Source organism: Pseudomonas sp. MPC6 (genome assembly GCF_006094435.1).
Classification (GTDB): Bacteria; Pseudomonadota; Gammaproteobacteria; order Pseudomonadales; family Pseudomonadaceae; genus Aquipseudomonas.
Window position 1 is genome coordinate 3,533,858 of record NZ_CP034783.1, and the last position, 115,343, is coordinate 3,649,200.

General features: G+C 60.8%; 98 protein-coding genes (1 of these 98 cut by a window edge). 53 read left to right on the top strand and 45 right to left on the bottom strand.

What is annotated here, in order from left to right; translation table 11 throughout:
- Positions 1–38 precede the first annotated feature (38 nt).
- Together ELQ88_RS18345 and ELQ88_RS18350 are read left to right on the top strand one after the other, a co-directional pair.
- Positions 39–458 (top strand): cupin domain-containing protein, encoded by a 420-nt coding sequence (locus ELQ88_RS18345; RefSeq protein ID WP_128869856.1) that lies wholly within the window; start codon positions 39–41, stop codon positions 456–458.
- Between the two features lie 230 nt (positions 459–688).
- Positions 689–1,399, top strand: coding sequence for an ATPase (locus ELQ88_RS18350; RefSeq protein WP_138966826.1), 711 nt, complete (start codon positions 689–691; stop codon positions 1,397–1,399).
- A 182-nt stretch (positions 1,400–1,581) separates the two neighbouring features.
- Here the strand turns inward: ELQ88_RS18350 and ELQ88_RS18355 are convergent, their stop codons facing one another.
- On the bottom strand, positions 1,582–6,483 hold the full coding sequence (locus tag ELQ88_RS18355; protein WP_138966828.1) for an NAD-glutamate dehydrogenase: 4,902 nt from the start codon (positions 6,481–6,483) through the stop codon (positions 1,582–1,584).
- 864 nt (positions 6,484–7,347) lie between these two features.
- On the opposite strand from ELQ88_RS18355, the gene ELQ88_RS18360 reads away from it, so the two are divergent.
- From ELQ88_RS18360 to ELQ88_RS18410, 11 genes are all read left to right on the top strand, one after another.
- The gene (locus ELQ88_RS18360) at positions 7,348–8,817 is read left to right on the top strand and encodes a S8 family serine peptidase (RefSeq protein WP_138966830.1); all 1,470 of its coding nucleotides are present in this window, start codon (positions 7,348–7,350) and stop codon (positions 8,815–8,817) included.
- 81 nt (positions 8,818–8,898) lie between these two features.
- The gene (locus ELQ88_RS18365) at positions 8,899–9,252 is read left to right on the top strand and encodes a hypothetical protein (protein WP_138966832.1); all 354 of its coding nucleotides are present in this window, start codon (positions 8,899–8,901) and stop codon (positions 9,250–9,252) included.
- Between the two features lie 299 nt (positions 9,253–9,551).
- Positions 9,552–10,511 (top strand): MoxR family ATPase, encoded by a 960-nt coding sequence (locus ELQ88_RS18370; protein WP_008150800.1) that lies wholly within the window; start codon positions 9,552–9,554, stop codon positions 10,509–10,511.
- A 5-nt stretch (positions 10,512–10,516) separates the two neighbouring features.
- Positions 10,517–11,461 carry a DUF58 domain-containing protein gene (locus tag ELQ88_RS18375; protein WP_138966834.1) on the top strand — a complete coding sequence of 315 codons (945 nt, stop codon included), beginning with the start codon at positions 10,517–10,519 and terminating at the stop codon, positions 11,459–11,461.
- On the top strand, positions 11,458–11,952 hold the full coding sequence (locus ELQ88_RS18380) for a DUF4381 domain-containing protein (protein ID WP_138966836.1): 495 nt from the start codon (positions 11,458–11,460) through the stop codon (positions 11,950–11,952). Before ELQ88_RS18375 ends, ELQ88_RS18380 begins: the two co-directional genes overlap by 4 nt.
- Positions 11,945–13,024: a VWA domain-containing protein gene (locus tag ELQ88_RS18385; protein ID WP_138966838.1), complete on the top strand. Its 1,080-nt coding sequence runs from the start codon at positions 11,945–11,947 to the stop codon at positions 13,022–13,024. Before ELQ88_RS18380 ends, ELQ88_RS18385 begins: the two co-directional genes overlap by 8 nt.
- Entirely contained in the window at positions 13,021–14,760 is a 1,740-nt protein-coding gene (locus tag ELQ88_RS18390) for a VWA domain-containing protein (protein ID WP_138966840.1), read from the top strand. The genes ELQ88_RS18385 and ELQ88_RS18390 overlap by 4 nt, the downstream gene beginning before the upstream one ends.
- Positions 14,757–16,388, top strand: a complete 1,632-nt coding sequence (locus tag ELQ88_RS18395; RefSeq protein ID WP_138966842.1) for a BatD family protein — start codon at positions 14,757–14,759, stop codon at positions 16,386–16,388. The genes ELQ88_RS18390 and ELQ88_RS18395 overlap by 4 nt, the downstream gene beginning before the upstream one ends.
- A gap of 290 nt (positions 16,389–16,678) precedes the next feature.
- Positions 16,679–17,923, top strand: a complete 1,245-nt coding sequence (locus tag ELQ88_RS18400; RefSeq protein WP_128869382.1) for an exonuclease SbcCD subunit D C-terminal domain-containing protein — start codon at positions 16,679–16,681, stop codon at positions 17,921–17,923.
- Positions 17,920–21,561 (top strand): AAA family ATPase, encoded by a 3,642-nt coding sequence (locus ELQ88_RS18405; RefSeq protein WP_138966844.1) that lies wholly within the window; start codon positions 17,920–17,922, stop codon positions 21,559–21,561. Before ELQ88_RS18400 ends, ELQ88_RS18405 begins: the two co-directional genes overlap by 4 nt.
- Complete coding sequence (locus ELQ88_RS18410) at positions 21,558–22,154, top strand: glutathione S-transferase (RefSeq protein WP_138966846.1); 597 nt, start codon at positions 21,558–21,560, stop codon at positions 22,152–22,154. Before ELQ88_RS18405 ends, ELQ88_RS18410 begins: the two co-directional genes overlap by 4 nt.
- A gap of 117 nt (positions 22,155–22,271) precedes the next feature.
- On the opposite strand, the gene ELQ88_RS18415 is transcribed toward ELQ88_RS18410, so the two are convergent.
- From ELQ88_RS18415 to ELQ88_RS18455, 8 genes are all read right to left on the bottom strand, one after another.
- A complete protein-coding gene (locus ELQ88_RS18415) occupies positions 22,272–22,529 on the bottom strand; it encodes a hypothetical protein (protein WP_138966848.1) in 258 nt (85 codons plus the stop codon).
- Positions 22,526–22,738, bottom strand: coding sequence for a hypothetical protein (locus ELQ88_RS18420; protein WP_128869337.1), 213 nt, complete (start codon positions 22,736–22,738; stop codon positions 22,526–22,528). The genes ELQ88_RS18415 and ELQ88_RS18420 overlap by 4 nt, the downstream gene beginning before the upstream one ends.
- A 325-nt stretch (positions 22,739–23,063) precedes the next feature.
- Complete coding sequence (locus tag ELQ88_RS18425; RefSeq protein ID WP_128869336.1) at positions 23,064–23,243, bottom strand: hypothetical protein; 180 nt, start codon at positions 23,241–23,243, stop codon at positions 23,064–23,066.
- 155 nt (positions 23,244–23,398) lie between these two features.
- Positions 23,399–24,568, bottom strand: coding sequence for a lactonase family protein (locus ELQ88_RS18430; protein WP_138969543.1), 1,170 nt, complete (start codon positions 24,566–24,568; stop codon positions 23,399–23,401).
- Complete coding sequence (locus ELQ88_RS18435) at positions 24,561–24,857, bottom strand: DUF5629 family protein (protein ID WP_128869335.1); 297 nt, start codon at positions 24,855–24,857, stop codon at positions 24,561–24,563. Before ELQ88_RS18435 ends, ELQ88_RS18430 begins: the two co-directional genes overlap by 8 nt.
- A 197-nt stretch (positions 24,858–25,054) precedes the next feature.
- Positions 25,055–26,635 carry an aldehyde dehydrogenase (NADP(+)) gene (locus ELQ88_RS18440; protein ID WP_138966850.1) on the bottom strand — a complete coding sequence of 527 codons (1,581 nt, stop codon included), beginning with the start codon at positions 26,633–26,635 and terminating at the stop codon, positions 25,055–25,057.
- A 10-nt stretch (positions 26,636–26,645) separates the two neighbouring features.
- On the bottom strand, positions 26,646–27,638 hold the full coding sequence (gene araD1, locus ELQ88_RS18445) for an AraD1 family protein (protein ID WP_128869453.1): 993 nt from the start codon (positions 27,636–27,638) through the stop codon (positions 26,646–26,648).
- A gap of 166 nt (positions 27,639–27,804) precedes the next feature.
- The gene (locus tag ELQ88_RS18455; protein WP_138966852.1) at positions 27,805–29,127 is read right to left on the bottom strand and encodes an MFS transporter; all 1,323 of its coding nucleotides are present in this window, start codon (positions 29,125–29,127) and stop codon (positions 27,805–27,807) included.
- A 190-nt stretch (positions 29,128–29,317) separates the two neighbouring features.
- On the opposite strand from ELQ88_RS18455, the gene ELQ88_RS18460 reads away from it, so the two are divergent.
- Both ELQ88_RS18460 and ELQ88_RS18465 read left to right on the top strand, forming a co-directional pair.
- Positions 29,318–31,054, top strand: coding sequence for an IlvD/Edd family dehydratase (locus ELQ88_RS18460; protein WP_138966853.1), 1,737 nt, complete (start codon positions 29,318–29,320; stop codon positions 31,052–31,054).
- Positions 31,055–31,181: 127 nt separating this feature from the next.
- Complete coding sequence (locus ELQ88_RS18465) at positions 31,182–31,901, top strand: FadR/GntR family transcriptional regulator (RefSeq protein ID WP_128869455.1); 720 nt, start codon at positions 31,182–31,184, stop codon at positions 31,899–31,901.
- A 181-nt stretch (positions 31,902–32,082) separates the two neighbouring features.
- Here ELQ88_RS18465 and ELQ88_RS18470 read toward each other — a convergent pair whose 3' ends face one another.
- From ELQ88_RS18470 to ELQ88_RS18505, 8 genes are all read right to left on the bottom strand, one after another.
- Entirely contained in the window at positions 32,083–34,467 is a 2,385-nt protein-coding gene (locus ELQ88_RS18470) for an RND family transporter (protein ID WP_138966855.1), read from the bottom strand.
- Between the two features lie 28 nt (positions 34,468–34,495).
- The gene (locus ELQ88_RS18475) at positions 34,496–35,569 is read right to left on the bottom strand and encodes a YCF48-related protein (protein WP_138966857.1); all 1,074 of its coding nucleotides are present in this window, start codon (positions 35,567–35,569) and stop codon (positions 34,496–34,498) included.
- A 399-nt stretch (positions 35,570–35,968) separates the two neighbouring features.
- Positions 35,969–38,641: an aminopeptidase N gene (pepN, locus tag ELQ88_RS18480; protein ID WP_138966859.1), complete on the bottom strand. Its 2,673-nt coding sequence runs from the start codon at positions 38,639–38,641 to the stop codon at positions 35,969–35,971.
- A 10-nt stretch (positions 38,642–38,651) separates the two neighbouring features.
- Positions 38,652–39,482, bottom strand: coding sequence for a DUF2797 domain-containing protein (locus ELQ88_RS18485; RefSeq protein WP_138966861.1), 831 nt, complete (start codon positions 39,480–39,482; stop codon positions 38,652–38,654).
- The gene (locus ELQ88_RS18490) at positions 39,479–39,739 is read right to left on the bottom strand and encodes a DUF1315 family protein (RefSeq protein ID WP_128871096.1); all 261 of its coding nucleotides are present in this window, start codon (positions 39,737–39,739) and stop codon (positions 39,479–39,481) included. The genes ELQ88_RS18485 and ELQ88_RS18490 overlap by 4 nt, the downstream gene beginning before the upstream one ends.
- A gap of 33 nt (positions 39,740–39,772) precedes the next feature.
- Positions 39,773–40,642, bottom strand: coding sequence for a rhomboid family intramembrane serine protease (locus tag ELQ88_RS18495; protein ID WP_138966863.1), 870 nt, complete (start codon positions 40,640–40,642; stop codon positions 39,773–39,775).
- Complete coding sequence (locus ELQ88_RS18500) at positions 40,639–41,610, bottom strand: metallophosphoesterase (RefSeq protein ID WP_138966864.1); 972 nt, start codon at positions 41,608–41,610, stop codon at positions 40,639–40,641. Before ELQ88_RS18500 ends, ELQ88_RS18495 begins: the two co-directional genes overlap by 4 nt.
- Positions 41,610–42,500: an NAD(+) kinase gene (locus tag ELQ88_RS18505; RefSeq protein ID WP_010459816.1), complete on the bottom strand. Its 891-nt coding sequence runs from the start codon at positions 42,498–42,500 to the stop codon at positions 41,610–41,612. Before ELQ88_RS18505 ends, ELQ88_RS18500 begins: the two co-directional genes overlap by 1 nt.
- A gap of 108 nt (positions 42,501–42,608) precedes the next feature.
- Here ELQ88_RS18505 and ELQ88_RS18510 point away from each other — a divergent pair, with 108 nt between their 5' ends.
- Complete coding sequence (locus tag ELQ88_RS18510; RefSeq protein ID WP_138966866.1) at positions 42,609–43,559, top strand: DUF1853 family protein; 951 nt, start codon at positions 42,609–42,611, stop codon at positions 43,557–43,559.
- A gap of 129 nt (positions 43,560–43,688) precedes the next feature.
- Here ELQ88_RS18510 and ELQ88_RS18515 read toward each other — a convergent pair whose 3' ends face one another.
- A complete protein-coding gene (locus ELQ88_RS18515) occupies positions 43,689–44,972 on the bottom strand; it encodes an arsenic transporter (protein WP_138966868.1) in 1,284 nt (427 codons plus the stop codon).
- 386 nt (positions 44,973–45,358) lie between these two features.
- Positions 45,359–45,919 carry an NADPH-dependent FMN reductase gene (locus ELQ88_RS18520; RefSeq protein ID WP_138966870.1) on the bottom strand — a complete coding sequence of 187 codons (561 nt, stop codon included), beginning with the start codon at positions 45,917–45,919 and terminating at the stop codon, positions 45,359–45,361.
- Positions 45,920–46,093: 174 nt separating this feature from the next.
- Between ELQ88_RS18520 and ELQ88_RS18525 the strand changes: the two genes are divergently transcribed.
- On the top strand, positions 46,094–46,354 hold the full coding sequence (locus ELQ88_RS18525) for a hypothetical protein (protein WP_128871091.1): 261 nt from the start codon (positions 46,094–46,096) through the stop codon (positions 46,352–46,354).
- 88 nt (positions 46,355–46,442) lie between these two features.
- The gene (locus ELQ88_RS18530) at positions 46,443–47,336 is read left to right on the top strand and encodes a LysR family transcriptional regulator (protein ID WP_128871090.1); all 894 of its coding nucleotides are present in this window, start codon (positions 46,443–46,445) and stop codon (positions 47,334–47,336) included.
- Here ELQ88_RS18530 and ELQ88_RS18535 read toward each other — a convergent pair.
- From ELQ88_RS18535 to ELQ88_RS18555, 5 genes are all read right to left on the bottom strand, one after another.
- Positions 47,302–47,916, bottom strand: coding sequence for a GNAT family N-acetyltransferase (locus ELQ88_RS18535; RefSeq protein WP_128871089.1), 615 nt, complete (start codon positions 47,914–47,916; stop codon positions 47,302–47,304). The genes ELQ88_RS18530 and ELQ88_RS18535 overlap by 35 nt on opposite strands.
- A gap of 14 nt (positions 47,917–47,930) precedes the next feature.
- Positions 47,931–50,186 carry an Orn/Lys/Arg decarboxylase N-terminal domain-containing protein gene (locus ELQ88_RS18540; protein ID WP_128871088.1) on the bottom strand — a complete coding sequence of 752 codons (2,256 nt, stop codon included), beginning with the start codon at positions 50,184–50,186 and terminating at the stop codon, positions 47,931–47,933.
- A 155-nt stretch (positions 50,187–50,341) separates the two neighbouring features.
- Entirely contained in the window at positions 50,342–51,100 is a 759-nt protein-coding gene (gene dnaQ / locus ELQ88_RS18545; protein WP_128871087.1) for a DNA polymerase III subunit epsilon, read from the bottom strand.
- Between the two features lie 213 nt (positions 51,101–51,313).
- On the bottom strand, positions 51,314–51,766 hold the full coding sequence (gene rnhA / locus ELQ88_RS18550) for a ribonuclease HI (protein ID WP_138966872.1): 453 nt from the start codon (positions 51,764–51,766) through the stop codon (positions 51,314–51,316).
- A 92-nt stretch (positions 51,767–51,858) separates the two neighbouring features.
- Positions 51,859–52,617, bottom strand: coding sequence for a methyltransferase domain-containing protein (locus ELQ88_RS18555; RefSeq protein ID WP_128871086.1), 759 nt, complete (start codon positions 52,615–52,617; stop codon positions 51,859–51,861).
- A gap of 66 nt (positions 52,618–52,683) precedes the next feature.
- Here ELQ88_RS18555 and gloB point away from each other — a divergent pair, with 66 nt between their 5' ends.
- The 8 genes from gloB (at position 52,684) to fabI (ending at position 63,442) form a co-directional block, all read left to right on the top strand.
- The gene (gloB, locus tag ELQ88_RS18560; RefSeq protein ID WP_138966874.1) at positions 52,684–53,451 is read left to right on the top strand and encodes a hydroxyacylglutathione hydrolase; all 768 of its coding nucleotides are present in this window, start codon (positions 52,684–52,686) and stop codon (positions 53,449–53,451) included.
- 99 nt (positions 53,452–53,550) lie between these two features.
- Positions 53,551–54,981 carry a transglycosylase SLT domain-containing protein gene (locus tag ELQ88_RS18565; RefSeq protein WP_138966876.1) on the top strand — a complete coding sequence of 477 codons (1,431 nt, stop codon included), beginning with the start codon at positions 53,551–53,553 and terminating at the stop codon, positions 54,979–54,981.
- Positions 54,982–55,243: 262 nt separating this feature from the next.
- Positions 55,244–57,076, top strand: coding sequence for an extracellular solute-binding protein (locus ELQ88_RS18570; RefSeq protein WP_138966878.1), 1,833 nt, complete (start codon positions 55,244–55,246; stop codon positions 57,074–57,076).
- Positions 57,073–58,914: an extracellular solute-binding protein gene (locus ELQ88_RS18575; protein ID WP_138966880.1), complete on the top strand. Its 1,842-nt coding sequence runs from the start codon at positions 57,073–57,075 to the stop codon at positions 58,912–58,914. Before ELQ88_RS18570 ends, ELQ88_RS18575 begins: the two co-directional genes overlap by 4 nt.
- Before the next feature lie 4 nt (positions 58,915–58,918).
- Positions 58,919–59,992, top strand: coding sequence for a microcin C ABC transporter permease YejB (locus tag ELQ88_RS18580; protein WP_128871083.1), 1,074 nt, complete (start codon positions 58,919–58,921; stop codon positions 59,990–59,992).
- A gap of 1 nt (position 59,993) precedes the next feature.
- On the top strand, positions 59,994–61,013 hold the full coding sequence (locus ELQ88_RS18585; RefSeq protein ID WP_128871082.1) for an ABC transporter permease: 1,020 nt from the start codon (positions 59,994–59,996) through the stop codon (positions 61,011–61,013).
- Between the two features lies 1 nt (position 61,014).
- Positions 61,015–62,625 carry an ABC transporter ATP-binding protein gene (locus ELQ88_RS18590; protein ID WP_138966882.1) on the top strand — a complete coding sequence of 537 codons (1,611 nt, stop codon included), beginning with the start codon at positions 61,015–61,017 and terminating at the stop codon, positions 62,623–62,625.
- 22 nt (positions 62,626–62,647) lie between these two features.
- The gene (fabI, locus tag ELQ88_RS18595) at positions 62,648–63,442 is read left to right on the top strand and encodes an enoyl-ACP reductase FabI (RefSeq protein ID WP_008152082.1); all 795 of its coding nucleotides are present in this window, start codon (positions 62,648–62,650) and stop codon (positions 63,440–63,442) included.
- A gap of 223 nt (positions 63,443–63,665) precedes the next feature.
- On the opposite strand, the gene ELQ88_RS18600 is transcribed toward fabI, so the two are convergent.
- The 4 genes from ELQ88_RS18600 to ELQ88_RS18615 form a co-directional block, all read right to left on the bottom strand.
- Positions 63,666–64,247, bottom strand: coding sequence for a GGDEF domain-containing protein (locus ELQ88_RS18600; RefSeq protein WP_138966884.1), 582 nt, complete (start codon positions 64,245–64,247; stop codon positions 63,666–63,668).
- 74 nt (positions 64,248–64,321) lie between these two features.
- Positions 64,322–64,900, bottom strand: coding sequence for a hypothetical protein (locus ELQ88_RS18605; RefSeq protein ID WP_138966886.1), 579 nt, complete (start codon positions 64,898–64,900; stop codon positions 64,322–64,324).
- A 1-nt stretch (position 64,901) separates the two neighbouring features.
- Positions 64,902–67,070 (bottom strand): xanthine dehydrogenase family protein molybdopterin-binding subunit, encoded by a 2,169-nt coding sequence (locus tag ELQ88_RS18610; RefSeq protein ID WP_138966888.1) that lies wholly within the window; start codon positions 67,068–67,070, stop codon positions 64,902–64,904.
- A 25-nt stretch (positions 67,071–67,095) separates the two neighbouring features.
- The gene (locus ELQ88_RS18615; protein WP_128871080.1) at positions 67,096–67,551 is read right to left on the bottom strand and encodes a (2Fe-2S)-binding protein; all 456 of its coding nucleotides are present in this window, start codon (positions 67,549–67,551) and stop codon (positions 67,096–67,098) included.
- Between the two features lie 241 nt (positions 67,552–67,792).
- On the opposite strand from ELQ88_RS18615, the gene ELQ88_RS18620 reads away from it, so the two are divergent.
- Positions 67,793–68,626 (top strand): AraC family transcriptional regulator, encoded by an 834-nt coding sequence (locus tag ELQ88_RS18620; RefSeq protein ID WP_138966890.1) that lies wholly within the window; start codon positions 67,793–67,795, stop codon positions 68,624–68,626.
- A gap of 56 nt (positions 68,627–68,682) precedes the next feature.
- On the opposite strand, the gene ELQ88_RS18625 is transcribed toward ELQ88_RS18620, so the two are convergent.
- A complete protein-coding gene (locus tag ELQ88_RS18625) occupies positions 68,683–69,279 on the bottom strand; it encodes a LysE family translocator (RefSeq protein ID WP_138966892.1) in 597 nt (198 codons plus the stop codon).
- Positions 69,280–69,448: 169 nt separating this feature from the next.
- On the opposite strand from ELQ88_RS18625, the gene ELQ88_RS18630 reads away from it, so the two are divergent.
- The 4 genes from ELQ88_RS18630 to ELQ88_RS18645 all read left to right on the top strand — a co-directional run bounded on the left by ELQ88_RS18630 (position 69,449) and on the right by ELQ88_RS18645 (position 72,641).
- Entirely contained in the window at positions 69,449–70,069 is a 621-nt protein-coding gene (locus tag ELQ88_RS18630; protein WP_138966894.1) for a LysE family translocator, read from the top strand.
- 179 nt (positions 70,070–70,248) lie between these two features.
- Positions 70,249–71,331, top strand: coding sequence for a methylated-DNA--[protein]-cysteine S-methyltransferase (locus ELQ88_RS18635; protein ID WP_138966896.1), 1,083 nt, complete (start codon positions 70,249–70,251; stop codon positions 71,329–71,331).
- Positions 71,332–71,376: 45 nt separating this feature from the next.
- On the top strand, positions 71,377–71,994 hold the full coding sequence (locus tag ELQ88_RS18640) for a DNA-3-methyladenine glycosylase (protein WP_128871100.1): 618 nt from the start codon (positions 71,377–71,379) through the stop codon (positions 71,992–71,994).
- Between the two features lie 158 nt (positions 71,995–72,152).
- Complete coding sequence (locus tag ELQ88_RS18645; RefSeq protein ID WP_128871076.1) at positions 72,153–72,641, top strand: GFA family protein; 489 nt, start codon at positions 72,153–72,155, stop codon at positions 72,639–72,641.
- Between the two features lie 15 nt (positions 72,642–72,656).
- On the opposite strand, the gene miaE is transcribed toward ELQ88_RS18645, so the two are convergent.
- The gene (gene miaE, locus ELQ88_RS18650) at positions 72,657–73,265 is read right to left on the bottom strand and encodes a tRNA isopentenyl-2-thiomethyl-A-37 hydroxylase MiaE (RefSeq protein ID WP_138966898.1); all 609 of its coding nucleotides are present in this window, start codon (positions 73,263–73,265) and stop codon (positions 72,657–72,659) included.
- A 159-nt stretch (positions 73,266–73,424) separates the two neighbouring features.
- Here miaE and ELQ88_RS18655 point away from each other — a divergent pair, with 159 nt between their 5' ends.
- On the top strand, positions 73,425–74,288 hold the full coding sequence (locus tag ELQ88_RS18655; RefSeq protein ID WP_138966900.1) for a universal stress protein: 864 nt from the start codon (positions 73,425–73,427) through the stop codon (positions 74,286–74,288).
- Positions 74,289–74,387: 99 nt separating this feature from the next.
- Here the strand turns inward: ELQ88_RS18655 and ELQ88_RS18660 are convergent, their stop codons facing one another.
- A complete protein-coding gene (locus tag ELQ88_RS18660; protein WP_128871074.1) occupies positions 74,388–74,858 on the bottom strand; it encodes a DUF1289 domain-containing protein in 471 nt (156 codons plus the stop codon).
- A gap of 406 nt (positions 74,859–75,264) precedes the next feature.
- On the opposite strand from ELQ88_RS18660, the gene acnB reads away from it, so the two are divergent.
- Entirely contained in the window at positions 75,265–77,865 is a 2,601-nt protein-coding gene (gene acnB, locus ELQ88_RS18665) for a bifunctional aconitate hydratase 2/2-methylisocitrate dehydratase (protein ID WP_128871099.1), read from the top strand.
- A 167-nt stretch (positions 77,866–78,032) separates the two neighbouring features.
- Here the strand turns inward: acnB and ELQ88_RS18670 are convergent, their stop codons facing one another.
- Complete coding sequence (locus tag ELQ88_RS18670) at positions 78,033–79,313, bottom strand: serine/threonine transporter (protein WP_128871073.1); 1,281 nt, start codon at positions 79,311–79,313, stop codon at positions 78,033–78,035.
- 302 nt (positions 79,314–79,615) lie between these two features.
- Here ELQ88_RS18670 and ELQ88_RS18675 point away from each other — a divergent pair, with 302 nt between their 5' ends.
- The 7 genes from ELQ88_RS18675 to ELQ88_RS18705 all read left to right on the top strand — a co-directional run bounded on the left by ELQ88_RS18675 (position 79,616) and on the right by ELQ88_RS18705 (position 85,835).
- Positions 79,616–79,999 (top strand): tautomerase family protein, encoded by a 384-nt coding sequence (locus tag ELQ88_RS18675; protein WP_128871072.1) that lies wholly within the window; start codon positions 79,616–79,618, stop codon positions 79,997–79,999.
- A gap of 236 nt (positions 80,000–80,235) precedes the next feature.
- Positions 80,236–80,757 (top strand): DUF4822 domain-containing protein, encoded by a 522-nt coding sequence (locus ELQ88_RS18680; protein ID WP_138966902.1) that lies wholly within the window; start codon positions 80,236–80,238, stop codon positions 80,755–80,757.
- Positions 80,758–80,857: 100 nt separating this feature from the next.
- Positions 80,858–81,295, top strand: coding sequence for a hypothetical protein (locus ELQ88_RS18685; RefSeq protein WP_128871070.1), 438 nt, complete (start codon positions 80,858–80,860; stop codon positions 81,293–81,295).
- Positions 81,296–81,509: 214 nt separating this feature from the next.
- The gene (locus ELQ88_RS18690) at positions 81,510–82,475 is read left to right on the top strand and encodes a 2-hydroxyacid dehydrogenase (protein WP_138966904.1); all 966 of its coding nucleotides are present in this window, start codon (positions 81,510–81,512) and stop codon (positions 82,473–82,475) included.
- A 145-nt stretch (positions 82,476–82,620) separates the two neighbouring features.
- On the top strand, positions 82,621–83,688 hold the full coding sequence (locus ELQ88_RS18695) for a phosphotransferase family protein (protein ID WP_128871069.1): 1,068 nt from the start codon (positions 82,621–82,623) through the stop codon (positions 83,686–83,688).
- Between the two features lie 43 nt (positions 83,689–83,731).
- Positions 83,732–84,499 (top strand): SDR family oxidoreductase, encoded by a 768-nt coding sequence (locus ELQ88_RS18700; RefSeq protein ID WP_128871068.1) that lies wholly within the window; start codon positions 83,732–83,734, stop codon positions 84,497–84,499.
- A gap of 220 nt (positions 84,500–84,719) precedes the next feature.
- A complete protein-coding gene (locus ELQ88_RS18705; protein WP_138966906.1) occupies positions 84,720–85,835 on the top strand; it encodes a Gfo/Idh/MocA family oxidoreductase in 1,116 nt (371 codons plus the stop codon).
- Between the two features lie 377 nt (positions 85,836–86,212).
- Here the strand turns inward: ELQ88_RS18705 and ELQ88_RS18710 are convergent, their stop codons facing one another.
- The 4 genes from ELQ88_RS18710 to ELQ88_RS18725 all read right to left on the bottom strand — a co-directional run bounded on the left by ELQ88_RS18710 (position 86,213) and on the right by ELQ88_RS18725 (position 91,224).
- Complete coding sequence (locus ELQ88_RS18710) at positions 86,213–86,461, bottom strand: DUF1652 domain-containing protein (protein ID WP_128871066.1); 249 nt, start codon at positions 86,459–86,461, stop codon at positions 86,213–86,215.
- Between the two features lie 203 nt (positions 86,462–86,664).
- Positions 86,665–88,155, bottom strand: coding sequence for a helix-turn-helix transcriptional regulator (locus ELQ88_RS18715; protein WP_138966908.1), 1,491 nt, complete (start codon positions 88,153–88,155; stop codon positions 86,665–86,667).
- A 132-nt stretch (positions 88,156–88,287) separates the two neighbouring features.
- The gene (locus ELQ88_RS18720; RefSeq protein ID WP_138966910.1) at positions 88,288–89,571 is read right to left on the bottom strand and encodes a Zn-dependent hydrolase; all 1,284 of its coding nucleotides are present in this window, start codon (positions 89,569–89,571) and stop codon (positions 88,288–88,290) included.
- Between the two features lie 168 nt (positions 89,572–89,739).
- Complete coding sequence (locus ELQ88_RS18725; RefSeq protein WP_138966912.1) at positions 89,740–91,224, bottom strand: NCS1 family nucleobase:cation symporter-1; 1,485 nt, start codon at positions 91,222–91,224, stop codon at positions 89,740–89,742.
- A 548-nt stretch (positions 91,225–91,772) separates the two neighbouring features.
- On the opposite strand from ELQ88_RS18725, the gene hydA reads away from it, so the two are divergent.
- The 4 genes from hydA to ELQ88_RS18745 all read left to right on the top strand — a co-directional run bounded on the left by hydA (position 91,773) and on the right by ELQ88_RS18745 (position 97,308).
- Positions 91,773–93,212 (top strand): dihydropyrimidinase, encoded by a 1,440-nt coding sequence (gene hydA / locus ELQ88_RS18730; protein ID WP_138966914.1) that lies wholly within the window; start codon positions 91,773–91,775, stop codon positions 93,210–93,212.
- 152 nt (positions 93,213–93,364) lie between these two features.
- The gene (locus ELQ88_RS18735; protein WP_138966916.1) at positions 93,365–94,732 is read left to right on the top strand and encodes an NAD(P)-dependent oxidoreductase; all 1,368 of its coding nucleotides are present in this window, start codon (positions 93,365–93,367) and stop codon (positions 94,730–94,732) included.
- Positions 94,733–96,007, top strand: a complete 1,275-nt coding sequence (gene preA, locus ELQ88_RS18740) for an NAD-dependent dihydropyrimidine dehydrogenase subunit PreA (RefSeq protein ID WP_138966918.1) — start codon at positions 94,733–94,735, stop codon at positions 96,005–96,007.
- A gap of 263 nt (positions 96,008–96,270) precedes the next feature.
- Positions 96,271–97,308 (top strand): RHS repeat-associated core domain-containing protein, encoded by a 1,038-nt coding sequence (locus ELQ88_RS18745; protein ID WP_138966920.1) that lies wholly within the window; start codon positions 96,271–96,273, stop codon positions 97,306–97,308.
- A gap of 57 nt (positions 97,309–97,365) precedes the next feature.
- On the opposite strand, the gene ELQ88_RS18750 is transcribed toward ELQ88_RS18745, so the two are convergent.
- Complete coding sequence (locus ELQ88_RS18750; RefSeq protein WP_064678001.1) at positions 97,366–97,986, bottom strand: TetR/AcrR family transcriptional regulator; 621 nt, start codon at positions 97,984–97,986, stop codon at positions 97,366–97,368.
- 145 nt (positions 97,987–98,131) lie between these two features.
- On the opposite strand from ELQ88_RS18750, the gene copC reads away from it, so the two are divergent.
- The gene (gene copC, locus ELQ88_RS18755) at positions 98,132–98,497 is read left to right on the top strand and encodes a copper homeostasis periplasmic binding protein CopC (RefSeq protein ID WP_138966922.1); all 366 of its coding nucleotides are present in this window, start codon (positions 98,132–98,134) and stop codon (positions 98,495–98,497) included.
- A 3-nt stretch (positions 98,498–98,500) separates the two neighbouring features.
- A complete protein-coding gene (copD, locus tag ELQ88_RS18760; protein WP_138966924.1) occupies positions 98,501–99,358 on the top strand; it encodes a copper homeostasis membrane protein CopD in 858 nt (285 codons plus the stop codon).
- A 23-nt stretch (positions 99,359–99,381) separates the two neighbouring features.
- Here copD and ELQ88_RS18765 read toward each other — a convergent pair whose 3' ends face one another.
- Positions 99,382–100,344, bottom strand: a complete 963-nt coding sequence (locus tag ELQ88_RS18765; protein ID WP_138963519.1) for an IS110 family transposase — start codon at positions 100,342–100,344, stop codon at positions 99,382–99,384.
- Between the two features lie 425 nt (positions 100,345–100,769).
- On the opposite strand from ELQ88_RS18765, the gene ELQ88_RS18770 reads away from it, so the two are divergent.
- The 7 genes from ELQ88_RS18770 to ELQ88_RS18805 all read left to right on the top strand — a co-directional run bounded on the left by ELQ88_RS18770 (position 100,770) and on the right by ELQ88_RS18805 (position 108,103).
- A complete protein-coding gene (locus ELQ88_RS18770) occupies positions 100,770–102,065 on the top strand; it encodes an OprD family porin (RefSeq protein WP_138966926.1) in 1,296 nt (431 codons plus the stop codon).
- A 244-nt stretch (positions 102,066–102,309) separates the two neighbouring features.
- Positions 102,310–103,128 carry an NAD(P)-dependent oxidoreductase gene (locus tag ELQ88_RS18780; RefSeq protein WP_128869629.1) on the top strand — a complete coding sequence of 273 codons (819 nt, stop codon included), beginning with the start codon at positions 102,310–102,312 and terminating at the stop codon, positions 103,126–103,128.
- Between the two features lie 45 nt (positions 103,129–103,173).
- Positions 103,174–104,067, top strand: coding sequence for an SMP-30/gluconolactonase/LRE family protein (locus ELQ88_RS18785; protein WP_138966930.1), 894 nt, complete (start codon positions 103,174–103,176; stop codon positions 104,065–104,067).
- 60 nt (positions 104,068–104,127) lie between these two features.
- The gene (locus ELQ88_RS18790) at positions 104,128–105,099 is read left to right on the top strand and encodes a TRAP transporter substrate-binding protein (protein WP_128869628.1); all 972 of its coding nucleotides are present in this window, start codon (positions 104,128–104,130) and stop codon (positions 105,097–105,099) included.
- Positions 105,100–105,177: 78 nt separating this feature from the next.
- Positions 105,178–105,705: a TRAP transporter small permease gene (locus ELQ88_RS18795; RefSeq protein ID WP_128869627.1), complete on the top strand. Its 528-nt coding sequence runs from the start codon at positions 105,178–105,180 to the stop codon at positions 105,703–105,705.
- Entirely contained in the window at positions 105,706–106,986 is a 1,281-nt protein-coding gene (locus tag ELQ88_RS18800) for a TRAP transporter large permease (RefSeq protein ID WP_138966932.1), read from the top strand. It begins immediately after the preceding gene.
- 244 nt (positions 106,987–107,230) lie between these two features.
- Positions 107,231–108,103: an aldose 1-epimerase gene (locus ELQ88_RS18805; RefSeq protein WP_128869897.1), complete on the top strand. Its 873-nt coding sequence runs from the start codon at positions 107,231–107,233 to the stop codon at positions 108,101–108,103.
- Here ELQ88_RS18805 and ELQ88_RS18810 read toward each other — a convergent pair.
- The 7 genes from ELQ88_RS18810 to ELQ88_RS18840 all read right to left on the bottom strand — a co-directional run.
- Positions 108,100–109,827 (bottom strand): NahK/ErcS family hybrid sensor histidine kinase/response regulator, encoded by a 1,728-nt coding sequence (locus tag ELQ88_RS18810; protein WP_128869896.1) that lies wholly within the window; start codon positions 109,825–109,827, stop codon positions 108,100–108,102. The genes ELQ88_RS18805 and ELQ88_RS18810 overlap by 4 nt on opposite strands.
- Positions 109,811–110,974: an alcohol dehydrogenase-like regulatory protein ErcA gene (gene ercA / locus ELQ88_RS18815; RefSeq protein ID WP_138966933.1), complete on the bottom strand. Its 1,164-nt coding sequence runs from the start codon at positions 110,972–110,974 to the stop codon at positions 109,811–109,813. The genes ELQ88_RS18810 and ercA overlap by 17 nt, the downstream gene beginning before the upstream one ends.
- Before the next feature lie 256 nt (positions 110,975–111,230).
- Positions 111,231–112,373, bottom strand: coding sequence for a pyrroloquinoline quinone biosynthesis protein PqqE (pqqE, locus tag ELQ88_RS18820; protein ID WP_128869895.1), 1,143 nt, complete (start codon positions 112,371–112,373; stop codon positions 111,231–111,233).
- Positions 112,351–112,623, bottom strand: coding sequence for a pyrroloquinoline quinone biosynthesis peptide chaperone PqqD (gene pqqD, locus ELQ88_RS18825; RefSeq protein WP_128869894.1), 273 nt, complete (start codon positions 112,621–112,623; stop codon positions 112,351–112,353). Before pqqD ends, pqqE begins: the two co-directional genes overlap by 23 nt.
- Complete coding sequence (gene pqqC, locus ELQ88_RS18830) at positions 112,620–113,372, bottom strand: pyrroloquinoline-quinone synthase PqqC (protein WP_138966935.1); 753 nt, start codon at positions 113,370–113,372, stop codon at positions 112,620–112,622. The genes pqqD and pqqC overlap by 4 nt, the downstream gene beginning before the upstream one ends.
- Before the next feature lie 114 nt (positions 113,373–113,486).
- Complete coding sequence (pqqA, locus tag ELQ88_RS18835) at positions 113,487–113,558, bottom strand: pyrroloquinoline quinone precursor peptide PqqA (RefSeq protein ID WP_003253598.1); 72 nt, start codon at positions 113,556–113,558, stop codon at positions 113,487–113,489.
- Positions 113,559–113,825: 267 nt separating this feature from the next.
- Positions 113,826–115,343: the 3' portion of an aldehyde dehydrogenase family protein gene (locus ELQ88_RS18840; protein WP_138966937.1), read on the bottom strand. Its footprint extends 3 nt past the window's final position; the window shows 1,518 of its 1,521 coding nt (coding positions 4–1,521); its start codon lies beyond the right edge, outside the window; it ends in the stop codon at positions 113,826–113,828.

Genomic DNA, 115,343 nt, shown 5'->3' on the forward strand with positions numbered 1-115,343 from the left:
TGTGGTCCCTGACAACTCACCACCGCAGGTAATGAACCATGAAAGCGTTGCGTTTCTGTGCTGCCTCCCTCGCCACCCTGGCCCTGACCGTTTCAGCCGCTGCATTCGCCCATGAAACCGGCGCCCCTTCGGAAAAAGTTACGGTGTTGCAGGACCAGATGCTGAAAAACGTACCGGGCAAAAAAGCCTTGATGATCGAAGTCGACTACCAACCCGGTCAATCGTCGATCGCTCACAAGCACGAGGGTACGGCGATGGCCTACGTGCTTTCCGGCACCATCACTTCTCAGGTGAAGGGGGAAAAGGCGATCACTTACAAGGCAGGCGAGTACTGGTACGAGGCAGCCGGGTCGGAACATCTGGTGTCGAAAAATGCCAGCGCCACCCAGCCTGCCAAACTGCTGGTATTCATGGTGTTGTCCCCGGAGGAAAAGGTGTTGATCCCTTTGGAAAACTGATGACTGCGACATCAGGCATAAATAAACAGGTGCGAACTCAAGGATTCTGGCCTGTTTATGTCCTGGGGTAATTAATTGATTTCTTTTAAACCAAACAAAACTATTGTCCACCTGACAAGCGCACCTATTGGCTATTTCATTCGGCAACGACAGGTTTAGTCTGGGATGACTGCCGCCCCCACACGGCCACTCATACCTTACTACTCAAGTTGTTTCACTGGAGAAACACCATGAAACTTGCGCTGGCCAGTACCTTGACGATGACGGTTGTTTTAACTGGCTGTTCGGTTGCCACTGCGCCGAAGGCCGTTTCTTCCCTCGACGGTCTGTTCACTGAACCGGTCGGTCGCAGCAGTGCCACCAGTGTTGCCAGTGGCCGCAACGTGTCCTTAGGGCTTGTCTACAGTTCAAACACCCAGGCCAACCGCGCCTACCTTCAGCATTACCAGGCCAACGCCGGCACCGGTTTCGGTCAGGGCCTGCTGGTGCAGTCGATTCACGATGCCTATGTGGCCACCTCAAAACCGGACCTGGCCGTGGACTGGGTCAAGGCCTCCTTGCAACGTCAGTTCGGTACGGTGACGGTGTATCCGGACCTGCAAAGCCTCAGGGCGGCGAAACCGGATGTGGTCGCGATTGTCGATACCCGCAGTCAATTGATGACGTCGCGCAGTTCGGACATCGAGGCGGATGTCCGGGCGATGTTCTATGATTCCAACTTCAACTACATCGGCACTGCCCAAGGGTATGATGCTAAAGCGCTGAGTCCGATATGGGCGGATTATAAACGCAGCGAAGAGATTGTTGCGGACATTAATGAACAGCAGAATGTACAAGTTCGGGCGTTGCAGAAGTTTGACCGGTCGCTCAGTAATTTATTGACCGGGCCGACAGATAAAGTGTCGATGGTTGATAATAAAACAGGCTGGAAGTTGTATTGAGGCAAATGGCCCCTTCGCTGGCAAGCCAGCTCCTACAGGGTTTGTGTCGGTCGCAGATGATGTGATCGACGCAAATCCCTGTAGGAGCTGGCTTGCCAGCGAAGAGGCCCGCCCAGACACCCAAAATTTCAGAAAAAAAACCCCGCATCTCTCAACGCGGGGCTTTTTCATTCAACGCCTGATCAGGCAGCCGGTTCCAGCACCTTGCTGGCCGGAGCAGCGGCAGGTACCACCGCTTGCCCGCTCAACGCCAGATCCAGCAGTTCGCGGTTGGCCACCGCGTACATGGCGTAGTCCGTGCCGCTGGCGGCACGCAGTTCCACCAGCATGGCGCGCCAGCGTTCGATCATGCCCTCGTGCTGCTCCATCCACAGTTCCAGGCGTGTTTCCACGTCCTGGGAGCCGTCGCCCTGTTGCAGGACCGAGATGGTGATCGCACGTTGCTGCCAGTCGACGTCATCACGGAACGCTTCACGGGCCAGGGCCTGCCAGTTGTTTTCAACCGGCAGGGCGCTGATCTGCTGCAGGTACCATGTGATGTCCAGCGCGCTGCCCACGGCGAAGTACGCCTTGGCGACGTCGGCGGGATTCTGGCCCGTCACGTCGGACGCCTCGATGATCGGCAGCAGGGTGTACAGGTGAGTGGTGCCTGCAACCATGCGCGCCAGCAACTCAGGCACGCCAGCAGCGACGTAAGCCTGGTAGCGGGTCTGCCAGCCTTCACGGGTCGGACCTTCCAGCAGTTCGTCGAGCTTGAGGCCCAGCGCCGCCAGGTGCGGACCGAAGTGCGCGACGTCACGGGCAGCGTTCTGCTCGTTGCGACGGCTGCGCAGGAACCAGCGTGTAGCGCGACGGCCCAGGCGCATCAGCTCATCCATCAGCTCCAGTTGCACGTCGGCTGACACCTGATAATCCAGGGCCTCTATCTGCCGGAACCAGTGCGGGAGGTGGAAGATATCCCGAACTATTACGTAGGCACCCGCCACATTCGCCGGGCTCATGCCGGTCGACTCCTTGAGGCGCTGCACGAAGGTGATGCCCATGTGGTTCACCAGATCGTTGGCGATCTGGGTGCTGACGATTTCGCGTTTCAGGCGGTGACGGCGCATGGCGGCGGAGAACTTGCTCACCAGGCTTGGCGGGAAAGCGGTTTCCATGTCGCGCGTCAGGTAGTCGTCGTCCGGCACCAGGGAATTGAGCAGCGCTTCCTTGAGGTCGATCTTGCTGTAGGAGATCAGCACCGACAGCTCGGCACGGGTCAGGCCGTGGCCTTCCGCGACGCGCTCGTTGATGGCCTCTTCCGACGGCAGGAACTCGATGGCGCGATCCAGCTTGCCGCGGCTTTCCAGATCGTTCATCAGGCGCTTGTATTCGGCAATCCGCACGTAGGCACGACGGGCCGCCAGGGACAATGCCTGGGTCTGCTTGTAGTTGTTGCCGAGCACCAGGTTGCCGACTTCGTCGGTCATGCTGCCAAGCAACTGGTTACGTTGCTTCTCGGTCATGTCACCGGCGTGCACGACTTCGTTGAGCAGGATCTTGATGTTCACTTCGTGGTCGGAGCAGTCCACGCCACCGGCGTTGTCGATGAAGTCGGTGTTGGAACCGCCGCCATTGAGGCCGAATTCGACACGACCCAGTTGAGTCATACCGAGGTTACCGCCCTCGCCCACCACTTTGCAGCGCAGTTCGTTGCCGTTCACGCGCAGCGCATCGTTGGCCTTGTCGCCGACATCGGCGTGGCTTTCGCTGCTGGCCTTGACATAGGTACCGATGCCGCCGTTCCACAACAGGTCTACCGGAGCCTTGAGCAAGGCATTGAGCAGCTCGGTCGGGGTCAGCTTGTCGGCCTGGATGTCGAAGCGCTCTTTCATCTGCGGGGAAATCGCGATGCTTTTCGCGCTACGGGAGAAGATCCCGCCGCCTTCGGACATGATGCTGGTGTCGTAGTCCGACCAGGCCGAGCGCGGCAGGTCGAACAAGCGCTGACGCTCGGCGAAGCTGTTGGCCGGCTCCGGGTTCGGGTCGATGAAGATGTGCAGGTGGTTGAACGCGGCGACCAGTTGCAGCTTGTCGGACATCAACAAGCCATTGCCGAACACGTCACCGGCCATGTCGCCGACGCCCACTACGGTGATGCTGTCTTCCTGGACATTGATGCCGCGCTCACGGAAGTGGCGTTGTACGCCGACCCACGCGCCCTTGGCGGTGATCCCCATTTTCTTGTGGTCGTACCCGGCCGAACCACCAGAGGCAAAGGCATCGCCCAGCCAGAAGCCGTAGTCGATCGCAATGCCGTTGGCGATGTCGGAGAAGGTCGCGGTGCCTTTGTCCGCGGCGACGACCAGGTACGGGTCATCGTCGTCATGCCGCACGACGTTGACCGGTGGCACCAGGGCGCCGTCCTTGAGGTTGTCGGTGATGTCCAACAGGCCCGAAATGAAGATGCGGTAGCAGGCGATGCCCTCGGCCGCGATCTCGTCACGGCTGCCGCCCAATGGCAAGCGACGTGGCAGGAAGCCGCCCTTGGCGCCGACCGGGACGATGACCGAGTTCTTCACTTGCTGGGCTTTTACCAGGCCCAGGACTTCGGTGCGGTAGTCTTCTTCACGGTCGGACCAGCGCAGGCCGCCGCGTGCGACGTTGCCGAAGCGCAGGTGCACGCCTTCGACGCGTGGCGAGTAAACGAAGATTTCGAACTTCGGTACGGGCTTGGGCAGCTCCGGAATCTGGTGCGGGTTGAACTTGAAGCTGAAGTACGACTTGTTCTGGCCCCGGGCATCGGTCTGGTAGAAGTTGGTCCGCAGGGTGGCCTTGATCAGGTCGAGGTAGCGCCGCAGGATGCGGTCTTCGTTGAGCACCTGGACGTCGTCCAGCGCGGTCAGAATCGCGTGTTCCAGACGTTGCTGCTTGTCTTCCAGGTCATCGGTACCGAGCTTGCGCGCCAGGTAGAAACGGGTCTTGAACAACCGGGTCAACTCGCGAGCGATGTCGGTGTGGTTGGTCAGGGTGGTGGCGATGTAGCCCAGGTCGAAGCCCAGGCGGATCTGCTTCATGTAACGGGCGTAGGCCCGCAGCAGTGCCACATCGCGCCACGGTAGACCCGCGGTCAGTACCAGGCGGTTGAACGCATCGTTCTCGGCATCGCCACGCACGATGTGGACGAACGCATCCTGCAGGGTGTCGTTGAGTTGCTGGATGTCGAGTTCCAGGCCTTCGGCGGCGGTGAACGCGAAATCGTGAATCCAGAACTCGCGACCGTTGTTGTGACGCAGGCGATACGGGAACTCACCCAGCACGCGCAGGCCGAGGTTTTCCAGGATCGGCAACACGTCGGACAGCGCCAGCGGCGTATCGGCGTGGTACAGCTTGCAATGCAGCTCGCGCTGACCGGACACCTGGCCCAGCGGCTGATAGAAGCTCATCACCAGCGGATTTTTTTCGCTCAGGCTCAGCAGGTGCTGCATGTCGACCACCGCCGAATGCGCCGCGAAACGCTCGCGGTAACCGGCCGGGAAGCCTTTCGGAAAGTCGGCCAGCACGTTGGTGCCGTGGGCTTCGCCGAAGCTTTCGACGACCAGCGTGGCGTAGTCGTCCTGCCAGCTGCGGCAGGCTTGCACCACTTCTTTTTCCAGCTGGAGCGGGTCGATGTCCAGGCGGTTCTTCGGATCGACGCGCAGGATCAACTGCACACGCGCCAGCACCGATTCGGAGAAGAAGGTCCAGAACTCGCAATCCGAGGCTTTCAGGCGATCCATCAGCACTTGCTGGATTTTCTGGCGCACTTCGGTGGAGTAGATGTCGCGCGGCACGTAGGCCAGGCAGTAGCAGAAACGGCCGTACGGGTCTTTGCGCAGGAATACGCGGATCTTGTTGCGTTCCTGGATCTGCACGATCGACATCACGGTATTGAACAGCTCGTCCACCGGAGTCTGGAACAGATCGTCGCGCGGCAGCACTTCGACCACCTGCGCCAGTTCCTTACCCAGGTGAGCCTTGGCCTGGAAGCCGGAGCGGCGTTCGATTTCCTCGACCTTGCGGCGGATGTACGGGATGACCCGCACGCTCTCGCCATACACCGCCGAGGTGTACAGGCCCATGAAACGGCATTCCTTGATGACCTTGCCGTCGGCGTCGATTTCCCGGATCGACACATAGTCCGGGTAAGCCGGGCGGTGCACACGGCTTGGGTGCGCGGCCTTGGCGAACGACAGCAGCGTCGGCTCGCGCAGGTAGTTCACGGCGTAGTCTTCGATGCGCAGGTCATCGTAGGTCAGGCCGGTACGCAGCAGCTTGGTCAGACCGAGGAACGAATCCTGGTCATAGACGATGTGGCCGCCGTCGGCTTCATTGCGGACCACGAATTCTTCATAGCCGAGGAAGGTGAAGTGGTTGCCCACCAGCCATTCCAGGAAACTTTTGATTTCGGCTTTTTCTTCAGGGTCGACAGCGTACCGGCTGCTGTCCAGACCGCTCAGGATTTCCTGGACCTTGGCTTTCATCGGCTCGAAATCGGTGACCGCGACGCGGACTTCACCGAGCACCTGCTCCAGCTCTTTGCTCAGGACATTCAATTCGGCCGTGTTGGCACAGCGGTCGATTTCCAGGTACATCAGGGATTCTTGCAGGATCCCTTCGCCCTGGGTGCCCTTGGGCAGGACTTCCAGCAATTCGCCCTTGTCGCCGCGACGCACGCTCAGCACAGTGGTTTGCAAGGTATGGATGCTGTAGCCGCGGCGATTCAGCTCGGTACGCACCGAGTCGACCAGGAACGGCAGGTCGTGGTGCAGCACTTCGACCGCGGTGTGGGTCGACTGCCAGCCGTGGCGTTCGTAGTCGGGGTTGTAGACGCGCACTTGCGGTTGCGCGTGATCGAAGCGCTCAAGCAGGCGCCACGCAGAAAGGGTGCAGCCGGCGAGGTCGGACAACCGACGCTGGGTCAGCTCGTCCAGGGAAATGATGCCAAAGAATTGTTCAGCGAACAGCGCCACTTGTGGCAGTGCCTGTTCACTGATGTGCTGCGCCAGTGCCGCTTGCAGTTGGTGCTGGAAGTCGGCTTTGCTGGCTGCGGTGAAGAACGCCATCTGTGGTACTCCGCTTGGGCTTGTTATTGATGGAAGCGTCGCGTGCAAAACCCCTTTCGGGGCGATCCGTCACCCTGCTCCTGATTCTCGGGCAGAGGAAACAGGGGACAGGTGGGTGAAGCTGGACGAGACACTCGGGTCACATTCACCTTCCATGAATGGGCATCTGTAAAAACGACTCTGCGATCAATTGCACAATGTCTTTACAGGTATCCATTCGATGCGCAGCTTAACCACTGCGGCAAGGCCCGTGCTTGCGGCGCTGCGACATATTCGGTCATCGGTACGTAGCTTGAAGGCGGCGCATCGAACAACCTTAGCAGCCGCTCGGAAAAAATGGGCATTTCGCGAGACGGTCTACCACTCGTCGCAACTGTTATTTATGACAGTATTCAGTCCCGACTTCTGTAGCTTTAACTGTCATTTCAACAACAGCAGTCATGACAGATGTCGACACGGACTAGCGAGGCAGCATATGAAGTCAATAAACAAATGGCTCGGTCTTTTATTATTTTTTTGGGCGACTTCGTTTCCTTTGTTGGTCCAAGCCAGCACGCTTGACTATTCGAAACTGATAATTTTAATCAAAGAAGACGTGCCTGGTTTCGAGACATGGATCGACGCCCCCGGCCGAGATGACCCAATCAGCGAACTCAAACAACTTGTGCCCTCTATAAAGCCAGTGTTGCCGGCCTCCAAGGCACGCACCGGGGAGGCGGTACGAGCGCTAAAAAGGCATCGACTGGATCGCTACTTTATTGTGGACACCAGCCGGCTGACTGAAAAACAGGCTGAAGCACTGGCTGTGCAGCTGAAAAAAACCCTTTGGTGGAAAAAGCTGACTTCGAGCCCAGGGTTGACGGGATGCATGACGATAACGGCTCGCTCGTTGCACCAGCGTCAGACAACGCGATTCCGGACTACACGGGACGGCAAAACTATCTGCAAGGCAAAAACGCAGTCGCTCCGTACAAGATCGGTGGCGTGAATGCCGTGCAAGCCTGGAAGGTTCCAGGTGGCAAAGGCCAAAACATGCATGTCATTTCATCAGAAATTGATCACTGGTCCTACAACCACCTGGATTTACCAAAGCCCTACCTGGAAGTTTATGACCCGCAAGACCCGGCAACAGTAGGCTCCCATGACACTGCCAGCGCAGGCATTATCGTGGCCAGGGAAAATGACTTTGGCACGACCGGGATTGCACCCGATGCACAACTCGGTTACCTGCAATGGGGGTCAGACAGATTCATGCAGTTGGCAGAGCGATTGAATGAAGGTGACGTCGTGCAATTAGGTGTGCAGTACGGTTACGGGTCTTTCCCCGAAGTAGGATGCTGGCAAGACTGCTACATGCCGCTGGAAGACTACGAACCGGTCCGCGACACTATTTCTTATCTTACTGAAGAAAAGGGTGTTCACGTTATCCTGGCTGCGGCCAATGGCAACATCAACCTGGATCATCCGTATTTCGAAGGTTATTTTGATCGCAACCTGTTCGATTCCGGTGCTATTTATGCGGGTGCTGTTGATCCCAAAACCGGCCTCAGAGCGGGTTTTTCCGAGTATGGCAGTCGCGTCGACTTATTCAGCTGGGGAGATTTTGTTACCACCACCACCTGGAGCCGGCAAAACCCGACTACAGGTTACACCCATGATTACAGCGGCACTTCCTCCTCTAATCCGATCCTTGCAGGAGTCGTTGCTTCCTTGCAGGGTGTAGCACGCGCCAATGGATTGGGTAATATCCCACCTAAAGCATTACGTGCACTGCTCGTCACGACCGGATATCCACAAATCAACGGTAATTCCAGCGAAATTGGCGTGCAACCTGACTTGGAAGCCGCCATTGAAAAGATGCTCGCGGCGCGACCTAACCGTCCACCGGTCGGTACTTTAGAGGGCGATAGCACCGTTGCTTCCGGCAAGACTATTACCTTCACCGCCAATGCCAGTGATCCCGATGGCGACCCACTCGCTTATAGCTGGAAGCCACCAATCGGATTTACCGGGGCGACTGGTAATACTCGCAGCGTCAATCTCACCGCGCCAACGGTGAGCAACGATGTCAGCGCCATGGTCAATGCCGAGGTATCCGATGGTCGTGGCGGCGTTTTGCCATTGCACAAGCAGATCACCGTAAAAGCGCCCACCGAGGATAGTTGTGGCGACATACCGAAGTGGGACCCCGCCAGGATTTATGAAACCTACGCAGAGGCGGTCGCGTACAAAGGCAAAGTGTACAAGCAGAATTTCTACAACATTAACAAACCGCCGGATGTCAACTCGGCAGAATTTGGCAAGGAATGGCTCCAGGGGATAGCGTGCCGGTAATACTTATGCACCCGAATGCTCCCGATGCTGGCAAAATCGCGTTTTGCCTGCCAACACCGCGCTTAGCGCCAGGACTCTCACATGCAAATGACCACCCCCCTCTTGATCGTCAACCCCTGCGATGACGAAGAAGACAACATGGCGATGCTGTGCTGCCACAGTGAACAGGGCGACATGTTCCTGATGACCCGCTACCCGGACGAAGACGAACTGGAAATCACCCTCGACGGCGAACCTTCGACCTTGGACGGGGTGAAAGTCACCCTCAGCCCTACCCGCCTGCTGATCGAAATCGCGGCGGCGGATGCCGACGCGTTGAATGGGGACGACTCGCTGGAGATCATTCACAGCACTGAGGAGGAGGATCTGGCGGAAGTGGAGGAAACCTTGCAGAACATTCTCAAGGGGACCGGGACCTATATCAGCGATCTCTGAATATCAGCGCCTGAGCGGGCGCCTTCGCGAGCAAGTCGGATCGCCGCACCGCCGCTCCCACATTCGATCGCATTTTCCTGAAAAAGCGCGGTTGAATGTGGGAGCGGGCTTGCTCGCGAAGAGGCCCGAAAGATCGCCACCCCCCTCCTCGCCCTGCATAACCTGACAGTTCTGTTAATCAATTCCCGCACTTTGCGCAAATGCCGTTAGTCGCCACCCCCCGCGATGCTTTAAAGTAACGGCCCCAGCCCTGGCGTTACCGGAACGTCTGCGGTCACCCTTTCCAGGAACAGTCATCGATGGAACATCGTGAAGCGCTGCTAGCGCTGCGAACCTTTCTTTCAACGCAGATTCTCGGCCAGGAAAAACTCATCGAGCGCTTGCTCATCGCCCTGCTCGCCGACGGTCACATGCTGGTCGAGGGCGCGCCAGGCCTGGCCAAGACCAAGGCCATCAAAGAACTCGCCGAAGGCATCGAAGCCCAGTTCCACCGCATCCAGTTCACCCCTGATCTGTTGCCGGCCGACATCACCGGCACGGAAATCTATCGCCCGGAAACTGGCAGTTTCGTGTTTCAGCAAGGCCCGATCTTCCACAACCTGGTGCTGGCGGACGAAATCAACCGTGCGCCGGCCAAGGTCCAGTCGGCGCTGCTCGAAGCCATGGGCGAGCGCCAGGTCAGTGTCGGGCGCAGCACGTATGAGTTGTCGCCGTTGTTCCTGGTGATGGCCACGCAAAACCCGATCGAGCAGGAAGGCACCTACCCGCTGCCCGAAGCGCAGCTGGACCGTTTCCTGATGCACGTGAAAATCGGCTTTCCGGACGCTGCCGTCGAACGCCGCATCCTGCAGCAAGCCCGTGGCGAAGCCTTGAACGGCGAAACCAAGCCCGAGCGACGGGTCAGCCAGCAGGCGATCTTCGCCGCACGCAAGGAGATTCTCGGCCTGTACATGGCCGACGCCGTGGAGGAATACCTGGTGCAACTGGTCATGGCCACGCGCACCCCGGCCAAGTTCGACCCGGAGATGGCCGAATGGATCGCCTATGGCGCCAGTCCCCGCGGCTCGATTGCCCTGGACCGTTGCGCCCGGGCCCACGCCTGGCTGGCGGGGCGTGACTTCGTCAGCCCCGAAGACATTCAAGCCGTGCTGTTCGACGTACTGCGCCACCGCATCATTCTTTCCTTTGAAGCCGAAGCCGCCGGTATCGACCAGGACCGGGTGGTCCAGCGGATCCTCGACGTCGTAGCCGTCGCTTGACCCCGATGACCGCCCTCCTGCCGTCCGAACCGGGCATCCGTGTCAGCCTCGCCGAACTGATCGAAATGCGCCATCGAGTGCGTGAAGTGCAACTGTTCTCGACGCCGAGCCAGCGCAGCCCGCTGATCGGCCTGCATCATTCGAAACTGCGTGGCCGTGGCGTGGATTTCGACCAGGTGCGGGTCTATCAGGCCGGCGACGACGTGCGCAGCATCGATTGGCGCGTCACCGCCCGCACTCAGGAACCGCACACCAAGCTGTTCCACGAAGAGCGCGAGCGGCCGATTTTCATCATGGTCGAGCAAAGCTGCCGGCTGTTTTTCGGTTCGGGGCTGATGTTCAAATCGGTACTCGCCGCCCAGGCCGCGAGCCTGATCGGCTGGGCGGCGCTGGGTCATAACGACCGGGTCGGCGGCCTGGTGTTCGGTGACAAAGAGCATTACGAGATCAAGCCACGGCGCAGCAAGCAGAGCCTGTTGCAGTTGCTCAATCGCCTGGTGCGGGTCAATCAGTCGTTGCACACCGAAACCGAGCCGGACCGCGACGCGTTCAATATTGCCCTGCGCCGTGCCCGGGAAGTCCTGCGTCCCGGCAGCCTGGTGATCGTGATCTGCGACGAACGCGCCCTGACCGAGGGCGCCGAACAGCAGCTCAGCCTGTTGTCGCGCCATTGCGACCTGTTGTTGCTGCCGGTGTCCGATCCGCTTGATCATGCCCTGCCTGCCGCCGGGCTGCTGCGCTTCGCGGAACGGGGGGCGCAACTGGAACTCGACACCCTCAATTTCGACCTGCGCCAGACTTACCGCGCCCAGGCCGAGGCGCGCGTCGCTCGCTGGGAACTGCTGGCGCAGAAACTGCGGGTGCTGTTGATGCCGTTGAGCACGCAGAGCGAGATGGTCGAACAACTGCGCGAGTACCTCAACCCAGAACGTCCGGGGAAAAGCCGATGAGCAGCCTCGAGCAACTGCAACCGCTGATTTCGCCGCCACCGATCGAATTCTGGCCACCGGCGCCGGGCTGGTGGTTACTGCTGCTGTTATTGCCTGTGTTAGGTTTCGGCATGTGGCAATTACGACGCTTGCTTCCCGACAACCGCCCAGTCGTGCGCGCCGAACAACCGCTGGACCCGGTGCGCATCGCGGCCCTGGCCGAGCTCGCACTGATGCCCAAGCCTTACGACGGCGCACCGGCCGGTGCCTGGCTGCAGCAACTCAACGGTTTGCTCAAGCGCCTGTGCCGCAACCACTACCCGTACAGCCAGAGCCACACCCTGAACGGGCGCAAATGGCTGGCCTTTCTCGACAACCGCTGCCCGGCTGCCGGCCTGACCCGCTGGATGGTGCTGGTCGAAGGCGCCTACAAGCCTGAATGCAAGCTCGACGACAAGGCCATCGCCGGCCTGACTCAAGCGGTCGATACCTGGATTCGCAAGCATGTTTGAATTCGCCTGGCCGTGGATGTTCGCCCTGCTGCCACTGCCCTGGCTGTTGCGCATGGTGCTGCCGGTGGCGGACAGCGGCGAGCCGGCGCTCAAGGTCAGCTTCCTCAGTGACCTCGAAGGCCTGGCCCGGCGCCGCGCCCGAGCCAACCTGCCGGCCTGGCGCCAACAAGCGCCGTTCATTCTGTTGTGGTTGTTGTTGCTGATCGCCGCGGCCCGCCCGCAATGGCTCGGCGAGCCGCTGCCGATTGCCGCCAGCGGCCGCGACCTGCTGGTCGCGGTGGACGTGTCCGGTTCCATGGACTTTCCCGACATGCGCTGGCAGGACGACGAGGTCAGCCGTCTGACATTGGTCCAGCATTTACTCGGCGACTTCCTCGAAGGTCGCGAAGGCGACCGGGTCGGCCTGATCCTGTTTGGCAGCCAGGCGTACCTGCAAGCACCGCTGACCTTCGACCGGCGCACCGTGCGGGTCTGGCTCGACGAAGCGCGCATCGGCATCGCCGGCAAAAACACCGCGATCGGCGATGCCATTGGCCTGGCCCTGAAGCGGTTGCGCATGCACCCGGCGCAAAGTCGCGTGCTGATTCTGGTCACCGACGGCGCCAATAACGGCGGCGAAATCGCCCCGCTGACGGCGGCGCGACTGGCGGCACTCGAAGGGGTGAAAATCTACACCATCGGCATCGGTGCCAATCCGGAGGACAGTGGCACACTCGGCTTTCTCGGGATCAACCCGAGCCTGGACCTCGACGAGCCGTCCTTGAAAGCCATCGCCAAAGCCACCGGCGGCCAGTACTTCCGCGCGCGCGATGGCCAGGAGCTGCAGGTGATCAAGGACCTGCTCGACACGCTCGAACCGGTGACGCAACAACCCACCCAGGCGCGTCCGGCCCAGGCCTTGTATCACTGGCCGCTGGCAATGGCATTGCTGCTGAGCATGTTGCTGGTGGTCCGCGAGCTCTGGCCGGACAACCCCTTGCAGCGCTTGTTTAACAAGGATCTGTTCTTGCAATCGCAACTGCCCGACTGGCGCAGGCGCCTCAACCGCCTGCGCCTGCGGAGGCGCCGATGAGTGCGCTCTGGCCCTTCTGGTTCCGCCCCTGGTGGCTGCTGTTATTGCCGCTGCTCGGCTGGCTGCTGTGGCAACTCTGGCACCGACAGAAACGTGCGGGACGCTGGCAGATGATTCTGCCGCCAGCCTTCCATGCGACATTGCTCAGTGGCGGCAGCGGTCGCAACAGCAAACTGCCATGGGTCGCCCTGGGCGCGGCGTGGGTGCTGACCATCCTGGCATTGCTGGGACCGGGTTGGGAACGTGTCGAGCAACCCAGTCAGAAGCCGGCCGATCCGCTGGTGGTGATCCTGGAACTGACCCCGGAAATGCTCGCCACCGACGTCACGCCGAACCGCCTGGAACAGGCGCGGCGCAAGTTGTTCGACCTGCTGCAAAACCGCAGCGATGCCCAGACCGCCATCGTCGTCTACGCCGGCAGCGCCCACACCCTGGTGCCCCTGTCGGATGACCTGTCCACCAGCCGCAATCTGCTGGATGCGCTCAAGCCGTCGCTGATGCCCCAGGCCGGCCATCGCGCCGACCTGGCGGTGGCCAAGGCCCTTGCCCTGCTGAATCAGGCTGCTCTCGGCGAGGGGCGGATCCTGCTCATCGGTTCGACCCTGACCGAACAGGAACGTCAAGGAATCCGTCAGGCGCTGGAGGGCAAATCGACGCAGTTGCTGATGCTCGGCATCGGCACCGCCGAAGGTGCGCCGATCACGCAAGAGGACGGCAGTTTCCTCAAGGATGCTCAGGGCGCGATTCTGGTGCCGCATCTGGACGAACCCGGCCTCAAGGCCTTCGCCAGTGCACTGGACGGGCGCTACCGCCATGCGCGTCTGGACGATGCCGACCTGCGTGCGCTGGGCCTGCTCGACGGCCCGCGCACACTGATCAATGACGGCCAGACCGTGCGCCTCGACGCCTGGGCCGATCAGGGTTACTGGCTATTATTGCCGCTGTTGCTGCTGGCCGCCTGCGCCGGTCGCCGCGGCTGGCTGTTCTGCCTGCCGCTCCTGTTGCTGCTGCCGCAACCCAGCTACGCCTTCGACTTCGAGGACCTGTGGCGGCGGCCGGATCAGCAGGGCATGCACTTGCTCAACCAGAAACGTCCGGCCGAGGCCGCAGAGCATTTCGCCGACGTGCAATGGCAGGGCGTGGCGCTGTATGAGGCCGGCGACTACAGTGGCGCCGCTCAGCGGTTCGCCGCAGGCAACGACGCCCACGCCCACTACAATCGTGGCAACGCCCTGGCCAGGAGCGGTGAACTGGAAGCAGCGCTGGACGCTTACGAACAGGCGCTCGAACGTCAGCCGGATTTACGCCCGGCATTGACCAACAAGGCGCTGGTGGAAAATCTGATCAAGCAGAAAACCACCCCGCCGCCGGTCAAGCCGGAGCAAAAACCGGACAACGAAAACCAGGCCAGCCAGCAAGAACCACCGCCCGGCGCGGCCACTCGACCGTCGGGCAACGGCGAACCGCAAACCGATGCCCAACAGGCCGTGGAAAATGCCGGGCAGCCGTCGACGACGCCGCCCAAACCAGGTACCAACGAGGTCCCCGGCAGTGAGCTGGGAGATGAACAACACACCAGGCCGCCCCTGCGCCCGGCCACTGACAGCATCGATGGCGAACAGCGCCAGGCGTTGGAGCAATGGCTGCGCAAGATCCCGGATAACCCGGGTGAATTGCTCAGGCGCAAATTCTGGTACGAACAGCAACAACATCAGGATCAGGGAAAAACTCGATGACCCGCTTCACCCTCTCCATGCTGGCGCTGCCGCCTGCCCTGTTGTTCTGCACCGTTCAGGCCCAGGCCGCGGAGCTGGTCGCCAGTGTGGATCGCAGTCGCTTGAACTCCGGCGAGACGGTCGAACTGACCCTGGAAACCTCTGACATGACACAGTTCGGCAAGCCTGACCTGACGCCACTGGAACCCCTGTTCGAAGTCCGCGGCACCCGCCAGGTCAACCAGTTGACCACCCTTGACGGCGACAACCGTGCGACCACCCGGTGGATCATCACCCTGCTGCCTCGGCAGACCGGCAGCGTGGAGATTGCGGCGCTGCAACTGGGCGAGGCGCAGAGCCAGCCGATCACCCTGCAAGTGGTCCAGAGCGAAACCCAGGACAGCCGCCAAAAACTGGCCCCGGTGTTCATCGACGCCAGCCTCGATCAAAACAGCGTGTACGTTCAGGCCCAGGCGATCCTGACCCTGCGGATCTACCATTCGGTGTCGCTGTACGACGACAGCAGCCTGCCGCCCTTGCAGATCGCCGATGTGCGCATCGAGCAACTGGGCGAGTCGCGCACCTATGAGAAAGATATCAATGGCCTGCGTCACGGCGTGATCGAAATGCGCTACGCGATCTACCCGCAACACAGTGGTGCATTGATCATTCCGGCGCAAATCTTCAATGCCGCCCTGGTGGACGCCACCTCCCAGGTACCCAAATCCGGCAAGCTGATGCGCGTCAGCTCCTCCGAAATCATGCTGGCGGTCAAGGCCAAACCGGACGCTTACCCGGCCGATGTGCCCTGGCTGCCGGCCCGAAGCCTGAGCCTGAGCGAAAGCTGGAACCCGCCACCGGATCACGCGCAGGTGGGCGATTCGCTGACCCGCCGCCTGACCGTGAAGGCCGAGGGCCTGGCCAGTTCACAATTGCCGCCATTGCCCGCCACCGATGTCAACGGCTTGCGGCGCTACCCGGATCAACCGGTGCTGGGCAACCAGAACAGCGAGCGCGGCCTGATCGGCAGTCGTGAAGACCGCGAAGCCCTGGTGCCGACCCGCAGCGGCGCCATCGAGTTGCCTGCGGTGGAAGTGACCTGGTGGAACACCTTGGAGGATCACCTGGAACACAGCAGCCTGCCGGCCCAGACCCTGCAAGTGGCGAACAATCCGAGCCTGGTCGACACCCCGGCCGGCACAGCGCCCCTCGTTTCCGCCGTCGACAGCCAGACACTCTGGCGCTGGAAACTCAGTACCCTGATCCTCGCCTGCAGCACCGCGCTGGGTTTCGGCCTGTGGTGGCGCGCCCGCTGGCAGCCGGCGATCCTGCGTGTCGCGCAGACCGGCCCGAGCCCGCGCACCGTGCTCGACGACCTCAAGCGCGCCTGTCAGGCCAATGACACCCACGCCACACGCCAGGCCCTCGACGCCTGGGCGCGGCAGCAACCGGAAACCCTGGCCGACATGGCTGCTCGCTTCGTACCACTGTCCGACGCCCTCGACGGCCTGAACGGCGCGCTCTACAGCGAAACCGGCCAGCATTGGCAGGGTGAGGATCTGTGGCGGGCAATCAAGGCGATCCCGATTGCCGATCGGGTGCATGACCCGGTGGGTGATAGCGGGTTGCCGCCGCTCTACCCCAAATAACCTCAAAAGATCAGCCTGCGGTTATCTCCTACAGGTAATCGGGGGGTACCCAAATCCAGGGGCTGGCAAAAATCCTTGTAGGAGCTGGCTTGCCAGCGAAAGCGGCCTCAAGGCTTGCCGCGCCCATGAAGTCGCCTTCGCTGGCAAGCCAGCTCCTACAGGGGGTACGCCATTCCAATGTAGGCGCTGCCGAAGGCTGCGATCTTTTTGCTGTTTGCCAGTAAACTCTCTCCCTTTTAGCCGCCATCATTTTCCCTGCGGCCATCACCTTATTTCCTACGGAGCACGCCTTGCGTCTGTTTCACACCTCCGACTGGCACCTCGGGCAGAATCTGCACGGCCAGGACCGCGATTTCGAACACGGTTGTTTCCTCGACTGGCTGCTGCGCCAGCTCAAGCAGGACCTGCCCGATGTGCTGTTGATCGCCGGCGATATCTTTGACACGGTCAACCCGCCGGTCAAAGCCCAGGAACGCCTTTACGATTTCATCGTCAGCGCCCACGAACAGCAGCCGAAGCTGACCATCGTGATGATCGCCGGCAACCACGATTCCGGCTCACGCATTGAGCTGCCCGCGCCGTTGATGCGCCGTTTGCGCACCCATGCCCTGGGGCGGGTGCTGTGGCTGGACGACGGTCAACTCGACGCCGAGCGGCTGCTGTTGCCATTACCGGATGCCAAGGGCAAGACCGTCGCCTGGTGCCTGGCGCTGCCGTTCCTGCGTCCGGCCGAAGTCACCGGCGCGCATCTGGGCGACAACTACCTGCGCGGTATCGGCCAGGTTCACGAATGGCTGATCGCAGCCGCCAACGCCAAGCGCAAACGGGGCCAGGCGCTGATCGCCATCAGTCACGCGCACATGGCCGGCGGTTCGGTGTCGGAAGACTCCGAGCGCAGCCTGATCATCGGCAATGCCGAAGCGCTGCCCGCCAGCCTGTTCGGGCCGAGCATCAGCTACGTCGCCCTCGGGCATCTGCACAAGCCGCAGAAGGTCAACGCTGAAGAACGCATCCGCTACAGCGGTTCGCCGATCCCGCTGTCGTTTTCCGAGATCGGTTATCAGCATCAGATTCTCGACGTCATCCTCGACGGCGAAACCCTGGTCAGCGTCGAACCCAAGCTGATTCCCCGCGCAGTGAATCTGCAGCGCATCGGGCCGGCGCCGTTGGCCGACATTCTGCTGCAACTGGCCGACCTGCCAAACATCGACCTGCTGGCCGACATTCAGCGCCAGCCCTGGCTGGAAGTCCGGGTGCGCCTGGATGAGCCGCAACCCGATCTGCGCCATCAAGTCGAAAGCGCCCTGCAAGGCAAAGCCGTGCGCCTGGTGCGCATCGCCGCGGAATACGCCGGCAACGGCAACCGCGATGGCGTCGATGACGGCGCGACGCTGGTCGAACTGGACCAGCTCACGCCCCGGGAATTGTTCAGCCGCGCGTGGCAGGACAGCTACGGCAGCGAGGTAGATGAGCAAACGCTGAAGGACTTCGCAGAGCTATTGCAGGACGTGCAGATGGAGAGCGAACAACCATGAAGATCCTCGCGATCCGCCTGAAGAACCTCGCCTCGCTGGCTGGGCCGTTCGAGATCGACTTCACCGCCGAGCCGCTGGCCAGCGCCGGGCTGTTCGCGATTACCGGCCCCACCGGCGCGGGTAAAAGCACCCTGCTCGATGCCTTGTGCCTGGCGTTGTTCGGCGCTGTGCCGCGCTTGAGCAATGCACAGACGTCGGCCAAGGCGCCGGACGCCGATGGCGAAATCGGCACAGGCGACCCGCGCACCCTGCTGCGTCGCGGCACCGGTGAGGGTTATGCCGAAGTGGATTTCGTCGGCATTGACGGCCGCCGTTACCGGGCGCGCTGGGAAGCCAATCGCGCCCGGGAAAAGGCCGGCGGCAAACTGCAGGCCAGTCGCCAAAGCTTGCGCGATATCGATCAGGATCAACTGCTGGCCAGCCAGAAAGTCGACTTCAAAATCCAGCTTGAAGCGGTGCTGGGCCTGAATTTCGAGCAGTTCACCCGGGCGGTGCTGCTCGCCCAAAGCGAGTTCAGCGCCTTCCTCAAGGCGAACGACAACGAACGCAGCGAGCTCCTGGAAAAACTCACCGACACCGCGCTCTACACCCGTCTGGGTCGGCGCGCCTTCGACAAAACCAAGGAAGCCCGGGAAACCCACAAGCTGCTGCAGGACCAGGCCACCGGGGTTACGCCGCTGGCGCCGCAAGCCCGGGCGGAGCTGGATGAGCGATTCAACCAGGCGCAACAGCTACTCAAGACGCAACAGGCGCAACTCAAACAGCTGGAGTTGCAACACACCTGGCTCAAGGACCTGCGCCTGTTGCAGGACGCGCAACTCAGCGCCACCGAGCAACTGACCGGCGCCCAGCAGCATTGGCACAGCCTGGCTGGCGAACGTCTGACATTGTCCCGGCTGGAGCAACTGGCGCCGCAACGGCATCAGTTCGCGCGCAAGGCCGAGCTTACCGCCCAGCTCACGCCGCTGGCCGTGCAGATCGAGCAGTCCACCCGTCAACAAGCCGAGCTGAGCGAGTGTCAGGCGCAACTCGAACTCAGCGTTGCGGCTGCCCAGACCGTGCTGATCGAAGCCCAACGCCAGCACAGCGCCTGCGCGCCGCTGCTGCGCCAGGCGTTTGAAGAACAAAGTACCCTCGCCCGCCTGAACCGGGAAGCTGGCCAGAGTGCAGCGCTCAAGCAACAGGCAGAACTGGCCTGCACTCAAGGCCAGCAACAGATCCAGGGCTTGCTCGAGCAGCAACAGCAAGTGGCCGCACGTCTGCAGCGAATCGCCGGTGAGCTTGAACAAAGCAGCCCTCTGGCACCGCTGAGCGAGGCCTGGAATGCCTGGCGCGATCGTCTGCAGCAGCTGATGCTGGTGGGCAATCGCGTGAACCAGGGCCAGGCCGAACTGGCCGCCCTGGAACAGAGCGCCACCGACGCCGCCGCGCAATTGGCGGCGCAAAAACAGCATCTGGAAGTGCTGTACAAAGAAGCCGGCGCCGAGCCCGAAGCCGTGGCGGAACAGATCCAGCTGCTGGGCAACCTGCTCCAGGACAACCGCAAGCAATTGCGCGCATTTGAAGAGCTGACACGCCTGTGGGCCAGCCAGCAGGAACTCGACAAACGTACCGCCGAGCTGCAACAACGCCAGTCAACCGCGCAGCAAGAACGCGAGCGCCTGACCCAGGACGGCGTGAACACCAAGAACCAACTGACGGTCGCCGAACAGACCCTGACCGTCACCCGCGAACTGCTGGAGCGCCAGCGTCTGGCCCGCAGTGCCAGCGTCGAAGAATTGCGCGAGCAGCTGCAGGATGATCAGCCTTGCCCGGTGTGCGGCAGCCCTGATCATCCTTACCATCAGCCTGAAGCCTTGCTGCAAAGTCTCGGCCGGCACGATGAAAGCGAACAGGCCAACGCCCAGAAGACGGTCGACCTGCTCAAGGAAAAACTCACCGACCTGCGCGCTGAAGTCGGCGGCCTGATTGCCCAGCAACGGGAACTCCTGCAACAACAGGAGCACCTCACCGCACAGCAACAGAGCCTGGCGCCCAGCCTCGCAGCGCATCCGCTCTCAACGCAGTTGCTGGCCCAGGACGCGCTCAAGCGCGACGCCTGGCTGGCCCAGCAAAATAGTCAGCTGAACCAGAGCATCAGCCAGGACGAACAGCGCCAATCCGCCCTGCTCACCCTGCAACAGGATGCCGCGCGCCTGCAACAGCAGTTGCGCAGCGCCGAAGCGGCAAGCCAGCAGGCGACCCAGCTCCTGAGTCATCAGCAACAGGCGTTGAGCAGCGATCGCCAGCGTATGGACGAAGAGCTGACGGCGTTCAGCGCCCTGCTCCCGGCCGAAACGCTGCAAGCCTTGCGCAACGAACCCGCTGCGACCTTCATGCAGCTTGACCAACAGATCGCCCAGCGCCTGGCACAACTCGATCAGCAGCGTGACGAACTCAGCGAACAGCAACTGCGCCAGCAAACGCTGGAAAAAGAGCAAGATCGCCAGCTGACCCGCACCCAGCAACTGGAAGCCGCGCAGCGACAATTCACGGTCATCGAAGAGCAGCAACAGGCTTGCCAGCAGCAACTGGCGCAATTGCTCGGCCAACACACGAGCGCCGAGCAATGGCAACAGCAACTTGACCAAGCCGTGGAACAGGCGCGCACTGGCGAAACCACGGCCAGTCAGGAACTGCAAAGCGTGCGCACGGGACTGGTGCAACTGGCCGCCGAGCTCAAGGCACAGCAACAACGCCTGCTCGCGCTGGAGACCGAAGATCGGGATTTGCGCGGCAGAATCGCCGACTGGCGCGCCTTGCATCCGGAACTGGATGATCGCGGCCTGGACAACCTGCTGAGCGTCGACGACCAACAGGTCAACGCACTGCGCCAGCGATTGCAACACAGCGAAAAAGCCGTCGAGCAGGCCACGGTGCTGCTGCAAGAGCGCAATCAGCGGCTGCTCGATCATCAGGCGCAGCACAACGGCAATCTCAACGCCGAGCAACTGGCCACGGCGCTTGCCGAACTGCAAAGCCTGGCGGCCGCCAGCGAACACCAGTGCGCCGAACTGCGAGCCGAACAGGCCGAGGATCAGCGTCGACAGCACGCCAATCAGGCCCTGGCGCAGCAGATCGCCGACGCCTACACCGAGTATCAGCGCTGGGCACGCTTGAATGCACTGATCGGCTCGGCCACCGGCGACACCTTCCGCAAGATCGCTCAGGCCTACAACCTCGACCTGCTGGTGCATCATGCCAACGTCCAATTGCGGCAGCTGGTGCGGCGCTATCGCCTGAAACGCGGCGGCAGCATGTTGGGATTGCTGGTGATGGACACCGAGATGGGCGACGAACTGCGTTCGGTACATTCATTGTCCGGCGGCGAGACGTTCCTGGTGTCGCTGGCACTGGCATTGGGCCTGGCATCGATGGCCTCGAGCACGCTGAAAATCGAATCGCTGTTCATCGATGAAGGCTTCGGCAGTCTCGACCCGGAATCCCTGCAACTGGCCATGGACGCCCTAGACGGCTTGCAGGCCCAGGGGCGCAAGGTCGCGGTGATTTCCCATGTCCAGGAAATGCATGAGCGCATCCCGGTGCAGATTCAGGTCCGTCGCCAGGGCAACGGCCTGAGCACCCTGGAGGTGAAATGAATACCCTGTATTCGTTCCGCCGCTGCCCCTACGCCATGCGGGCGCGCATGGCCCTGCGCTATTGCGCGGTTGCCGTGGACATTGTCGAGGTCAGCCTGAAGGCCAAACCCGCCGAGATGCTCGCATTGTCGAGCAAAGGCACGGTGCCGGTGCTGAGCGCTGGCGGTCAGGTGATCGACGAAAGCCTGGAGATCATGCACTGGGCTTTGGCACAGAATGATCCGCAGGACTGGTTGCTCAAGGATGATCCTGTCGGGCAGCAGTGCATCGCCGAACTGATCGAAGCGAACGATCAGGTGTTCAAGCTGCAGCTGAATCGCTACAAATACGCCGAGCGTTATCCCGAGCACCCGATGGCGTTTTATCGCGCCGAGGGTGAAGTATTTCTACGCCGGCTCGATGGGTTGCTGGAGGGGCGGGATTATTTGCTGGCAGCGCATCCGAGTCTGGCGGACGTGGCGCTGATGCCGTTCGTGCGGCAATTCGCCCATGTCGATCGCGAGTGGTTCGCACAGACGCCCTACTTGCGTTTGCAGGCGTGGTTGCAGAGGTTTCTGGAATCAGACCTGTTCACATCGGTGATGGCAAAGTAAACACGAACCCTGTAGGAGCCGGCTTGCCGGCGAAGACGGCCTCAAGGCTTGCATCGCCCTGCAGACGCCTTCGCCGGCAAGCCGGCTCCTACAGGGGATGGAGGGTGTCTGGAATACTCAGGCCAACACCTCACACATCTCGATCACCGAGCAATCCACGTGAAAGGGTCCGAAAAACCCGCCCTGGCGCTTGATCGGCGGGTTGCCCGCCAGCAGACCCAGGGCTGTGGCAGTCTCGATGTTGCGTGCAAGGTTGTGATTGGCTTCGATGGACCGTGCCACCGACCCCGCCGAGGCTTGTCCGATCCCCAACAGGGATGCGCCATTGGTCATGAACGCCAGGAAGGCGATGACCCAAAGTCTGTACCCTTTCATGCGCCGGCGATCCCCGCGGTCTGCGCCTGATCGACCGTCGCATTTTGCGCGCGGTGTTCAAACTGGATACCGGGATGAGCGACTTGAATCGGCGCTTCGAGGGTTTGACGCGACTGAGGTGAAAGGCTGAACACCAGGACCATGGCCAGGTAAAGACCGATCGCCACATAGGCGCCGCGTTTGGCAGAAGTGAGGATTGCGCTGGTCATGATGTTCTCCGCAGGCATGTTTCGATGCCCCCAGAATCGATCAAAAAAGCCGTGATAACCACTCAGGGTTATCCATAGTGACCATCAGCCTGGTTGATCATTAAAGCTGTCTATTTGCGTCGTGGATAAAATCTATCAGGCGCTCGCGAGCCGTTTCCGGCGCTTCTTGATCGGCTGGGCAAACGAAGGAATGGGGCTGGGAAACAGAAGATGATGGGGTCGGAAAACGCGTTATGCAGGAGCGACATCACTTCATGGCCTTTCGACTTGGGCGGTCGATTGGCAAGTGATTTCGCTCCTGCATAAAGTGTGCAGGGTTCAGCTTTCAGTGTTGGCTTTTGTGATCCAGGGCGGCGTAGAAATGGGCGCTCTGTTGCAGGTATTTCTGGGTGTAGCTCTGGGCGTGGGATTTTTTGTCGCTGATTTCAACGTTGGCGCTGGCTGGCAGCGCTACGGTGGCTGAGATAGCGGATGCGGCGATTACAGAGAAGAGATTGAAGTTCATGGCGGTAGTCCTCGACGTCAGTTGGCTTGCTTGCCCTGTGGGGCCGTGGAGCAAACTTAACCTTCGAGGTTGGCGCCTTGAAATCTTTTGTAGCAGTAGCAGTTATCAGCGTCATTAATACAAGGATGCAGGCCCCATCAACCGGGGCCTGCGGCCTATTGACGCACCAGGAACTTGAGGTCGCTCGGGGCATCCATCGGCAGTTTCTGTACGGTTTTGCCCAGCAGACCGGTCTTGGCATCGCGCTCGACGACGACAATCTGGTTGCTCTTCTGGTTGGCGATCAACAGGAACTTGCCACTCGGGTCGAGGCTGAACTCGCGCGGATGGTCGCCTTCCACCGAGCGGCGCTGCAGCTCCTTGAGCTGGCCCGACGCAGGGTCGATGGCGAACACCAGCAACTGATTGGCAGTGCCACGGTTGCTGACGTAGAGGAACTTGCCATCGGCCGAGGCGTGCAGCGCCGCCGCTGCCTTGTCCGACACTGGCTGGCCCGCCGCCAGGTCAACCATTTGCGTGTGTTCCAGCTGGCCGTCCCGGTAATCGAACACCGCCACCTGCGCGCTCATTTCCATGGTCAACCACGCGTGTTTGCCATCGGCGCTGAACAGCAGGTGCCGTGGTCCGCTGCCGGGTGGCAACTGGACCGAGGCCGGTTTGGCCGCGGTCAATGGCAGGTCCGGATTCGCCTTGGGGTCGAAGCGATAGACAAAAATCCGGTCCGCCCCCAGGTCATTGGAAAACACGTAGCGGCCGTCTGGCGATGAGACCGTCGAATGCACATGGGCCGACATCTGCCGCTCGGGATTGACCCGGCTGGAAGGATGGCTGCTCATTTGCACCACGGGCTGGAGCTTGCCGTCGGCATCCACCGGCACCACCGCCAGGGTGCCGCCCGGATCTGCGGCCACCGAATAATTGCTGACCAGCAGGTGACTGGCTTCAACGGTGAGGCTCGAGTGCGTCGGCTCGTTGCCCAGGCTCTGCACCTGATTGATCAGGCTCAGCTCGTGGGTCTTGGGATCGATCGCATAACTGCTGACGCGCCCCACCGGATCAGCCTGCCCCGGACCGTTTTCGTTGACCACGAACAATCGGCGTTGATCACTGGACAGGGTCAGCCAGGACGGGTTTTCGCTGTTGACCACTTGCAGTGGCTTGGCGTCGATCTGCCCATTGGAACTGTCGAACTTCAGGCGATAAAGCCCTTGGCTCTGGCCGGCGGTGTAAGAACCGACCAGCAGCTGATATTCATCGGCCGTCGCCGTTTGCACGCCCATCGCGCCAACGCTGCCGGCGATCAACAGCGGCCAGAGATTACGCATCCTCATGCGTTTCGTCCTCGTCGTCGTCACCACCGATAGCATCCATCAGTACCAGCCGATGCTCGCCGGAATCACCGGTGATGAGCCAGCTTTGCAGGTCTGGGTCGAAGGTCGCCGCATTGATCTGGGCCATGCTGAACGCCCAGCGCTTTGCCGCACGGCCGTCCATGCATTCGATGTGCAGGTTGTCGTCTTCATCGAGGGAGAAATCAAAGGCGTGCAGCCCGTCGATTTCCAGCATGTCGCAGTGTTCGAGGGCGTTGAGCAAGGTGTCGGTTACGGCAGTCATGGCAGTCGATCTTTGAATGGGAAAGACGCAATGATAGCTCAATGTGGGGGCGCCTCAGCGCCGGTCACAAAACCCACGACCAACACGCCCCCCTGTAGGAGCTGGCTTGCCAGCGAAGGCGATCTTTCAGTCGACATCTTCATTGACTGATCCACCGCTTTCGCTGGCAAGCCAGCTCCTACAGGGGGGCTCGGCCGTTAGAGGGTGTCGCGGGTGGGTTGGCCGTCCACCAGGCGCTGGATGCCCAGCGGATTGGCATTCTTCAGGGCTTCGGGCAGCAAGCTGTCCGGGTAGTTCTGGAAACACACCGGCCGCAGGAAGCGATCGATCGCCAGGGTACCCACCGACGTCCCGCGCGCATCGGACGTCGCCGGATACGGCCCGCCATGGACCATCGAATCGCAGACTTCCACACCGGTCGGATAACCGTTGAGCAGGATCCGTCCGACCTTCTGTTCCAGCACCGCCGTCAGCTCGCCGAACTGTTCGAAATCTGCCGGCTCGCCAATGATGGTCGCCGTCAGTTGCCCATGCAGCTTGTGCAACGCGGCACTGAGTTGGGCCTGATCGGCGACTTCGACGAACACCGTGGTCGGCCCGAACACTTCCTCTTGCAGCACTTCATCGCCCTCGAGCAACAGGCTGACCTGCGCCTTGAACAGCTGCGGCTGCGCCTGATTCCCCGCCTGCGGGCGGCCGGCCAGGTGTTCGATGCCGGGATGCGCGAGGAGTTTTTGCAGGCCCTTGCCATAGCTGCTCAAGGTGCCGGCGTTGAGCATGGTCTGCGCCGGCTGATCGGCCATCAACCCGGCCACCTGCTGCACGAAGGCGCTGAACTGCGGCGAGCGAATCCCGAGCACCAGGCCCGGATTGGTGCAGAACTGGCCGCAACCCTGTACCACCGAAGCGCTCAGCTCGCGGGCCACGCTTTCAGCGCGCGCGGCCAGGGCCTGGGGCAGCACGATCACCGGGTTGATGCTCGACATTTCGGCGAACACCGGGATCGGCTGGGGACGAGCCGCGGCCATGTCGCACAATGCCCGGCCACCCTTGAGCGAGCCGGTGAAACCGACCGCCTGGATCGCCGGATGCTTGACCAGCGCTTCGCCGACCCCGGCGCCGTAGATCATGTTGAACACGCCCGCCGGCATCGCGGTTTTTTCCGCAGCGCGCAGGATCGCATCGGCGACCCGTTCGGCCGTGGCCATGTGCCCGCTGTGGGCCTTGAACACCACCGGGCAACCGGCGGCCAATGCCGAAGCGGTGTCACCGCCGGCCGTGGAAAAGGCCAGGGGAAAGTTGCTCGCGCCAAACACCGCCACCGGTCCGAGGCCGATGCGGTACTGGCGCAGGTCGGGACGCGGTGCCGGCTGGCGTTCCGGCAAGGCCTGATCGATCCGCGCACCGTAGAAATCACCGCGCCGCAGCACCTTGGCGAACAGCCGCATCTGGCCGCTGGTGCGACCGCGCTCGCCCTGGATCCGTGCAGCCGGCAACGCGGTTTCGCGACAGACCAGGGCGACAAACTCATCGCCCAGGGCATCGAGTTCATCGGCCACCGCGTCGAGAAACTGTGCCCGGCGCTCGGCGCTCAGGCTGCGATAGGCCGGGTAAGCAGCGGCGGCAGCCCTGGCGGCGGCGTCGACTTCTGCCAGGGTGGCTTGGTGGAAATCGTGGGGCAAGGCTTCGCCGGTGCTGGCGTCGACGCTTTTGACGATGACAGTGCCGGCAGCGCTACGCTGCCCGCCGATGTAGTTGTGGCCAATAATCCGGTTCATGTAGATATCCTCAAAGGGTGCCGACGGTGCCGGGTTCGAACGCCGCTTCGACGGGTTCGATGCCGTTGATCAACGGCGCGCCGAACTCGGCCTGGCTGATCTCGAACACGTCACCCGGTCGGGTGCGAATGCCGTCGGCGAAAGACAGGGTCGCGGTGCCGAAGAAGTGAATGTGCACATCCCCCGGACGCAGGAACTGGCTGTATTTGAAATGGTGGTACTCGAGGTTTTCCAGGCTATGGCACATGTTGGCTTCGCCGCTGAGAAACTCGTCCTGCCACAGCACCTCGCCGTCGCGCAGGATGCGGCTGGTGCCTGCCAGGTGTTGAGGTAGTTCACCGACCCGAAGCTCCGGGCCATAACTGCAACTGCGCAACTTTGAATGGGCCAGGTACAGGTAGTTCTTGCGCTCCATCACGTGATCGGAAAACTCGTTGCCGACCGCAAAACCCAGGCGCCAGGGTTTGCCATCCTGGCCGATGACGTACAGGCCACCGAGCTCTGGCTCTTCACCGGCATCTTCGGCAAAGGGTGGCAGCGGGAACGGTTGGCCCGGACGCACGACAATACTGCCGTCGCCCTTGTAGAACCATTCCGGTTGCACACCGGCCTGCCCCGCCACCGGTTTACCGCCCTCCACGCCCCACTTGAAGATGCGCATGGTGTCGGTCATCGCAGCTTCGTCACCGGCCTGCTGATGCATCTTGTCCCGCGCCGAGGCACTGCCCAGATGGGTCAGGCCGGTGCCGCTCACGAGCATGTGCGCCGGGTCCGGATGGTCCAGCGGCGGCAGGATACGCAGCGTGGCCAACAGCTGCGCGTAGTCATGGCTGATGCCCAGGCCCTGGGTTTTCACCTGTTGCTCCAGGTTGACGCCCGCCTCAATCGCTGCCAAGGCCAGGTCGCGAACCGTGCGCGCGTCTTGCACTTCACGCACCCGATCATCCTCGACTACACCGACGCGGCGCTCGCCGTTACTCAATTCGAACTGAACCAAACGCATGGTTTTTCTCCTGTAAACAAAACTGCAATTCAACGCACCCTCTGTAGGAGCTGGCTTGCCAGCGAAGACGGCGGCACATCCAATATCAATGTCGACTGACACACCGCTTTCGCTGGCAAGCCAGCTCCTACAGGTCCGTATCAGGTCTGTGATAGGGGTGCGTGCGTCAAGTACGGCTCGCCCCCCGGGCACTGGCCGCAAACTGGTCAGCCGGCAACGCTTGCTTGCGCTCCAGCACGCGATACACCACGCCGGTCAGGATTAGCCCGAACATCATCACACCGGACAGGAAGTACAACCCCGACGCGAGATTCCCGGTGTATTCCTTCAGCGCACCGATCACGAACGGCCCGATGTAGCCACCCAGGTTGCCTACCGAATTGATCAAGGCGATCCCGGCGGCCGCGCTGGCGCCAGCGAAGAAACGACCCGGCAACGTCCAGAACACCGCCGTGCAGGAAAACAGCGCGAATGCCACCAGGCACAACGCGCCCAGTTGCAGCACCGGCACCGTCAGCCAGGCGCTGAGGAACAGACCGATGGCGCCCAACACGTAAAGCACGGCCAGGTGACCATAGCGATCATTCAAGCGATCGGAACTGCGCGGAATGATCAGCAAACCGATGATCCCGAAGATGTAGGGTACCGACGACACGAAACCAGTCACCAGATCGGTGCCGCCAAATTGCTTGATCAAGGTCGGCAGCCACAAACCCAAGCCATAGATGCTCAGCGTCACCGGCAGATAAAACAGCGCCAGCAGCAACACGCGTTTGTCCTTCAGCGCATGCAGCGGATTGCCGTGGCGGGTCTGGCCGTACTCCTCAAGATCCTTTTGCAGTTCGCCGGTCAGCCAGTCCTTCTCGGCCTGATCCATCCATTTCACGTGCTTGGGGCCATCGGGCAACCAACGCAGCACCGGCCAGGTCAACAGGATCGCCGGCGTGCCGATGACGATGAACAGCCACTGCCAGCCGTGCAGACCCAGGATGCCGTCCATGCCGAGCAAGCCGCCGGATACCGGGCCGGTGATCAACATGGCGATGGGTTGGGACAGGATGAACAACCCGAGGATCTTGCCGCGATGGCGAACCGGGAACCATTGGGTGATGTAGTAGAGAACGCCCGGGAAGAATCCGGCTTCGGCCGCGCCGAGCAGGAAGCGCATCACATAGAAGCTGTGCGGCCCCTGGACGAAGGCCATGCCGATGGTGATGGCGCCCCAGGTGATCATGATTCGCGCAAACCAGCGCCGCGCACCGAAGCGTTCGAGCATCAGGTTGCTGGGGATTTCCAGCAGGAAGTAACCAATGAAGAACAGCCCGGCACCCAGACCGTAGGCGGCGTCACCGATGCCGAGATCGGCGCCCATGTGCAGCTTGGCGAAGCCTACGGCGGAACGATCCACATAGGCGATCAGGTACAGCAGGATCAGGAAGGGAATTAGTTTCAGTGTGATGCGACGAATAAGCCGCAGTTCCTGGCTCATGAGATCGGTCTCCGATTGTTGTTATAGAACCTCGGGGGACGCCTCTCGCGGAAAACCGCCAGGGCCATCCCTCCGTTGGAAGCGACTATATAGTAATACTATTTAACCAACAACACTTCCAAACAGAGCAATTTGGGCTTATGTTAAGCGCCAACTGCAGCATTATAGTCATACAATAAGAGAATCAATTATGTCTGATAAGCAACCCACCCTGCGCTCCGCCCAATGGTTTGGCACCGCCGACAAGAACGGCTTCATGTACCGCAGCTGGATGAAGAATCAGGGCATCGCCGACCACCAGTTCCACGGCAAGCCGATCATCGGCATCTGCAACACCTGGTCGGAACTGACCCCGTGCAACGCGCACTTCCGCCAGATTGCGGAGCACGTCAAGCGCGGGGTGATCGAAGCCGGGGGCTTCCCGGTGGAGTTTCCGGTGTTCTCCAACGGTGAATCGAACCTGCGTCCCACCGCCATGCTCACCCGCAACCTGGCGAGCATGGATGTGGAAGAAGCGATTCGCGGTAACCCGATCGATGGCGTAGTGCTGCTGACCGGTTGCGACAAGACCACCCCGGCTCTGCTGATGGGCGCGGCCAGTTGCGACGTGCCGGCGATCGTCGTCACTGGCGGGCCGATGCTCAATGGCAAGCACAAGGGTCAGGACATTGGCTCGGGCACTGTGGTCTGGCAGCTCAGCGAGCAGGTAAAAGCCGGCACCATCACCATTGACGATTTCCTCGCGGCCGAGGGCGGCATGTCCCGGTCGGCGGGCACTTGCAACACCATGGGCACGGCCTCGACCATGGCTTGCATGGCGGAAGCGCTGGGCACTTCCCTGCCCCACAACGCGGCGATTCCGGCCGTCGATGCACGTCGTTATGTGCTGGCGCACATGTCCGGCATGCGCGCAGTGGAGATGGTGCGCGAAGATTTGCGACTGTCGAAGATCCTGACCAAGGAAGCGTTCGAAAACGCCATTCGCGTGAACGCGGCCATCGGCGGTTCGACCAATGCGGTGATCCACCTGAAGGCGATTGCCGGGCGCATCGGCGTAGCACTGGATCTGGATGACTGGACCCGCATCGGTCGCGGCATGCCAACCATCGTCGACCTGCAACCGTCCGGACGCTTCCTGATGGAAGAGTTCTACTACGCCGGTGGCTTGCCAGCGGTACTGCGCCGCCTCGGCGAAGCCAACCTTATCCCGCATCCGAACGCCTTGACCGTCAACGGCAAGACCCTCGGCGAGAATACCAAGGACGCGCCGATCTACGGCCAGGACGAAGTCATCCGCACCCTCGACAATCCGATCCGTGCCGACGGCGGCATCTGTGTGTTGCGCGGCAACCTGGCACCACTGGGTGCGGTGCTCAAACCGTCCGCCGCCAGCGCCGAACTGATGCAACATCGCGGCCGTGCGGTGGTGTTCGAGAACTTCGACATGTACAAGGCGCGGATCAACGATCCGGAACTGGACGTCGATGCCAACTCGATTCTGGTGATGAAAAACTGTGGGCCGAAGGGTTATCCGGGCATGGCCGAAGTCGGCAACATGGGCTTGCCGGCCAAGTTGCTGGCCCAGGGGGTGACCGACATGGTGCGTATTTCCGATGCGCGCATGAGCGGCACGGCGTACGGCACCGTGGTTTTGCACGTGGCACCGGAAGCGGCGGCCGGCGGGCCTTTGGCAACGGTGAAGGAAGGTGACTGGATCGAGCTTGATTGCGCCAACGGCCGTCTGCACCTGGACATCCCGGACGCCGAGCTGGCAGCGCGCATGGCCGATCTGCAACCGCCGCAGCAATTGATCGTGGGCGGCTATCGTCAGCTGTACATTGACCATGTGCTGCAGGCGGACCAGGGCTGCGATTTCGACTTCCTGGTCGGTTGCCGCGGTTCCGAAGTCCCGCGCCACTCTCACTAATTGCATCAATCCCCTGTGGGAGCGAGCAAGCCCGCTCCCACATTATTTGATTTGCGCCCGCCTGAAGATTGCGCCTCGCCTGTTATCATGCGCCGCACCTCCATCGCTCAGGATCGCGTCGTTCCCTATGGATTACCGCAAACCCTCCGACCGCAAAAGCATGCACTCGCGCATCGTCCAGGAACTGGGCATACAGATCGTCTCGGGACGCTTCCAGCCAGACGACAAACTGCCCGCCGAAGCCCTGTTGTGCGAAGAGTACGCCGTCAGCCGGCCGGTGCTGCGTGAAGCCACGCGTGTGCTGGTTGCCAAGGGCCTGGTGTATTCCCGGCCGCGGGTCGGCACGGTGGTCAAGCCGCGCAAGGAATGGCACATGCTCGACCCGGACGTGTTGCACTGGTTGATGCAAAGCAGTCCGCAAAATCAATTCTTCGATCTGCTGACCAGTGTGCGCAGCATCATCGAACCGGCCGCCGCCGCCCTCGCTGCGCAGCACGCCACGGACGAAGACATCGCCGCCATCGGCGAAGCCTACCAACGCATGGAAACCGCACCGACTCCCGAAGCCTTGTTGCAACCGGACCTGGACTTCCACAGCCGAATCGCCGACGCAACGCACAACGATTTACTGGCGAACCTGTGCAACATGCTATCGGTAGCCATTGCCGAAGCGTTGAAGCACTCCAACCAACGCCCCAATCTGCATGAGTTGGCGCTGCCGCGACACAAAGCGATCCTTACCGCGATCGAGAATCGCGATGCGCTGGGCGCGCGGCATGCGACGCTGGTGCAGCTGGATGATGCGCGCAGTGCGTTGAATGTGGTGTTGGGCAGCGATCCCGCATAATCCCCTCTAGGAGCGGGCTTGACGGATCGCCGCACCGCAGCGAAAGCGGCCGGCCAGTCGCCACATTTATCGCCTGAGCGGACGTCTTCGCCGGCAAACCAACGCCTACAGGGGTGGTGTGAATCTTCAGATATGAAAAAGCCGCAACCTGGGTTGCGGCTTTTTCTGTTGCTGCCAGGAATCAGTGAGCAAACAACGAATTGCCCTTCTGCCCTGCCAGCTTTTCCGGCTTGATCAGGAACCGCGCCAGCGCCGGCAGCAGCCACAACGCGCCGAACATGTTCCACAGCAGCATGAAGGTCAGCATCAGCCCCATATCGGCCTGGAACTTGATGGCCGAGAAGATCCAGGTGCACACGCCGATGGCCAGGCACAGGCCGGTGAACAGTACCGCTTTACCGGTGGACTTCAGCGTCTGGTAGTACGCCTCCTGCAACGGCAAACCGGCACGCAGGAAGCTTTCCAGGCGGCTGTAGATATAGATGCCGTAGTCCACGCCAATCCCCACGCCCAAAGCCACCACCGGCAAGGTCGCGACCTTCACGCCGATGCCCATGAACGCCATCAGCGCGTTACCGAGTACCGAGGTCAGCACCAGCGGCAGCACGATGCACAAGGTCGCCGCCCAGGAACGGAAGGTGATCATGCACATGGTCGCGACGCAGATGTAGACGAGGATCAGGATGGTCAGCTCGGACTCCTTGATCACCTCGTTGGTGGCGGCCTCGATCCCGGCATTACCGGCAGCGAGGATGAACTCCAGCCCGTCCCTGTTGTTCTCCTTGGCGAACTCCTGCACCGCATGTACTGCGCGATCCAGGGTTTCGGCCTTGTGATCATTGAGGAATACGAGCACCGGCGCCAGGGAGCAACTGTTGTTGTACAGGCCGTCAGCCCGGGCGATGGAGTTGTTCAGCACGTCCGGGTTGCGCGACAGGGTTTCCCATTTCAGGTTGCCCTCGTTCATGCCCTTGATCATCTGCTTGGACACGGTGACCAGCGAGATCGCCGACTGCACGCCCTCGGTGTTCTGCATCTTCCACATCAACTCGTCGATCGGTGCCATGGCTTCGTAGCGCGAACAGCCTTCGGACTTGGTCTTGACCATCACCACCAACACGTCGGAACTGGTGGAGTAGTTGCTGATGATGAAGTTGTTGTCCTGGTTATAGCGCGAGTCCGGACGCAGTTCCGGTGCACCCTGGTCGAGGTCGCCGATTTTCAGGTTCTGGCTGTACCAGAGGCCGCCACCGAAGGCGATCAATGCCAGGACAATCGACACTGGGGCGACTTTCGGGCTGGCGAAGTTCGACAGCAGGCGCCAGAACGGGTGTTCGCGATGCGCGTCTTTCTTGCTGCGTTCGACCGCGCGTTTGCTGATCCCGACGTAGGAAATTGCCACCGGCAGCAGGATCAGGTTGGTGAACACGATCACCGCGACGCCGATGGACGCGCCGATCGCCAGTTCACGGATCACGCCGATATCGATGATCAGCAGCGTGATGAAACCCACCGCATCCGCGAGGATCGCAATCATCCCCGGCAAGAACAGCTGGCGGAAGGTGCGGCGCGCGGCCGTCAGGGCGTTGTCCGCTTCGCTGGACTGCAAGGCGATACCGTTGATTTTCTGTACGCCGTGGGAAATACCGATGGCGAAGATCAGGAACGGCACCAGCATCGAATACGGGTCCAGCCCGAAGCCGAAGAAGTGCATCAGGCCAAGCTGCCAGACCACGGCCACCAGCGTCGTACTCAACACCGCCACGGTGCTGCGCATGCAGTTGGTGAACCAGTAGAGCAGGATCAGGGTGATGACGAAGGCCACGCCGAAGAACATCACCACCATGACCAGGCCATCGATCAGGTCGCCGACTTTCTTGGCAAAACCGACGATGTGGATCTGCACGTTGGGGTTCTGGGCTTCGAACTTGTCGCGGATCTTTTCTTCCAGCTCGTGGGAGAACTTGCGGTAGTCCAGGGCCAGCAGCGTGCCCTGATCCTGCGGGTCCGGGTAGGACTCCAGCAGCGGGATGTCGACAATGCTCGACTTGAAGTCGTTGGCCACCAGGCGCCCGACCTGCCCGGACTTGAGCACGTTGTTGCGCAGCAGGTCGAGGCTTTGCTGGGAACCGTTGTAGCTCTGGGGAATCACTTCACCCCCGGCGAACCCCTCCTCCGTCACTTCGGTCCAGCGCACGCTCGGACTCCACAGCGACTTGAGGCCGGACCGGTCGACGCCGGAAATGTAGAACACTTCGTCGTTGATCTGACGCAGGGTCTCCATGTACTCCTTGGAGAAGATGTCGCCATCGGTGGCTTCCACCGAGATCCGCACGGTGTTGCCCAGGTTCGCCAGGTCGTTGCGGTGCTCCATCATCTTTTGAATGAACGGATGATCGAGCGGGATCATTTTTTCAAAACTGGTGGACGGCCGGATCAGCGTCGCCTGCCAGAACAGGAACACACTGACCAGCAGGCAGATGAAGATCACTGCCGGGCGGTTGTTGAAAATCAGGCGCTCGAGAAACGTCGCCTTGTCCTGATGATGACTGCTCAAGGATGTCATAGACCCGCCTTCTTATTATGTGCCCGGCTCATTTGGACGACCCGTTTTTGCCATTCTCTGCGCCGGCGCCGGTTGGCGAGGTGATACGAACGCCGCCCTGTCCTGCCAGAATCAGATTGCCGTTGCCCGCCGCGGTGACGGCCGAAACGGAAATGCGATCCGGGCGATTGAACACGCTGAAGGTTTCGCCGTTGTCGTTGCTGCGGATCACCGAACCGCCATTGCCGACGATCACGATGGAGCCGTCGTCGAGCAATGTGGCGCCGGACAGGCCGAACTCGAGCGCGCCACGCGCAGCCTGCAACTCGACCTGTTCCCAGGTGCTGCCGAAATCCGTGGAACGATACAGATTGCCCCGCAACCCATAGGCCAGCAGGGTATTGGCCTGAGCGGTGCCGATCACCCCGAACAACGAGCCTTCATAGGGGCCTTCCAGCTTCTCCCAGGTCTGGCCACCATCGGCAGAGCGGAACATGCTGCCCTGCTCGCCGACGATGAACAGCCCGGCATCCTTGACCGCTGCGATGGCGTTGAGGTGGAACTGGTCTTCATTGTCCAGGCGGTCGCTGACGTCTTCCCAGTGCTGGCCGCCGTCGGTGGTTGCCATCAAGGCACCGTAGGCTCCCACGGCAAAGCCGCTGTCGACGTCCTGGAACCAGACATCGAGCAGCGGCGATTCGCGTTTGAGGTCTTCGAACTGTTTGGTCCAGGTGACGCCGCCATCTTCGCTGGCGAGGATCTGCGCGTCATGGCCAACGGCCCAGCCGTGTTTGTCGTCGACGAAAAATACCGAGGTCAACAGTTGCCGGGTGGGCACCTTGGCCTGGGTCCAGGTCGTGCCCTGGTCATCGGAATACAAAATATGCCCGCGATCCCCGACGGCCACCAGGCGATTGCCGGCGTGCACGACGTCGAGCATCAGGCTTTTGCTGGCCTTGGCGGATTCAACGGAATAAACCACATCGGACGCTGGCGTCGCAGCGGCCAGCACTGGTGCCGACAGCACGGCACAGCCCAACAGCGAGAGCGCTGTAGCCAGCAACGCAAATTTGCGCAGTGCCGGCGGGCGGCAGATACCCACACCCATGACAGGCTCACTCATAGACCTTCCCCCATTATTATTGTTAGGTCGTTCAACCTTTCTGGGCGCCGTAAGGGGTGCATCGCGATTGCATGTTCTGGAGCATAGTCCTGAAACCCGCAATCCAGAGCCCCTTCGGAAGCTGGCTTATCCTATCGGGGTTTGGAAAGGTCTGACAATCGACGCCACGTTATGTTTTGTTAACCAAGGGCGGTATGGGGAGAGGATGAATGATGGGGTATCAGGAGGGGTGATTGGGGTTGGCTCGGAACTGAGGACTTGCGCAATACCTGTAGGAGCTGGCTTGCCAGCGAAGGCGGTGGGTCAGTCGACATAAGTATTGGCTGATATGACGCCTTCGCTGGCAAGCCAGCTCCTACAGGGGTCCGGGGTGAACGCCCTGCAGGAGATGAGCCGGACTCAGGCCAGGCTCTTGCTGACCACTTCAAACACATCGCTGGACAACTGACCCGAAGCACGAATCCGCTCCAGCTCACCTTTCATCAACGCCTGGCGCGCAGCGTCGTATTTGCGCCAGCGCGTCAGCGGCGCCAATTGCCGGGAAGCGATCTGCGGGTTGAACCCGTCCAGCTCGATCACCAGATCCGTCAGGAACCGGTACCCGGAACCGTCCGCCGCATGGAAGTTGATCAGGTTCTGCCCGGCAAACGCGCCGATCAGTGCCCGGACCTTGTTCGGGTTCTTGATGTTGAACGCAGGATGCTGCATCAACTGCCGAACCCGCTCCAGACCACCCGGCAAGGTACTGCCGGCCTGAACGCTGAACCACTGATCCATGACCAGCGGGTTGTCCTTGAAGTGCTCGGCGAAACTCGCCAGGGCCGTGGCCTTCTGCTCCTCGAATGGCGAATTCACCAGCACCGCCAACGCCGTCAGGCGCTCGGTCATGTTGTCGCTGGTCTCGAACTGCTCGAGCGTCGCCGCCAACACTTCCGGCTTGCCGCTGAGCATCAGGTACGACAACGCAATGTTCTGCAGCGCGCGACGGGCGAAGTGCTCGGCTTCGGCGACATAGGGGGTCTGCTTCGAGAGGTCGCGATTAGCCTGATAACGCAGCCACAGCGCCTCGAACAAACCTTCCGCCAATTGTTTGCGGGCAAACTCGCGGGCGATGTGGATGGCATCGACGTCGGCCACTTCGCTGATCTCGGTCAGATAGGCTTCGCCCGGCAGCGAGAGCATTTCCGCGACCATGGCCTGGTCCAGCGTCTCGTCCGACAGCACCGTGCGCAAGGCCGTAATCAGACGCGGGTCGAGGACCAGCGTCTCGCCCTTCTGGTGATCGGCGATCAGCTCCTGCAAGACCTGAACCGACAATTGCTGACCGGCATCCCAGCGATTGAAGCCGTCGCTGTCATGCTGCATCAAAAACATCAGCTGGTCGCGGTCGTACGGGAAGCTCAGCTTCACCGGGGCCGAGAAGCCGCGCAGCAACGAAGGCAGTGGTTTTTCAGCGATGTCGACAAAGGTGAAGGTCTGCTCGGCTTCGGTCACGGAAATAACCCGCGATGTACCTTGAGCCGTTGCTTCACCAGAAAGACGCAGGGCAATCTCACCGCCCTTGCTGTCCAGCAGGCCCAGTTCGACCGGAATCACGAACGGCAGTTTTTCGACTTTGTCCGGGGTTTGCGGGCAGCTCTGGCGGAAGGTCAGGCTGTAGGTTTTCGCTGCGGCGTCGTAGGACTCGCTCACCGCCAACCGCGGTGTGCCGGCCTGGCTGTACCAGCGCTTGAACTGGGTCAGGTCGACCCCGTTGGCGTCTTCCATGGCCTTGATGAAGTCATCACAGGTCACGGCCTGGCCGTCATGGCGTTCGAAGTACAGGTCGCTGCCTTTGCGAAAGCCGTCAGCGCCGAGCAAGGTGTGGATCATGCCGACCACTTCCGAGCCCTTTTCGTACACGGTCAGGGTGTAGAAGTTGGAAATCTCGATGAAACTGTCCGGGCGCACGGCGTGGGCCATGGGACCGGCGTCTTCGGCGAACTGGTGGGTGCGCAGGTAGGCCACGTCCTGGATGCGCTTGACCGTCGCCGAGTTCATGTCGGCGGAGAAGCCGGAATCGCGGAACACGGTGAAGCCTTCCTTGAGCGACAGCTGGAACCAGTCGCGGCACGTCACGCGGTTGCCCGACCAGTTGTGGAAGTATTCGTGGGCGACAATGGCCTCGACCCGCTGGTGCGCGGCGTCGGTCGCGGTTTCGGCCTTCGCCAGCACGGCGCTGGAGTTGAAGATGTTGAGGCCCTTGTTCTCCATGGCGCCCATGTTGAAATCATTGACCGCGACGATCATGAAGATGTCCAGGTCGTACTCGCGACCGTAGACCTCTTCGTCCCAGCGCATGGACTTCTTCAGGCTGTTCATGGCGTGCTGGCACTTGTCGATGTTTTCCGGCTCGACATAGATACGCAGCGCCACGGGGCGCTCGGTCATGGTGGTGAAGGTGTCTTCGACGCACCACAGATCACCGGCCACCAGTGCGAACAGGTAGGCCGGTTTCTTGAACGGGTCTTCCCAGGTCGCCCAGTGCCGGCCGTCTTCGCCAGGCCCCGAGGCAATCGGGTTGCCGTTGGACAGCAGCACCGGGTAGCTGTGCTGTTCGGCAACGACCGTGGTGGTGAACGTGCTCATCACGTCCGGACGGTCGAGGTAATAGGTGATCTTGCGGAAACCTTCGGCCTCGCACTGGGTGCAGAACATCGTGCCGGACTTGTAAAGGCCTTCCAGCGCGGTGTTGGTTTCCGGGTGGATCCGGACGCTGGTGTCGACCGTGAAGGTGGTGCTGGTCGGCTGCAGGGTCAGGTGCTGCTCTGTTAACTGATAGTCGGTCAACTGATAGTCCGCAATGCCCAGTTCACGATCGGCCAGGGTCACCGACAGCAGTTCGAGTTGCTGGCCGTCGAGCACCAGCGGCGGCAGGCCCGGGCCGCGCTCGGGATTGCGGCGCATCACCAGTTGCGCATGGACCAGGCTGTGGTCCTCGAACAACTCGAAGGTCAGGTGCGTCTCGTCGATCAGGTACTCGGGGGCCTGATAGTCCTTCAGGTAAATCATCTTCGGTTGTTCGGTGCGCATGCTGGAGTCCTTACTGATGCACGGCGAGCTGATAGGCCGTGTACTTGCGAATATTGATCACGCCGGTGTCGAAAATCAGGTATTGACCCTTGATCCCCAACAGCGTGCCTTCGGCAATCGGGTTCTTGTCCAGGTTGAAGCTGACAATCTTCGCCGGGTATTGCTCGATGGGATAGCGGATTTCGAGCGGTTCGACATCGGCAATGGTCTGGATCGCCTGCAGGCCGAATCGTTCCCGCAAACCTTGCAAACCGTCGGCACAGCTTTCAAACAGCTGATCGCGAACCTGGGCCAGGTCGACCGACATCGCGTCGCCCTTGAGTAAAGCACGCCAGTTGGTCTTGTCCGCCACCTGGCTGCGGAACAGGTCCTCGACGAAGCCCGATTGCTGGCGGGTCGAGACGCGCATGATCGGCAAGGCCTGGCTGGCACCCTGATCGATCCAGCGAGTCGGCAACTGGGTCGCGCGGGTAATGCCGACCTTCACCCCCGAGGAGTTGGACAGGTAGACGATGTGATCGGTCATGCAGAACTGCTCGCCCCACGCCGGCTCCCGGCACGTGCCCGCGTCGTAGTGGCAGCGCTCCGGGCTCATGATGCACAGGTCGCACTGTGCCAGTTTGGTCATGCACGGGTAGCAGTAACCCTGGCTGAAACTGGTTTTGGTCTTGCGTCCGCAATGGGAGCAGAAGATCGCCCCCAGGTATTCCAGGCGCACCGTGGTGCCGATCAAGGGATTGACCGGTACCTCGAGGTCGTCCAGACGAAACGCGTATTGCACGTTCGGCCCGTCCAGGCGCGCCGACATTTTGCTGATTGCACCGCGGCCGATCTCGATCAATGGACAGCATCCGACTTGAACAGGATATTGGGTACGGTGATCGACTTGGAGCTGCATTCCTGCGGGCCCATGTAACCGGTGCGCTGTTCTTCCGGCAGGTTCTGGACTTCCCAGGCGATCATCGCCTGCAGCGACAGTTCCCGTTGTTCGGCGGTGAGTTTGCCACCGTCGGACCATTTGCCGATTTCCACCGCCAGTTTCAGGCTCTGGTAGATGTCGGGGGTGATGTTGTTGATCATTTCGTTAAAAGAGGACATCAAGGTCTCCGTCCTGATTGATACACAGCTTGTTTAGAGGGCCAGTTTACGGCGGTTGTACAAACCACCCAACAGACCGGTGAAGCATCCGATGAGTAACCCGCTGACGTGGGCCGCGTTGGCGATGTCACCGAAGCCGATCATCGAGACCAGCCCGGACAGGCAGAGCACCAGCCACACCAGCATCATCACCAGCACGCCACGCGGCAGGCGATAGGCCGGGTTCGGCGACAGAATCTGGAAAATCCAGCAGTGCCCCAGCAGGCCGTACAGCACCCCGGACAACCCGCCAAACAAGCTCGGGCCGCTGAAAATGAACTGGGTATAGTTGGACACCAGGCTGAACAGCAAGGTCAGGCCGAGCAGGTTGATACTGCCCTGGCGCGACTCGATGCGCCGCCCCAGCTCCCAGTACCACATGCCGTTCATGGCCAGGTGCAGGATGCCGAAATGGATCAGCATCGGCGTCACCAGGCGCCACCACTGCCCCGCCGCCAGGCTGTCGGCCAACGGCACGAAATGGAGGTAGTCGCCGACGATGCGGAAATCGAGAAAGGTCAGCCAGCGCATCGTCGCGAAGTTTTCGCCCAGCAGCGTCACCGCGCCGACCAGCAGGCTCAACGCCAGTACCAGTGCCGTCGCCTTGGCATGGCGCAGTTGCTCGACAAAACCGGGGCGGCGGGTGGTCGACGCCACGGGGATGTCCAGTTGCTGCCCGGGATCGCCCGCGGGAAAACGTTCGTATAACGAACGCACGTCTTCACTGATGTTCTCCGGCACCCACAGCACTTGTTCGCCCGCCTCTTCACTGACCCGATGCGGCACTTGCATGCGCTGCAGCAACTTGACGAAGCCACTCAGGTCCACCGCCAGGGGCAGGCGCAATACCGCAACGGTACTCATTGCAGCACCTCCGGCCGCTCGACATCGACCCAGACGAATTTATGCGGGTCGAGACGGGTTTCCTGATCCAGGCGATAGGCCACCAGTTTGCCGTAGAGCACTGCGCTGTAGTCCAGGCAGGCCAGGTTCGGCCGGATCGGTGCCGGTTTGCCGTTGCGCCAGTAATGACCGACGAACAGCAGAGGCTCATCGCCGCCATAACGCAGCAAGGTGTCTTTCTCGGTGGACGACAAGGGCGTTTGGGCCACGGGCTCTGGCAATGCATCAGGCTGGAACACAATGTCTCCGTAGGTTTGCGGATCGTCTTCCCAGAACTTGGTGCGGAAGAACGAACGCGTCAGGCCATCACCGCTGGTCATTGTCAGCCCGTGGGGCAAACGCATGTCGGTGCCGCGCAGCAAGCGATCGAACACGGTGCAGGCAAAGCTGCCGGGCACCGCCGAGGCCTGGAGGAAATGCTCATCGACGCAACCGTTGGGGAACAGCGCCTGCAGCGGTTCGATCAGGCCGGCATCCCAGCAGGCATGCACGACCCGGAAGCGCCCGGCATCGATGAACAGGGGCAGCTCATAGAACCATTGCAGAAAGTCGTGCCAGTCAGCCGGATGGTGCTCGAACTGGGTCAGGGTTTCGTTGAGCAGACGGGCATGGCGCGGCGTGTGTTCACGGACGAATTGCTGGCCGCTGCCAGGCAGCGCCGGGGTGCTCCAGCCCAGGGCGTTGAATTCATGGTTGCCCATGATGCACAGCGCCTGGCCGGCCTCGACCATGTCGTGAACGATGTGCAGCGCCTCGCGAATCCGCGGGCCGCGGTCGATGATGTCGCCGACGAACACCGCCATGCGCGACGGATGCCGCCAGACGCCGCCTTGTCTTTTATAACCGAGCCGGTCGAGCAAGTGCTCCAGGGTCAGAGCGCAACCGTGCACGTCACCGATCAGGTCGTAACTTCGCGCGGGATCGAACATCAGTCGCCTCCACCCCCCAATCGGCTGCCCCAGCCAAGTTTGGTCCGGCACACCTCATAGTAGTTGTGGTCGAGCGGATGAATCAGCCGCAACTTCTGCGCCTTCTTGCTGATGGTAATGGTGTCGCCGGGCGCGCAGGTGAAATGGTTCTGCCCGTCACAGGAGACTTGCGGGTAGATCTGCATATCCTTGGACACGACGATTTTCAGCTCACTGTTGCCATCGACCACAATGGGCCGGCCCGACAAGGTATGGGGGTACATCGGCACAATCACAATAGCGTCAAGCTTGGGGTGCATGATCGGTCCGCCCGCCGACAGCGCATAGGCGGTCGAGCCGGTGGGCGTGGCGACGATCAGGCCGTCGGCCTTCTGGCTGCAGACGAACTGGCCGTCGATGTACAGCTCGAATTCGATCATCCGCGTCGATTTGCCCGGGTGCAGCACCACGTCGTTCAACGCATCGCCCTGGCCAATGGCCTCGGCGTGACGCCGGACTTCGGCCTGTAGCAGGAAGCGGTTTTCCACCAGGTAGTGGCCGTCGAGCACTTCGGCGACTTTCACTTCCAGTTCGTCGGGGCGAATATCGGTGAGGAAACCCAGGCTGCCGCGGTTGATGCCCAGCACCGGAATATTGTGCCGGGCCAACGCCCGGGCAGCCCCCAACAGGCTGCCGTCGCCGCCGACCACAATCACCATGTCACAGACTTCGCCGAGCATCTTGCGTGACGAGGTTTGCAGGCCATGACCGGGCAAGACTTCGGCAATGGTGTCTTCGAGGATCACGTGCAGGTGACGATCGAGCAGAAACCGTTTCAGTCGGCGGACGGTATCCAGCACCTGGGAACTGCCCAGGCGACCGATGATGCCGATATTGCGAAATTGCTCCATGGGGTTCCTGCGAGGACGGCGAAAAACACGATTATGGGCGAAAGCGCGGGATAGACAAAATCCTTTCAGCCACAACGGTGTACTCGCGATTGAGGCTATGCTCGCAAGATGATCCTATTTCCCGATTTGCTGCAGTTACCCCATCAGTTGCGCCACCCCGAAGTGCGCGACCTGGCCTGGGTCATTCTCGCGCCGCCGATGCTCGACGTCACCCCGTGGCCGCAGCGCCATCCGCTGGCCGGCAGTGACTGGGTGCAGGCGCCGCAACAACTGGAACTGTGGCTGCGGCAGCTCGATCGCGACAGTTATGACTTGCTGCACTGGCTGGCCCAGGCCAGGACCCGGCGCCTGGGTTTGTATTACGAACGTCTGTGGCAGTACGCAGTGCGCCACGCACCGGGCATCGAACTGATTGCCGCGAACATGCCGATCCGCCGCGAGGGTCACACCCTGGGCGAGCTGGACATGTTGCTGCGCGATCGCGATGGCGTGCACCACCTGGAACTGGCGATCAAACTCTACCTCGGCCCGCAGAACGGCGACGGACACGACACGGCGCAGTGGCTCGGCCCGGGCTGCCACGATCGGCTGGACCGCAAACTCGCCCACCTCAGCCAGCACCAATTGCCGATTTCCGCCCGCCCGGAGAGCCGTGAGGTGCTGGCGGCGCTGGATATCCAGCAGTTCAGTGCGCATCTGTGGCTGGGCGGTTATCTGCTGTATCCGTGGCCGGGGCAGTCCACACCACCGGGCGGCGCACATCCGCAGCATTTGCGTGGCAGCTGGTTGCATCAAAAGGACTGGGCGGACTTTGTCGTGCAGCGCCCGTCCGGTCGCTGGCAACCCCTGCCCCGCCACGCCTGGCTGGCGCCGGCGCATTACCCGGTGGAACAGACCTGGAGCGCTGAACAGCTGGAAATGTGGTTGAGCGACCTGGAACCACTGGCCCCGGCGCAGTTGCTGGTACGACTGGTCGAGAATGGCGATGGGGACTGGGAGGAAGCGGAGCGGTTGTTCCTGGTGGCGGATCTTTGGCCGAATGTGCCGGGCAATGGCTGAGTTTTGTAGCGCCTGGGCTGGCCTCTTCGCGGGCAAGCCCGCTCCCACAGGGTTTTGTACCGTTCGCTAAATCTGCATTCGACATAAATCCTGTGGGAGCGGGCTTGCTCGCGATGGGGCCGACGCGGTCTAGATGGACAGCCGCAACGCCAACGCAGCCAACGTCGCCAACAACACCGGCACCGTCAACACAATCCCGACCTTGAAGTAATACCCCCAGCCAATCCGGATGTTCTTGCGCTGCAGCACATGCAGCCACAACAACGTCGCCAGACTGCCGATCGGCGTGATCTTCGGCCCCAGATCACTGCCGATGACGTTGGCGTAGATCATCGCCTCCTTCACCACCCCCGTAGCCTGGCTGGCATCGATCGACAGCAACCCGATCAGCACCGTCGGCAAATTATTCATCATCGACGACAGCAGTGCCGTCAAGACACCGGTGCCCAGGGCCGCGCCCCAAATGCCGTAACCGGCAAAGCCGTCGAGCCAGCCGGCCAGATACCCGGTGAGCCCGGCATTGCGCAGGCCGTAGACCACCAGGTACATGCCCAACGAGAAAATCACGATCTGCCACGGTGCTTCTTTCATCACCTTGCGCGTGGAAATTTTGTGGCCACGGGCAGCAATGGCCAACAGCAGCGCCGCACACACCGCCGAGATGGCACTGATCGGAATGCCCAGCGGTTCCAGGGCGAAGCAGCCGAGCAACAGAATCACCAACACCACCCAGCCGGCAACAAACGTCGCCTTGTCATGAATCGCGGACTCGGGAGACTCGAGCTGCCCGGGGTCGTAAGCCTTGGGAATGTCGCGCCGGAAGAACCACATCAGCATGGCCAGGGTCGCCGCGACACTCACCAGGTTGACCGGGATCATCACGGCCGCATAACGATTGAACGTGATGTTGAAGAAGTCTGCGGAAACGATGTTCACCAGGTTCGACACCACCAACGGCAGGCTCGCGGTGTCGGCAATGAAACCGGCGCCCATGACGAATGCCAGGGTTGCCGCCGGAGAAAACCGCAGGGCCAGCAGCATGGAAATCACGATCGGGGTCAAAATCAACGCCGCGCCGTCATTGGCGAACAACGCCGAGACCAGCGCGCCGAGCAGCACCATGTAAGCGAACAACTTGCGCCCACTGCCGCGCCCCCAGCGCGCCACATGCAGCGCCGCCCAGGCAAAGAACCCCGCCTCGTCCAGCAGCAGGCTGATAATGATCAGCGCGACAAAGGTACCGGTGGCATTCCAGATGATCTGCCACACAATCGGGATATCGCCCAGGTGCACCACGCCGAAGATCAACGCCAGCACGGCGCCGAATACCGCGCTCCAGCCGACGCCGAGGCCTTTGGGTTGCCAGATCACCAGGGTGATGGTCAGCAGGAAAATCAACGACGCAATGAGCATGCACAGCAGCCTTCAAAAAAGGGGCGCAACGAAAACCGGGGTTCAACAGCAGCGTGCAGGTCGGTCGCTCAAGGCTTGCAGTCGCGCGACATCCGCCGCCAGCCAGCCTTGATGATCGGCCATGGCGCCCTAGAGTCGGACATGGGGAGCACGCTTCTGGACAAACCAAGCGTGAATATATGGAATATCGAATATACAGTAAAGCACTGATTCCCGGAGCAACCCATTGCTGCTGTAGGAGCAAGCTTGCTCGCGATGGTGTGTCAGCAAACATGGGTGTCAACTGACACCCATGCTGTAGGAGCAAGCTTGCTCACGATGGTGTGTCAGCCACATAGGTGTCGACTGACACACCATCGCGAGCAAGCTCGCTCCTACAGGGTTCTTCACTCTTTCTTATGCTGTTCTACCCATTTTCCATAGGCATTGATGAATTTCTGCAGGAACGGCTTGACCGTCTCGGACAATTTGCCCGCCTCGTCGAACGCCGCACCAGCCCCGCTCAGGTAGGCTTCCGGCTGCTGCATGCAGGGTACATCGAGGAACACCATGGATTGGCGCAGGTGATGGTTGGCACCAAATCCGCCCACCGCGCCCGGTGAAACGCTGATCACCGCCCCCGGTTTGCCGCCCCAGGCGCTCTGGCCATAGGGACGCGAACCGACGTCGATCGCATTCTTCAATGGCGCCGGCACCGAACGGTTATATTCGGGGGTCACGAACAGCACTGCGTCGGATGAGCTCACTTGTTGTCGGAAAGTGCTGTAGGCTGCCGGCGGTGAAGCGCCATCGATGTCTTCGTTGTACAGTGGCAGGTCGCCGATTTCGATGATGTTCAGCTTGAGATTCGCCGGCGCCAGATCGGCCAGGGCCAGAGCGACCTTGCGATTGATCGATTCCTTTCTCAAGCTGCCGACCAGTACCGCGATCGTGTAGACGTTGCTCATGGAAGATTCTCGACTATCCGATAGAAAGAGCTAGTAGTTATAGATGACGATTCAAGCAGTGGGCGACTAAAACACCGCCCCTGACTATTTTTTTCCAGCAGGAAAACTTACTTCGCCCAACCAAGGTCTACAGACCCGCAAATTGCGTGATTTATCTCCAGAGGTTCTAAGCAGATGGCAGCAGTACTCGTCGGTCAGTTCCATGCAAGAGACGCGGAAGGCCGCGTTTACCTAGTGCATGAGTTCCAGGACTCCACCCCGCCGGCAGACGGTCTTGCCGGCTCGGCGCCTGTCACCACCTATAAACTGGCTATCGGCGATCGAATGAAAAAACTCGATGACAACCGGTTTCAGCTGATTCAATCGGACGTCACTATCACGCGTGAACCCGACACCTACGTCGGCGAGCTGCCGGAAACCACCGTTGCCTCATAACCTGCCGTTATGAGCAGAAGTCATATGCGCGCACTTGGGTTAGGATTCAGTCACTGACTCCCTCACCTGCCGAACATGGACTTCACGCATGCGTTTACGTCATATCGAAGTGATCCAGGCGCTCTTGCAGACCGGTCACCTGGGCACTGCCGCCGAATGGCTGCAGTTGCCGGTGGCCGAGGTTGAACGCATTCTGCGCGAGGCCGAGGATCAGTTGGGTTTCATGCTGTTTTCCAGCGTGCGTGGACGCCTGCAGGCCACGCGCGAGGCGCGTGCGTTGCAAGTTGAAATAGCCCACGTCTATGATGCGCTCGAGCCGGTCCAGCGCCTGGCGAGCAGCCTCAAGCACTATCAAGCCCCGCCCCTGCGTATAATCTGCACCCCGCCCCTGGCGCAACAGCTGCTGCCGCAGAGCATCGCGACCTTGCGCAAGCGCCTGCCCGATGCGCCTTGCAGCCTGCTGAGCCAACCCACCCGCGAGATCGTCAGAAGCCTGCTGCTGCGCGAAAGCGATCTGGGCCTGAGCCTGCACGACCCCGACCACGCCGACATCCATTGCCAGGTGATTGGCCAGGGCAAACTTCAGCTGCTCGCCCCCCATGGCTGGCTGCAACCGAAACAGAAGTACGTGTCGCTGCAAGACCTGGCGGGACAATCGATGGTGGGTCTGGAAGGTCATGATCCGTTGAGCCCGGCGTTCGACCACAAACTGCACGGGTTACGCCCGGCCCCGGTGGTCCATACCCGGGTGCAGACTCATCAGATGATGCGCAGCATGGTCGAGGCCGGCGAAGGCCTGGCGATCGTCGACCCGTTTACCGCGCTCGGGGCCAGATCGACCGGGCTCGACGCTTGCCCGCTGGCGCCCGCGGTGCCGATCAGCCTGTATGCCCTGACCTTGAAAAATGGCGAACTTTCGCCGGCCATTCAGGCACTGCTGGACATCGTCACGGAACAAGCCGCGGCGATGCTGGCGAGCTGAACGGGTTTTCCAGCGGGTTATCGAACAATCGGTACCAAAACAGCGCCACTTCCGCGGTGTTCGGATCAATGCCGCGATAACGCAGATGATCGATCCCGCCCACCACGAAGCCGCAACGCTCATAGAGCCGACAGGCACCCAGGTTATTGTTCTGGGTTTCGAGCATGATGCCCGGCAGTTTTTTCTTGCGACTCCAGAACTGCGCCACATCCAGCAGCGCCTTGGCCACGCCATGTCGGCGAGCCGGCGCGTGCACCGCCAACTCATCGATATGGGCAAAGCCGTTCCAATTGGTGCTCACCACCAGGTGACCCACCGGTTCGTCATCGAGATACGCCATGAAAATCTCGCTGTCGGTCGCCTCGCGGAAACTGCTGAACTCCTCGGGATCGATGCCGTAGCACTTGCGGTAAGGCGTGATGGGCGTCACCGGCCAGCGCTCCACCGGTTCGCCGAGGTGTGCGGCGCCATAGGCCGCGACTTCAAAACTGAAGTCACTGCCCCAGATATAAGCGGCGAAACCATCGTCGGCAACGCGCACCGACAGCCCTGGGTATTGCGGATTCATGACCGGTTGCATACTGGGAAAGGTCCTCATTCCTTGATGCAATCGACGGTGTAATGCCGTCCATTGCCCTCGTCTTCGTGTTGCAAGCCGTGCACATCAACGACAAATCCCGGGAAGCTGCTGTCGAATGTACGGGCAAACGCCAGGTAATCGATGATCGAGCGCGTCGACTGGGTAAAACGTTCGCCGGGCATGATCAACGGAATCCCCGGTGGGTACGGCACCAGCATCACTGCGGCGATCCGACCCTCCAGGTCGTCGATCGACACCGCTTCAACGTCGCCACGCACCAACTGATCATAGGCGTCGGATGGCTTCATGGCGATTTCCGGCAGCACGGTGTACATGCGCTTGAGGTGTTTGGCCGTGGCGTTGCTGCGGTAGCAGGCGTGCAATTGATCACACAGGTCGCGCAGCCCCATGCCCTGATAACGCGTGACATGCGCTTGCGCCACGCAGGGCAGGCAGCTGGCGAGGCTGACGTTGGCATCGTAGCTGCGCTTGAATTCCAGCAGCTCGGTCAGCAGCGTGCTCCATTTGCCTTTGGTGATGCCCATGGAAAACAGCACCAGGAATGAATACAGCCCGGTCTTCTCGACGACCAAGCCACGCTCCCAGAGGAATTTGCTGACCACCGCCGCCGGAATCCCGCGCTCGCTAAGCGCTCCACCGGCGGTCAGGCCTGGCATCACCAGGGTGACCTTGATCGGATCGAGCAACACGTAGTCGTCGGTGACGCCGCCAAAACCGTGCCATTCGGCCTCGGGTTGCAGCAACCAGTCTTCGGTGACGACACGGTCGATGCCTTGCACCGACGGTGGCTGCCAGATGGAGAACCACCAGTCATCCGCGGCAATGTGTTGCCGCAGATTGGCCAGGGCCCGACGAAAACTCAGGGCCTCGTCGAACATTTCCTGCAACAGCGAACGTCCCGCCGGGCCCTCCATCATGGCCGATGCCACGTCCAGGGACGCAATGATGCTGTACTGCGGCGAGGTGGAAATATGCATCATGAACGCTTCATTGAAGCGATCCCGGTCCAGTTGCCGCGCGCCGCCGTCCTGGACGTGAATCATCGAGGCCTGGCTGAACGCTGCCAACAGCTTGTGGGTGGAATGGGTGGTGAACACCAGCGGGCTGTCTTCACTGCGGGAAGTGCCCATGCCGTAACGTCCGGCGAAAAACTCATGGAATGCCGCATATGCGTACCAGGCCTCGTCGAAGTGCAAGACCTCGACGCTGTTGCCCAGGTTCTGCTTGATCAGCTCGGCGTTGTAACAGAGGCCGTCATAGGTGGAGTTGGTGATCACCGCGAGTTTGACCCTGGGGGCCCGGCCCTTGGTCAGCGGGCTGGCGTCGATCTTGGCCTGGATCGATTCGCGGCTGAATTCGCTCAAGGGAATCGGGCCGATGATCCCCAGTTCGTTACGCTCCGGGCACAGGTAGAGCGGGATGGCGCCGGTCATGATGATCGAATGCAGCACCGATTTGTGACAGTTGCGATCCACCAGCACCAGGTCATCCCGGGCGACCATCGAATGCCAGACGATCTTGTTGGCGGTCGAGGTGCCGTTGATGACGAAGAAGGTGTGATCGGCGCCGAAATTGCGGGCGGCACGGGCCTCCGCTTCTGCCAGGGGACCGGTGTGATCGAGCAGCGAACCCAGCTCCGGCACCGACACCGACAAATCCGAACGCAGGGTGTTTTCCCCGAAAAACTGGTGGAACGCCTGCCCGACCGGACTCTTGTGATACGCCACGCCACCGCCATGACCGGGCGTGTGCCAGGAATAGTTGGAGTCGGCGGTGTGCTGCACCAGGGCTTTGAAAAACGGTGGCAGCAGGCCATCAAGGTATTTGCGCGACGCGCGGGCCACCTGTCGGGCGAGGAACGGCACGGTGTCTTCGAACAGGTACAGAATGCCGCGCAATTGATTGAGTTCAGCCATGGCGTCGGCCGGGGCGTTTTCCAGTGTCACCTGTTCGCCGAGGGCGAAGATCGGCAGATCCGGCGCACGCACCCGCGCCAGGCCGATCAGCTCGGCCATGTTGTGCAGCAGGTGCGAGTTTGTGCTGGCGTCTTCGGCGGCAATCAACATGCAGGAGAGGCCGTGGTGGGTCGAGGCGACCAGACGCCCCTCGGTGTAATTGACCGCCGAAACAATGCTGAAGCCTTCCTGCTCCAGCTCCCGGGCGATGCCACGCACACGGTCACCGGCGACGGTGTCGGCCTTGATGTCGCGGTGGACGATCAGGACCGGGAATTTCAAATCTTTATACATGAGGCTCAGTGTCCTGAGGCGGCGGACCGTGGTCCGCCAATCACCTCAGGGTAGAGGGTTGATGCGGTTGTGGCGAGCGCGGATGCACTGAAATGGGTCATTGGCTCCGTGGGCGTTATCAAGATCAAGAGATCTTTTCGGGCCTACGCCTATCCCTAAGCCTGAGCCTTGGCCTCCGCCAGTTGCTGCCACAGCGACGGCGCACCGGCGGACTTGGCGATGGCTTCCAGGCGGGCGATGTGCTGCGCCAGGTCATCTTCGCTGGCGCGAATGACGCGCGTCGGTTGACGGTCGACTGGCAAGCGGCGGATTTCAGTGGCCGAGTTGTCCGCGCCTTCACCGGAACCGTTGCCATCGGAAGCATTACCGGCCAGGGACAGGCTGGTCTGGCCGCCGGTCATGGTCAGGTAGACGTCGGCAAGGATCTCGGAGTCGAGCAAGGCGCCGTGGAGTTCACGGCCGGAGTTATCGACGCCGTAGCGTTTGCACAAGGCATCGAGACTGTTGCGCTGCCCGGGGTGACGCTCCCGGGCCATCATCAGGGTGTCGAGGATCGAGCAGTGTCGGGTGATGTCCGCGCGATCGTGCTGGCCCATCAGGGCGAATTCGTTGTTGATGAAGCCAACGTCGAACGCCGCGTTATGGATGATCAGCTGCGCGCCCTTGATGAACTCGAAGAACTCCTCGGCGACTTCGGTGAAACGCGGCTTGCCCACCAGGAATTCGTTGGTGATGCCGTGGACGCCGATGGCGCCTTCATCACTCTCGCGATCCGGTTGCAGGTAAACGTGGAAATGCCGGCCCGTCAGGCGCCGACCGATCAACTCGACACAACCGATTTCAATAATCCGGTGGCCATCGGTCACCGGCATGCCGGTGGTTTCGGTATCGAGTACAACGGATCTGGTGGCCATCAGTGCTCAGCTCTCAACGGGTCGTTCTTACAAAGGCGGCGATGTTAACACGCTCGCCGGGGTGTTTCAGGTACACCGTGCTGCCCCATTCGCGAGCAAGCCCGCCCCACATTGGATCTTCATGCAACACAAATTCTGCATGCACTCAGGCTCCAGTGTGGGAGCGGGCTTGCTCGCGAATGGCCGCGCCGCAGTGTTCCGGTGGAATCGGAATCAGGCCTGCTTGTACCCACGCACTTCATCCACCCCGCGGTTGGCCAGTTGGTCGGCCCGTTCGTTGCCATGGTGGCCGATGTGCCCGCGCACCCACTTCCACTTAACGTTGTGCCGGTTGACCTGCTCATCCAGCAGCTTCCACAGATCGGCATTTTTTACCGGCTCCTTCGCTGCGGTCTTCCAGCCGCGCTTCTTCCAGTTGTCCATCCACTCGTTGATGCCTTTCATCACGTACTGGGAGTCGGTGACCAGCAGCACGTCGCAGGAACGCTTGAGTTCCTCCAGGCCGCGGATCGCGCCCATCAACTCCATGCGGTTGTTGGTGGTGTTGGCTTCGCCGCCCCAGAGTTCTTTTTCAATGCCCTTGCACACCAGCAATGCGCCCCAGCCGCCAGGGCCGGGATTGCCTTTGCAGGCGCCGTCGGTGAAGAGTTCTACGCTATCGCTCATGCCAATCTATCCAGAAAATGCGGTTGGCCCGTCGATCCTTGACCGACGATGCCCGAGGCCGGGACAAACCCGACCGGAAATATGAATGTGTATTACGGCTCGATGCGACGACGGTTGACCTTGGCCATCGGCAACGGAATCAGCTTGCCCATCGGTTCGCGCCGCTCCTGACGCAGCGGTCGCAGGCCCACCACGATCTTGCGTGCGACGAGTAGATAGAAGCCGCCACCCGACAGTTGCCAGTCACCGGCCTTGCGCTCCCAACCGGCCAGGCGGGCCTGCCAGGCGGGGGACGCCAGCGGCGGACGATAGCATCCGAAGCGGCGTTTCTCCAGCGCAAAGCCCAGCAGGTTCAGCCAGTCGCCGACCCTGGACGGGGAAATGCAGCGCGCCTTGCGCAAGCCATCGTGGGCGAATACATGGCGCAAGCCCCAGGTGCTCCAGGGGTTGATCCCGACGATCAACAGATGACCGCCGGGGCGTACGCTGCTGGCCGCTTCGCGCAGCAAACCATGGGGCGACAGGCAGAAATCCAGCCCGTGTTGCAACACCACCACATCGGCGGCGTGCTCGCTCAGCGGCCAGGCCTGCTCCTCACAGACGATCTCGACGCCCGGCAATGGCGCGCCGAGCCGCACATTGCGCTGCACCTGCGGCGCCGACGGCGGGGTCTGGGCCGACGGACCGTAATGCACCAGGTAGCCGCCGAAGAAGCGCCCCAGCTCGTCTTCGAGCATGCGGCGCTCTTCGTCCAGCAGAAACTGCCCGATCGGGCCGGACAGCCATTCACGGGCCGCGCTGATCAACGTCAGCCACTCAGGATCGGCCTGAGCGAACGCTTTATCGGTCATTGCATTTCTCCAACGCGCCAGGAAGTTCTAAGATGCGCCATTGTTTTCTCCTTGGCGAATCCGACGATGATACAGATCAGTGCCCTCCCCGCCTTCACCGACAACTACATCTGGTTGTTACAAGACCACCCCACCCGGCGCTGCGCAGTCGTCGATCCGGGCGATGCCGGGCCGGTCCAGGCCTGGCTCGAGGCAAATCCGCAATGGGTACTGAGCGATATTCTGATCACTCACCACCATCATGACCATGTCGGCGGCGTCGAACAGCTGAAAAAAGCGACAGACGCCACCGTCTACGGCCCGGCCAGTGAAAACATCCCGGCGCGGGATATCGCCCTCAAGGACGGCGACCGCTTCAGCGTGCTGGGCTGTGACTTCGAGGCCATCGCAATCCCTGGCCACACGCTGGGGCACATAGCCCTTTATCACCCGGGGCTGCTGTTTTGCGGTGACACCCTGTTCGCCGCAGGATGCGGACGCCTGTTCGAAGGCACGCCGGAGCAAATGCACAGCTCGCTGACGCGCCTCGCGGCCCTTCCCGACGATACGCAGGTCTACTGCGGTCATGAATACACCCTGAGCAATCTGCGCTTCGCCCTCGCGGTCGAACCGGGCAACCCGGCGATCGTCGAACGGCTGGCCACTGTCACTCGACAACGGGAAGCCGGGATCATCACCCTGCCTTCGACGCTGGCCCTGGAAAAGCTCACCAATCCGTTTCTACGTACCGGAGAAACATCCGTTAAAGAAAAAGTGGACGAACGGAACGGAACCCATAACCGGGCTCCGAGTGCGGTCTTTGCTGCTCTTCGGGCTTGGAAAGATAAGTTCTAAGCCGTGTTGCCGATGGTACAAAAATTCTGAATGGTTGACCTAGGGGGGTACGCTTTCTAGAATCGCCCGACATTTTTGCCCGGAACTTACTTCCAGCCAATGTCGTCATCCATTCGTAAAGCCATCAGTACAGACGCATTGACCCGCCTGGCTCAAGCCATCGCGGTGGCTGTGTCCGCCACCCTGGCGGGCTGTTCCAGCCATGTGCCGCAGACCGACGCGACGCACGTTCCGAACCTTGCCGCGCGAGTCAAGCCAAAACCTGTGCTGCTCAGCGTGAAACCGACCCCGGAAATACCCCAGGATGTCTGGGAGCGCATGCGCCAGGGCTTCCAGCTGCAGGACAACGTCGGCGTCAACCCGCGTATCGAGCAACAGCGCCTGTGGTTCGCCAGCAACCCGTCATTCCTGGAAAACGCCGGCGATCGCGGCAGCCTGTACATCCATTACATCGTCGAACGCCTCGAAGAACGCAACATGCCGCTGGAGCTGGCGCTGCTGCCAGTCATTGAAAGCGCCTACAACCCGATGGCCTACTCCCGGGCCAACGCGGTGGGTCTGTGGCAATTCATCCCTTCCACCGGCCGCTACTTCAACCTGCGTCAGACCCGTTTCTACGATGGCCGGCGCGATATCACCGCCTCGACCACGGCGGCGATGGATTACCTGTCCCGCCTGCATGACATGTTCAACGGTGACTGGTTGCTGGCCCTGGCGGCCTATAACGCCGGCGAAGGCACGGTCAGCCGGGCCATCGAGCGCAACGAAAAGCTCGGCCTGCCGACCGATTACTGGAACCTGCCACTGCCGGCCGAAACCCAGGCCTACGTGCCGAAGCTGCTGGCGCTGTCGCAAGTGGTACTGGCACCGGACGCCTACGGCGTGAACCTCAACCCGATCGCCAACGAACCCTACTTCCAGGTTGTCGAGATCAACCAGCGCATGGACCTGTCCAAGGTTGCCGCGGTGGCCAACATCGACGAAGACGAACTGTTCCAGCTCAACCCGGCGTTCAAACAGCGCACCACCATCGATGGCCCCCAGCATTTGCTGGTGCCGACATCCAAGGCGCAGCTGCTGACCACCAGCCTGTCGACCATGCGGCCTGACGAGTTGATCAGCAAGAAGCCGCTCAAGCCGGTCTTCGAAGGTGCCAACAGCCCGGCCATTGCCGGCGTCAAGCGTTCCTACCGGGTCAAGCGCGGCGACAACCTGGGCACCATCGCCAAGGCCAACAAGGTCGACGTCAAGGACCTGCAGCGCTGGAACAATCTGACCGGCAAGAATCTCAAGGCCGGTCAGACCCTGGTCATGCAGGACACTGCCAAGCGCAGCGCCGGACGCGTCAACACCGTGGTCGCGGCCACCAGCAAGAAGCAGCAGACCCAGTACAAGGTCAAGCGAGGCGATTCGCTGTACATGGTGGCCAAGCGTTTCAATGTTGAAATGCAGCACCTCAAGCGCTGGAACCCCCGGATTGGCCAGGCGCTGAAGCCGGGACAGATGTTGACGGTGGCTTCGCCGCGTTAATGTAGGAGCGAGCTTGCTCGCGATGGTCGTTAACGATAACGCGTGTTAACTGATTTAACGCGGCGCTGTCGAGCCGATCGCGAGCAAGCTCGCTCCTACACAAACATCCCACGATTCCAGGGGCTTTTTTTTGCCTGTTGTTTCAAGGATGGCCATTATCCCCTGCAATTAACCGCGCATTAAATCCCCATCTTTTTCCTGCCCAGACAAGCTGTTACTGTACGGCCCACAAAGCCCAAGCCGCCTGGATCGGATCTCTGACTTGAAGCGTCCCCTCCTCCTGTTCCTGATCAGCCTGGCCTTGAGCTCCCCCGCAAGCGCGACGATCAGCGAAAGCCATGGTTATGCGCAGTTCGGCACGCTCAAGTACCCGGCCAGATTTACCCACTTCGACTGGGTCAACCCGCAAGCGCCCAAGGGCGGCACCTTGCGGGTGATGGCGTTTGGCACCTTCGATACGCTCAATCCCTATACCTTCAAGGGCTCAAGCCCGGTTTCCACCGCCAATTTCCTGCAGTACGGCATCAACGAGCTCAACGAACCCTTGATGGTCGGCACAGGGCAGTACGCACCGTCCGGCGACGAGCCGACGTCCAGTTATGGCCTGATCGCCCAATCGGTGGAGTACAGCGAGGACCGCAGCTGGGTGGTGTTCAACCTGCGCCCGCAAGCGCGGTTCCATGATGGCTCGCCGATTACCGCCTACGACGTGGCGTTTTCCTATCGCCTGCTGCTCAAGGAGGGTCACCCGCAATACCGCACCAATCTTCAGGAGGTGTCGCGGGTCGACATCCTCAACCCGCATCGGATCCGCTTCGTCTTCAAGCGCGCCGGCAATCCCTTGCTGATCCTGCGCCTGGGCGAGCTGCCGGTGCTGGCGCAGCACTACTGGAAAGGTCGCGACTTCAAGGCCACCACCTTCGAACCGCCCCTGGGCAGCGGCCCGTATCGCATTACCTCGGTCACGCCCGGGCGGCAGATCGTGTTCGAACGGGTCAAGGATTACTGGGGCAAGGACCTGCCGGTCAATCGCGGCAAGTACAACGTCGACCGCATGGAAGTGGAGTTCTACCGTGACAGCGACGTGGCGTTTGAAGCCTTCAAGGCCGGCGAATTCGACATTTACATCGAACACCAGGCCAAGAACTGGGAAAACGGCTACAACTTCCCGGCGGTGCGCCGCGGCGACGTGATCAAGGCGCAGATTGCGCACCAGATCCCGACCCAGACCCAGGGTCTGTTCATGAACAGCCGGCGCCCGACCTTCGCCGACGCCAGGGTCCGTGAAGCCTTGGGGATGATGTTCGACTTCGAGTGGACCAACCGCACGCTCTTCAGCGGCGCCTACAAGCGTGCGTTGAGCTACTACCCCAACAGCGAATTCTCGGCCACGGGCCTGCCGATCGGCCATGAATGGCTGATGCTCAAGCCCTATCGCGAGCAGTTACCGGCCCGGCTGCTCACCGAGCCGTTCAGCCTGCCGCAGACCCAAGGCCGCGGCATCCCCCGGGAAACCCTGCGCAAGGCCCTGGGCCTGCTGGCCGAGGCCGGCTGGAAGCTCAATGGCCAACGTTTGCAGAACGCCGCCGGGCAACCGTTGCGCCTGGAGACCCTGCTGGTCAACCCGAACCTGGAACGCATCCTTCAGCCCTACGTGGAAAACCTCGCCAGCATCGGCATCGACGCCCGACTGCGCACGGTGGATCGCGCCCAGTACAAACAGCGCCTCGATCAGTTCGATTTCGACATGATCCTGATGACCCTCAACCAGACCCTCAGCCCCGGCCTTGAGCAATGGCTGTACTTCCACTCGAGCCAGGCCGGGGTCAAGGGCAGCAAAAACTACGCAGGCATCGCCAACCCGGTGGTCGACCACTTGCTGGAACACTTGCTCGCCGCGCAGACCCGCGACGAACAGGTCGCCGCCGGCAAGGCGCTGGACCGGGTGCTGCTGTGGCAGCACTACATCATTCCCAACTGGTACCTCAATTATCACCGCCTGGCCTACCGTAACCGGTTAGCCTTTGTCACCACGCCGCCCTACACCCTGGGCCTGAGCGCATGGTGGCTGAAATCTTCGGAGAAGGATCGATGAAACCCGTCCGTGCCCTGCTGTTGCACGCCAGCGGCCTGTTGTTCGCCGGGCTGGCCTGCGCCGCCCCGCAACATGCCCTGACCTTGTACAACGAGCCGCCGAAATACCCGGCCGACTTCCAGCATTTCGATTACGTGAACCCCGATGCGCCCAAGGGCGGGATTTTCCGCCAGGCCGGGTTCGGCGGCTTCGACAGCCTCAACCCGTTCATCGGCAAGGGGGTACCGGCCGACGACATCGGCATGATCTACGACACCCTCGCCAAGCAAGGCCTGGACGAACCGTTCACCGAGTACGGGCTGGTCGCCGGCAAGATCGAGAAAGCCCCGGACAACAGCTGGGTGCGCTTTTACCTGCGCCCCGAAGCACGTTTCCATGACGGCCATCCGATCCGTGCCGAAGACGTAGTGTTCAGCTTCGAGACCCTGACCAGGGACGGCGCTCCGCTTTACCGCGGTTACTACAGCGATGTCGCCGAAGCGATCGCCGAAGACCCGCTCAAGGTGCTGTTCAAATTCAAGCACAACAACAACCGCGAACTGCCGCTGATCCTCGGCCAGTTGCCGGTGCTGCCCAAACACTGGTGGGCCAGCCGCGACTTCAACAAGGGCAACCTGGAACCGCCGCTGGGCAGCGGCCCGTACAAGGTCAGCGAAGTCAAGGCCGGGCGCTCGGTGCGTTATGAGCGGGTCAAGGATTACTGGGGCAAGGACCTGCCGGTGAACCGCGGGTTCTACAACTTTGACGTCATGACCACCGACTATTACCGCGACAACACCGTGGCCCTGGAAGCCCTCAAGGCCGGGCAGTTCGATTACTGGCTGGAGATGGCCGCGAAGAACTGGGCCAACGCCTACAACATCCCGGCCGTCACCGAGGGCAGGTTGATCAAGGAACAGATTCCCAACGGCAACCCCACCGGCATGCAAGGCTTTGTGTTCAACCTGCGGCGCCCGGTGTTCCAGGACCTGCGCGTGCGCCAGGCCCTGACCCTGTTGCTGGACTTCGAATGGACCAACAAGCAACTGTTCAACGGCGCGTACGCGCGCACCCGCAGTTATTTCGAGAACTCGGAAATGGCCGCCACCGGTTTGCCGGACGCCGATCAGCTGGCGATTCTCGACCCGTTCCGCGGCAAGATCCCCGAGCAGGTCTTCAGCGAGGCATTCCAGAACCCGGTCACCGATGGCAGCGGCATGATCCGCGCCCAGCAACGCCAGGCCTATCAACTGTTGCAAGAGGCCGGCTGGCGCATCGTCGAGGACAAGATGGTCGACGCCACCGGCAAACCGGTGACCATCGAATTCCTGCTGGCCCAGACCGAGTTCGAGCGGGTCCTGCTGCCGTTCAAGCGCAACCTGAGCGACCTGGGGATCGACCTGGTGATCCGCCGGGTCGACGTCTCGCAGTACATCAACCGTGTGCGTTCACGGGACTTCGACATGATTGTCGGCAGCTTCCCGCAGTCCAACTCACCGGGCAACGAACAGCGCGAGTTCTGGATGGCCGCCGCGGCCGACAAACCCGGCAGCCGCAACTCCATGGGCCTGAAAGACCCGGTGGTGGACCAGTTGGTCGAGCAACTGATCAACGCCGACTCGCGGCAAAGCCTGGTGGCCCACGCCCGGGCACTGGACCGGGTGCTGCAATGGGGCTACTACGTGATCCCCAACTGGCACATCAAGACCTCGCGCGTGGCCTACTGGAACCACATCGGCCACCCGGACATTTCACCCAAGTACGACATCGGCATCTCCACCTGGTGGGTCAAGCCCGACGCGAAACCTGCGGTAGAAGTCGAAACCAAACTGCAAGCCGACCCTGCGGGCACGGAGTAATCAGATGCTGGCGTATATTTTTCGGCGACTGCTGCTGATCATCCCGACCTTGCTCGGCATTTTGCTGATCAACTTCGTGATCATCCAGGCCGCCCCCGGCGGGCCGGTGGAACAGATGATCGCCAAGCTCGAAGGCTTCGAAGGCGCCACCAGCCGCATCGCCGGCGGTGGCGCCGAAGTCTCGGTGGCCGGTTCGGCCTATCGTGGGGCGCAAGGCCTGGACCCGGCGCTGGTCAAGGAAATCGAGCACATGTACGGCTTCGACAAATCGGCGCCGGAACGCTTGTGGATCATGATCAAGAACTACGCCAGCCTGGACTTCGGCGACAGCTTCTTCCGCGACGCCAAGGTCATCGACCTGATCAAGGAAAAGATGCCGGTGTCGATCTCGCTCGGGTTGTGGAGCACGCTGATCATGTACCTGGTGTCGATCCCCCTGGGGATCGCCAAGGCCACGCGCCACGGCAGCCACTTCGACGTCTGGACCAGCTCGTTGATCATCGTCGGCTACGCGATCCCGGCGTTCCTGTTCGCGATCCTGCTGATCGTGCTGTTCGCCGGAGGCAGCTACCTGGACTGGTTCCCGCTGCGCGGGCTGACCTCGAACAATTTCGACGAGTTAAGCATGGGCGGCAAGATACTCGACTACTTCTGGCACCTGGCCTTGCCGGTGACCGCACTGGTGATCGGCAACTTCGCGACCATGACCTTGCTGACCAAAAACAGCTTCCTCGACGAAATCAACAAGCAGTACGTCGTCACCGCCAAGGCCAAGGGCCTGACCAACCACCGCGTGCTCTATGGCCACGTGTTCCGCAACGCCATGTTGCTGGTGATCGCCGGGTTCCCGTCGGCGTTCATCGGCATCTTCTTCACCGGCTCGTTGCTGGTGGAAGTGATCTTCTCCCTCGACGGCCTCGGGCTGATGAGTTTTGAAGCGGCGATCAATCGCGACTACCCGGTGGTCTTCGGCACGCTGTTCATCTTTACCCTGCTGGGTCTGGTAGTGAAGCTGATCGGCGACCTCACCTACACTTTTGTCGATCCGCGCATCGACTTCGAAAGCCGGGAGCATTGAGATGAACCTGTCCCCGCTCAATCGCCGACGTTTCGAACTGTTCAAGGCCAACAAGCGTGGCTGGTGGTCGCTGTGGCTGTTTTTGCTGCTGTTCGGCCTGAGCCTTGGCGCCGAACTGATCGCCAACGACAAACCGCTGGTGGTGCACTACGACAACGGCTGGTACTTCCCGGCGCTCAAACGCTACCCGGAAACCGCCTTCGGCGGCGAATTCCCGCTGGAAGCCAACTACAAGAGCCCGTACATCCGCGAACTGCTCAAGGCCAAGGACGCCTGGGTGCTGTGGGCGCCGATCCCCTACAGCTACCAGAGCATCAACTACGACCTGAAAGTCCCGGCCCCCGCGCCGCCCTCGACCGACAACCTGCTCGGCACCGATGACCAGGGCCGCGACGTGTTGGCCCGGGTGATTTACGGCTTCCGGATTTCGGTGCTGTTTGCCCTGTCCCTGACCATTCTCAGCTCGATCATCGGTGTCATTGCCGGGGCCTTGCAGGGTTTCTATGGCGGTTGGGTCGACCTGGCCGGGCAGCGTTTCCTCGAGATCTGGTCCGGGTTGCCGGTGTTGTACCTGCTGATCATTCTTGCCAGTTTCGTCCAGCCGAACTTCTGGTGGCTGCTGGGGATCATGCTGCTGTTCTCGTGGATGAGCCTGGTGGATGTGGTGCGCGCCGAGTTCCTGCGCGGGCGCAACCTTGAATACGTGCGCGCGGCTCGGGCACTGGGGATGCAGAATGGTGCGATCATGTTCCGCCACATCCTGCCCAACGCCATGGTCTCGACCATGACCTTCATGCCGTTCATCCTGACCGGCGCCATCGGCACCCTGACCGCCCTCGATTTCCTGGGCTTCGGTTTGCCGCCGGGCGCACCGTCGCTGGGTGAACTGGTGGCCCAGGGCAAATCCAACCTGCAGGCGCCGTGGCTGGGCATGAGCGCGTTTGCGGTGTTGGCGTTGATGTTGAGTTTGCTGGTGTTCATCGGCGAGTCCGCTCGCGATGCCTTCGACCCGAGGAAGTGAAATGAATCAGGACAATCTGATCGAAGTGCGCGACCTGGCCGTCGAATTCGTCGTCGGCGAGCGCGTGCAGCGGGTGGTCGAAGGCGTCAGCTTCGACATCAAGCGCGGCGAAACCCTCGCCCTGGTGGGCGAAAGCGGCTCAGGCAAATCGGTGACCGCGCACTCGATCCTGCGCCTGCTGCCCTACCCGCTCGCCCGGCATCCGTCCGGCACCATCGAGTATTCCGGGCAGAACCTGCTCGGCCTGAAAGAAAAAACCATCCGCCACATCCGCGGCAACCGGATCGCGATGATCTTCCAGGAGCCGATGACCTCGCTCAATCCGTTGCACTCGATCGAGAAGCAGATCAACGAGGTGCTGGGCATCCACAAGGGCCTGATCGGTAAAGTCGCGACCAAGCGCACCCTGGAATTGCTGGAGATGGTCGGCATCCCGGAGCCGGAGAAGCGCCTCAAGGCCCTGCCCCATGAACTGTCCGGCGGCCAGCGCCAACGGGTGATGATCGCCATGGCCCTGGCCAACGAACCGGAACTGCTGATTGCCGACGAACCGACCACCGCGCTGGATGTGACGGTGCAACTGAAAATCCTTGAATTGCTCAAGGAACTGCAGGCCCGACTGGGCATGGCGTTGCTGTTGATCAGCCACGATTTGAACCTTGTGCGAAGAATTGCGCATCGCGTATGTGTCATGCAGCGCGGTTGCATCGTCGAACAGGCATCGTGTGAAGAGTTGTTCCGCGCGCCGCAGCATCCGTACACTCGGGAACTGCTGGCAGCGGAGCCCGGCGGGACGCCTGCGAGCAATGTCATCGGCCCGCCTTTGTTGCAAGTCGAGGACCTGAAAGTCTGGTTCCCGATCAAGAAAGGCTTGCTGAAAAAGACCGTGGATCACATCAAGGCGGTGGACGGGATCAATTTCAGCCTGCCTCAAGGCCAGACCTTGGGGATTGTGGGAGAAAGCGGTTCCGGCAAGTCGACACTGGGTTTGGCGATTTTGCGGCTGATCGGCAGCCAAGGCACCATCCGTTTTGAAGGCAAGCAGCTAGACTGCCTGACGCAGCAACAGGTTCGACCGCTGCGTCGGGAGATGCAGGTGGTGTTTCAGGACCCGTTCGGCAGCCTGAGCCCCCGGATGTGCGTGAGCCAGATCGTCGGCGAAGGCCTGCGCATCCACAAGATGGGCACCGAGGCGGAACAGGAGCTGGCGATTATTGCGGCACTCAAGGAGGTAGGCCTGGACCCGGAAACCCGGAACCGCTACCCCCACGAATTTTCTGGTGGGCAGCGGCAGAGAATCGCCATTGCCCGGGCATTGGTGCTAAAACCGGCGTTGATTCTGCTGGACGAGCCGACCTCGGCCCTCGACCGGACAGTGCAACGCCAAGTGGTGGAGCTGCTGCGTTCACTGCAAACCAAGTACAACCTGACGTATCTGTTTATCAGCCATGACCTGGCTGTCGTCAAAGCGCTGAGCCACCAGCTGATGGTGGTCAAGCAGGGCCAAGTGGTCGAACAGGGAGACGCGCAAAGTATTTTTGCCGCCCCCAAACATCCGTATACACAGCAGTTGCTGGAAGCCGCTTTCCTGGCACCAGCCACTGCGCAATAACCTGAAAAGAGAGGAGCAACACATGGGTTTTCTCGCCGGTAAGCGCGTACTGATCGTCGGTGTCGCCAGCAAGCTGTCCATCGCATCCGGCATCGCTGCCGCCATGCATCGCGAGGGCGCTGAGCTTGCCTTCACTTATCAGAACGACAAACTCAAGGGTCGTGTCGAAGAGTTCGCACAGAGCTGGGGTTCGAACCCGGACCTGTGCTTCCCGTGCGACGTGGCCAGCGATGAAGAAATCGCCAAGGTCTTCGTTGAGCTGGGCAAGAAGTGGGACGGCCTGGACTGCATCGTGCACTCCGTCGGCTTCGCCCCGGGCGACCAACTGGACGGCGACTTCACCGAAGCCACCACCCGTGAAGGTTTCCGCATCGCTCACGACATCAGCGCCTACAGCTTCGTGGCCCTGGCCAAGGCCGGTCGCGAAATGATGAAGGGCCGCAATGGCAGCCTGCTGACCCTGTCGTACCTGGGCGCCGAGCGCACCATGCCCAACTACAACGTGATGGGCATGGCCAAGGCTTCCCTGGAAGCTGGCGTGCGTTACCTGGCCGGCTCCCTGGGCCCGGACGGCACCCGCGTCAACTGCGTATCGGCTGGCCCGATCCGTACCCTCGCGGCTTCCGGCATCAAGAACTTCCGCAAGATGCTGGCCGCCAACGAAGCGCAAACCCCGCTGCGTCGCAACGTCACCATCGACGAAGTCGGCAACGCCGGCGCCTTCCTGTGCTCGGACCTGGCGTCCGGCATCAGCGGCGAAATCATGTACGTGGACGGTGGTTTCAACACCACGGCCATGGGTAGCCTCGAAGAGTAATCTTCGGCTCTCCCACTAAAAAACCCGCCTCTTCAGGCGGGTTTTTTATGCCCGAGATTTCAACCCTGACGCAATCCCCTGTAGGAGCAGGCTTGCCAGCGAAAGCGGTGTGTCAGTCACAGAGATGATGAATGTGCTGACGTCTTCGCCAGCAAGCCGGCTCCTACAAGGTTACCTACCTACCTACCTACCTACCTACCTACCTACCTACCTACCTGCCTGCCTAACGGTGCAACACCCTTTCGGTCTCTGCCAGCAATCCCTCGACATCATGGTGTAGATTGGCGTCGTATTCGATCTGCCCGATACTGAAGCGGATGTCATAACCGCGGTGCACCGTGGCATTGCGCTCGTCGAGCATCTCTTCGAGGCGTGCCTTGATCGGAGCGATGTCCACCCAGCCCGAGCCGGTCAACAACGCGACAAATTCATCGTCACCAAGCCGACCAATCACGTCGTTTTCGCGAAACGCGATGCGCAGCACGTCCGCGAAGGTTTTCAGGGCGTCGTCACCCTCGGCACGGCCATACAGATAATTGATGTGTTTGAAGTCATCGAGATCGAAAAACAGCAGGGTCGCTGGACTGCCCAACTGTTGGCAGGCGTCCAGTCCCAGTTGGGCAAGCGCCGTGAAACCGTGACGATTGGAGAGTAGCGTCAGCTCATCCATGCTCGACATTTGCAAGCCCATCAGTTCCTGCTCGGCCTTGCGGGCCAGGTCGCGCAACAATTCGCGCTCCTGCAGAGGAGTACGCAGAGGTTCTGCGCAAGCACTGTGTTTGACCGGTTTGCCTGGGATCAGCATTACTCACTCCATCGGCGGGTATGTTCTTTAGAGTCGTCCATACCCGGTTTGACTCCCTGTTAACGGACCACCGGTCAACCGCCCTCGATCGGACAGGGCCCTCCCGCGTCCGCCCATTGCTTGAACCGGCTGACAAAAATGTCGTGCGGCACCGGCACCGGCGCGCGCCCCACACCCGGATTCCAGCCCCAGAGCACCAGTTTGTCCTCACTGACATGCTTGATCAACGCGGCGAAATCACGATCGCCATTGCTCGAGCGGTCCTTGATCATGGCGCACAACTTGTCCGCCGGCAGGCCGATCCAGGCCATTTTGTGCGCCGCCGGGGGCAGGCTCCAGTGCGGGGCTCCGGGCGGCATGCCAGGGCCATAGCTGGCTGGCGGATTGCGTTCGGCATGACAGGTGGTACAGGGCAAACCGGCAGCGCCTTTGCCATCCATGCCCCGCACCACATCCATCGAGTGGGGAAGGCCGGCGTCGAACTGCAACGGTGAATCACCGGGGATATGGCAGTTCTGGCAGCGCGGGCTCTGGAAGACCTTTTGCACGGTATCGAATGCCTTCACGGCCTCCTTTTCATCAGCAAGCACGTGCTCCGCGTAAGCGACCAGACCAATCAATACCATCGCGCCCAGCAGCAGGTGTCGTTTCATCTCACACCCCCGCCAGTTGCAGCGGCAGCTCGCGCAGGCGCTGCCCGGTCAGGGCGAACACCGCATTGGCCACCGCCGGCGCCGTGGGCGGTACGCCGGCTTCGCCGATACCGCCGGGTTTCTCGCTACTGGGCACGATATGCACTTCGACCAGCGGCATTTCATTGAGCCGCAGCACCTGATAATCGTGATAATTGGACTGCTCTACCTTCCCGTCCTTGAACGTCAGTTTGCTGTGCAAGGTAAATCCGAGGCCGAACGTAATTGCCGACTCCATTTGCGCGGCGATGCTCATCGGGTTGACCGCAATGCCGCAATCCACCGCGCACACCACCCGATGCACGCGGATCGCCAGGTTGTCCTGGGACACTTCGGCGACTTGGGCAACGTAACTGCCGAACGACTCATGCACCGCGACACCCAAGACGTGGCCGTCCGGCAAAGGGGCCTTCCAGCCGGCTTTCTCGACGGCCAGGTTCAGCACGCCCAGATGCCGTGGATGATCCTTGAGCAGGGTTCGTCGGTAGTCGACCGGGTCCTTGCCGGCCGCCTCGGCCAGTTCGTCGATCAGCGACTCCATCACGAACGCGGTATGGGTGTGCCCGACCGAACGCAGCCAGAGCACGCTGATCCCGGTTTTCGGCGAATGCAGGTCAACCTGGTGATGGGCCAGCCCCGTGAGGTAAGGACTGTCGGCAACCCCTTCGACAGACGTCTTGTCGATGCCATCCTTGACCATGGTCGCCTCCAACGAGGTGCCGGCCATGATCGACTGCCCGACCATGACATGTTTCCAGGCGATGGGCAGGCCCGCGGCATCCAGGCCGATGCGTGCGTGATGCAGGAACGCCGAGCGGTAATAACCTCCGCGGATATCATCCTCGCGCGACCAGACGGTTTTCACCGGTTCCCCCGCGGCCTTGGCGACTTCCACGGCTTCAGCGACAAAATCCGAGGTGGGATTGGCCCGGCGACCAAACCCGCCGCCCAAAAACTGGGTATGAATCTCCACCTGTTCCGGTTTGAGCCCGGTGATTTTCCCCGCGATCATTTGATCCAGAGTCTGAAACTGGGTGCCGGTCCAGATCTCGCATTTGTTCCGGGTTATTTTGACGGTGCAATTAAGAGGCTCCATTGGCGCGTGGGCCAGGTAGGGCACGCTGTATTCGACATCGACTGTTTTCACCGCCTTGCCCATGGTGCCGTCGGTGTCGCCGGCCTTGCTGGCTGAAAGACCGGGGGTGGTCGCGAGTTTGCGGAAGTTTTCCAGCAATGCCTGACTGTCGAGCCCGGTATTCGGCCCCAGGTCCCAGTCGATCTTCAACGCATCGCGCCCCAGCTTCGCCGCCCAATAGTGATCGGCAATCACCGCGACGCCCGTGGGCACCTGCAACACCTTATGCACGCCCGGAATCGCCAGCGCTTCGGCGCCTTCGAAGGACTTGACGCTGCCACCGAACACCGGTGAACGGGCGACCATGGCGGTCATCAGGCCATCGAATTGCACGTCGATGCCGAATTTGGCCCGGCCGGTGATTTTCTCCGGGGTGTCCAGGCGCTTGGTGGGCTTGCCGATGAGCGTCCAGTCCTTGGCCTCCTTGAACTTGATCGAAGCCGGATCCGGCAGGGGCAGCTTGCCGGCATCATCGGCCAGTTCGCCGTAGGTGGCGCGCCGGTCACCGGCAATCACCACGCCCGCTTCGGTGCGAATCCCGGAAGGCGCAACATTGAAGCGCTTGGCAGCCGCATCGATCAGCATCAACCGCGCCGTGGCGCCGGCCTGGCGGTAACGATCGAACTCCATCCAGGTCGAGGTGGACCCGCCGGTAATCTGCATCCCGCCAAACGCGGCCAGGCCATAATCGGCGGCCGACGCGGGTGCATGCTCGACGCGGATTTTCGACCAGTCGGCCTCCAGTTCTTCGGCGATCAACATGGTCAGGCCGGTCCAGATGCCCTGGCCCATCTCCGAATGGCCGAGCAGCACGGTGACGCTGTCGTCATTGCCGATCCGCAAAAAGGCGTTGGGGGCGAAGACCTTGCCTTGATTCTCGGCGCCGCTGGCAAAACGATGGGCACCGGGGATGACAAACGCCACCACCAGACCGCCACCCAGCCATGCGCTGCCCTGGAGAAAACCGCGGCGCGATAACGGTTTGATGCTGTTCATTGCTCAGGCTCCCGTCAACATGGCATCAACCGATTTCGGCAGCGCGTTTGACCGCGGCACGGATCCTTGGGTAGGTGCCGCAGCGGCAAATGTTGCCGGAAAGCGCCTGATCGATGTCGCTGTCAGTGGGGTGGGGAATCTTCGCCAGCAAGGCGGCCGCCGACATGATCTGCCCCGACTGGCAGTAACCGCACTGGACCACGTCGAGTTCGGCCCAGGCTTGTTGCACCGGGTGCGAGCCGTCGGTGGACAGGCCTTCGATGGTGAGGATTTTCTGCCCGTGGGCCACGGCCGTGGCGGGCGTGACGCAGGAACGCAGCGGCGCACCGTCGACGTGCACGGTGCAGGCACCGCACTGGGCCATGCCGCAACCGAATTTGGTGCCGGTCAGGTGCGCGACATCGCGCAGGACCCAGAGCAGCGGCATGTCCGCCGGGACGTCCAGCGCCTGATCCTTGCCATTGATGTTAAGGGTCAGCATGGCGAATGTCCTCAGACTCACGGTGTTCTGAAGGGGCTCTGTGCATGACGCCATCATGTGGGGGCGAGCCTCGGGTTATCCCTACAGCTAAGCGCAAATTTCCCTGTGGGACAGGTTCATCGACCACCGGTCACTTGATGGCCGTTTTTATGACGACCAGAGGCTGACTTGCTGCATTGCAGCGCGCCTTTGACGGCGAGAGCTAATACACTGCGAAACCGATCCGTCGCGGACGTTGACCATGAAACACACCGTTGCCAAAGACACAGGCAAGGCCCCGCGCTTCTGGCGTGATGACGCCCTGCCCTTCATCGAAGCCCGCTCCATCGTCGATGGGCGCGAGGTCTGCTACACCCGGCACGCCCATGAGCACTTTTCCATAGGGGCGATCACCGCCGGGTGCAGTACCTATCTCCACGAGCAATCGGCATTCCAGGTCAGTGCCGGCACCGTCGTGCTGATGAATCCCGGCGATGTCCATGCCTGCAATCCCATTGATAATCAGCCCTGGTCGTACTTGATGTTGTACGTCGATACGCCGTGGCTCACCGATCTGCAGCACCAGCTCGGGTTCAGCCACGACCTCGCGTTTCGGCGGTTTTCCGTCACCCATGACCGCGACGCGCAGCTGTTTACTGGCCTGACGGGCTTGTACGACGTGTTGGTTGACGATCAGCAGGACGTGCTGCGCAAACACAGCACGGCGGTGGAGTTTTTCACCGAGGTACAGCTACTGCTCAACCCGGTCGATCCACCGCTGCGCGAGCCCAATTTCAAACTGGAGCGGGCGGCTGACTACATCCGCGACAACTGCACGCAAATGCTCAAGCTCGAAGACATTTGCGCGGCCGCCAAGCTGTCGCCGTCTTATCTGATCCGTGCATTCAAGCAGCATTACGGCATGACGCCCCATGCGTTTCTGGTCAACCGGCGCATCCAGTTCGCCCGGGATCGACTGCGCAGCGGCAAGCTGATCGCCGATGTCGCGCTGGAAGCGGGGTTTGCCGACCAGGCGCATTTTCAACGGGCGTTCAAACAACACCTGGCGGCGACACCGGGGCAGTATCGCGGCTGAAACCAGCACGATCCTCTGTGGCGAGGGAGCAAGCTCCCTCGCCACAGAGATCTGCGTTAATACGCCTGAGGCAACACCAGGTAAATGGCACTCACCGCCAGCAACAACGCCATGCTCCGGTTGAACAAGCGCATACCCGCCGGGTTGTGCAAATAGCCGCGCAAAAAGGTCCCGGCATAAGCCCAGCAGCCGACGGACACATAGCAGATCACCAGGTACACCGCGGCAAACTGCCAGACCAGCCGCGCCTCGCCATCGGCGACAAACGCGCCCATGCCGGCCACGCAAGCCAGCCAGGCTTTCGGGTTGAGCCACTGCATGACAGCGCCGTAGAGCATCGACGGTGCCCGGCCCGGCGCCTTCGCTTCGAGATGGCCCTTGTCGGCGGCGAGCTTGAAGGCCATGTACAACAGGAACGTCACACCGGCACATTGCACCACCTGCGTCAACGCTGGCCAAAGCAGCAACAGCTCATGCAAGCCCAATCCCATCAGAACCAGCAGCAATACAAAGCCCAGCGTCGCACCGGCCACATGCCGCTGACTGGCCCGGAAGCCGAAACGCGCCCCCGAACTCAACGCCACGATATTCACCGGCCCCGGCGTGATCGACGCTACGAGGGCAAACGCCGCCATGGACATAATCAGACTCATCGCACCTTTCTTCCATTCAGTTGAACCAGGCCCCAAGGTAGAGAGCGGCTCGATGGCTGTATTGAACAAAACACCCCTCACCTGTACCGCGATTGACGCGCACCACTGTACGGGTCGAGCCACGCTGCACCTATGGTAAAAATACCGCTCTCGCTTCAGGAGCCCCGTCATGGACCTCGCCACCCTCTCCCTCTTCCTCCCCGCCTGCTTCGCCCTGAACATGGCGCCAGGCCCGAACAACCTGTTGTCGGTCAGCAATTCGACTCGCTACGGCTACCGCACCGCGTGTGTCGCCGGCATCGGCCGGCTGCTGGCGTTTGCCGGGATGATCGCCCTCGCGTCGGCGGGGCTGGCGGTGGTGCTGCAAACCTCGGAGCTGCTGTTCTACGGGATCAAGATCGTCGGCGCGGCCTATCTGTTCTATCTCGCCTGGCAGTTGTGGCGCGCCGATCCCGGGACGCAAGACACTGTTGCGGGAGCGCCGGTGGGCACGCTGAGATTGGCGCGCCAGGAATTTCTGGTGGCGGCCGGCAATCCGAAAGCGATCCTGATCTTCACCGCATTCCTGCCACAGTTCGTTGACCCGGCCCGGGCAATCACCCCGCAATTTGCGCTGTTGGGCGCGTTGTTCCTGATGCTGGAATGGATTGCGATCGGCGCCTACGCCTACATGGGCCTGCACATGCGCCGCTGGTTTGCCCAGCCTCGGGGCAAGCGGCTATTCAACCGTTGCTGTGCGGGGTTGTTGTCGGCGGCGGCTTCGGTGTTGCTGATGGCCCGCCGGACCTGAACTGCCCGGCTCCAATTGTGGAAGCGAGCCTGCTCGCGAAGAGGCCATTACATTCAACATCAATGTTGACTGCGACACCGCTTTCGCCGGCAAGACTGTCTCGCTCCCACACTGGATCTATGGAATTCTCTGTCGATTTTCCGGTGGAGGTACCGGTCGGCGCGTCTTATGCTCAACCCATGAACTTACAAAACACTTTGCTGCCGCCCCACGCCGAGATGGTTCGCGCCATGCTCGAACGAGACACCGCCTACGAGGGGGTGTTCTTTACCGCGGTCAAGACCACCGGCATCTTCTGTCGCCCCGGTTGCACCGCGCGCAAGCCCAAGCCGGAGAACGTCGAGTTCTTTGCCCATGCCGATGAATGCCTGTCGGCCGGCTACCGCGCCTGCCTGCGCTGCAAACCACTGGACGCGGCGGCTATCGCTCCGGACTGGGTGCAAAAGCTGCTCGCGGCGGTGGACGCCGATCCCGACCTGCGCTGGAGCGATGCGCAGTTGCTCGCAGAAGGCATCGAGCCACTGAAACTGCGGCGCTGGTTCAAGCAGCATTTCGGCATGACCTTCCACGCCTGGCTGCGCACCCGCCGCCTCGGCATGGCCTTGGGCGGGATCAAGCAGGGCGACTCCATCGATCACGCGGCGTTCGACTCAGGCTACGAATCACTGAGCGGTTTCCGCGATGCCTTTCAAAAGTCCTTCCACATCACACCGGGCCGTGCCACCAACAGCGAGCCGCTACTGTTCACTCGCCTGACCACGCCCCTGGGGCCGATGATCGCCATGGCTGAACGCCGGGGGCTGGTGTTGCTGGAGTTTCTCGACCGGCCGGCTCTGACCCGGGAAGTCGAAGAATTGCAGCAGCGCTACGGCTATGCCGTGGCGCCTGGGCACAATAGCCATTTACGCCAGATCGAAGCGGAACTGGCAGCGTATTTCGCCGGCAAACTGACCGGGTTCAACGTGCCGCTGCACCTGCCAGGCAGCGAATTCGCCCGCCAGGTGTGGGCCGAACTGGCGAAGATTCCCTACGGCCAGACCAGCACCTATGGCACCATCGCCGCGCAACTGGGCAAGCCTGGGGCGAGCCGCGCCGTGGGCCTGGCGAACGGGCACAACCGCCTTGCGATTGTCTTGCCCTGCCACCGGGTAATCGGTGCAGACGGCTCGCTGACCGGCTACGGTGGAGGACAACCGCGCAAGGCGTTTCTGCTCAGGCTGGAACAAACCGCGGTGCAGCTTACCGAACACCTTACGTTCTGATCCACGCCGCTGATGATCATCATCACGAAGGACAACCCGACTTCCATGCCCGATCCGTACCTGCCCGCCACCGAGTTTATGGCATCCATCGACGACGACTGGCGCCGCCACATCGCCGCCATCGGCCCCTGCCTGCATCAGCCCCATGCGGCTCGCGATCCTTATGAATCGCTGGTGCGGGCGATTGCCTACCAGCAACTGCACGCCCGGGCCGGAGACGCGATAGTAGGAAGGTTGCTGGCGTTGTTTCCAGGGGGGGCATTCCCCAGGCCTGAACAGATTGTCGCGACGGACTTCGAGCAGATGCGCAGTTGCGGGTTCTCCGCCAGCAAGATCGCGACCATTCAAGGGATTGCTCAAGCGACCTTGGATGGCGTGGTACCTGATTTCGCCACGGCGCTGGCCATGGATGACGAGGCGTTGATCGAACGCTTGATCACTCTGCGCGGGGTCGGGCGTTGGACGGTGGAAATGTTGCTGATCTATAGCCTGGAACGCCCGGATATTTTGCCGGCCGATGACTTTGGCGTGCGTGAGGGTTATCGGCGGCTCAAGGGGCTGGAGGTGCAGCCGACGCGCAAGCAGATGATTGAGATCGGGCTGGCTTGGAGTCCTTGTCGGACGGTGGCTTCCTGGTATTTGTGGCGGGTGCCCGGCCGGTAGACCGCGTTACCCTTCTTCGCGGGCAAGCCCGCTCCCACAAGGGATCTTTGAACACCCACGATCCCCTGTGGGAGCGAGCCTGCCCGCGAAGAGGCCGGCACATTCACCACAAACCGCTAGGCTGTCTTGGGTAAGCCAAAGACCCGCCGGAGGTTCCCATGCAACTCGAAGGCTCCTGCCATTGCGGCGCGGTGTCGTTCAGCTTGACCAGCGCCCACCCCTACCCGTACCAGCGCTGCTACTGCTCGATCTGCCGCAAGACCCAAGGCGGCGGCGGTTATTCGATCAATATTGGGGGTGACGCCGCCAGCCTGAAAGTGCGCGGCCGCAAACACATTACGATCTACCACGCACGACTCAAGGAAGAAGGCGCCCAGCGTGCGCACCGCAGCACCGCCGAACGACATTTCTGCTCCCTGTGCGGCTCCGGCTTGTGGCTGTTCAGCCCGGAGTGGCCGGAATTGATCCACCCGTTTGCATCAGCCATCGACACCCCGCTGCCGGTGCCGCCGGAACACACGCACTTGTTGCTCGATTCCAGGGCGCCGTGGGTGGAAGTCGAAGTGCGTCCTGGTGACAAGCAGTTCGAGGTCTATCCCGAAGAGTCGATCGCCGAGTGGCATGAGCGCCTGGGTTTGAGCCGATAAGGCGCTTCACCGTCTTCAGGCGAGTACCGGCACACCACTGTGGAACCGGAACTCCACATCCGGCGATTCGATCAACGCCTGCTCGGCAACGCGAACCCTGTCGATCACCTGGGCGATGTCCTTGGCGTCACCATATTGATAGGCCAGTTTCAAATAACCCTGAAAATGCCGCGCCTCGCTTTTCAGCAGGCCGAAGTAGAACTTGCCCAGCTCTTCATCCAGATGCGGCACCAGCGCCTCGAAACGCTCGCAACTGCGGGCCTCGATAAACGCGCCGACCACCAGGGTGTCCACCAGCTTGACCGGTTCGTGGCTGCGCACCACTTTGCGCAAGCCCGAGGCGTAACGCCCGGCGGACAGCTGACGCAACTCGATCTTGCGCTTCTTCATCAGCCGCATGACCTGTTCGTGGTGCACCAGCTCTTCCCGGGCCAGGCGCGACATCAGGTTGATCAGGTCGACGTGGGAGTGATACTTGGCAATCAGGCTCAATGCCGTGCTGGCGGCCTTGAATTCGCAGTTCTTGTGATCGATCAGCAGGGTTTCCTGATCGCCCAGCGCGGCCTGGATCCAGCCGTCGGGGGTCCGGCAGCCGAGGAACTCGTGAATTTCGGGAAGGATCATGGGGCTCACGGATAAAAGGTTCAAAACGAAGGGCGCCGATTATACCGGCCTGCCGGCAGACCACCAGCCGCGACCGTTGATATGCATCAAGTCCCGAATGCCCGGCCAGCAACTATAGTTGTCCAACGCAGTATTTTTACCATCCTGGAGATCCCGATCATGCAAGCCATCCGCAGCATCCTGGTGGTCCTCGAACCCGAACATTCGGAAAGCCTGGCGCTCAAACGGGCCAAACTGATTGCCGGTGTGACCCAGGCCCATCTGCACCTGCTGGTCTGTGACCGCAAGCATGACCACAGCGCCATGCTGGGCGTACTGAAGGCTGCCCTGTTGGAGGACGGTTTCAGCGTCACCACCGAGCAAGCCTGGAATGAAAGCCTGCACGAAACCATCGTCGATGTGCAGCAGGCCGAAGGCTGCGGGCTGGTGATCAAACAGCATTACCCCGACAGCCCGTTGAAGAAAGCCCTGCTGACCCCGGCAGACTGGAAACTGCTGCGCAACTGTCCAACCCCGGTGCTGTTGGTCAAGACGTCGAAACCCTGGACCGGCGGGGTCATTCTGGCGGCGATCGACGTCGGCAATACCGATGGCGAACACCGCACCTTGCACGCCAGTATCGTCGACCACGGTTATGACATCGCCAGTCTGGCCAGAGCCCATTTGCATGTGGTCAGTGCCCATCCCTCGCCGATGCTGTCGGCCGCCGACCCGACCTTGCAACTCAGCGAAACCATCGAGGCCCGCTATCGCGAGCAGTGCAAGGCCTTTCAGGCCGAGTTCGACATTGATGACGAGCACCTGCATATCGCGGAAGGCCCGGCGGATGTGCTGATTCCGTATATGGTGCACCAGCTGGGTGCGTCGGTGACGGTGATCGGCACGGTTGCGCGGTCCGGTTTATCCGGGGCATTGATCGGCAATACGGCGGAAGTGGTGCTGGATGCGGTGGAGAGTGACGTGCTGGTATTGAAGCCGGATACGATCATGGATCATCTGGAGGAGATTGTGACCCAGCATTGAGATCCGCGCTGCCGGGTAGATCGCCTTCGCCGGCAAGCCGGCTCCTACAGGGATGCGCGGTCAACTGTAGGAGCTGGCTTGCCAGCGCAGCTTTTAAAATCAACCGCCGAACGCATCCCTGAGAAACCCCGGCGCAATGTAACGCTGGTAATGCGCCTCCGAGAGCAAAAAGAACTCACGATCGATGGCATCACGCAGTTCCGGCAGGTTCCAGTCGCGAAACTCCGGCATCAGCACCATCCCGTAGGCTTCCAGATTGTTGATCACCCGCGCACCACGGGCGATCAGCTGATAAGCCCAGCAATATTGCGACTGATGCGGCACAAAACGGATTTTGCGTTGCTCCAGCTGCCATCGCAGGCGCTGGGGATCGAAAATTTCCAGCTTGCTGGCCATCACTTGGGACAGCAACTGCTCAAGTCGCAGCCACACCGCACGTTTTTCTTCCTCGTTGTACCCGTTCCAGTTGATCACTTCATGGTGGAAACGCTTGCAGCCACGGCACACCAAGTCACCGTAAACAGTGGAGCAAAGGCCGACGCAGGGGGTCTTGATGGTCTGATTGGGCATAGGTAGGAGAACACGGGAAAGCAGAACAGATGGGCATGTTAGCCCTTTGTCTAACATTCATCACCCCTCAAAATTCAGCCCCGAACTTACCTTTAATTTTTTTTTCCCGTAGAATCAGCCAGCCTTTTAAGGCGCCAATGTCCGTTAGAAGCTGTTTTCAAAGCGTCACGAGCACAGTCGTTCCTTCAGAGCGGTGTTGGCGAAGGGTTTTTCCAGCGGGGAAAAGCCCAACGCCAACCCTCATCAGCTCCCGTTCTGCAGGCGTAAAACTTTGAAAGCAGCTTCTGTAAGGAATTGTCGGTAATTCTGGCTGAGTGGCCCAAAACGCCATGAAGCGCATGAGTACGGCAATTTCGGGATGAGCGTCCCGGACACCCAGATGGGACCACTGATGAGGGTAATAACTGTGCTTGAAGCCTACCGCAAACATATCGAAGAGCGTGCAGCACTGGGTATCGTTCCCCAGCCGCTTAACGCCGAACAAACTGCAGGCCTGGTCGAGCTGCTGAAGAATCCCCCGGCTGGCGAAGAAGCTTTCCTGGTTGACCTGATCACCAATCGCGTTCCGCCTGGCGTGGACGAAGCAGCCTATGTAAAGGCCGGCTTCCTGTCTGCACTGGCCAAAGGCGAAGCCACCTCCCCTCTGCTCGACAAGAAACGCGCTGTTGAACTGCTCGGCACCATGCAAGGCGGCTACAACATCGTGACCCTGGTCAACCTGCTGGACGACGCCGAACTGGCGCCAGTAGCGGCCGAAGAACTCAAGCACACCCTGCTGATGTTCGACGCTTTCCACGACGTGGCGGAAAAAGCCAAGAACGGTAACGTTCACGCCCAAGGCGTACTGCAATCCTGGGCTGACGGCGAGTGGTTCAAGAACCGCCCGGTGCTGGCCGACAAGATCAGCCTGCGGGTGTTCAAGGTCACCGGCGAAACCAACACCGACGACCTGTCCCCTGCCCCGGATGCCTGGTCCCGCCCGGACATCCCGCTGCACGCCCTGGCCATGCTGAAAATGGCCCGCGACGGCATCGTGCCGGACGTACAAGGCGCCATCGGTCCGATGAAGCAGATCGAAGAAATGCGCAACTCCGGCTTCCCGATCGCCTACGTTGGCGACGTGGTCGGTACCGGTTCTTCGCGTAAATCGGCTACCAACTCGGTGCTGTGGTTCTTCGGCGACGACGTTCCTTTCGTGCCGAACAAGCGTGCCGGCGGCTTCTGCTTCGGCAGCAAGATCGCTCCGATCTTCTACAACACCATGGAAGATGCCGGCGCCCTGCCAATCGAGTTCGACGTTACCAACATGAACATGGGCGATGTCATCGACCTGTACCCGCATGCTGGCAAAGTCTGCAAACACGGCACCGACGAAGTCCTGACCACCTTCGAAATGAAGACCCCGGTACTGTTGGACGAAGTCCGTGCCGGCGGTCGTATTCCGCTGATCATCGGCCGCGGCCTGACCGATAAGGCTCGCGCCGAACTGGGCCTGCCAGCGTTCGACCTGTTCAAGAAACCGGATGCCCCGATCGAAAGCACCAAGGGTTTCACCCTGGCGCAAAAAATGGTCGGCAAGGCGTGCGGCGTAGAAGGTGTACGTCCGGGTACTTACTGCGAACCGAAAATGACCACCGTCGGTTCCCAGGACACCACCGGTCCGATGACCCGCGACGAACTGAAAGACCTGGCGTGCCTGGGCTTCTCGGCCGACCTGGTAATGCAGTCGTTCTGCCACACCGCGGCGTATCCAAAGCCGATCGACGTGACCACCCACCACACCCTGCCTGACTTCATGATGACCCGCGGCGGCGTTTCCCTGCGTCCGGGCGACGGCATCATCCACAGCTGGCTGAACCGCATGCTGCTGCCGGACACCGTCGGTACCGGTGGTGACTCCCACACCCGTTTCCCGATGGGCATTTCGTTCCCGGCCGGTTCCGGTCTGGTTGCGTTCGCTGCTGCCACCGGCGTGATGCCGCTGGACATGCCGGAATCGATCCTGGTGCGCTTCAAAGGCAAGATGCAACCGGGCGTCACCCTGCGCGACCTGGTTCACGCCATTCCTTACTTCGCGATTCAGGCTGGCCTGCTGACCGTCGAGAAGAAAGGCAAGAAGAACGCCTTCTCCGGCCGCATCCTGGAAATCGAAGGCCTGGACAACCTGAGCATCGAACAGGCTTTCGAGCTGTCCGACGCCTCGGCCGAACGTTCGGCTGCCGGTTGCACCATCAAGCTGTCGAAAGAGTCGATCACCGAATACCTGAGCTCCAACATCACCCTGCTGCGCTGGATGATCGGCGAAGGCTACGGCGATGCACGGACCCTGGAACGTCGTGCGCAAGCGATGGAAGCCTGGATTGCCAACCCTGAGTTGATGGTTGCCGATGCTGACGCCGAATACGCTGAAATCATCGAAATCGACCTGGCCGACATCAAGGAGCCTGTGCTCTGCGCGCCGAACGATCCGGACGACGCCCGTCTGCTGTCCAGCGTTGCTGGCGAGAAGATCGACGAAGTGTTCATCGGTTCGTGCATGACCAACATCGGTCACTTCCGCGCCGCCGGCAAGTTGCTGGAACAGGTCAAGGGTCAGCTGCCAACCCGTCTGTGGCTGTCGCCGCCGACCAAGATGGACGCTCACCAGCTGACCGAAGAAGGCTACTACGGCATCTACGGCAAGGCTGGCGCCCGCATGGAAATGCCAGGTTGCTCGCTGTGCATGGGTAACCAGGCACGCGTAGAGCCGAATTCGACAGTCGTGTCGACTTCGACCCGTAACTTCCCGAACCGTCTGGGTGACGGCGCGAACGTTTACCTGGCTTCGGCTGAGTTGGCGTCCGTTGCGTCCATCCTGGGTCGCCTGCCGACCGTCGAGGAGTACATGGAGTACGCTGGCAAGATCGACAGCATGGCGGCCGATGTCTACCGCTACCTGTCCTTCGACCAGATCGCCGAGTTCCGTGAAGCTGCTGCGAACGCCAACATCCCGGTCGTTCAAGCCTAACGCTGCAACGCAATAAAAAACGCCGCCCATCGTGAGATGAGCGGCGTTTTTTTATGCCTGCACCCGACACCCTGTAGGAGCGAGGCTTGCCCGCGAAGAACGATAACGCGGTCCAGCCGTTTGTCCGCGTGATGGCCTTCGCGGGCAAGCCTCGCTCCTACGGTCTCTCACGCACTCAGCGAATAGATCAACGCCGAAATAGCCACCAGGCCCACCGCCGTCACGAAGACGTTGGAAGCCTGACCGCGATAACGCGCCATCGCCGGTACTTTACGGATGGCATACATCGGCATCAAAAACAGAATCGCCGCAATGATCGGGCCACCCAGGGTTTCGATCATCCCCAGGATGCTCGGGTTCAGCGTGGCAACAATCCAGCAGACCACCAACATGAACGCCGCCGTCATACGGTCCAGGGTCTTCGGTGCCGGGCGCTTGCCACTCTTCACGATCAGTCCTTTAAGACCTTCGCTGGCACCAATGTAGTGACCGAGGAACGACTTGGAAATTGCCACGAACGCAATCAACGGTGCCGCAAAGGCGATGGTCGGATTGCTGAAGTGGTTAGCCAGGTAGGACAGGATCGACAGGTTCTGCGCCTTGGCCTCGGCCAGTTGCGCCGGCGACAGGGTCAGCACGCAGCTGAACACGAAAAACAGTACCATCACCACCATCAAGCCGTGGGCCCGGGACAGGATCTGCGAACTGCGCTCCTGGGCGTGATCGCCGTAACGACGTTTCTGGTCCACTGCAAACGCCGAGATGATCGGCGAGTGGTTGAACGAAAACACCATCACCGGAATCGCCAGCCACAAGGTGTGCAACAACGCCGAGGGTTCAGGCAGCGTGGATGCGGTGGCGAGGATGCCGCCGTTCCAGTGCGGAATCAGGAACACCGCGAGAAACAGCAGGGCCACGATAAACGGATAGACCATCAGGCTCATGGCCTTGATGATCGCTTGCTCGCCGCAACGCACCACGGCCAGCAGGCCGAGGATCAGCACCAGCGACAGTACGGCGCGCGGGGGTGGCATGATGTGCAGTTGATGCTCGAGAAAACTGCCCACGGTGTTGGTCAGGGCCACACTGTAGATCAGCAGGATCGGGAAGATCGCAAAGAAGTAGAGCAAGGTGATCAGCGCGCCGGCCTTGATCCCGAAGTGCTCTTCCACCACTTCGGTGATGTCCGCGCCTTCGCGACCGGACAGCACAAAGCGGGTCAAGCCACGGTGTGCGTAAAATGTCATGGGGAACGCCAATACTGCCAGGATCAGCAGCGGCCAGAAGCCGCCCAGACCTGCATTGATCGGCAAAAACAGCGTGCCAGCCCCGATGGCCGTGCCAAACAGGCCCAGCATCCAGGTGGTGTCATGGCGATTCCAGCGGGTAAGGCTTGCTGGTGTCGCCGCTACAAAGCGTTCGTCGACGCTATTGGCCTGATCATTCATCCGGTGGGATCTCCGCATTCCGGTCACTTGCTACCCGGTCAGGGCGAGTCGGAAAAAACCGACAGGCAGCGCCCTGGCCGAAACAGGGGCGCGATTGTCCGGGATTAATGAACAGAATTAAAGACTTAGCTGAGGAGCGGTGGTGCGGATCAGTCGAGAAGGGGTCGATGTACCCCTGCAGGAGCGACGGCGCCCTTGCGTCCGAATCAAATAGATTGTTTAAACAATCCATTTGCCAATATTTCACCCTGATGTATGTTCAATCCAGGTTCCGTCGGCAGCCCTCATCGCGGAGACAAGCCATGCCACTGGTTCGCGTCGATATCAAGAAGCATCAGGATCCCACCCACGCCAAACGCATCGGGCAATTGATCTACGCCGCCATGCACAGCGCCATTGGCGTGCCAGAGAACGATAATTTTCAGATTCTTGCCGAGCACGATGAACAGCATTTCATTTTCGATCCCGGCTATCTGGGTATCAACCGCACCGACAACCTGGTGGTGATTCAAATCACACTGAGCGAAGGCCGCACCGTCGAACAGAAAAAGTTGCTCTATAAAACCATCGCCGAGCGCCTTAATGCGCAACTGGCGGTACGACTGGAAGATGTTTTCATCAACCTGGTGGAAGTGAAGAAAGAGAACTGGTCGTTCGGCAACGGCATTGCTCAGTACGCCATCTGAGCGATCTTCTATTACATACAGTATTGATCGCCTTGCAATGTCGGCGCGTAGGAAAACGCCTACATCCAACACTTCTATAAACAAGTGTGACAAAGCAAGTCTGAGTGCCATGCACTCTGAATTGTTACAAGCAACTACTCGGCATTGAACAACCCGCATTTCCAGCTTATATTTTTCAAGCATTGAATTTGAATGATTAGTAACGCGCCTCAAAAATCAGTCGAGGAGTTATCCGCATGCAAAAAAACAACATCACTTCCACACTCCTTCTTGCCGCGGCATTGTTGTGTCCTTTGAGTAGCTTTGCGCAACAGGCCCCCGCCATTAGCGATATTCGGGAGCTGGCATCCTCTCCTCGGTGGCTGACAACCAAGGTCTATATAGAGGGCGCACCACAAACGGATGTCAAAGAAAATTATCCCGGGGTGGTCGGAATATCAACATGGGACCCCGAACGCAATCGCTATGAGTTCTTTTACACCGACACGGGTGCATCAAAGTACAACCAGGGAGGTGGCGGTTACTTCTTTGTCACCGGCGATAAAAAAACCCACGTCCTAGTGCCCGACGTTGGCTCAACCAAAACCGTGGTCAGGCGGCTGGAAGCGTTGAACACCAAAGAGTTCACCTATTCTCGCGAAGTGCCTCGCGACATGGTAGAGAATAACCCTCTGGTACGCATCCATGTCGTTCATGCCCCCTACACTGGAACAGTAGTTACACAGTCCGCCATTAAGCCAGGCATGGACACCAACTGAAATCCGCCACCCCGCAGCAGGCTAACTATTCCATTCATCACACTGAAGTAACACCATTTGAAACAAATCTTGTCGCCTAATAACAACATGGAGTTTCAACATGCAAAAAACACTCAGAACACTACTGATATCTACGTTACTGCTCTCATCGGCCTTCTCCGTTGCCCATGCGCAATCCACAACGCCCGCCCCTGCAAAAAATGCCGTATCCACGCCAGATAATGCCGTCATGCTGACCGTCTTTTTAAAGCACGATCAGTCACGACCATTGGGCGAATTGAAGGCTCAACTGGCCAAGCAAGGATTCTATAACGCCTTTCCACCCGCAGGGGTAGAGGTTGTCAACTGGAACATCATGATGGGTATCGGGCAAGTCGTCACACTGCGCCTTCCGGCCTCCCGCCTGGCAGAAGTAAACCTTGCGCTTGAAAATACGGCGTGGGGAAGTTACAGAACCGAGTTCTATCCCACCTATGACTTCAAAGCGATCGCACAGGCGGAACGAACCAAGGCACAACCACCGCAAACTGCCCAGTAACGCCTGCGGCGGCACACTGTATTTGCAGTGTGCCGCATTGGGACATCACATCGGCTCCGTCAGCCCTGAAGCATGAATTTGCTTCTTCCAGGAAGCAGTCCAGACTAAAAAACACCGCGTCCTCGATTGACGACCATTGCCAATCCGCCCGGGAATCAGCACCCTGAAACTATTTTTCGTGCTCGACACGCCAATGAACTACAGGAGCAGAGTAATGCCCGCAACCGTTCTGGTACTGGTTGAAACCATCAATGATTACCTGCCGATTCTCGAACATCAGGGCTTTCACCTGATTCTGGCCCCGACGCCCGCCGAGCGCGCGGCGGCCATCACCCGGCAGGGCGGTCAGATCGATGCGGTGCTGACTCGCGGTCCATTAGGGTTGCATGCCGACGAAATCGCCGCCCTGCCCAATCTCAAGATTATCTGCGTGATCGGCGCCGGCTACGAACAGGTCGACCTGCAAGCCGCCGCCGACCGGGGCATCACGGTCACCAACGGTGCCGGGGTCAATGCGCCTTCGGTTGCCGACCACGCCATGGCGATGCTGCTGGCGCTGGTGCGCGACATTCCGCGCTGCGACGCCGCCGTGCGTCGGGGCGAGTGGCCGAAGATCATGCGCCCTTCCCTGGCCGGCAAACGCCTGGGCATCCTCGGTCTCGGCGCTGTCGGCATGGCCATTGCCAAGCGCGCGGCTCACGGCTTCGACATGACGGTGAGCTACCACAACCGCCAGCATCGCAGCGACGTGCCCTACAGCTTCTGCTCGACGCCGACCGAACTGGCGCGCGCCTCGGACTTTCTGATCGTCGCCACCCCCGGTGGCCTGGGCACCAGACACCTGATCAACAAACACGTGCTCGATGCCTTGGGCCCCAAAGGCTTCATCGTCAACATCGCCCGGGCCAGTGTCATCGTCACCGCGGATCTGATCAGCGCCTTGGAACAACGACGGATTGCCGGTGCCGCACTGGATGTCTTCGATGCCGAACCCCTTGTGCCGGACGCATTCAAGTCGTTGGCCAACGTTATCCTGACGCCGCACGTCGCTGGTTTGTCGCCTGAGGCAACCCAGGGAACCGTGGAACTGGTGGGCCGCAATCTGGTGGCGTTCTTTTCCGCAGAGCCGGTGCTCACCCCTATCGATCTGCCGGCATCCCGGGCCCAGGCAGAGCAATAGACGATCATTCAAACAGGTGTATCAAAAGCAATGATTGCCCGGCAACACGCTCACCTATAAGGGTTGTCCGTGGTTGTGGGTGTCGGCTGTGCGCATTAGATTAGCCAATAGTCTCAGGCCTCCAAAATAAGCAGAAGGGATAAGCATGGCGCTTACTGACCAGTCCACCCGTATCCGCTCCGGCGAAGAACTCGATGCCAGCCTGATCGATCCGTACCTCAAGGCTCATATTCCGGGCCTCAGTGGCCAGCCTGCCATCAGCCAGTTTCCCGGCGGTGCGTCCAACCTCACCTACTTGCTGGAATACCCCGAACAGGAGTTCGTCCTGCGTCGGCCGCCATTCGGCCACAAGGCCAAGTCTGCCCACGACATGGGCCGCGAGTTCCGGATCCTCAATCAGCTCCGGGACGGCTTTCCATACTGTCCTAAAGCCTACGTGCACTGCACCGATGAAACGGTGATCGGCGCCGAGTTCTATGTGATGGAACGGGTCAAGGGCATCATCCTGCGCGCTGAACTGCCGCCGGAGCTGGGCCTGGATTCGGCAAAGACCGAAGCCCTGTGCAAGAGCTTTATCGACAAGTTCGTCGAACTGCATCAGGTCGATTACAAGGCCTGCGGCCTGGGCGACCTTGGCAAACCTGAAGGCTACGTCGCGCGGCAGATCAAAGGCTGGAGCGAGCGTTACGAAAAAGCCCTGACCCCGGACGCGCCGCAGTGGCAAGCGGTCAAGGCCTGGCTCAATGACAAAATGCCGGCCGATCATCCCACGTCGAGCATCGTGCACAATGATTACCGCTTCGATAACGTGATCCTCGACCCGAACAATCCGATGCAGATCATCGGCGTGCTCGATTGGGAGCTGACGACCCTCGGTGACCCGTTGATGGACCTGGGCAACACCCTCGCCTACTGGATCGAAGCCGATGACCCGGCACCGGTGCAGTTGATGCGCCGTCAGCCGAGCCACGCCCCGGGCATGCTGACCCGCCGTGAGTTCGTCGATTACTACGGCCAACGCTCAGGCATCCAGATCGACAACTTCGACTTCTACTACACCTATGGCCTGTTCCGCCTGGCCGGCATCGTTCAGCAGATCTACTACCGCTTCTTCCATGGTCAGACCCAGGACAAACGCTTCGCGCAGTTCATTCACATGAACAAACTGCTGGAACAGATGAGCTTGCAGGTCATCCGCACATCCAGTCTCTGACTACGCACCTGGCCCAATAACAAGACTTTCATAAGGGAATCCCATGTCCAAGACCCAGTTGTTCGACCTCGACGGCAAGATCGCTTTCGTTTCCGGTGCCAGCCGCGGCATTGGTGAAGCCATTGCCAAACTGCTGGCCCAGCAAGGCGCCCACGTCATCGTTTCGAGCCGCAAACTCGAGGGCTGTCAGCACGTGGCCGACGCCATCGTCGCTGCCGGCGGCAAAGCCACCGCCATCGCTTGCCATATCGGTGAAATGGAACAGATCAGCCAGGTCTTCGCCGGCATCAAGGAACAGTTCGGGCGCCTGGACATCCTGGTCAACAACGCCGCGACCAACCCGCAATTCTGCAACGTACTGGACACCGACCTCGGCGCGTTTCAGAAGACCGTGGACGTCAATATCCGCGGCTACTTCTTCATGTCGGTGGAAGCCGGCAAGCTGATGCGCGAAAACGGCGGCGGCAGCATCATCAACGTGGCGTCGATCAATGGCGTCTCGCCGGGGATTTTCCAGGGCATCTACTCGGTGACCAAGGCTGCGGTGATCAACATGACCAAGGTTTTCGCCAAGGAATGCGCGCAGTTCGGCATTCGCTGCAATGCCCTGCTACCAGGTTTGACCGATACCAAGTTCGCTTCGGCACTGGTGAAGAACGAGGCGATCCTGAACACCGCATTGCAGCAGATTCCGCTCAAGCGTGTGGCGGATCCGAGTGAGATGGCGGGGGCCGTGCTTTACCTGGCCAGCGATGCGTCGAGCTACACCACTGGCGTGTCGCTGAATGTGGATGGCGGTTTCCTGTCCTGAATTCGATTTGTACCCCTTGCAGGAGCACGCTTGCTCGCGTTGGTCGTCAACGATACCGCTGGAAACCTGACACCCCGCGGCTTTCTCAGGTTCTTCGCGAGCAAGCTCCTCCTACACCAAAATTCGCACCTAATGAATATTTGTTCCATATATTGCAATTAAAGAATATTTATTCCATTAATAGCCCTCCTGGAAACAACAATCCAAAAGGATCCCGGCTATGCGCGAACTCGGTATCGGTCTCATCGGCACAGGCTTCATGGGCCGCGCCCATGCCTTGGCGTTTCGCAATGTCAGTGCAGTGTTCGAACTCCCCCTGAAGCTCAAACTCGCCGCCCTGGCCGACGCCGATCCACAGCGTGCCCGCCACTGCGCCGACGCCTGGGGGTTCGAAACCGCCCACAGCGACTGGCAACAATTGATCGATGATCCCAAGGTCCACTTGATCGCCATCACCACGCCCAACCACCTGCACTATCCCATGGCCATGGCCGCCCTCAGCGTCGGCAAAGCGGTGTACTGCGAAAAGCCGCTGGCGGTCAATCTTGAACAGGCCGACGCCATGCGCCAGGCGGCGAAAGCGGCAGGCGTGGTCACGCGGGTGGGTTACAACTATCAGCACAACCCGATCATCGGCCTGGCGCGGCAACTGATCGAAAACGGCGAACTGGGGCACATCATCAGTTTCCAGGGGGAGTTCAGCGAGGACTTCATGGCCGATCCCGCATCACCCTGGTCCTGGCGTTGCGACGCCGGGCATGCCGGCGGTGCGCTGGCGGATCTGGGCAGCCACCTGCTGGCCATGGCCCGTTATCTGGTAGGCGATGTCGAATCGGTATGCGCCGACACCCAGACCGTGCACGGGCAACGTCCCGCCGCGCCGGGCAGCCAGGAGCAACGCAGCATCACGGTCGATGATCAGGTCCATGCCCTGCTGCGGTTTGCCAACGGTGCGCGTGGGACATTCAGCAGCAGTTGGCTCAAGCACGGTTACAAGAATCACCTGAGTTTTGAAATCAGCGGCACAAAAGGCACCCTGGCATTCGATCAGGAGCGCTTGAATGAATTGCGCCTCCATCGCGCCGGACAAGACGGTTTCCAACGCTTGCTGGCGGGACCGAATTTGCCCGGTTACGCCGCGTTCAGCCCGGCGGCGGGACATCAGTTGGGCTATAACGAACTCAAGACCCTGGAAGTGCATGATCTGGTCATGGCACTGGCCGGGTTCGGTCAGGGTGGCACCGATTTCGAGCAGGCGTGGGAAGTCGAACGCCTGGCAACGGCGATTCGCCTCGCGGCGCGAGCATCGCGCTGGGTCAGGCTGGAAGAGGTCTGATCGACCACCCGGTGAGCGCCCGCCAGCAGCTCTACGCCGCTGGCGGCTTGCGCAAACTGATCCGCGCCTACTGCGTGACGCAACGGGTCAGGGTGGTATTGCGGGTCACCTGCCCTTCAGCTCGCATGTCGCCTTGCACATCAACGTTTTCAGTGGTTTGGCAGGTACGCACAGGGGGCGGCGGCGGAGCAAGGGGGGGTGGCGGCGGCGGACTGGCACAACCGCCGAGTATCACCGCGCAGAGGGCAAGCGGCAGTGGCGCAAAAACGCGTTTCCCAAGACTTTTCATAGGTTGACCCGCGATAAGTGATGTACACAGTGGTGTGACAACAAAATATCGCAGGAAAGTCCACGGGCCGGCAACAGAAAAGGCAGTTTTACGACGTTTCGGGACGATGCAAGGTATTGCTCTCAAGTTCATACCGCAGCTCTTCAACCAAAGCTGCCACGGCCTCCGGTGATCTGAGGTTCGTCACATTCAGTCCGCTGACCACCAGGTCCACCTGTCCCGAGACCGGGTGATACAGCTTCACAGTCACCGAGTTATCACCCGACACGCTGCACTCACAAGCGCGCGGAGAAAACTGCTGCTCCAGTTGCGCGCGCAATTGCGTCAGATAAATCATTGCGATTCACCCTTGGGCTGGTTGACAGCCCCGTCGACCGAAACTGAATTGAATTGGCGAAGCATGTGCTGTTCCTTGAGCTGTTCCGAGGGGACGCGATAGCGGTCCAAAGCCCACTACCGCACCCTTACAGACTAAGCACTGCCGCACCCCGCCAGAACATCCATTTGCATCTCAAGGTATAGTGCATTTGCACCTTCGCGCTAGCCTTTGCCCCGCCACTGACCCGAGAACAACCCGCGCTCGCGGGCCCAGACAATCGCCTCGCTGCGACTGTGCACATCGAGCTTGGAATATACCGTCGACACGTGATTGCGCACGGTATTAGGTGCCAGCTTCAGCCGCGCGGCAATTTCCTTGTCGGCCAGGCCTTCGCAGATCAGGCTGAGCACATCGCGCTCACGGGCAGTCAGGTCAGTGAAGGACACACTGGGCAATTTCGGCGAGTTGCCAGGCTTCACGTTGGCGAGTTTTTCGATCAGCGTGCGGCTGAACCACGAGGCGTCTTTCATGACCTCTTCGATGGCCGACACCAACTCCAGCTCCGTGCGTTTACGCTCGGTGATATCCATCAACACCAACAAATAGCAGGGGTTGTCCTGGATATTCACGGTGTCGGCGGAGACTGCGCAGTCGATCTCCCCGGCATCTTTTTTACGCATACGCACGTCGATCCGGTCCAGGCTTCCGGTTTTCTCCAACGCCGCGAACAACTTCGTATAAGCGCCTTTGTCCTGAATGAAATCGATCGCCGCGACGGTCTTGCCGAGCACCTCTTCGCTGGGGTACGCGAAGGTGTCCAGAAATGCTTCATTGACGTCCATGACCACCTGATCGCCGGCGTTACACACCAGGATCGGCACCGGGGTCAGGCGAAAGGCCTTGGCAAAACGTTCCTCACTCTGGCGCAGAGCGACTTCGGCCTTGTGCCGAGGCTCCATGTCCACGAAGGAAAACAACATGCAGGCCTCGTCATTGAGCTCCAGGGGTTGGCCGGCGACGATCACCTGTCTGCTGCCCCCTTCAGGCAATTGCAACTCGGCTTGCATCTGCGGAATGGTGGCGCCTTCGCGCAAGCGTTGCTTGGCCAGGTCTTTGTTCTCGGCCCCTTCCAGCACATCCAATTCATAGGTTGAACAACCGATCACCTGATCACGGGAGTAACCGGTCATTTCCAGGAAGCCGGAATTGACCTTGATGTAGCGCAAATCGCTGAGGCGACAGATCACCGCCGGGGCGGGATTGGCGTTAAAGGTTTTTTCGAATCGCTGCTCGGCGCTGGCCCACTCGGTGACGTCGTCCATGATCAGCACCAGCGACTCCGGTTCGCCGGCACTGTCGGTCAGCATCATACTGCGCACGTTGTGGACCCAGGTACGCTCTTCGTCCCCTGCCAGCCTCACCTCGACCAGCACATCGCTGAACGTCTCGCCCCGAGCCACGCGACTGATCGGGTAATTGTCCGCCGGGACCGGGTGATTATTGCGATAGCGCAAGGTAAAACGCCGGGCATACTCTCCGGCATTGGCGCCCAGATCATCGATCCGACTGACGCCATGCATGGCCAGCGCGGCCTCGTTGGCCCAAAGAATGGTCTGGTCGAGCTCCAGCAGAATCACCCCGTCGGACAGGCCCGCGATGATCTGCTGCAACTGGCGGCGATTGGTTTCGGTGGTCAGGACGTCCTGGCTCATTGCATCTCCACGGGTGTGGCGGCGCTTTTTACGCGCCGCCCTGTGAAGATTACGACCGCGGGCGAGCCTGATCGTGCAGATGCTGTTGACCCCACGCGCCGGGAGCTGGCGCAGCCTGCGATCTTTTGCTGTTCATGCCGCCAATTTTCCACACGCGATGGCCGCCGAAGCCGCCAGCATCGCCCGCAACAGCACCGCACACCCGGCCGCCAGATCATCCGGCGCGGCGTTCTCGATTTCGTTGTGGCTGATGCCGCCTTCGCACGGTACGAAGATCATTCCGGCCGGGCCGAGTTCGGCAAGGAAGATTGCGTCGTGCCCTGCCCCGCTGACGATGTCCATGTGCGACAGGCCCAGCCCTTGGGCGGCACCGCGCACCGCTTCGACACAACCCTTGTCGAAGTACAACGGCGGAAAATCGGCAGTGGGCGTCAGTTCGAAAGTCAGGCCGTGGATCTGGCAGGTGGTTTCAATCACCTCGCGGACTTCGGCGATCATCGAATCCAGACGCGCCGGTTCCAGATGACGGAAGTCCAGGGTCATGCGCACTTCACCGGGGATGACGTTGCGTGAGCCGGGGTAGGCTTGCAGGCAGCCGACTGTGCCGCAGGCATGGGGTTGGTGGCCGAGGGCCGCACGGTTGACGGCGCCGACGATGATCGCCGCGCCAACCAGGGCATCCTTGCGCAAGTGCATCGGGGTCGGGCCGGCGTGGGCTTCGACGCCGCGCAGTTTCAGGTCGAACCATTTCTGCCCGAGGGCGCCCATGACGACGCCAATGGTCTTGTGTTCGTCTTCAAGGATCGGGCCTTGCTCGATGTGCGCTTCGAAATAGGCCCCGACCGCGTGACCGCTGACCTTGCGCGGGCCGGCGTAGCCGATGGCGTTCAATGCGTCGCCGACGGTGATGCCTTCGGCGTCGACCTTGGCCAGGGTTTCTTCGAGGGTGAATTTTTCCGCGAACACCCCGGAGCCCATCATGCAGGGCGCGAAGCGCGAGCCTTCTTCGTTGGTCCAGACCACCACTTCCAGCGGTGCTTCGGTTTCCACACCCAGGTCGTTGAGGGTACGCAGGACTTCGACGCCGGCCAGCACACCGAAGCAGCCATCGAACTTGCCGCCGGTGGGCTGGGTGTCGATGTGGCTGCCGGTCATGACCGGGGGCAAGTCCGGATTGCGCCCGGGGCGGCGGGCGAAGATGTTGCCGACGGCGTCGATGCTGACGGTGCACCCGGCCTCCTCGCACCAGCGCACGAAAATATCCCGGGCCCGGCGGTCGAGGTCGGTCAGGGCCAGGCGACAGACACCGCCCTTGACCGTGGCGCCGAGTTTTGCAAGCTCCATGAGCGACTGCCACAGGCGGTCGCGGTTGATGTGCTGATGGGTGGACTGTAGAACGTCGATGGCAGCGTTCATGATGATCTCCTCAGGCAGTTGTTATAAGTTTTTTCAGGCAGTTCTTTGTCGTTTATGAGGCCGTCTTCGCTGGCAAGCCAGCTCCTACAGGGGGTTGGTGTCGTAAACAAATAATGTGTAAACCCCGGTCAACTGTAGGAGCTGGCTTGCCAGCGAAGAGGCCCTCCCTCACACCGCAGATTTCACCGCAGTCGGACTCGCCCGCATCGCACTCAACCCGTAATAAATCAATCCGCCCAGAGCCGAGCCGGTAAACCAGCCATAGCTGTAGAACCAGCTGAACACATCACTGCCGAGCGACAACAACGTCAACACCACCGGCACACCGAAGGCGATAAACCCGAACCAGTTCCACGCCGGGTAAACGTCATCGCGATACAGCCCGGCCAGATCCAGTTGCTGCTTCTTGATCAGGAAATAGTCCACCACCATGATCCCGGCGATCGGGCCCAACAAACTGGAGTAACCCAGCAACCAGTTGGAATAGACCGTTTCCAGGCTCAGATCGGACACAATCAGCCCCAGCTTTTTCAGCAGTTCATGCGCCATCAGCACCAGCCCGACCAGTCCGGTGAGCATTACCGCCTTGGTCCGGTTGATGACCTTGGGCGCAATGTTCTGGAAGTCGTTGGTCGGCGAAACGATGTTGGCTGCGGTGTTGGTCGACAGCGTGGCGATGATGATCAGCGCCATGGCCAGCGCAACCCACACCGGGCTCTGGATATGGCCGATCAGGGTGACAGGATCGGAGACGGTGACGCCCACCAGTTTCACGGAGGCGGCCGTCATCACCACGCCGAGGGAGGCGAACAGAAACATGGTCAGGGGCAAGCCGATGATCTGCCCGACAATCTGGTCTTTCTGGCTTTTCGCATAGCGACTGAAGTCCGGGATGTTCAGGGACAAGGTGGCCCAGAACCCGACCATCGCGGTCAGGCCGGCAGCAAAGTAACTGACCACACTCGCCCCTTCCGGACGCTTGGGCGGGATCGCCAGCAACTCGCTCATCGATACATTCGGCATCGCCCAGACCAGCAGCCCCACACCGACCAGCACCAAAAGCGGCGCCGACAGGGTTTCCAGCCACTTGATCGATTCGGCGCCACGAATCACCACCCACAGGTTCAGCACCCAGAACACCATGAAGCCGATGACTTCACCGGTACCGCCCAGTGACTTCCAGCCCTCGAACACCGACCCCAGGAACAGATGGATCGCCAATCCGCCGAACATTGTCTGGATACCGAACCAGCCGCAGGCCACCAACGCGCGGATCAGGCACGGAATGTTGGAGCCGAGGATGCCGAAGGACGAACGCAGCAACACCGGAAACGGAATGCCGTATTTAGTGCCGGGGAAGGCGTTGAGCGTCAGCGGAATCAGCACGATGATGTTGGCAAACAGAATCGCCAGCAGCGCTTCGCCCACGCTCAGGCCGAAGTAGGCGGTCAGGACCCCGCCGAGGGTGTAGGTCGGTACGCAGATCGCCATGCCGACCCACAAGGCGGTGATGTGCCATTTGTTCCAGGTTCGCTCGCGCACCTTGGTCGGTGCCATGTCGTGGTTGTAACGGGGACTGTCGAGAACGTCGCTGCCGGCTTCGAGCTCGAACAAGCCGTCGCGCTCGGTCACTTGCGATCTGATCTGTTGCATGGCCGCTCCACTGTTCTTTGAATTATTTTTTGCTCATCAGGGGCCCATGGCATCAATAACCGTGCCGGACACCCCGCCTGTGCATCGGGCAGTTCCATAAAAACTTTGTAAGCAACTGATGTACATCATTTTTAATTATCAGAATATGAACTTTCGTGTACTTGTCATACCCGTTGGGCTGACTATCCGACACATCGTCCAAACAGCCAGGACTCAATCTGGTGCAGCTGTTTTTTTTCAAGCTTGCGCATCAACCATAGACCATCCTTCAAGCGGCTGATTTCACATAGAAATCTCGTTCATTTTCAGAACCTGTCAAGTGCGTCAAAATGGTGAGAGGCCTCACCATTTCCGTGAACTTGTTAATTTATCTTTCAATATCAATACTTTAAAAAATGTATAAGCTTATAAAAATATTCTTGCCCAATCCCCAAACTGCAGCTAGCGTCTATTCCTGACAGCACTGACAGGAATACACCTGTCGGTGTTCGCGTCTATAAAACATTTAGAACCGGCACCAGTCGGTCATTGCCTGCGAGGAACTCGGAATGTCTCTGTTGATCCGTGGCGCCACCCTTATTACCCATGATGAAAGTTATCGTGCCGACGTCTATTGCGCCGACGGCGTGATCAAGGCCATCGGTGACCATCTGGACGTACCGGCGGGCGCCGAAGTGCTCGACGGCAGCGGTCAATACTTGATGCCCGGCGGCATCGACCCGCACACGCACATGCAACTGCCCTTCATGGGCACCGTGGCCAGCGAAGACTTTTTCAGCGGCACGGCGGCGGGACTTGCCGGTGGCACCACGTCGATCATCGACTTCGTGATTCCCAATCCGCAGCAGTCGCTGATGGAAGCGTTTCATCAGTGGCGCGGCTGGGCCGAGAAGTCGGCAGCGGATTACGGCTTCCATGTCGCCATCACCTGGTGGAGCGAGCAGGTTCGCGAGGAAATGGCCGAGCTGGTCAGCCAGCATGGCGTCAACAGCTTCAAGCATTTCATGGCCTACAAGAACGCGATCATGGCCGCCGACGACACCCTGGTGGCGAGTTTCGAACGCTGCCTGGAGCTGGGCGCGGTGCCCACCGTGCACGCGGAGAACGGCGAGCTGGTCTATCACCTGCAACGCAAGTTGATGGCCCAGGGCATGACCGGCCCTGAAGCGCATCCGCTGTCGCGTCCTTCGCAGGTTGAAGGTGAAGCGGCGAGCCGGGCGATCCGTATCGCCGAAACCCTGGGCACACCCTTGTACCTGGTGCATGTCTCGACCAAGGAGGCGCTCGACGAAATCACCTACGCCCGCAGCAAGGGCCAGCAAGTCTACGGCGAGGTACTGGCCGGGCATCTGCTGCTGGACGACAGCGTCTACCAACACCCGGACTGGCAGACCGCCGCCGGTTACGTGATGAGCCCGCCCTTCCGTCCTCGCGGTCATCAGGAAGCGCTTTGGCACGGCTTGCAATCGGGCAACCTGCACACCACCGCCACCGACCACTGCTGCTTCTGCGCCGAGCAAAAAGCCGCCGGCCGTGACGATTTCAGCAAGATCCCCAACGGCACCGCCGGGATCGAAGACCGCATGGCGGTGCTCTGGGACGAAGGGGTGAACACCGGCCGCTTGTCGATGCAGCACTTCGTGGCGCTGACCTCCACCAACACCGCGAAGATCTTCAACCTCTACCCGCGCAAAGGGGCGATTCGCGTCGGTGCCGATGCCGACCTGGTGCTGTGGGACCCGCAGGGTACGCGGACGATTTCGGCGAAGACGCATCACCAGCAGGTCGACTTCAACATCTTCGAAGGCAAGACCGTGCGCGGAGTGCCGAGCCATACCATCAGCCAGGGCCGGGTGGTCTGGGCCGATGGCGACTTGCGGGCCGAGCGTGGTGCCGGACGGTATGTCGAACGGCCGGCGTATCCGGCGGTGTTTGATTTGCTGAGCAAGCGGGCTGAGTTGAATCGGCCGGTTGCGGTTAAACGCTGAAACCGAGGCCTTCAGCCTTCGCTGGCAAGCCAGCTCCTACAGTTGGAATGCGTTCCCCTGTAGGAGCTGGCTTGCCAGCGAAGGCGCCGGCACAGACAACAAAAAAACATGCCCACCAGAGGCAGCACCTCAATAACCGTGAGGCCAACACCGTGATCAAGACCCTGAACCACCTCCCGCATCCCCATGAGAATGCGGCCGCCCTCGCCGGCCATTTCACCGACCTGGCGCCGCCACTCAACGACCGCCAGGCCCACCTGGAAGCCTCGCGCTGCCTGTATTGCTACGATGCGCCCTGCGTGAATGCCTGTCCGAGCGACATCGACATTCCCTCGTTCATCCGCAACATCCACCAGGACAACGTGCAGGGCGCCGCGCAGAAGATTCTCTCGGCCAATATTCTCGGTGGCAGTTGCGCGCGGGTGTGCCCGACGGAAATCCTCTGCCAGCAAGCCTGTGTGCGCAACAACGCCGAGGAATGCGCACCGGTGCTGATCGGCCTGTTGCAACGCTACGCGGTGGACAACGCGCACTTCAGCGAACATCCGTTCCAGCGCGCCGCTGCCACCGGCAAGCGCATCGCCGTGGTCGGTGCCGGTCCTGCCGGGTTGTCCTGCGCTCACCGCAGCGCCATGCACGGGCATGACGTGGTGATATTCGAGGCGCGGGAAAAAGCGGGCGGCCTCAATGAATACGGGATCGCCAAGTACAAGCTGGTGGACGATTACGCACAGAAGGAGCTGGAATTCCTGCTGCAGATCGGTGGCATCGAAATCCGCCACGGCCAAAAGCTTGGCGAGAACCTGACCTTGAGCGATCTGCATCAACAATTCGATGCGGTGTTCCTCGGGCTCGGGTTGGCGGCCAGCAAGCAACTGGGGTTGCCTCATGAAGACGCACCCGGTCTACTCGCCGCCACCGAGTACATCCGCGAACTGCGCCAGGCCGATGACCTGACTCAGCTGCCGCTGGCGGACCATTGCATCGTGCTCGGTGCCGGCAACACCGCCATCGACATGGCCGTGCAAATGGCCCGTCTCGGTGCTCGCGACGTCAACCTGGTGTATCGCCGCGGTGTCGCGGACATGGGGGCCACCGGCCACGAACAGGACATCGCCAAGGCCAATCAGGTACGTCTGCTGACCTGGGCCCAACCCGAGGAAGTGTTGCTTGACCCTCAAGGCCAGGTGCGCGGCATGCGCTTCGCCCGCACCCACCTGGTGGAAGGTCGCCTGCAAACCACCGGGGAAACCTTTGACCTGGCCGCCGACGCCATCTTCAAAGCCATCGGCCAGGCCTTCGACGCCGGCGCCCTCGCCGATCCCCTGGCCCGTGAACTCAAGCGCCAGGGCGAGCGCATCCTGGTCGACGAACAGCTGCGCACCAGCATCCCCGGGGTGTATGCCGGCGGCGATTGCACCAGCCTCGATCAGGACCTCACCGTGCAGGCCGTGCAGCACGGCAAACTGGCTGCCGAAGCCATCAACGCCCAACTCATGCTCAACGTGGAGGCTGCGTAAATGGCCGATCTCTCGATTGTCTTCGCCGGCATCAAAGCCCCCAACCCGTTCTGGCTGGCCTCCGCGCCCCCCACCGACAAAGCCTACAACGTGGTCCGCGCCTTCGAGGCGGGCTGGGGTGGCGTGGTCTGGAAAACCCTGGGAGAAGACCCGGCGGCGGTCAACGTGTCGTCGCGTTACTCCGCGCATTTCGGGCCCAACCGTGAAGTAGTGGGCTTCAACAACATCGAACTGATCACCGATCGGTCGTTGGAGATAAACCTGCGGGAAATCACCCAGGTCAAAAAAGACTGGCCGGACCGCGCGCTAATCGTCTCGTTGATGGTGCCCTGCGTGGAAGAGTCATGGAAATTCATCCTGCCGCTGGTGGAAGCCACCGGCGCCGACGGCATCGAGCTGAACTTCGGTTGCCCCCACGGCATGCCGGAACGGGGCATGGGCGCAGCGGTCGGCCAAGTGCCGGAGTATGTCGAGCAAGTCACCCGCTGGTGCAAGACGTATTGCTCGCTGCCAGTCATCGTCAAGCTCACGCCGAACATCACCGACATCCGCGTCGCCGCCCGCGCCGCCCATCGCGGCGGTGCCGATGCGGTGTCGCTGATCAACACCATCAACTCGATCACCAGCGTCAACCTGGAACGCATGGTCGCCAACCCTGCGGTCGGCAACCAGAGCACCCACGGCGGTTATTGCGGGTCGGCGGTCAAGCCGATCGCGTTGAACATGGTCGCCGAAATCGCCCGCGACCCACAGACCCAGGGCCTGCCGATCTGTGGCATCGGCGGGATTGGCAGCTGGCGCGACGCGGCGGAATTCATCGCCCTGGGCAGCGGCGCGGTGCAGGTGTGCACGGCGGCGATGCTGCATGGTTTCCGGATAGTCGACGAGATGAAGGATGGCTTGTCACGCTGGATGGACAGTCAGGGTTATGCCAACGTCGCCGATTTTTCAGGACGTGCGGTGAGCAACACCACGGACTGGAAGTATCTTGATATCAACTATCAGGTGATCGCGAAGATTGATCAGGAAGCCTGCATCGGCTGTGGCCGCTGTCACATTGCCTGCGAAGACACCTCGCACCAGGCGGTGGCCAGCCTCAAACAGGCGGACGGCACGCACAAGTATGAAGTGATCGATGAGGAGTGCGTGGGCTGCAACCTGTGCCAGATCACCTGCCCGGTGCAGGACTGCATCGAGATGGTGCCGATGGAGAACGGCAAGCCGTTTCTGGATTGGGATCATGATCCGAGGAATCCTTATCATGTTGCCGTTTAAGGCAGGCGCTGACTGAATTGACGCCTTCGCGGGCAAGCCTCGCTCCTACAGAGTTCTTTGGCGTACACAGGATTTGTGTACGACATAAATCCCTGTAGGAGCGAGGCTTGCCCGCGAAGAGGCCAGCAGCCCCACCAAAATCCTCAAGGGTCCAACCCAATCCCCACCCGACGTCCACCCAACCTATCAGTTCTGCTAGTAGACGAAACGCCCACTATCTCCGAAGCTGACACCCATCCAATTCCCCTGCGAAGGACCGCACCATGTCAACCGCATCATTGAAAATCCTGTGCCGCTATCAATACGACCCATTGGATCGCCTCATGGGCGTGGGGGTTCTGGAACGCACCGGCACCCAGCGCTTTTACCAGCAAGATCACCTGACTACCGAACTGGGAGAGCAGGCGCAACGAACCATCTTCCGCCATCAAACTCGGCCATTGGCGCAGCAACAAAACACAGACGGCGTCACCGCGACCACACTGTTGGCAACCGACCAAGCCCATTCGCCGCTGCAGACCCTTGCGGAAACCAACCCGCAGCAACTGGCCTATACCGCCTACGGCCATCACCCGGAAGAAAGTGGTCTGAGCCGTTTGCTAGGGTTTAATGGTGAATGCCCCGATTCTATTACTGGGCACTATTTATTAGGCCAGGGTACGCGGGCATTTAATCCCGTGTTGATGCGCTTCAACAGCCCGGACGAGTTGGGCCCGTTTGGCGAGGGAGGAATTAATTGTTATGCCTACTGCCAGGGGGACCCCATAAACTTTAATGACCCAACTGGCAATATGCGTCTTAAAGCATTACCACGAAAAATAGTTAGAATACTGGAGGGGCGCATACAAAAGCCTCGGTACGCAATAGAACATGCTGCCAGACCTAAACTTCCGACGCGCAACTCGTCGTTTAACGCCACGGATACCTCCGCCACTGTTAGCGCCCCTCAACCAGGACCCAGCACTTCAACTCTAGCTTCTCAGGAAGTTTTATATCCGCACCAACTTCCCGCAACCAAAACAAACACGCCTAAACTTAGCACTCCGAAAAACCAGAACTACCAGAATCTGTTAAAAGACGCAGAGAAATATGACAACTATATAAAACAGAACAAAGACTACAAGCCAGTAACCAGTGGCGACCTTTTAGAAAAGGCGACTAAATATACCGAAAAAGCCAATCCACCAAAGAATACAACGCCTCAAGTAACAATTCACAAAGCAAAACAATCCCTCCGAAGAACAGAGATGGAAGTCAAGCGGTACAACATTAGAAAAATGAAAGGTAATAACCCCTCTTAAACAGCGCATATCGATTATCGGGCGATAGTTCGGGATACGTTATAACTCCCCCCCGAACTACGGCTCCAACCCAATCCCCCGCAATATCACACTGGTCACCGTCTGTACCGCCCGCTCGAACTGCATGTCCGACAACGGCTGATGATCATTCAAAATATTCACCTGATGATCAAAATCCGCATAATGCTGAGTCGACGCCCAGATCATATACAGCAAGCTCGAAGGCTCCACCGGCAGGATGCGTTTGTCCTCCACCCACTGGCGGATTTTCGCTTCTTTCATCTTGGCCCAGTCGTACAGGCTGGCGTCCAGTTTCTCGCCCAGGGTCGGCGCGCCGTGGATGATTTCGTTGGCCCAGACTTTTGAGCCATAAGGCCGGCTGCGGGAGTGGTTCATCTTGGCGCGGATGTAGCTGCTGAGGACCACCCGTGGGTCGTCGAACATCTCGAAGCACAGGGCGTCCTGTTTCCAGACTTCGAGCAGGTCGAACAGCACGGCGCTGTACAGCTCGCTCTTGGTGCTGAAGTAGTAATGCAGGTTGGAACGCGGCAGTTGCACCTCGGCGGCGATGTCGGCCATGGCGGTGCTGCCGAAGCCTTTTTCGGCGAAGACCTTTTCGGCCCCCAGCAGAATTTTCTCGACGTTACTGCGGCGGATCTCGATCTTGTGATTGCCCATGAGGGCTCCCTGGCAACAGCATTGGCCAAGACTAGCATCCGCTCTACTTAGGGGCGACAGGGGAAAACGAATCTTCCTACGCCCGGTTTCATGCTCATGCAGGTAAACTGCCCGCCTCTTCGAACCTGCCTCTGAGGTATCCACGATGCTGCTCAAGAACGCCCTGACCACCGCCGCCCTCCTCGGCGCCCTGTTCGCCGCCTCATCGGTGTTGGCCCATGCCCATTTGAAAAGCCAGACCCCGGCCGCCGACAGCACCGTCAACGCACCGTCGGAACTGCGCCTGGTGTTTTCCGAAGGCATCGAAGCAACCTTCACCAAGGTCACCCTCAGCAAGGACGGCGCCGCGGTTCCGGTGAAAAGCCTGGCCACCGAAGGCAGCGATAAAAAGACCCTGGTGGTGACCCCGGCGGCGCCATTGGCGGCCGGTTCGTACAAAGTCGAGTGGCATGCGGTGTCGGTCGATACCCACAAAAGCGAAGGCGCCTACAGCTTCAAGGTTGGCCAGTAATTCATGACGAGTGCGATGGTGCTGTGCCGTTTCCTGCATTTCACCGTGGTGTTGATGCTGTTTGGAGCCTGGATTTTCAAGCCTTTGCTGTTGGGCCGCGAAACTGCTTTGGACCGGCCTCTGGCGCGGATCAGCCGGTGGCTGGCAGGGGTGGCGTTGCTCAGTGGCGTCGGCTGGTTGTTGCTGATCACCGCCAGCATGGCCGGCTCCTGGACGGCGGCATTCGATCCGTCGACCCTGGAGCTGGTGTTGGACAAGACGTTTTTCGGTCAGGTCTGGCGCTGGCATTTGCTGCTCAATCTGCTGTTGCTGGCGTTGCTGTTCACGCCGCTGCATAGCAGCCTGCCCTGGCGGATAGTCTTGAGCGGCCTGTTGCTGGCGACATTGGCCCCGGTTGGCCATGGCGCCATGCTCGACGGCAACGCAGGCCGGTTACTGATCTTCAACCAGGTCATTCACCTGACCTGCGTCGGCGCCTGGCTCGGCGGGTTGATGGTGTTGGTGATGATCCTGCTGCGACCAGACACACACTCCGTCAAAGCGCTATTGCAGCGCTTCAGCGGTGTCGGTTATGCGTTGGTGGCCGGGTTGCTCATCACCGGCTTGATTAATGTGCGGGTATTGACCGGGGCGTTCTGGCCAACGCCATTGTTGAGTGGATTTGCTTTGATTCTGTTGATCAAGGTGGTGCTGGTGGGCGCGATGCTGGGGTTGGCGCTGTTCAATCGGTTGCGGATCAGGGATTGCGAGCGGCGCATGACGGCGTTGCGTGCCAGTGTGATGCTGGAGTGGTTGCTGGGGATTGGGGCGGTGGCTGCGGTTTCGCTGCTCGGTACCTTGCCGCCAATGATCATCAACTGAAATACGCCCCCCTGTAGGAGATTCTATGTTTGGGGGGAAGCCCCAAAAACTGGATTTGGCTGATATTCGCTCTGGTTCTTCATCAGGGCGAATGCCACCCGTGCCAGCTTGCGAGCCAGGATGACCAGCACTTGAGTCGTCTTTAATCCCCGCTCCAGATAGCGTTCGTAAAACGGCTTCCAGGTCTTTGAGCGACTGGCAGCCATCGCCGCGTTATGCAGCAGGCGCCGTATCTCTGAGTCACCTTTCTTGGTCAGCTTTCGACGTCCGTTCATCTGCCCCGAATCAGAGACTCTCAAATCCATTCCAAGAAACGCGATATAGGCGTCACCACTGGCGAAGTCGCCACGTTGAAATGCCATCGTCAGTGCGGTGGCGGTAAGAAAACCGACCCCCTCTACGGCCTGGCAGCGTTTGACTTGCTCGAGCAGACCCGCCTCTTTTACGACGTCCAACAGCTTCTTCTGGATGAGTAAATCCAATCGGCCCATGGCAGCGATCTGTTGTTTGAATGCCGCTTTCAGCAGCGGTTCGTCGTTCCAGCTTTGAGTCAAACTGACACGCGCCTGGACCAATGTCGCTCGTCTTCGAAGCAGGCTTTGAAGCTTGGTATAGACCTTCGGCGGCGGGCTCCAAGGACGTAGCTCTTCCTCTTCGTTCTTCAAGTAACGCGCCAGTAAACGGGCGTCGCTGGCATCTGTTTTGGCGCGGCCACCCACTCCTTTGCGGTAATTACTCAAACGGAAGCCGTCGATGACATAGACGGTATGTCCCATTGCATGAGCCAGCTCAACCGTATCCAGGTGATAGATATTGGTGGCTTCAATAGCGATGGCGCTGTTTGCAGGTAACGTTTTCAGCCACTTTGTAAGAGACGGTTTATCGTTTGACACGGCCAACAGCAGATCCGTGTCGGCCTGATAGACCACCACTTCGGCCTTGGCGACATCCACTCCGACTACAGAACGCGAGACACTCATTGCCACAAAGAAAGCTCCGGGTTAGGGTTTAAAGGCTTGTCGGGGCTTCACCATTGCGCTGGCTTGCTTCTATCGTCGGTCATGGCCGATGCATTCCTTATCGGCGCTTTGGTGAAGGGGTGGGGCGAAGTCTCCCACGGTCTGTACTGGCTAGAGTCAGATGCTGGCTTTTAGTCCCACCACCCCTACAAGTCTAAACATACAAGCTGGCTTGCCAGCGAAGGCGGTGTGTCAGCCGACATATTTATCGACTGAACGGACGCCTTCGCTGGCAAGCCAGCTCCTACCGGGGTCCATCGACATACGACCAAAGTCGTTAAGTCATCGTATAACTTCTGATTGACTTTCCCCGAAGCCCTCGCAAATAATCGCCCCATGTTGTACGACGACGTATGACGACAATAAAAACAAAAAGTAAAGGGAGCGTCACAGTGACCAAGCTCGTCCGCAATTCCTCCGTCAGCACCCCTCGTCCTGCCTTCGCACGCCGTCATGCCCTGAGCCTGATCAGCTTCAGCAGCCTGGCTTTCGCCCTGCCCCTGACCGGCAACGCCGAGGGCTTCGTCGATGACGCCAAGGCCACGCTGAACCTGCGCAACGCCTACTTCAATCGCAACTTCACCAACCCGGCCAACGCCCAGGGCAAGGCTGAAGAGTGGACGCAAAGCTTCATCCTCGACGCGAAGTCAGGGTTCACCCCGGGACCTGTCGGTTTTGGCGTAGACGTGCTCGGTATGTACTCGCAGAAGCTTGACGGTGGCCAAGGCACCGGCGGCACGCAGTTGTTGCCGATCCATGACGACGGTCGCCCTGCTGACAATTTCGGGCGACTGGGTGTGGCGCTGAAAGGCAAAATCTCGAAGACCGAAGTGAAGGTCGGCGAATGGATGCCGGTGCTGCCGATCCTGCGCGCCGACGACGGCCGTTCCCTGCCGCAGACCTTTCGCGGTGGCCAGGTGACCTCGACCGAGATCAGCGGCCTGACGCTCTACGGCGGTCAGTTCCGTGCCAACAGCCCGCGCAACGACGCGAGCATGGAAGACATGTTCATGAACGGCAAGGCCGCCTTCACGTCAGACCGCTTCAACTTCGGCGGCGGTGAATACGCGTTCAACGACAAGCGCACCCAGGTCGGTGTCTGGTATGCGGAACTCAGCGACATCTATCAGCAGCAGTATTTCAACCTGAGCCACAGCCAGCCCCTCGGCGACTGGACCCTCGGCGCCAACCTCGGGTACTTCATCGGCAAGGAAGACGGCAGCGCCCTGGCCGGCGACCTCGACAACAAAACCGCATTCGCCCTGCTCTCGGCCAAGTACGGCGGCAACACCTTCTATGTCGGCCTGCAAAAGCTCAGCGGCGACGATGTCTGGATGCGGGTCAACGGCACCAGCGGCGGCACCCTGGCCAACGATAGTTACAACGCCAGCTATGACAACGCCAAGGAAAAATCCTGGCAACTGCGCCACGACTACAACTTCGTCGCCCTCGGTGTTCCCGGACTGACCATGATGAACCGCTACATCAGCGGCGATAACGTGCACACCGGCACGATCACCGACGGCAAGGAATGGGGCCGCGAATCGGAGCTGGCCTACACCGTGCAGAGCGGCGCGCTGAAAAACCTCAACGTCAAATGGCGCAACGCGAGCATCCGCCGGGATTTCAGTACCAACGAATTCGATGAGAACCGGATTTTCATCAGCTATCCGCTTTCGTTGTTGTAGGAGCAAGCTTGCTCGCGATGAACGTTAACGATGACGCGTTTTTCCTGAATGAATGCGCCGCTCCCGAGCCCATCGCGAGCAAGCTCGCTCCTACAGTGTTCGGTGTGTATCAGCAGAGGCATGACCCTCTGTCAATTTCCACCAGCGCCGCGTTGACAAAACCGGGGAAGCCTAACGATACTCCAAGCAAGTCGTACGACAACCTACAACAAACCTCAATAATAATTGCTGTCCAGGGACTCCCATGACTACAACTCAAACAGCCCCTTTCAACCGCCTTCTGCTGACCGGTGCCGCCGGTGGCCTGGGCAAAGTGCTGCGCGAAACGCTGCGGCCTTATGCCAAGGTTATTCGCCTGTCGGACATCGCCGACATCGCCCCGGCCATCGATGATCGCGAAGAGGTCGTCACCTGCGACCTGTCCGACAAGCAAGCCGTGCATCGACTGGTCGAAGGCGTGGACGCCATCCTGCACTTCGGCGGCGTGTCGGTGGAACGCTCGTTCGAAGAGATCCTCGGCGCCAACATCTGCGGCGTGTTCCATATCTACGAAGCCGCGCGCCGGCATGGCGTCAAGCGCGTGATTTTCGCCAGCTCCAACCATGTGATCGGCTTCTACCAGCAGGACCAGGTCATCGACGCACACTCCCCGCGTCGCCCGGACAGTTACTACGGCTTGTCCAAGTCCTACGGCGAAGACATGGCCACGTTCTACTTCGATCGTTATGGGATCGAGACCGTCAGCATCCGCATCGGCTCCTCGTTCCCGGAACCGCAAAACCGCCGGATGATGAGCACCTGGCTGAGCTTCGGCGACCTCACGCAATTGCTCGAACGTGCATTGCTCACCCCTGGCGTCGGCCACACCGTGGTGTACGGCATGTCCGATAACAAGGATGTCTGGTGGGATAACCGTTTCGCGACGGCCCTGGGCTATTCCCCCAAGGACAGCTCCGAAGTGTTCCGCGACAAAGTCGAAGCCCAGCCGATGCCGGCCGCCGATGATCCGGCGCGGGTCTATCAAGGTGGCGCTTTCTGCGCGGCCGGCCCGTTCGGCGACTGAACCCAAACCGATCCCCACATTTAAAGCCCAAGGGAATGAGTCGCCATGCACGCCGAATTGATTGTCGATGCCCGTAACGCGGTGGGTGAAAGCCCGGTCTGGGTCGCCGAGGAAAACGCCCTGTACTGGGTCGATATTCCCGCCGGAGGCCTGCAACGCTGGAGCGCCGACAGCGGGCATGTCGAGGCCTGGAAAGCCCCGCAAATGCTCGCCTGCATCGCGCGTCAAAGTAATGGACGCTGGGTGGCCGGCATGGAGAGCGGCTTCTTTGAGCTGCACCCGCATAACGACAGCAGTCTCGACAGCGAACTGCTGGCCGAGGTGAATCACGCCCGTGCCGACATGCGCCTCAACGACGGTCGTTGCGATCGCCAAGGACGCTTCTGGGCGGGCAGCATGGTGCTGAACATGGGCGCCAACGCCGCCGAGGGCACGCTTTATCGCTACGGCGCCGGGCAACCGGGGCCGCTGGATGCACAACTCGGCGGGTTCATCGTGCCCAACGGCCTGGGCTTCAGCCCGGATGGCCGCACGATGTACCTGTCGGACTCCCATCCCCTGGTCCAGCAGATCTGGGCCTTCGACTACGACATCGACAACGGCACGCCGTCCAATCGCCGGCTGTTCGTCGACATGCATCAGTTCCCCGGGCGTCCCGACGGCGCCGCGGTGGATGCCGATGGCTGCTACTGGATCTGCGCCAACGACGCCGGGCTGATCCATCGTTTCACCCCCGATGGCCGACTGGACCGCTCCCTCGCGGTCCCGGTGAAAAAACCCACCATGTGCGCCTTCGGCGGCAGTCGACTGGACACGCTGTTCGTGACCTCGATCCGCCCCGGTGACGACCAGGACGCACAGTCACTGGCCGGTGGCGTATTTGCCCTCAATCCCGGTGTGAAAGGTTTGCCGGAACCTGCGTTCAACCCATTGCCGTAACCGCTTGTGCTGCACCGCTGCGCCTTGAAAACAACAATAACAAGACTGGAGACACACCCCATGGACTTCAAACGCACCTTGCTCGCCGCTGCACTCCCTTTCGTGTTCACCCTCAGCAGTACCGCCCACGCGCTGGAAATCAAATTTGCCGACATCCATCCCGCCGGTTACCCGACCGTGGTGGCGGAAGAACAGTTGGGCAAGACCCTGGTGGCCGACAGTAACGGCAAGTTGACATTCAAGATGTTCGCCGGCGGTGTGCTCGGCTCGGAAAAAGAAGTGGTGGAACAGGCCCAGGTCGGCGCCATCCAGATGGCCCGGGTCAGCCTGGGCATCGTCGGGCCGGTGGTGCCGGACGTGAACGTGTTCAACATGCCGTTTGTATTCCGCGACCAGGCGCACATGCGCAAGGTCATCGACGGTGAAGTCGGCGACGAGATCCTGGCGAAGATCACCGACTCCGAATTCGGCCTGGTCGCCCTGGCCTGGATGGACGGCGGCACGCGCAACATCTACACCAAGAAACCGGTGCGCAGCCTCGCCGACCTCAAGGGCATGAAGATCCGCGTGCAAGGCAACCCGATGTTCATCGAAACCATCAACGCCATGGGTGGCAACGGCATTGCGATGGACACCGGCGAGATCTTCAGTGCGTTGCAGACCGGGGTGATCGACGGTGCGGAAAACAACCCGCCGACCCTGCTCGAACACAACCACTACCAGAACGCCAAGTTCTACAGCCTGACCGGGCACCTGATCCTGCCCGAGCCGATCGTGATGTCGAAAATCACCTGGGACAAACTCACCCCCGAGCAGCAAGTGCTGGTGAAGAACACCGCCAGGGCCGCACAGGCCCAGGAACGCACCCTGTGGGACGCCAAATCCGCCAGCAGCGAAGAGAAACTCAAGGCGGCCGGCGTCGAGTTCATCACCGTCGACAAGAAACCTTTCTATGAGGCCACCGCCTCGGTCAGGGAAAAATACGGCGCGCCCTACGCCGATCTGATCAAGCGCATCGAAGCCGTTCAGTAACCCTCCCTGCATTCATGAAAGGCCCGGCGCCGCTGACGCGGGTATAGGTCAGCGCGCGCCCGGTTACGGTGGAACCCGATGAAGAATCTGCTGCTGCGTATCAACGACAGGATTTACATGACCTGTATCTGGGTCGCCGGCCTGTCAGTCCTGGCCATTGCCCTGATCATTCCCTGGGGCGTGTTTGCCCGCTACATTCTCGGCACGGGGTCGAGCTGGCCGGAGCCCACCGCAATCCTCTTGATGATGGTCTTCACCTTCATCGGTGCCGCCGCCAGTTATCGCGCCGGCGCGCACATGGCCGTGGCCATGCTGACGGACCGCATGACGCCGCAACTGCGCAAGACCATGAGCATCGTCTCGCAACTGCTGATGGCAACGATCTGCCTGTTCATGACGGTCTGGGGCACCAAGCTGTGCATCTCCACCTGGAACCAGTTCATGAGCGCCCTGCCCACTCTGCGAGTCGGCATTACCTACATGCCGATTCCCGTCGGCGGTCTGCTGACGCTGATCTTTGTCCTGGAAAAACTCTTGCTCGGTGACCAGAGCAACCGTCGGGTCGTGCGATTCGACCTGGTTGAAGAAAACGAAGGTGCCGCCTGAATGGACGCTCTGATTCTGCTCGGCAGTTTTATCGCTTTGATCCTGATCGGCATGCCGGTCGCCTATGCCCTGGGCCTTTCCGCCCTGATCGGCGCCTGGTGGATCGACATTCCGTTCCAGGCGCTGATGATTCAGGTCGCCGGTGGCGTCAACAAGTTCTCCCTGTTGGCGATCCCGTTCTTCGTCCTGGCGGGCGCGATCATGGCCGAGGGCGGCATGTCCCGGCGGCTGGTGGCGTTTGCCGGGGTGCTGGTGGGTTTCGTGCGTGGCGGGTTGTCGCTGGTCAACATCATGGCCTCGACTTTCTTCGGTGCGATCTCCGGGTCCTCGGTGGCGGATACCGCCTCGGTGGGTTCGGTGCTGATTCCAGAAATGGAACGGCGCGGCTATCCCCGGGAATTCGCCACGGCGGTCACCGTCAGCGGCTCGGTGCAAGCGCTGCTGACTCCGCCCAGCCACAACTCGGTGCTCTACTCGCTGGCCGCCGGCGGTACGGTGTCGATCGCCTCGCTGTTCATGGCCGGCGTGGTCCCGGGCCTGTTGATGAGCGCCTGCCTGATGGTGCTGTGCCTGATCTTCGCCAAAAAACGCAACTACCCCAAGGGCGAAGTCATCCCCATGCGGCAGGCGCTGAAGATCTGCGGCGAAGCGATGTGGGGCCTGATGGCCATGGTGATCATCCTCGGCGGCATTCTCTCGGGTATTTTCACCGCGACTGAATCGGCGGCGATTGCCGTGCTGTGGTCGTTCTTCGTCACCATGTTCATCTACCGCGACTACAAGTGGAGCGAGCTGCCGAAACTGATGCACCGCACGGTACGGACGATTTCGATCGTGATGATCCTGATCGGTTTCGCTGCCAGCTTCGGCTACATCATGACCCTGATGCAGATCCCGTCGAAGATCACCACGATGTTCCTGACCCTGTCGGACAACCGCTATGTGATCCTGATGTGCATCAACGTCATGCTGCTGTTGCTCGGTACGGTGATGGACATGGCGCCGCTGATCCTGATCCTGACACCGATCCTGATGCCGGTGATCCTGGGCATTGGCGTGGACCCGGTGCAGTTCGGCATGATCATGCTGGTCAACCTGGGAATTGGTTTGATCACCCCGCCGGTGGGTGCGGTGCTGTTCGTGGGGTCGGCGGTGGGGAAAGTCAGTATCGAAAAAACCGTGAAGGCGCTGCTTCCGTTCTATGGGGTGCTGTTCCTGGTGCTGATAGCCGTGACCTACATTCCGGCGCTGTCGCTGTGGTTGCCGCATTTGGTGTTGTAGAACGCGGGTCCCGGCCTTGGCAAAAACATTCGCAACTGTAAAACGCAATACCTGTAGGAGCCAGGCTTGCCGGCGAAGGCGCATTTGAGATCGCCTTCGCCGGCAAGCCGGGCTCCTACAGATGAAGGCGTATTTGAGATCGCCTTCGCCGGCAAGCCGGGCTCCTACAGATGAAGGCGCATTTGAGATCGCCTTCGCCGGCAAGCCGGGCTCCTACAGGTACTCATTCATATCGCGGGGCAACATGACACCAACACTCCTCGAACTCAAAGACGACCTCACCCACCTCACCCTCGCCCCCGAACTCGGCGGCAGCCTCGTCAACTGGACCGTACGCAGCACCGGCCAACCGCTACTGCGCCACAGCGACGCCCACGCGCTGAACACCGGCCTGCCGGGCAAGCTCGGTTGCTTTCCCCTGGCACCATGGTCAAACCGTATTTCCGAAGGGGGTTTCGACCGCCCCGACGGCTGGCTGGCATTGACGCCCAACAGCCACACCGATCCCCTGCCGATCCACGGCAGCGCCTGGCAACAGCCGTGGCAGGTGGTATCGCAGACCCGGGATGAAGTGGTCCTGCAACTCGACAGCACGACGCCCTTCGCCTATCGCGCCCGGCAACGTTTGCGCCTGAGCGAGGGCAAGCTGAGCATCGATTTGCACGTCACCCACCTGGCCGAACTCGCCGCCTGGCATGGCCTGGGGTTTCATCCCTATCTGCCGCGCACGGCGGGCACTCGATTGCAGGCGCAGGCCCGACAAGTGTGGTTATGCGATGCGGTAAAATTGCCGACAACACTGACTTCGCTGCCCGGCGAATGGGATTTCCAGCAACTCAAAGGCTTGCCCGACACCCTGGTCGACAACGGCTTCTGCGAGTGGGACGGCCACTGCCTGATCCAGCAACCGGACCTCGGTTATGAACTGCAATGCCAGGCCACCGGCAGCGATTACTACCTGCTCTATTGCCCGGTGGGCCTGGAATTTTTCTGCATCGAGCCGGTGAGCCACCCGGTCAACGCACATCACCTTCCGGGGCGGCCGGGACTGGTGTTGCTCGAGCAAGGCCAGGCCACCGAACTGGGTTTCAGCCTGCAGTATCGCGAACTCGGCTAACCCAGCATCTGACTCAGCACCGCGCGCAACTTGCCGGGTTTCACCGGTTTGTTCAGCAGCGGTGCCTCGAGTTTTTGCAACGCACTGCGGCACTGGTCGGTGCGGTCCGCGGTGATGATGACTGCGGGAATCGCCTGGCCGAAATGCTCGCGCAAATGCCGGACCACCTCACAGCCCACCACCCCGTGATCGAGGTGATAGTCGGCCAGGATCAGTTCCGGCGCCTGGCCCTGCAAGGCCGACAGCGCGGAGGCTTGATCGGTGGCGATCACCACTTCGCAGCCCCACTGCCCGAGTAGCGCGCTCATGCTTTCGAGGATGCTCACTTCATTATCCAGCACCAGCAAACGCCGCCCCGGCAAGGGATTGCCCGTGCCCGGCAGAGGCACGGCCTGACTGATCGGCAACGGGACCTCGTGGGAAATCGGCACGTCGATGCTGAACATCGATCCGCGCCCCGGCCGCGAATGCACCTGGATCCTGTAGTCGAGGATTTTTGCGATGCGCTCGACAATCGCCAGCCCCAGGCCGACGCCCTTGCGATCGGCGGCGCGGCCGACGTCCAGCTGGTTGAACTCGAGGAAGATCGAGTCCAGCCGGTCCGCGGCAATCCCGCGTCCGGTGTCCCAGACTTCCAGGCGCAGCATTGCCCCGCGCCGCCGGGCACCCAGCAGGATGCTGCCGGCGTCGGTGTAGCGGCAGGCGTTGCTGAGAAAGTTGCGCAGGATCCGCGTCATCAGGCGCAAGTCAGTGCTGATGGCGTAGTCGCCCATATGCGCGCGCAATTCCAAGCCGGCGGCTTCGGCCACCGAGCGGAATTCCGACACCAGCGGTCCGAGCAACTCGTCGAGGCGATACAGCGCGACGTCCGGTTTGACCGCGGCCTGATCGAGCCGGGAAATGTCGAGCAGATCGGTGAGCAAATCTTCGGCCCCTTCCAGGGCCTGGTGAGTACGTTCCACCAGCACCTGCTCGACCTCGGGCAGTTTGCGCTCGCGCAAGGTCGAGATCAGCAGGCGCGCGGCGTTGAGCGGTTGCAGCAGGTCATGACTGGCGGCGGCGAGGTATTTGTCCTTGCTGCGATTGGCGGCCTCGGCGGCGTCCCGGGCATCGCGCAGGGCTTCGGCGATCTGTTTGCGCTGGGTGATCTGCTGCTGCAGGTTGCGGTTGGCTTCGAGCAATTCGTTAGTGCGCGCCGTGACCCGCTGCTCCAGTTGGTCGTTGAGCTGTTGCAGGCGCTGTTGGGCGAGTTTGCGCTCGGTGATATCCGCCACGAAACCTTCGACCAGCCCTTCCTGATCGGGCTTGAGCAACAGGTTCATCAGCACGTCGAGGCTGCTGCCGTCCTTGCGCCGCAATTGGGTTTCGTAGCCATGCAGGCTGCCTTGGTGCCTGAGGATTTCGCCGATGTTTTCCAGCTCCCGCGCCCCGCCGACAAACAGGTTGCTGGCCAGGTCCGCCAGCGAGAACAGCACCTCCTGCGGATCCTGATAGCCGAGCATCCGCGCCAGCGCCGGGTTGGCGGCGCGCATGCCCTCGAGCAGGCTGGCCTGGAAGATCCCGTGCACCGCGTTTTCGAACAGCCACTTGTAGCGATTGCGTTCGGCTTCCAGCTCGTCCAGGCGCGCGGCCAGTTCCGGGTAATGACTCTTGCGCGCCGAATGGCTGCCTAACCCGAGCAGTCCGGCCAGCGCCCGTTGTTGCTCCTCAGAGGGCTTCGCCATAGACGACCTCGACATCACGCTGGCTGGACTGGCGCGGGTTGGTGAGGATGCACGGGTCGTGCATGGCGTGCTGCGAGAGGAACGGAATGTCCGCGGTGCTGACCCCGTGCAAGCCGAGGGTTTCATGGAAGCCGATCGCATGCTTGAGGGCAATCAGGTGCTCCACCAGGCGCCCGCAGATCTGCCGGTGATTGAGGCCCCGGCAGTCAATGCCGAAGGTCTCGGCGATCACCTTGAAACGGTCAGGCGCCGAGTTGTAGTTGAAGGCCACCACGTGTTCCACCAGTACCGCGTTGCACAGGCCGTGTGGCAGGTCGAGAAAACCACCGAGGCTGTGGGACATCGCGTGCACCGCACCGAGGATCGCGTTGGAGAACGCCAGCCCGGCCTGCATGCTGCCGAGCATGATCTTCTCGCGCAGGGCGATGTCGCCGGGGTTGGCGATCATCTGCACCAGGTTGCCGTTGATCAGGCGCATGGCTTCCAGTGCATGGGGATCGGTCAAGGGGCCGTGACCGGTAGAGACAAAGGCTTCGATGGCATGCACCAGAGCGTCGATGCCGGTACAGGCCGACAGGAACGGGTCCATGCTCAGGGTGGTTTCCGGGTCGATCAGCGACACGTCCGGCACCACGGCCTTGCTGACGATGGAGAATTTCATCCGTTCCTGCTGATTGGAAATGATCACGAATTGCGAGACGTCCGCCGAAGTACCGGCAGTGGTCGGAATCAGGATCAGCGGCGGGCTGGGCACGCGGATGGTGTCCACGCCCTCGAACTCGAGGATGCTGCGCCCGTGGGCGACGACGATGCCGATGCCCTTGCCGCAATCCATCGGGCTGCCGCCGCCGACGGCGACGATCACATCACAGTGGTTTTCCCGGTACAGCTCGGCGCCGAGCATGACTTCTTCGACCCGCGGGTTGGGCGACACGTCGCTGTACAGGAAGTAATCGATGCCCTGGGCTTGCAGGCTGGCTTCGACATCGGCCACCCATCCGGCGGCAATCACCCCGGGATCGCTGACCACCAGCACCTTGCGGGCACCGAAGGTCTTGGCGCAGTTGCCGACGTTGTGCCGGCAACCGGCACCAAAGATGATTTCAGGCGAAACGAATTTACGCAGCTGGCTGAGACTCTGGCTCATTGGAAAGCCTGTTTTTTATTGTTTTGGAAGGTAAAGCCACACTAACGCATCCGGCGGTGAATGCAATCAGACCAATGGGGTAGCGCCATATCTCAAACCGCGTCGTCTGCCCTTCGCCAGCAAGCCGGCTCCTACAGATTGCGGGAATGGCACAACCCCTGTAGGAGCTGGCTTGCCAGCGAAAGCGGCGTAACTGACACACTATGTCGCCCTGTTCGCCAGCAAGCCGGCTCCTACAGCATCGCCACGCGCATATTCATCCGCGATAGATCAGCCGCGAAGCCTTTTCATTGCGCAACGTCAGGTGTTCCATGCCCAACCCCGGCGCATCAGCCTCCTCCCGGGCCTTGAGGATCACCCCATGATGCGGCGACTTGCTGCAGACCGGGTCGGCATTGGCCGCATCGCCGGTGAGCATGAACGCCTGGCAGCGGCAACCGCCCAGGTCCTTGTGCTTTTCGTCGCAGGAGCGGCACGGCTCTTTCATCCAGTCATCGCCGCGAAAGCGGTTGAAACCAAACGAATCGGTCCAGATGTGCTCGATACTGTGCTCGCGCACGTTGGGAAACTGCACCGGCAACTGCCGCGCGCTGTGGCAAGGCAGCGCGGTGCCGTCCGGGGTGATGTCGAGAAACAGGTTGGCCCAGCCGTTCATGCAGGTCTTGGGGCGTTCTTCGTAATAATCCGGGGTAACGAAAATCAGCTTGCACGGATGACCCTGGGCCTCCAGACGCTCGCGGTACTCGTTGGTGATGCGCTCGGCACGCTGCAGTTGTTCGCGGGTCGGTAGCAGGCCGACGCGGTTGAGCTCGGCCCAACCGTAGAACTGACAAGTGGCCAGCTCGACGAAATCCGCTTCCAGTTCCAGGCACAGGTCGATGATCTTCGCGATCTGGTCGATGTTGTGCCGATGGGTGACGAAGTTCAGCACCATCGGATAGCCGTGGGCTTTCACCGCCCGGGCCATCGCCAGCTTCTGGGCGAACGCCTTGCGCGAGCCGGCGAGCATGTTGTTCACCGCCTCGTCGGCGGCCTGGAAGCTGATCTGGATGTGGTCCAGCCCGGCGACCTTGAAGTCCCGCACTTTTTGCTCGGTCAGGCCGATCCCGGAGGTGATCAGATTAGTGTAGTAGCCCATGTCCCGGGCGGCCTTGATCAACTCGGCCAGGTCTTGGCGCACCAACGGCTCGCCGCCGGAAAAGCCCAATTGCGCAGCTCCCATGTCCCGGGCTTCGCGGAACACCCGAATCCATTCTGCAGTGCTCAGCTCTTCACCTGATTTGGCAAAGTCCAATGGATTGGAGCAATACGGGCATTGCAGCGGACACCGATAGGTCAGCTCCGCCAGCAACCACAGCGGCGGCCCGGGCGGCGCGTCACTCGATCCAGAATTGCGCATGGGCCACCTCCAGGAACGCCAGCACGTCCTCGTCAACCCCCGGCACCCCGGGGAAACTCGCGGACAGCAGGTCAATGATCGCCGCCACGCTGCGCCGCCCGTCCAGCAGGTCGAGGATCTGCCCGGCGCTGACGTTGAGCTTGATCATGCCTTCGGGGTACAGCAGCACGTGACAGCCCTGGCGCGGTTCCCATTGCAGACGAAAACCCTGGCGCAGGGACGGTGCCTGCTCGCGTTTGATCAGGCTCACAGGGCGATCCCCCGGTGCCAGACCTTCTCGCTCGTCACCGTGTGAAATGGCGGGCGCTCAAGCTCATAGGCCATGCTCATGGCGTCGAGCATGCTCCAGAGCACGTCGAGCTTGAACTGCAGAATTTCCAGCATGCGTTGTTGGGCCTCGGCAGTGATGTAGTGCGCCAGGGTGATGCGCAAACCATGCTCGACATCGCGCCGCGCCTGGCTCAGGCGAGTGCGGAAGTAGTCGTAGCCGGCGGCATCGATCCACGGGTAATGGGTCGGCCAGGCGTCGAGACGGGATTGATGGATCTGTGGCGCGAACAGTTCCGTCAGGGAACTGCTGGCCGCTTCCTGCCAACAGGCGCGGCGGGCGAAGTTGACGTAGGCGTCCACGGCGAACCGTACACCCGGCAGCACCAGCTCTTGGGAGAGGATTTGTTCGCGATCCAGCCCCACGGCTTCGCCCAGGCGTAGCCAGGCTTCGATGCCGCCTTCGCTGCCGGGCACGCCATCGTGATCGAGAATCCGTTGCAGCCATTCCCGGCGTACCTCGCGGTCGGGGCAGTTGGCGAGGATCGCGGCATCCTTGAGCGGGATGTTCACCTGGTAATAGAAGCGATTGGCGACCCAGCCCTGGATCTGCTCGCGGCTGGCGCGGCCGGCGTACATGGCTTGGTGGAAGGGGTGGTGGATATGGTAGAAGGCGCCCTTCGCGCGCAGGGCCTGTTCGAATTCGGTGGGGGTCATCGGGGTGTCGGTCATTGCGGTTCTCCGGGGTTCTGCGGTGTCTGACCTGGCCTCTATCCCCCGCCGCTCCAGCTACGCCCGCTCGGCCGAGGCAGGCCCGGCCAACGCCACGGCTGGCCGGGCGGACAATCAGCGGTTGGCGAAATACATCGTCACTTCGAAGCCAATGCGCAGATCGGTAAACGCGGGTTTAGTCCACATGGGTCAATCCTCTTCTTGTGCCGGACGATTCCGGTAAAGCCATTAATGCACGGTGTGCGGGGCGATCGAATGCTACTTTCGAAGGAGGTGGCGGCGTGCGTTGGTAGGGGGTGTAACGAGGTCTTCATATACACGCCCCCCACGTAGGAGCGAGCTTGCTCGCGAAGGACGCCAAGGCACCGCGTACATACAGGCAGTACGCGTTATCGTTGACGTCCATCGCGAGCAAGCTCGCTCCTACAGGGTCTTGTGGTGTTCTTGCGGGGGTTAGAAGAACCCCAGCGGATTGATGTCATAGCTCACCAGCAAGTTTTTGGTCTGCTGATAATGGTCGAGCATCATCTTGTGATTCTCACGGCCGACACCGGACTTCTTGTAGCCGCCAAACGCCGCATGCGCCGGGTACAGGTGGTAGCAGTTGGTCCACACGCGCCCGGCCTTGATCGCCCGGCCCATGCGGTAGGCGCGGTTGATGTCGCGGGTCCACAGGCCGGCACCGAGGCCGAACTCGCTGTCGTTGGCAATGGCCAGGGCTTCGGCTTCGTCCTTGAAGGTGGTGATGCCCACCACCGGGCCGAAGATTTCTTCCTGGAACACGCGCATTTTGTTGTGGCCCTTGAGCAGGGTCGGCTGGATGTAATAACCCGTCGACAAGTCCCCCTCAAGACGCTCGGCCGCGCCGCCGGTGAGCAGTTCGGCACCCTCCTCCTGAGCGATCTTCAGGTAGGAGAGGATCTTGTCGTATTGCTGCTCGGACGCCTGGGCGCCGACCATGGTCTCGGTGTCCAGCGGGTTGCCGCGCTTGATCTTGACGATCTTTTTCATCACCACTTTCATGAAGTCGTCGTAGATCGACTCTTGCACCAGTGCTCGGGAGGGACAGGTGCAGACTTCGCCCTGGTTGAAGAACGCCAGCACCAGGCCTTCGGCGGCCTTCTCGATGAACTGTGGCTCGGCTTGCATGATGTCTTCGAAGAAGATGTTCGGCGACTTGCCACCCAGTTCGACAGTGCTCGGAATGATGTTCTCGGCCGCGCACTTCATGATGTGCGCGCCGATCGGGGTGGAACCGGTGAAGGCGATCTTGGCGATGCGCTTGCTGGTGGCCAGCGCTTCACCGGCTTCGCGACCGAAACCCTGGACGATGTTCAGCACGCCGGCCGGCAGCAGGTCGGCGATCAGCTCGGCGAAGACCATGATCGACAGCGGGGTCTGCTCGGCGGGTTTGAGTACCACGCAGTTACCGGCGGCCAGGGCCGGGGCGAGTTTCCAGGCGGCCATCAGCAGCGGGAAGTTCCACGGGATGATCTGCCCGACTACGCCCAATGGCTCGTGGAAGTGATAGGCGGTGGTCAGCTCGTTGATCTCGGCGGCGCCGCCCTCTTGCGCGCGGATGCAACCGGCGAAGTAGCGGAAATGGTCGGCAGCCAGCGGCACGTCGGCGTTGAGGGTTTCGCGCACGGCCTTGCCGTTGTCCCAGGTTTCGGTGACGGCGAGGATTTCCAGATTCTGTTCGATGCGGTCGGCGATTTTCAGCAGCACCAGGGAGCGGTCCTGGGCCGAGGTCTTGCCCCAGGCGTCCGCAGCGGCATGGGCGGCGTCGAGGGCTTTTTCGATGTCGGCGGCGCTGGAGCGAGGAAATTCGGCGATCACTTCGCCGGTGACCGGCGAGGAATTGGTGAAGTATTCACCGTTGACCGGCGCGACGAATTCACCGCCGATGAAGTTGCCGTAGCGCGCCTTGAACGTCACGACGGCGCCTGGTGTTCCGGGTTGTGCGTAGAT

Bases quoted from the DNA above. Each gene is read 5' to 3' on its own strand.
- ELQ88_RS18345 (WP_128869856.1), top strand. From the start codon at position 39: ATGAAAGCGTTGCGTTTCTGTGCTGCCTCCCTCGCCACCCTGGCCCTG.
- ELQ88_RS18350 (WP_138966826.1), top strand. From the start codon at position 689: ATGAAACTTGCGCTGGCCAGTACCTTGACGATGACGGTTGTTTTAACT.
- ELQ88_RS18355 (WP_138966828.1), bottom strand. From the start codon at position 6,483: ATGGCGTTCTTCACCGCAGCCAGCAAAGCCGACTTCCAGCACCAACTG.
- ELQ88_RS18360 (WP_138966830.1), top strand. From the start codon at position 7,348: ATGCATGACGATAACGGCTCGCTCGTTGCACCAGCGTCAGACAACGCG.
- ELQ88_RS18365 (WP_138966832.1), top strand. From the start codon at position 8,899: ATGCAAATGACCACCCCCCTCTTGATCGTCAACCCCTGCGATGACGAA.
- ELQ88_RS18370 (WP_008150800.1), top strand. From the start codon at position 9,552: ATGGAACATCGTGAAGCGCTGCTAGCGCTGCGAACCTTTCTTTCAACG.
- ELQ88_RS18375 (WP_138966834.1), top strand. From the start codon at position 10,517: ATGACCGCCCTCCTGCCGTCCGAACCGGGCATCCGTGTCAGCCTCGCC.
- ELQ88_RS18380 (WP_138966836.1), top strand. From the start codon at position 11,458: ATGAGCAGCCTCGAGCAACTGCAACCGCTGATTTCGCCGCCACCGATC.
- ELQ88_RS18385 (WP_138966838.1), top strand. From the start codon at position 11,945: ATGTTTGAATTCGCCTGGCCGTGGATGTTCGCCCTGCTGCCACTGCCC.
- ELQ88_RS18390 (WP_138966840.1), top strand. From the start codon at position 13,021: ATGAGTGCGCTCTGGCCCTTCTGGTTCCGCCCCTGGTGGCTGCTGTTA.
- ELQ88_RS18395 (WP_138966842.1), top strand. From the start codon at position 14,757: ATGACCCGCTTCACCCTCTCCATGCTGGCGCTGCCGCCTGCCCTGTTG.
- ELQ88_RS18405 (WP_138966844.1), top strand. From the start codon at position 17,920: ATGAAGATCCTCGCGATCCGCCTGAAGAACCTCGCCTCGCTGGCTGGG.
- ELQ88_RS18410 (WP_138966846.1), top strand. From the start codon at position 21,558: ATGAATACCCTGTATTCGTTCCGCCGCTGCCCCTACGCCATGCGGGCG.
- ELQ88_RS18415 (WP_138966848.1), bottom strand. From the start codon at position 22,529: ATGAAAGGGTACAGACTTTGGGTCATCGCCTTCCTGGCGTTCATGACC.
- ELQ88_RS18420 (WP_128869337.1), bottom strand. From the start codon at position 22,738: ATGACCAGCGCAATCCTCACTTCTGCCAAACGCGGCGCCTATGTGGCG.
- ELQ88_RS18425 (WP_128869336.1), bottom strand. From the start codon at position 23,243: ATGAACTTCAATCTCTTCTCTGTAATCGCCGCATCCGCTATCTCAGCC.
- ELQ88_RS18430 (WP_138969543.1), bottom strand. From the start codon at position 24,568: ATGCGTAATCTCTGGCCGCTGTTGATCGCCGGCAGCGTTGGCGCGATG.
- ELQ88_RS18435 (WP_128869335.1), bottom strand. From the start codon at position 24,857: ATGACTGCCGTAACCGACACCTTGCTCAACGCCCTCGAACACTGCGAC.
- ELQ88_RS18440 (WP_138966850.1), bottom strand. From the start codon at position 26,635: ATGAACCGGATTATTGGCCACAACTACATCGGCGGGCAGCGTAGCGCT.
- araD1 (WP_128869453.1), bottom strand. From the start codon at position 27,638: ATGCGTTTGGTTCAGTTCGAATTGAGTAACGGCGAGCGCCGCGTCGGT.
- ELQ88_RS18455 (WP_138966852.1), bottom strand. From the start codon at position 29,127: ATGAGCCAGGAACTGCGGCTTATTCGTCGCATCACACTGAAACTAATT.
- ELQ88_RS18460 (WP_138966853.1), top strand. From the start codon at position 29,318: ATGTCTGATAAGCAACCCACCCTGCGCTCCGCCCAATGGTTTGGCACC.
- ELQ88_RS18465 (WP_128869455.1), top strand. From the start codon at position 31,182: ATGGATTACCGCAAACCCTCCGACCGCAAAAGCATGCACTCGCGCATC.
- ELQ88_RS18470 (WP_138966855.1), bottom strand. From the start codon at position 34,467: ATGACATCCTTGAGCAGTCATCATCAGGACAAGGCGACGTTTCTCGAG.
- ELQ88_RS18475 (WP_138966857.1), bottom strand. From the start codon at position 35,569: ATGAGTGAGCCTGTCATGGGTGTGGGTATCTGCCGCCCGCCGGCACTG.
- pepN (WP_138966859.1), bottom strand. From the start codon at position 38,641: ATGCGCACCGAACAACCGAAGATGATTTACCTGAAGGACTATCAGGCC.
- ELQ88_RS18490 (WP_128871096.1), bottom strand. From the start codon at position 39,739: ATGTCCTCTTTTAACGAAATGATCAACAACATCACCCCCGACATCTAC.
- ELQ88_RS18495 (WP_138966863.1), bottom strand. From the start codon at position 40,642: ATGAGTACCGTTGCGGTATTGCGCCTGCCCCTGGCGGTGGACCTGAGT.
- ELQ88_RS18500 (WP_138966864.1), bottom strand. From the start codon at position 41,610: ATGTTCGATCCCGCGCGAAGTTACGACCTGATCGGTGACGTGCACGGT.
- ELQ88_RS18505 (WP_010459816.1), bottom strand. From the start codon at position 42,500: ATGGAGCAATTTCGCAATATCGGCATCATCGGTCGCCTGGGCAGTTCC.
- ELQ88_RS18510 (WP_138966866.1), top strand. From the start codon at position 42,609: ATGATCCTATTTCCCGATTTGCTGCAGTTACCCCATCAGTTGCGCCAC.
- ELQ88_RS18515 (WP_138966868.1), bottom strand. From the start codon at position 44,972: ATGCTCATTGCGTCGTTGATTTTCCTGCTGACCATCACCCTGGTGATC.
- ELQ88_RS18520 (WP_138966870.1), bottom strand. From the start codon at position 45,919: ATGAGCAACGTCTACACGATCGCGGTACTGGTCGGCAGCTTGAGAAAG.
- ELQ88_RS18525 (WP_128871091.1), top strand. From the start codon at position 46,094: ATGGCAGCAGTACTCGTCGGTCAGTTCCATGCAAGAGACGCGGAAGGC.
- ELQ88_RS18530 (WP_128871090.1), top strand. From the start codon at position 46,443: ATGCGTTTACGTCATATCGAAGTGATCCAGGCGCTCTTGCAGACCGGT.
- ELQ88_RS18535 (WP_128871089.1), bottom strand. From the start codon at position 47,916: ATGCAACCGGTCATGAATCCGCAATACCCAGGGCTGTCGGTGCGCGTT.
- ELQ88_RS18540 (WP_128871088.1), bottom strand. From the start codon at position 50,186: ATGTATAAAGATTTGAAATTCCCGGTCCTGATCGTCCACCGCGACATC.
- dnaQ (WP_128871087.1), bottom strand. From the start codon at position 51,100: ATGGCCACCAGATCCGTTGTACTCGATACCGAAACCACCGGCATGCCG.
- rnhA (WP_138966872.1), bottom strand. From the start codon at position 51,766: ATGAGCGATAGCGTAGAACTCTTCACCGACGGCGCCTGCAAAGGCAAT.
- ELQ88_RS18555 (WP_128871086.1), bottom strand. From the start codon at position 52,617: ATGACCGATAAAGCGTTCGCTCAGGCCGATCCTGAGTGGCTGACGTTG.
- gloB (WP_138966874.1), top strand. From the start codon at position 52,684: ATGATACAGATCAGTGCCCTCCCCGCCTTCACCGACAACTACATCTGG.
- ELQ88_RS18565 (WP_138966876.1), top strand. From the start codon at position 53,551: ATGTCGTCATCCATTCGTAAAGCCATCAGTACAGACGCATTGACCCGC.
- ELQ88_RS18575 (WP_138966880.1), top strand. From the start codon at position 57,073: ATGAAACCCGTCCGTGCCCTGCTGTTGCACGCCAGCGGCCTGTTGTTC.
- ELQ88_RS18580 (WP_128871083.1), top strand. From the start codon at position 58,919: ATGCTGGCGTATATTTTTCGGCGACTGCTGCTGATCATCCCGACCTTG.
- ELQ88_RS18585 (WP_128871082.1), top strand. From the start codon at position 59,994: ATGAACCTGTCCCCGCTCAATCGCCGACGTTTCGAACTGTTCAAGGCC.
- ELQ88_RS18590 (WP_138966882.1), top strand. From the start codon at position 61,015: ATGAATCAGGACAATCTGATCGAAGTGCGCGACCTGGCCGTCGAATTC.
- fabI (WP_008152082.1), top strand. From the start codon at position 62,648: ATGGGTTTTCTCGCCGGTAAGCGCGTACTGATCGTCGGTGTCGCCAGC.
- ELQ88_RS18600 (WP_138966884.1), bottom strand. From the start codon at position 64,247: ATGCTGATCCCAGGCAAACCGGTCAAACACAGTGCTTGCGCAGAACCT.
- ELQ88_RS18605 (WP_138966886.1), bottom strand. From the start codon at position 64,900: ATGAAACGACACCTGCTGCTGGGCGCGATGGTATTGATTGGTCTGGTC.
- ELQ88_RS18610 (WP_138966888.1), bottom strand. From the start codon at position 67,070: ATGAACAGCATCAAACCGTTATCGCGCCGCGGTTTTCTCCAGGGCAGC.
- ELQ88_RS18615 (WP_128871080.1), bottom strand. From the start codon at position 67,551: ATGCTGACCCTTAACATCAATGGCAAGGATCAGGCGCTGGACGTCCCG.
- ELQ88_RS18620 (WP_138966890.1), top strand. From the start codon at position 67,793: ATGAAACACACCGTTGCCAAAGACACAGGCAAGGCCCCGCGCTTCTGG.
- ELQ88_RS18625 (WP_138966892.1), bottom strand. From the start codon at position 69,279: ATGAGTCTGATTATGTCCATGGCGGCGTTTGCCCTCGTAGCGTCGATC.
- ELQ88_RS18630 (WP_138966894.1), top strand. From the start codon at position 69,449: ATGGACCTCGCCACCCTCTCCCTCTTCCTCCCCGCCTGCTTCGCCCTG.
- ELQ88_RS18635 (WP_138966896.1), top strand. From the start codon at position 70,249: ATGAACTTACAAAACACTTTGCTGCCGCCCCACGCCGAGATGGTTCGC.
- ELQ88_RS18640 (WP_128871100.1), top strand. From the start codon at position 71,377: ATGCCCGATCCGTACCTGCCCGCCACCGAGTTTATGGCATCCATCGAC.
- ELQ88_RS18645 (WP_128871076.1), top strand. From the start codon at position 72,153: ATGCAACTCGAAGGCTCCTGCCATTGCGGCGCGGTGTCGTTCAGCTTG.
- miaE (WP_138966898.1), bottom strand. From the start codon at position 73,265: ATGATCCTTCCCGAAATTCACGAGTTCCTCGGCTGCCGGACCCCCGAC.
- ELQ88_RS18655 (WP_138966900.1), top strand. From the start codon at position 73,425: ATGCAAGCCATCCGCAGCATCCTGGTGGTCCTCGAACCCGAACATTCG.
- ELQ88_RS18660 (WP_128871074.1), bottom strand. From the start codon at position 74,858: ATGCCCAATCAGACCATCAAGACCCCCTGCGTCGGCCTTTGCTCCACT.
- ELQ88_RS18670 (WP_128871073.1), bottom strand. From the start codon at position 79,313: ATGAATGATCAGGCCAATAGCGTCGACGAACGCTTTGTAGCGGCGACA.
- ELQ88_RS18675 (WP_128871072.1), top strand. From the start codon at position 79,616: ATGCCACTGGTTCGCGTCGATATCAAGAAGCATCAGGATCCCACCCAC.
- ELQ88_RS18680 (WP_138966902.1), top strand. From the start codon at position 80,236: ATGCAAAAAAACAACATCACTTCCACACTCCTTCTTGCCGCGGCATTG.
- ELQ88_RS18685 (WP_128871070.1), top strand. From the start codon at position 80,858: ATGCAAAAAACACTCAGAACACTACTGATATCTACGTTACTGCTCTCA.
- ELQ88_RS18690 (WP_138966904.1), top strand. From the start codon at position 81,510: ATGCCCGCAACCGTTCTGGTACTGGTTGAAACCATCAATGATTACCTG.
- ELQ88_RS18695 (WP_128871069.1), top strand. From the start codon at position 82,621: ATGGCGCTTACTGACCAGTCCACCCGTATCCGCTCCGGCGAAGAACTC.
- ELQ88_RS18700 (WP_128871068.1), top strand. From the start codon at position 83,732: ATGTCCAAGACCCAGTTGTTCGACCTCGACGGCAAGATCGCTTTCGTT.
- ELQ88_RS18705 (WP_138966906.1), top strand. From the start codon at position 84,720: ATGCGCGAACTCGGTATCGGTCTCATCGGCACAGGCTTCATGGGCCGC.
- ELQ88_RS18710 (WP_128871066.1), bottom strand. From the start codon at position 86,461: ATGATTTATCTGACGCAATTGCGCGCGCAACTGGAGCAGCAGTTTTCT.
- ELQ88_RS18715 (WP_138966908.1), bottom strand. From the start codon at position 88,155: ATGAGCCAGGACGTCCTGACCACCGAAACCAATCGCCGCCAGTTGCAG.
- ELQ88_RS18720 (WP_138966910.1), bottom strand. From the start codon at position 89,571: ATGAACGCTGCCATCGACGTTCTACAGTCCACCCATCAGCACATCAAC.
- ELQ88_RS18725 (WP_138966912.1), bottom strand. From the start codon at position 91,224: ATGCAACAGATCAGATCGCAAGTGACCGAGCGCGACGGCTTGTTCGAG.
- hydA (WP_138966914.1), top strand. From the start codon at position 91,773: ATGTCTCTGTTGATCCGTGGCGCCACCCTTATTACCCATGATGAAAGT.
- preA (WP_138966918.1), top strand. From the start codon at position 94,733: ATGGCCGATCTCTCGATTGTCTTCGCCGGCATCAAAGCCCCCAACCCG.
- ELQ88_RS18745 (WP_138966920.1), top strand. From the start codon at position 96,271: ATGTCAACCGCATCATTGAAAATCCTGTGCCGCTATCAATACGACCCA.
- ELQ88_RS18750 (WP_064678001.1), bottom strand. From the start codon at position 97,986: ATGGGCAATCACAAGATCGAGATCCGCCGCAGTAACGTCGAGAAAATT.
- copC (WP_138966922.1), top strand. From the start codon at position 98,132: ATGCTGCTCAAGAACGCCCTGACCACCGCCGCCCTCCTCGGCGCCCTG.
- copD (WP_138966924.1), top strand. From the start codon at position 98,501: ATGACGAGTGCGATGGTGCTGTGCCGTTTCCTGCATTTCACCGTGGTG.
- ELQ88_RS18780 (WP_128869629.1), top strand. From the start codon at position 102,310: ATGACTACAACTCAAACAGCCCCTTTCAACCGCCTTCTGCTGACCGGT.
- ELQ88_RS18785 (WP_138966930.1), top strand. From the start codon at position 103,174: ATGCACGCCGAATTGATTGTCGATGCCCGTAACGCGGTGGGTGAAAGC.
- ELQ88_RS18790 (WP_128869628.1), top strand. From the start codon at position 104,128: ATGGACTTCAAACGCACCTTGCTCGCCGCTGCACTCCCTTTCGTGTTC.
- ELQ88_RS18795 (WP_128869627.1), top strand. From the start codon at position 105,178: ATGAAGAATCTGCTGCTGCGTATCAACGACAGGATTTACATGACCTGT.
- ELQ88_RS18800 (WP_138966932.1), top strand. From the start codon at position 105,706: ATGGACGCTCTGATTCTGCTCGGCAGTTTTATCGCTTTGATCCTGATC.
- ELQ88_RS18805 (WP_128869897.1), top strand. From the start codon at position 107,231: ATGACACCAACACTCCTCGAACTCAAAGACGACCTCACCCACCTCACC.
- ELQ88_RS18810 (WP_128869896.1), bottom strand. From the start codon at position 109,827: ATGGCGAAGCCCTCTGAGGAGCAACAACGGGCGCTGGCCGGACTGCTC.
- ercA (WP_138966933.1), bottom strand. From the start codon at position 110,974: ATGAGCCAGAGTCTCAGCCAGCTGCGTAAATTCGTTTCGCCTGAAATC.
- pqqE (WP_128869895.1), bottom strand. From the start codon at position 112,373: ATGCGCAATTCTGGATCGAGTGACGCGCCGCCCGGGCCGCCGCTGTGG.
- pqqC (WP_138966935.1), bottom strand. From the start codon at position 113,372: ATGACCGACACCCCGATGACCCCCACCGAATTCGAACAGGCCCTGCGC.